Origin of the sequence: Avibacterium sp. 20-126 (assembly GCF_044358625.1) — a bacterium.
Classification (GTDB): Bacteria; Pseudomonadota; Gammaproteobacteria; order Enterobacterales; family Pasteurellaceae; genus Avibacterium.
On sequence record NZ_CP091457.1, the window covers coordinates 611,714 to 727,056 of the forward strand.

Below are 115,343 nucleotides of genomic sequence, written 5' to 3' on the forward strand. Positions count from 1 at the left end.
CAAGTATCCAGAAAATACAATGCCTGCCTTTATTGGCGCATTAGAAGCGGGAACACATAGCATTGAACTTGATATTGCAATGACAAAAGATGAAAAAATTGTGGTTATTCACGATTTTTCGATTGAACGTGTTTCTAATGGTGAAGGATATGTGGAACAAATGACACTGGCTGAATTACAGCAGTATGATTTCGGTGAGAAATTTTCCCCCGCTTTCAAAGGCACGCACATTGTAGAGTTAGAAACAGTTTTAAAATGGGCGCAAGAAAATAATGTAGGGTTAATTGTAGAAGCTAAACAACGTCGCAATCATCAGCGTTTTGCGGAAGTCTTAGCTGAGATTTTGCAACGTACCAATACAGTGGATCAAATTTTATTATTAGGCTTTGATCACGTTTTAATTAATAAAGTGAAAGCCTTATTGCCAGCCTTGCGGTTGCAAGTGGTTACCCTTGCGCGCTATAACGATCAACTTAGTGCAGTATTGGGATCAAATGCCAGCAGCGTTTGTGTGGAATATCACTATGTCGGCAAAGAAGATTTAATTGCCTACAAAAAAGCGGGATTATCGGTGAGAATGTATTTGCACGAATCAAAAGAAATGCCTGTGCTAGCAATGTATAACCAAAAATATGGTTACGATACAGAAAGTGAAATTATCCAATGGTTACGTGAAGGCCTGATCGATATGCTAAGCCACGATGATATTCCGTATCTCAAATCATTAATTGAAAAAGCAGGCAAAACGCCTTATTGATGATTGAGTGGAGAATTATTTGCATCAAATTTAATCTGACAGCCTTCCATTTAAAACTGGCACCTGTCAGATTAATTTGAGTTTAAAAGTCTTTTTCTATTAACATCTGCACATATTTTTCTGAATAGGAAAACATTGAGGGAATATTGCTATTCTGCTTTTTCCAGCGGAATTGTACTTTTGGCACAAAACCCAAATACTGCCAATCTTGTTTCCATAATGTCAGATTTAGTGAATAGATCTTATCACGGCGGATTTTATCTAACGGCAAAATATTACCTAGCGAAGCAAAATCTTTATATTGTCTCAATGCTATTGATCCATTTATTTGGCTTGCTATTGCATACCCCCAATTTTGTCGCCAACCTAATCGTAACGCTTTCATATCATTGCTATATTGTTTAAGTTGCGTATTTTCACGAATAAAATCCGTTCCTAAATAATAATAGCCTTTTCCAGTAGGTTGCCAAATGAGTGTGGCAGAGGCCAGTTTAATCGTACCGCTTCGTTCAGTCTGTGTGAAATAACGTGGTTGGCTAAACTCTAATGCGGTCGAAATTTGCCAATGTTTTGAAAAGTTCAAACCATACTCAACTCTTAACCCATTCGCCCAGTTATAACGATGTCCACCAAACCATTGGCGTTCATAAAAGGGTTTTAGGTCAAATTGATATTTAGCATTTTGATATTTATAGCCGAAATAAGTGCGGTTGGCGATTTCATCATAATCGTGATTATCCCAATAATTTTTCCCATAAAGATTATTGGTAAAATAGAGATAGTGAGATCCTATGATATTCCAATTTTTTTGTGCATCAAAATAATAAGTAAAACCGTGAGCCGACTGTGGCAACATATCATCATTTTTTACAAAACCTGTATTTTCAATATGTCGTTCGTTAGACGTATTATTGACATTCTTGGTTTGTAGATAATTTGCACCTAAAGAAAATTGCCAGCTTTCGCGATTTTTAATTGCTTGTAAATAATCTTGAATAAGCAACTGTTCTTCATCAGTTAAATTGTTTTGCTCTTGTAATGTTTCAAAGGCTTTCCTTGCATTGTCATTTTGATAATCTAAAAATAGCACTCTTGCTTGTTTAATTTTTGCGTAATTCACTAATCTTGGACTATGCTCAGAAAAATTTTGATAGATAGGCAATAGGCGTTCCACCAAATCCATTCGCTCAATATTTAACATATCTGAAAGTAGTTTTTCGGTCAGAGCTTGATCGTGTTTTAATTGTGAAATAGAGTAGGTTGTTTCACTTGCAATAACAATGCTACTAAATAAATAAGATAAGAAAAAAAATTTATATTTCATATTTAAGAAATCCCACAATCAAAAAATTGTGGGAATATAATTACTGTCTATTTAAATCAGTTCCTGCGGAGTTATATCCACCAACAAATCCGTCACTATAATCTAAAGCACCTTCTTTTATTATACGATTTGAATCTTTTTCTGATGTTACTTTATATCCTGTACTCATTTCAGAGAATGGACTAGAGCTTCCATAAATGATACCAGCATATTGACCTGAGAATTTTTCTTGATTATGTGTGGCAGAAGCATTTCCTTTAAATTCATACATTTCATTATAGCTAGAGTAATGACCGTTGATATATCTAATAGTTCCTTTATACAGTGTTGTATTATTTAACGAAACATTCACATTCTTATCATCAATTTTCCCTACGGCACTACCTGAAATAGTTCTTTTATCAAAATCTGCATCTAATCTAATTGTGCTATTGGCAGATGCATAAGTCGCTTTACCTGTTGCATAGCCATCAGCCCCGACTTTAAATGTTGATGGAGTGATTGAAGGAACCGTAACTGTTGTATTAGGCTGAGTTGGGTTAGCTGAGTTATTTTCTGTGTTAGAATTATTCGTATCAACATTTGGCACAGTAATTGAAGTAGTACTATTCTGGTTTGAAGTTGTTGATTCATTTGAACCACCGCCACCACCTGAACCACAAGCAGTTAATCCTACCATTACAGTTGTTGTTAATAATGCTTTTGAGAGTGTTAATTTCATAATAAGCCTCTTATTGCTAGTTAATATTGTTGTTTATGTAAAGTGATCAAAAATTCCATTAAAACGGTAGTTTGATTAAAGATAAAATCAATCTCAATGCTTTCAAAACAAGCATTATGCTTGACATTTTCATTTTGATATTTCGTGAAAAAATCAAAGATAGTTGAAATATAAAGATTTTTAACTTCTACATTAATCTTATATTTATCTAAGAAATCACCTAATTCAGATTTCAAATTTTCTAATGATTTTTTTGTTCTAAGAATGCTATTAATCAAAGATTCAAAAGAATAACGCAAGTCATCAAGTAAGTTTCTCTCATAGATTTTGTTATTCTTTTTTTCAAATGCACTTTCATAATGCTTCTTTGTCTCAGGGTAATCATCTAACCAATGTCTAACTTGATTAACATTTTCTAAAATTTGCTCTGCGATCTTCTGTGGAGCTAAATGAGAATAACTTTTCACTAAAGCCAGCTTTAGCTCTTGTACTTTTGAATTATTGATAAATTTCTCTAAATCGCATAAATCCTGAATAATGACAAATTGTTCCTTCGGTTCAAAACAAGCTAGATTAGTTTCCAGTGCTTGTGCTTTGTTGATGCTTGATGTGCCTTTTTTAAAAGGTTGCTGTGTATATGTAATTGATTTTTCGTATCTAACAGCATATTGAACACAAAACTTGCAAATTTCTGAACCACTCAATCCTTCATTTGTATCAGCTAAAATACTAGCTGCATAGATTAAAAATTCATTATTAATCACCAATAATCCCATAAAGTTTTGGATAAACTCGGTGCAAATGTTATACTGCACCTCAAATTTCTACCACAAACCACCAGTATCAAAAACTCATCTGATACTGTTTAAAACTGCACTTTAAGGAAGTAAAATGGAAGTCCACGAAAAAATTCGCGTTATGAGAGAAATCAATCAATGGTCGCAGGAAGAAATGGCAGAGAAACTTTCTATGTCGCCGAATGGCTATGCCAAAATTGAACGTGGACAAAGCAGTATTAATTTAGATAAATTACAGCAAATCGCGAATGTTTTTAATATTGATATGGGGGAGTTAATTACGAGTAAGGATAGATCAATTTTTTTTGCAGTGGGTGGTGATAATTCTAATAACTTAACAAATAGCTATTTTGGCACAAATGAAGCGTTAACTATTGAAAATGAAAAGTTAAACAGTTTGCTGGAAATGAAAGATACTTTATTGGCTCAAAAGGATGAATTATTATCTCAAAAAGATGCAGAAATTATTGCTCTAAAAGAAATTATTGAATTGTTAAAATCAAGAAATAGTTAAATAATCTGTGAGTTAGATATTTTTCTAATCAAATTCCACATCACACATATGAGTATCTTTACGAATGTCTGCAAGAATTTGATCGAAATCTTCAATGTTTTTATCGCTAACACTTGTTGCAGGTTGTCCAAATAGCTCTTCAAAACTGGGTTCTGATCGTGCTTTGCGATAATCCTGATAGTTCGACAACACACTGACAATCTTTCCCCATTTGGTAATAAAAACAGGCTGGGTTTCAGAGAGTTTCAATACATAGCTAGCACGTTGATTAAATTCTTTTGAGGTAACAGTAATCGCCATATTGTCCTCCTTATTAAAATTGTAGTTATTTTACTACCTTTTGAACGTTTGACAAGCAAGTGTTTTTTACAAAAAGAACAATGCACATATTATAGAGTTTGATCTGTTCCAAATTAAAAGTGCGGTGGAATTTTTCAAAATTTTCCACCGCACTTTTATTTTAGGACTTTGTTTTGTAGTTAAGCGTTGGTAATTGCTACGGCTTCACGTACTAAACGGCCGATTTCATCCCAGTTTTGGCTGTTGATAAGGGATTTTTCTACGAACCAAGAGCCACCGCAAGCGACCACATTTGGAATGGCGAGATAGTCTTTAATATTGTTTACGCTAATTCCGCCGGTTGGCATAATTTGTAATTGCGCATAAGGGCCAAGTAAGGCTTTGATCATTTTCACTCCACCAGAGGCTTCGGCTGGGAAGAATTTCACTGCGGTTACGCCTAGTTCTAATGCCGCTTCAATCGACATCGGGTTGTTCACCCCCGGCATAACAGGGATATTCAATTCTTGGCAAAGTTTGACAATTTTTGGATTGAAGCCTGGTGTAACAATGCAATCGGCACCTGCATTTTTGGCTTGAACAACTTGTTCACTGGTCAGAACTGTACCTGCCGCAATCAGAATATTCGGGTTATGTTGGCGAATTAAACGAATGGCTTCTTCGGCAGCTGCTGAGCGGAAAGTGATTTCCACAACGGGTAACCCATTATTGGCGAGGGTTTCCGCAAGTGGGATAATATCCTGTGCGTTGTCTAAGGCAATAACAGGAATGACTTTTAATTGACGAAGTTTTTCAACGATTTGCGTAGTATTCATTTTATCTTCCTTAGTTAAATTGATGAATGAGATGTTCGGTGGCGGTTTTATCAATAATCGCCCCCTTGTGTTGAATGACGATACCCGCCACTTGATTACCTTGTTGACAGCATTGTTGTGCAGGTTTATTACGCAGGTAGCCATTTAAAAAGCCTGCATTGAACGCATCGCCTGCCGAAGTGGTATCAACCACATTGGTAACAGGCGTGGTACTCACATTCTGTTCGTTACCTTGTTCATCGCAGAATAATGCGCCTTCTTTACCTTGCTTCAGGACAATATTTTTTACCCCAAGTTGTTTTAAACGTTGTATTGATTGTGCAGGTTGTTTATCTCCCCAGAGTGCTTGTTCATCATCAAAGGTAACTAATGCAAGATGAATGCACGGATAAAGTGCGGTGTAAATTTCTTGTGTTTTTTGTACGGATTCCCAAAGTTTTGGGCGGTAGTTACTGTCAAAAGCAATTTTTACCCCTTGTTTAGCCAGTTGTTGAAGCTGGCTAATGAGGGCATTACGATCTGCATCAGGCAAAATCGCAAGAGAGATTCCGCTCAAATAAATCATATCCATTTCAGCAAGGCTGTTTTGTACTTGAGGATAATCAGGGTGTTGGAGTAAATAACGTGCGGCAGATTCAGAACGCCAGTAAAGGAAAGTGCGCTCGCCAAATTTATCTAACTGGATTAAATAAAGCCCCGCTTGGCGTGAGGGAGCAATCAGCACATTTTCCGTATGAATGTGATCTTGTTGCCAATGTTGGATCATTTGTTGGCTGAGTTTGTCATTACCCATTGCGGAAATATAGTGAACTTCGATGTCGTGAGGGGAACTAATGCGAGAGAGATAAGTGGCGGTGTTTAAGGTATCACCTCCATAGGTTTGCCACATATTCCCGAAGGGTTCACCGTTGAGTTCGATCATACATTCGCCGATAATTGCAATTTTTTTCACTGTTTTTCCTCCTTTTGTGATCAGGCAAGTGAAAATAAATAAATTATACGAGGATTTATTTTTTCTTTCAATAAAATTGAAATATAGTTTCATTTTGTTTTGTGGCTTTTCAAAATTATAGCTTGTGTTAATATATTGAGGACAATTGACTAAATTTTGAGATGTTACAGAAATATGGAAAAAGATACTCAACCCGATGTGGTTTCCTCCGTGCTAAAAGTATTTGGCATTGTGGATGCACTCAGCGAGAAAAAAGAAATTGGTGTAACAGAATTGGCTCAGCGTTTGATGATGTCCAAAAGCACCATTTACCGCTTTCTACAAACGATGAAATCCCTTGGTATTGTGGCACAGGAAGGAGATACAGATAAATATCGCCTCACTCTGAAATTGTTTGAAATTAGTGCAAGGGCGTTAGAATATGTGGATCTTATTGAGCTTGCCAATAAAGAAATGGAAGTGATTTCAAAGCAAACAGGCGAAACCTTGCATTTAGGTGCATTAGATGGCAATGAAATTGTTTATTTGCATAAAATTGATTCTACTTACAGCCTAAGAATGTATTCTCGTGTGGGGCGTAGAAATCCCACTTATAGTACGGCGATTGGAAAAGTATTGCTTTCGGCGCTGACGGACGAGGAAGTGGAAACCTTGCTGGAAAATGTTGAGTTTGTTCAACATACCGCAAACACATTACCGAATGTTGAAGCGCTTAAACAAGAACTGGCGTTAGTACGCGAACAGCACTATGCAGAAGATAAAGAGGAGCAGGAAGTTGGCTTACATTGTGTTGCCGCACCTATTTATGATCGTCTAGGGCATATTGTTGCCGCGATTTCTCTCTCTTTACCGCTAGTTCGTTTTGAAAAAGAAAACCTTGCCCAGCTGGTGGAGATGCTTCATCAAGCAGGCAGAAATGTGTCTAAACAGTTAGGTTATCAGCATTATCCTGTCGCGGAATAGCATTGCAAAATTGGTTAAGGCGGATTATTCCGCCTTATTTTTTGCTAATTTATCCTTCGCATAAAACTGTCGCATAGAAAAGTGCGGTGGTTTTTTTGTTATTTTTTCTCTTTATTGGAAAGATAAAGAGAGAGTTTTGATGAAAATGTTGTTACCCCTTTTCGTAGTAAATTATTTTTGCCTCGAGTGGAACGCCCACAAAGCCATTCTATGATCTTCATTCGTCCATTTTGCTGTTGTAAACAGGCTTGCTGGAACGGCAAATTGGGGTATTGTTGATGCTGAAATTGGGCGATAATTTCTTGGGTTGCTTGTGTGCCAATAATGCGTAAATTAATCGCTGGGATTTGAATATCATAATCCTGTTTTTCAATGGCAAGTGGCTGTTCGGCAGTTTGCCAGAAATGAATCTTTTGACCAGCATAAAGTAATAAAATAAAAGGACGTAACGACCACAACCCACTTGCCGCACCGCTGTAAGGATCAACCAGTCGCCTATCTGTTTCAAAGAGTCCTTGGGTAACATTGCCTTGTTGAATAGCGTGCTGTTGAATCAAAAAATGGGTCAGTTGGGATAGGATACGTTTTCCTTGTCCATTCGTTTTTTCTTGCTGAATCATTGTGCTGATTAACGCCGTTGGTGCAGCAAAACGGTAAGGCAGGCTACGCCCAAAAAAAGCAAAACCTTGTGGCGCGAATAAATAATGAAAATCTTGACAAAATTGCACCGCACTTTGTTGAATAAAAGTGCGGTCAAAATCTGGAGCGATTTGATCGAGCCAAAATAACCCATAGTGAAAGCCCCAAGAATTGTAGTAATCGAAATTACCTTTTTCGCCATCTCTAAACCAGCCATTGCCAACATAAAATTCTTTAATACGTTGATAACGTTCTTGATTGATTTCATCAATGCCAGCAAGATCTTTGACGACCAATTGCACTAATAAGATAAACAAATGCCAGTTATTGTCTACCGTTTGCACGTGATTGATTTGACGTAGCCAATCAATAATCTGTTGCTGTTGTGAAGCGTTGTAGTGTTGCCAAATATGGGCTTTACTCAGCCAAAGGGAAAGGGCGAAATCAGCACTTTCGCAGATCGTTTGCTGAAAACTTTTTAACTTTCCCCAGTAACCTGAATGATGGGGATTGGTTGCATTGAGAAAACCCGTTGATAAAGCCTGTTGAACTTGCTGAAAAAGGGGATGAGAGGGAGCGGACTGATAATGTAAATAGGCGGCTAACAGAGGATAATTGCGTGCCGCCCCTTCAATAGAATCAGAAACCATTCCTTGTTCTGATGGATAACCGTGATAATCGGCACGGGCATAGTCATCATTGGCATAATGAAAAAAGGAGCGAATAAAATATTCAACCAGTAATTCAAACTTTTCTTGTGAAAAAGTGGAATCTTGCGTAAATGCCTGTTTTAGCTGTTTATCAATAAGAGGATCGGTTTTGCTAAAGCAGGCTTTTCGTTTTATTGAACGCTGCAATCTTTCCTTAAAGGCTCGCCAATAATCCTGAAATTGGGGATGTTCGTGAGCTAAATAAGGTCGTTCAGTAAAGCGAATTTTGGGATCTGTTGTCATTTATTTGCTCCTATATACTCTCACTGAAGACTCAAATAGCTTCAGTGAGAGCAATTAGCAACGATTAAGCTTTTGGTGTAGCACAGCTTTCAAGTTGCTTTTTCATTTTTTTCGTTGGGCCAGTAATAAACTCAACGGGACGCCAAGAATCGCCCGTTTTTTCTAACCACGGGATTAATTCTTCTTTGATTAATTTTTGTACCAATTCAGGATTGCTTTCCGCAATATTCTTCATTTGGTATGGATCAGCCACATTATCAAAGAGTGTGTATTTAAGCGGTTCACCATCTTGACGATCAATTTCTAAAGTGTGAGTTTTGGTCCGCACGCCACGACGACCAAATGATGGTTGACCATAAGGGACAAAGAGATAAAGTTGAGAAGTCGGGCTTTCACCTTTATCGTGTAATACCTGTTCAGCAAGGCTAACGCCTTCTACACTATCAGGGATACTGCCTTTCAAACCAAGTAAATCTAAGATCGTTGGATAAATATCTGGCGCAGACATTAAGCTCTCATTGACACCCGCAGGGATTTTACCCGGTAAGCGGAACATCATTGGCACACGCATAGATTCTTCATAGATATTATTTTTGGTTGGTTTACCGTGAGATCCCATACAGCAACCGTGATCAGAGAAGAAGACTACTAATGTATTATCCGCTAAACCTTGTTTGTCTAATTCAGCAAGGATACGGCCGAATTGTTCATCGACGCCTGAAACCATTGCAAGATATTCTTTGAAATATTGAGGGCCATAGCCTTCTTGATATTTTTTATCCCAATCGACATTTGGACGGCTGTTGAGTTCTTTAGAGCTTTGTGGGTACATATCCAAATATTTTTGTGGGACTTGATCATAAGGAGAATGTGGCGGGTTCATTGAAACCACTAATGCAAATGGTTTGTTTGGATCACGATATTTATTTTCTTCATTACGAAGGTATTTAATCGCCATATCCGCTTCGTGTTCTGGCCCCCATTGATCTACATATTGAGGATATTCACGTGGTGTGTCATTTCCCCAGTACATTGGTTTTAAATGGAGATCATAAGTACCATAAGAATACCAGAAATCAAAACCGTGGCGGCGATCTGGTGGTGTCCAGTCGTTCCAGTAGCGCCCTTCCATTGGGTTGTTGTAGCTTTTAATGTACGGCTCTTGTGGCACATCTAAATGCCATTTACCGATGTAACCTAATGAATAGCCTTCCTCTTTTAATACATCAGACCAACATTTTGCATAAGGTGATAACTCAATACCGACTTTACCACCATAGTCGTGCGTATTCCCTGTTACGCCACTATGTTGTGGGTATTTACCGGTCATAAACATACCACGGAATGGAGAGCATAATGGATAGTTAGAAACCATTTGATCCATCACTTTTGCTGTTTGAGCAAAGGCATCTAAATGTGGTGTGATTGCAGGATCTTGCTTTTTGAATCCTTGTGCCATTGCACGCATTTCATCAGGAAACACGATTAATAGGTTAAGTGGGGGATTGTTGGATTTTTTTGCCGACTCTTTAGCATTATTATTGGCGACTGCATTTACCGCAGTGCTTGACAGCGCAGCTACCGCACCCGTTGTCGCAACACCTTTAATAAAATTACGACGTGAAATACTCATCTGATTACTCCTTATCTTTGATTAAGTTGCACTTTGCGCTACGTCTTAATGAAACAAAGTGCGGTTATTTTTTCATAAAAAAATGGTAATCTCCATATTTTAAAACGTCGTTTTAGAAAAATTATTTTATTTTGTGAATTAGATCACAGATTTCGATTTTGGTGTTTTTATGTTTTGATTGCTTTCATTATAATTCAGTTAAAGTAATACGAAAGCGTGATTTCTTTCATCTTCATTAAACGAAATTTGACCCACCTAAAAGGAAGTAAACAAAAATGAGTATATTGCTCAACCTTATTAAAAGACATAAAGCAGGTGAAGTTGTCGGAATTTATTCTGTTTGCTCTGCTCACCCGCTTGTTTTAGAAGCCGCTTTATTACAAGCCAAAGAAGATAACACCCCTTTGTTGATAGAGGCAACATCCAACCAAGTGGATCAATTTGGTGGTTATACAGGAATGACACCAGCAGATTTTCGTCATTTCGTTGAACAATTAGCAGATCAAGTGGGTTTTCCAAGAGCGCAATTAATTTTAGGTGGCGATCATTTAGGGCCTAACCGCTGGCAAGGATTGCCGGCAGAAGAGGCTATGGTAAATGCAGAAAAATTAATTGAAGCTTATGTTACTGCAGGGTTTGAAAAAATCCACTTAGATTGCAGTATGTCTTGTCAAGGTGATCCTATTCCTCTTTCAGATAGCATTGTCGCAGAACGTGCTGCACGTTTAGCTGTAATAGCAGAACAAACCGCAGAGAAACAAGGATTAGCAAATCGTATCGTTTATATTGTTGGAACAGAAGTTCCTGTACCGGGTGGGGAAGCAGAAGAAATTGCAGAATTAGAGGTGACTTCGCCACAAGCTGCAAAAGCGACCATTAATGCACATCAAGAAGCCTTTTCTCGCGTTGGCTTAGATCATATTTGGCCACGTGTTGTTGGCTTAGTGGTACAACCGGGAGTGGAATTTGACCATACTAAAGTGATTGATTTTGTTCCTGAGAAAGCACAAGCATTAAGCCAAGTGGTGAATGATTATGAAAATCTTGTGTTTGAAGCGCACTCCACCGATTATCAAACAGAAGAAGCTTATAAGGCGTTAGTTAAAAATCATTTTGCTATTTTGAAAGTAGGGCCAGCGCTCACCTTTGCTTTACGTGAAGGTTTATATGCGCTGTGTGCAATGGAAGAATACTTATTCCCAGCCACACAATGTTCAAATTTACGTACTGTATTAGAAGCACAAATGCTTGCACACCCTGAAAACTGGAAAAAATATTATCACGGCAGCGAATTAGAACAGTGTTTTGCAAGAAGTTTTAGCTTTAGTGATCGTATTCGTTATTACTGGACGAATCCTGATATTGCTAAGGCAGTGGATAAATTATTTACCAATTTTGCTCAAATGGATATTCCACTTCCATTACTTAGCCAGTACTTACCAGAACAATATTTGGCTGTACGTGAAGGAAAAATATTGCCTAAAGCAAAAGATCTTGTGCTAGATAAAGTGCGTGCTGTGGTTAGACAATATGCCAAAGCCAGTTTTTTTAATCATTAAGGAAAGGATAGAAATATGACAACTTATTTAGGTATCTCGGAGAATGATTTAGTGGCAGGGAAAGCCATTATGACAGCAAAAGAGATCGAACAGCAGCCGCAAGCGTGGAAAGAAAGTTTGCAAATGTTGGATCAGCGCCGTCAAGAAATTCTCGATTTTATTGCCCCCGTAATAAATGCAACAAATGGACGCATTATTTTTACCGGCGCAGGAACATCGGCTTTTGTCGGGCATTCTTTGCAACCTTTTGTGCTTACAATGACGGATAAACGTGTTGAATCCATTGCGACAACGGATATTGTTTCTAACCCTTACCAATATTTCGCTCAAGATGTGCCAACATTACTTATTTCATTTGCTCGTTCTGGAAATAGTCCTGAAAGTGTGGCAGCAGTGGAATTGGCAAATCAATGTTTAACGAATTGCTATCATTTATTTATTACTTGTAACGAGCAAGGGGCGTTATATCAAAATGCGCAAAAAAATGACCGCACTTTAGCATTATTAATGCCACCTCAAACCAATGATGGTGGATTTGCAATGACATCTAGTTTTAGCTCAATGATGCTTTCTGCCTTATCCGTGTTTTTATTACCAAAAGGCTCAGTTACGGAGCAATTAGGTTTCATTACAGATGCCACAGCAAAATTAATTCCACAGTATGTTGAAGTTGCTCGTCAGTTAGCCACAGTGGATATTGATCGCATTATTTACCTCGGTAGTGGTGGATTACAAGGATTAGCACAAGAATCAGCACTAAAAATTTTAGAATTAACTGCGGGACGTATTGTTGCCACTTATGATTCTTCCCTTGGGTTCCGTCACGGACCAAAATCTATTGTTAATAATAAAACAACAGTGGTTCAATTCCTTTCAAATCAACCTTATACACGTTTATATGATATTGATTTATATAATGAATTATGCAGAGATGGTATTGCAACACGCATTGTGTGCTTAACCGCACAATCGGGCGTAGAAGGACGAGATGTAGTGAATATCGCAGGCTTTGCTGATGCACCAGATTATGCACTATTATTCCCGTACATTGTCTTTGCACAAATTAATTCATTTTATAGTTCGTTTACCCGTGGTATTACCACAGATAATCCTTGCCCAACAGGTGAAGTAAACCGTGTGGTTCAAGGCGTTATCATTCACCCATTTCATTCATAATTATTAAGGAGAGTTTTATGTCAACACCGAATATTGTATGGACGCGAATTGATGAACGTTTATTACACGGTCAAATTAAGATTACGTGGGGTAAGCATTCTGAAGCAAATTTAATTTTAGTCGCAAATGATGAAGCCGCAGAAGGTCCTAATGCCCCTTTTATGCAAGCAGGAATGAAAGCTTCAGCAGGTGGTGAATATGCAGTACGTTTTTTCACAATTCAAAAAACCATTGATGTGATTCATAAAGCCTCACCACAACAGAAAATTTTCATTTTATGCAACAACCCAACAGATGTTGCACGTTTAGTGGAAGGTGGTGTGCCAATCAAACACTGTAATATTGGGAATATGCACTATCATGAAGGTAAAAACCAAATTACTAAAACCGTTTCTGTTGATGAAAAAGATCTTGATGCTTTCCGTCGTATGGTGAATGCAGGAGTAACTTGCACAATCCAAAATACGCCAGATGCTCAAGAAATTGATATTAAACAGTATCTTTAATATTCGTAAGGAGCATTTATGTTAACTGAAGCATTATTAGTCGCCGTTTGGGCGTTCTTCTGCGGTATTGATAAATACGATGTCGCACTTAATATTCACCGTCCATTAATTACAGGCCCTGTTGTTGGCTTGATTATGGGAGATTTGCAATTAGGTCTTATTACAGGGGCAACATTAGAGTTAGCTTGGTTAGGTTTAGTGCCTAATGCAGGTGCGCAGCCACCTGATGTAACAATGGGGACGATTGCGGCGGTTGCCTTTGCGGTAATGACAGGACAAAGTGCAGAAGTGGCAATGGGTGTGGGTATGCCAATTGCTGTACTTATGCAAATGTTAGTAATTGGTTTCTTTGCTTTAACTTCATTTACTATGGGTAAAGCTGATGAATATGCAGAGCAAGCAAATACAAAAGGGATTGATTTCTTACTGATTTCAACAATTTCATTACGTTCTTTACTCTATGCAATTGTTGCATTTATTACCGTTTACTTCGGTGAACATGCAGCAGATTGGATCAACAATAATTCACCAAAAGAAATTTTGGAAGGATTAGGTTTAGGTGCGCGTTTAGTACCCGCTATCGGTTTTGCAATGTTATTGAAAATTATGTGGTCAAAACAAGTGGCAGGCGTATTTTTCATCGGTTTCGTTGCCACAACTTACTTAAAACTACCAATTATGGCGGTGGCAATTATCGGTGGATCAATCGCAGTACTTTATTTCTACTTCTCAGGTAATGGCAATAACAATAACCAATCTCAAGCACAGGAGTTCGAAGATGGAATCTAAAAATGTAAACAACCAAGTAGCAGAAAGCCTTGTTGATGATATTGATGCGTATCAAGATACGACTGTTCGTAAAGTGATCACAAAAGGTGACCTGTGGAAATGTGCAATTCGTGGTTTGTTCATGGAAGGAAACTTCAACTTTGAACGTATGCAAGCAGGTGGTTGGGCGTATTCAATCATTCCTGCATTGAAAAAAATCCACGGCAATAACAAATACGATTTAGCTAAATCATTGAAAAACCATCTTCAATTTTTCAATGCAAGTCCTAAGTTATTCACTTTCTTGCTCGGTACAGCGATTGCAATGGAAGAAAATAAAGAAAAACCTTCTACGATTAACGTAATGAAAGTAGCAGGTATGGGACCAACAGGTGGGATTGGTGATGGTATTGACCATATGACGATTATGCCATTAACCCTTGCACTCGGTTCATCTATTGCGATGGAAGGTTCAATTGCAGGTCCATTTGTCTTCTTTATCCTATATCAAATTATGCACTTCTTTGTGTATTTCAGCTTAATGTTTATGGGATATAAAGCGGGTACAGCCGCAATGGTGAGTATGAGCGATTCTACGGAACGTTTAGCTAAAGCGGCAAATATTATGGGGATTTTCGTTATCGGGGCATTGTGTGCCACCTTTATACGATTTAAAACCACCGCAAGTATTGAGATGGGTGGAAAAGTGGTGGAATTACAGACCGCACTTTTCGATAAAATTATGCCAAATCTATTACCGCTTGCACTGGTCTTCCTAATGTTTAAATTAGTGAAAGGAACAGGCTTCTGGGCAAAACCACCGGTATTGATTTTCAGTACACTTGCCTTCGGGGTAATCGGACATTTAATAGGCATTATTTAATCCATTAATGATAAATTAAGGAAAATGAGGGAAACCTCATTTTCTTTCTAGAATAATATAGTCGTTTAGGTTTTGAAATGTTGCAAAACCAGATGATGATAAAAGACAAGAAGTAAGGACAGTTTATGTTAGGTATCGTAGTATCAGGTCATATCAATTTTGCCTCAGGTATGCGTTCTGCCGTAGAGGCGATAGTTGGGCAACAACCGCAATTAGAATTTGTCGATTTTTTAGAGTCAATGACAACAGATGATTTAGAGGCTCAACTTTTATCTGCAAAAGCGCGCGTGGATTCTGGTGATGGCGTATTGTTCCTTGTTGATCTTTATGGAGGCTCACCTTGTAATCGTGCGATCAATATCTTATTAAATGATCAAAATGTCGAAGTGATTGCAGGAACAAATTTATCAATGATTGTGAATGCTGCATTAGAACGTGAAGAGTTTTCACTGAAAGAATTAACCGAATGTTTGGCAAGAGGCGAATTTAGCCAAATAAAAGATTTACGTGAAGATATCAATAATCTTGCGCAAGATAATGATAGCGAAGAAGATGGGCTATAAATTAGCGCTAAATAAATGTAATTTAGAAAACAATAGCGTAAAAAAGAAAATATAAGGGGAAATAATATGACCGCTCAACAACAAACCCTTGCGGTAATGAAGAAAGTGTATCAATGGCAAGCGGCAAATCAAACCCGTACCGTGGTACGCCGTACAGGACGTATCCGTTTTATTAAAGATACAGATTGGGATAGAGCTGTATTTTGGGCGAGTGTGTCTAATGCGTGGAAAGTAACGGGCGAACAAGTTTTCTTAGATGGTGTGCTAAATTACACTTTGCATACCGGTTTCCGTACTGGACCACATGCACGTTTTGCCGATGATTTAGTATGCGCACAACCTTACCTTGATGTGTATCCACTATTTAACCAACCTGAAGCCTTAGAACCGACCATTAACTTTGTGGAAGATATGTTGGCAAATCCAAAACCGGGACGTGAAGATTGGTGGTGGTGTGATTCACTCTTTATGGCTCCACAAGTGTTTTTTACCCTTTCTACCTTAACAGGGGAAAGCAAATATCGTGATTATGCTAACCAAGCTTGGTGGGATTCGGTTGATCATCTACAAGATAAAGAAACAGGATTGTTCTATCGTGATTATCGCTATATCCCAGATGGAAAAGGGGGTGAATTACGTGAAGAAAATGGTGAGAAAGTCTTTTGGGGAAGAGGTGTAGGCTGGGTGATTGCTGCCATTCCTCGATTATTCCGTGATATGCCAGAAGATTTCCCTGAGCGTGAACGCTATCTTGATCTTTATCGTCAATTAGCGGAAATTGTATTGCCATTCCAACACGAAGATGGTTTCTGGCGAGCAAGTTTACTTGATCCACAAACATTCCCAGCGAAAGAAAGTAGTGCAACGGCACTTTTCTGCTATGCACTGGCTTGGGGAATTAATTCAGGCGTATTAGATCGTGCAACTTATCTTCCAGTGGTAGAAAAAGCATGGTCTGGTTTAGTCAGCGTGGTCGATAATGACGGGAAATTAGGGTGGATTCAATTACCGGCCTTTAACCCTCGAGAAGTGAAAGCGGAAGATAATATTGATTATGGTGTAGGCGCATTTTTATTAGCCGGTGCCGAAATGTATCAATTACAAGCGAAATAAGCATAAATTTTTTTAATATAAAGGAAAGAAAAATGAAAATTGCATTAATGATGGAAAATAGCCAAGCGGCAAAAAACCCAATTATCTTAAATGAACTTAAAAATGTGGTTGAGCCAAAAGGACACAGTGTTTATAACGTAGGGATGAATAGTGAACAAGATCATCATCTTACTTATATCCACTTGGGTATTATGGCGAGTATTTTATTAAATTCTAAAGCAGTGGATTTTGTTGTTGCAGGTTGTGGTACGGGTCAAGGCGCATTAATGTCATTAAACCTTCATCCGGGGGTAGTATGTGGTTACTGCCTTGAACCAGCAGATGCGTTCTTATTCTCACAAATTAATAATGGGAATGCACTTTCATTAGCTTTTGCTAAAGGATTTGGTTGGGGCGCTGAACTCAATGTTCGCTATATGTTTGAAAAAGCATTTGAAGGTGAACGCGGTCAAGGTTACCCAGTGGAACGCCGTGAACCACAAGTGCGTAATGCAGGGATTTTAAATCAAGTCAAAGCGGCTGTGGCAAAAGAGAATTACTTAGATACTTTACGAGCCATTGATCCTGAATTAGTCAAAACAGCAGTAAGCGGAGAACGTTTCCAACAATGTTTCTTTGATAACTGCCAAGATGATGAAATTCGTGCTTATGTTACGGAAGTTTTAAATAGCTAATCCGATAAAAAGGGGGAAAGGAATTCCCCCTCTATTAATTTTTTTGTTTAACGAATTTTGTTGTTCTGACTATAGCCATTAATATTTAAAATAATACAAAGTAACGAACCAAAGATCATATCAGTAATATAGATTGATATAGAGAGGTGTAACAGCGATTATTTTAAAATTAAATGACGATAATTTCGCATTAGGAGGTGTTTATGCGTCAGTCCCCACCCGCTTATTTTCATATGATGGCAAAGCCGAGTAGCTTTCATTGTAATATCAAATGTGAGTATTGCTTTTATTTAGAGAAAGAGCAGGTTCTAACGCATAATGTCCGCTTGATGTCAGAAGATACATTGAGAGATTACACCCGAAATTATATTCAATCCCACGCGGGCGATCAGGTTGATTTTGCTTGGCAAGGTGGTGAACCCACTTTATTAGGTTTGGATTTTTTTAAAAGAGCGGTGGATTTTCAGCAAGAATTTGCCAATGGGAAAACCATTACAAATAGTTTTCAGACAAATGGGATTGCATTAAATCGACAATGGGCAGAATTCTTTAAACAAAACAATTTTTTGATTGGTATCTCTGTAGATGGATTAAGTGATGTTCACGATCGCTATCGTATTTCCGTAAATGGACAACCGACCTTTGAGCGAGTAAAAAAAGCCATTGATCTCTTGAAAGAGTATGAAGTGGAATTTAATACCTTAACGGTTATCAACGATAAAAATTGGCATAAAGGACGTGAAACATACCAAGCATTAAAAGCGCTCGGTTCAACCTTTATGCAGTTTATTCCTATTGTTGAAGTCGCCAATTATTCTTTACAACGTAGCGATTATAATCCGGGTAAAAATTATAGAATGACAGGATTTTCCGTTCCGCCTGATGGTTATGGACGCTTTTTGCTTGATGTGTTTTCTGTGTGGGTAAGAGAAGATGTTGGGCAAATTTTTGTCCGTGAATTTGATAATTTATTAGGACAGTGGCTAGGTTATCCTTCAACGAGTTGTATCCAAACTGAAACTTGCGGTTCCGCATTAGTTCTGGAAGCAAATGGCGATGTTTATTCGTGCGATCACTATGTCTATCCTGATTATAGGATTGGTAATATCCATCATCAGCCATTATCAGAGATTGCACGTTCGCCAAAGCAACAAAAGTTCGGGCAGGCGAAAAAAGACACCCTAACCAAAGCATGCGAGAAATGTGATGTACGAATGATTTGTCATGGCGGTTGCCCGAAACATCGTATTGTCAATTTAAAAGGTGAGAAATTTAAGCACAACTATTTGTGTCCATCTTATCAACTTTTCTTCCGTCAAACGGCACCTTTAATGCACCGAATGCGTGATATTATTCAACAAGGTGGGTTAGCGGCAGAGATTATGAAAATGATCAACTTGAGGAGGGCGTAATGAAACGTTCATTGCTTAGTACTTGTTTGTTATCTGCTATGGTGGCAGGTGTCAGTCAATTTTCTTTTGAGGCACAGGCGGCTGAACCAACCAGGCCAAATGTTTTAGTTATCGTTATGGATGACTTAGGTTCAGGGCAGTTAGATTTTGCGATAGATAGTTTAGACGCAGAGGCATTAAATCAGCGTCCAGTGGCAGCACGCTATCAAGGCGATATTAATAAAATGATTGAGGCGGCACAAAAAGCGATGCCAAATGTGTCTAAATTAGCCGCATCAGGTGTAAAAATGACAAATGCGTTTGTCGCACATCCTGTATGTGGACCTTCTCGAGCAGGTATTTTTACTGGACGTTACCCTGCCTCTTTTGGTATTTACAGCAATGATGATTCCTTTAATGGCATTCCACTTGATGTGAAATTATTACCCGCATTATTCCAAGAAAATGGCTATGCCACAGCGAATATTGGTAAATACCATAATGCAAAAATAAACCGAGATCGTAAAATTGGCAGAATCACACAGCCAGAAGATCTCAAAACACGGGATTATCACGATAATTTTTCATCAGTCCCAGAAAAAGGCTATTTCCCAACAGATCGTGGCTTTGATTACTCTTATAGTTATTTCGTTTCAGGGGCGGCGTTGTGGCATTCTCCTGCATTATGGCGTAATGACAAGCCTGTTGCCTCGCCGGGATATTTAACACACAACTTAACCAACGAAGCGCTACAATTTATTGATAAAGTCGGGGATAAACCTTTCTTTTTAAATTTAGCTTATAGTGTGCCACATATTCCTTTAGAAGAAGCTTCACCAGCAAAATATATGGATCGTTTTAATACAGGGAATGTTGAAGCAGATAAATATTTTGCTGCCATTAATGCAGCAGATGAAGGGATTGGCAAAATTATAGATAAATTAAAAGCAGAAGGAAAATTAGAGAATACCTTGATTTTCTTCCTTTCTGATAACGGTTCCGTACACGAAGCGCCAATGCCTTTAAATGGTATGGATAGAGGATTCAAAGGGCAGCTCTATAATGGCGGATTACGTGTTCCATTCATTGTATCCTGGCCGAATCATATTCCAGCCAATAGCCAAAATGATCAGCTTATTTCGGCAATAGATATTTTACCAACCGCACTTAAAGCAGCAAAAATTTCGTTGCCTGATTCGTTAAAATTAGATGGGAAAGATATTTTACCGATCTTATCAGGTAAAGAAACGGTCTCACCTCATCAATATCTCTATTGGGCAGGCCCCGGAGCCAAACATTATAGTGAAGAGAATCAGCAATTCTGGGCAGACTATTGGAAATATATTACCTACAACACTAATCAAGCACCGAAAAATCCACACTTAGAAAAATTATCAAAAAGTTCGTGGGCTATCCGTGATAAAGATTGGGCCTTGTATTTCTATAATGATGGTAGCAATCAATTACATTTGTATCACGACAAGGTGGATCCTGCTGAAAGCAAGGATGTAGCGAGCCAGTATCCAGAAAAAGTAAAAGAGCTACAAACAGCATTTCATCATTGGATTAGCAAGCAACCTAAACCAATGGTATGGAATCCTGAAGAGTTTCAAGCGATTGAAGCATCAGCAGAAGTAAAATAATGTTGTTTATCAGCCACCGTGAGCGTGGCTGATTTTTTTAGGAGGAATAATGGTAAAACTCACACTAAGTATTATCGATAAAGAGAATAATATTAAATTTTGTAAAAGTGCTTTTGATTTTTTAATGTTTACTTATAAGGGGGAATATCAAGAAGGTGATCGTATCTGCATTGAAACAGATACCACACCTTGCTATTTAAAGTGTCGCTTGGAGGACAGTTTAGAAAGTAGCCTTATCTATTTAACTGAACCACGGATTGAGTATCACATTCCTTTTGGTGATAACAAACGGTTATTTAATAGTGACAAAGCCTTTCAAGGAGGCATTCACTTTTTATGGATACGCGTTGCAAGAGAGTATGAGATACAACAATATACAAACCTTGCCTTTAATCCGTATTTTCAACCGCATCAGAGCGGAATGTACCCACGCATTAGTAGTAATATCAAACCAAGCAATATTCGTTTTGCCCCTTATAACGTGATTGACGGCATTTTTGATAGCAATGCCCACGGCTCGTATCCTTTTACTTCTTGGAGTAATGCACAAGATCCTAATGCAGAATTAAACATTGAATTTGGTCGAAATGTGGAAGTGAATTGCCTGATTTTAATACTCCGCGCGGATTTCCCCCATGATGCGTGGTGGCAGAATATAAGTGTTCGATTTTCCGATGGCTCAGAGGAAATATTGAAATTAGCCAGAACAGGGCAACCGCAGGTATTTCATTTTGATAAACGTTATTGTGATCACCTCATTTTGACAAATTTTGTAAAAGGCGTTGATCCTTCGCCATTTACCGCCTTAACTCAAATTGAAGTGTTGGGGCAAAATGCTTGATCAATGAAATGAAGATAAAAGGAAGAAATCGAAAGTGTAAATAAATATTTTACGGATTAAAATTAATCTTTTACCCTGAATTTTTATTTCGTTTTATTTCATTTCTCTTTATTTTACTCTATAATTTTTACACCAGATATTTCAATGAACGAAGATAAACAGATGAAAAGTGCAATAGAAAGACGTATGGAGATCGTTGCAATAGTCAATAAAAATTCTTCTGCCCGTGTAGAAGATTTGGCTGAAACCTTTTCTGTTTCTACCGTTACTATTCGCCAAGATCTCAATTTTTTAGAAAAAAATGGTTACATTGTTCGTTCTCATGGGGGCGCGATACCGAATAAAGGAATGATTTCCGAGCTGAGTAATTCGGAAAAAAGGCATCGAAATTTAGGCGCGAAAAATAAGATTGCAGAAGCTGCATTAAAGTTTATTAATGACAATGACATTATTATTTTAGATTCAGGCACCACAACCCGAGAAATTGCCACCGCATTGAAAAAATCATCGATCAAAAATGTACTTGTAATGACAAACGGGCTAGATATTGCTTCTGAATTAGCAGATGCTGAAAATGTTGAAATTTTAATGACTGGTGGAAAATTACGTAAAAATGCAATGTCTTTTTCAGGGCCACAAGCCGATGCAAGTTTAGCAAATTATTGTTTTAGCAAGGTCTTTCTTGGTGTGGATGGGTTTGATATTCAAGCGGGCATCACAACACATAATGAACAAGAAGCGAATTTAAATCGTATTATGTGTGATATTTCCAGCCAAGTCATTGCCGTTACCGATTCCAGTAAATTTGATAAAAAAAGTTGCCACATTATCCGAAAATTTGCGGATATTGATGTGTTAATTACGGATTCTGGAATTTCTTCTGAATATTTAACCGCACTTCAAGAAAACAATATTGAAGTGATTATTGTCGATTAAGAGGAAAAACGAATGCGTTATGCGATTAAAGCCGAAAAAGTAATGACCGCATCAGGCGAATTACTGAATAACTATGTGGTGATAAATCAAGGTAAAATTGAACGTATCCAAGAAGACAAGCCCACAGATTGCGATGTGCATTATTATCCAGACAGCTATCTTTCAGCGGGATTTATTGATGTGCATATTCACGGACGCGCAGGGGCAGATGTGATGGATGAAAATAACACCGCACTTCAAACGATTGCCCAAGCTTTACCACAAACAGGCGTTACCGCGTGGGTAGGGACGACAGTTTCAGCCCCTTGGCAAACTATTCTTTCATCAATGCAACGAATGAAAGATTACATTCAACAAGGTCATCAATCTGGTGCAGAATTGTTGGGCAGTTTTATGGAAGGCCCTTATTTCACGGAACGTCATCGTGGTTCACACCCAACAGAATATTTAATGCCCCCAACCATTCCTCAACTTGAAGAATTATTGCAAATTTCCGACCGCACTTTATTACGCGTAGCCATCGCACCTGAAATAGAAAATGCCGAGCCAGCAATTAAATGGCTAGTGGAAAATGGCGTAAAAGTATCTGTGGCACACACTAACGCCACCTTTGAACAGGTCACCAAAGCTTATTATTTAGGCGCGGATTGTGGCGTACATTTATTCAACGGAATGAGTGCGTTGCATCACCGTGAACCGGGGTGTACGGGCGCCGTGTTATATCACGATATGCTGGCAGAAATTATTGCAGACGGCATTCACGTTCACCCAGCGGTATTGAGTTTAGCGTATAAATTAAAAACTTATCGCCGAATGGTGTTGATTACAGACTGTATGCGTGCAGGCGGTTTACCTGATGGTGAATATACCTTAGGCGTACAAACGGTACGTGTACAAAATGGGCAAGCAAGAACCTTTGATGGCTCGCTTGCAGGTAGCACTTGCAGCCTAGATCAAGCGTTGCGCAATATGGTGTTTAAAGCCAATGTGCCAGTATGGGAAGCCATTCAAATGGTTACCACCATTCCCGCCACTTATTTAGGCGTAGCAGATCGCATTGGCGATATCGCTGTAGGTAAAGAAGCCAATTTCACCTTATTAAACAAAGCATTACAAGTGCAAGCCACTTATATTCAAGGTAAGCCTGTATATCAGTGCGGTGAAAAAATTTAATATTTTTTATAGTTACAAAGATGGAGAGAAAATAATGTCAAATTTAAGAACTGAACGTTTAAAAAAATTATGTAGCCAAGACAATTTAATTGCCGCATTGGCAATTGATCAACGTGGTGCATTACGCCGTATGCTTGGTGAAGATGCTACCAATGCCCAATTAGCAGAATTTAAAGTCTTGGTTTCAGAGTATTTAACCCCTTATGCGTCATCTATTTTATTAGATCCTGAGGTGGGTTGGAATGCCGCACAAAAACGTGCAGAAAATGCCGGATTATTAATGGCATACGAAAAAACAGGTTATGACAAAACACAACCGGGTCGTTATCCTGATTTAATTGATGATGTATCCGTACAACGCTTAAAAGCACAAGGCGCAGATGGCATTAAATTATTACTTTACATTGATATTGATGAAGGAAAAGAGGTTAATGACCGCAAAGAAGCCTTTGTTGAACGCGTTGCCTCGGAATGTAAAGCAGAAGAAATGCCATTTTTCCTTGAACTTGTAAGCTATGACGCAACTATTTCTGATCCAAAAGAATATGCGAAAGTTAAACCACGCAAAGTGATCGAAGCAATGAAACGCTTTTCCGAACCCCGTTTTGGCGTTGATGTGTTAAAATTGGAAGTGCCAGTGGATATGAAATTTGTTGAAGGTTTTGCAGAACAAGAAGCTGTATATAGCCAAGAGCAAGCAAAAGCCTACTTCAAAGAACAAAGTGAGGCAACTTCTCTTCCATTTATTTTCCTCAGTGCAGGCGTGAGCGCACAGCTATTCCTAGATACCTTACGTTTTGCTAAAGCAGCTGGCTGTGATTTCAATGGCGTACTATGCGGACGTGCCACTTGGGCAGGGGCTGCTGAAATTTTTAAAGCGCAAGGTGCCGAAGCGGCAAAACAATGGCTACTTACTGAAGGTAAAGCCAATATTGAAGCATTGAATAGCGTATTAAAAGAAACAGCTCAGCCGTTAGACATTTAATCTTATCGTGTAATAAACAGAAAAAGCGGTCTATTTTAGATCGCTTTTTTATTTAAAACATTGTTTTGAAAATTTTAGATCAAGATCACAAAATTAAAACTTGCTCATAGACTGAAACGCCATTCTAGTTTAGATTTGATTCGAATTCTGTTTAAACAGGAGAAATAGAATGAAAGTTTTGCATAATATGCATCCAGAAGATGCTAAACATTATGATTCTGAAAGATTGAGAAATACTTTTCTCTGCGAAAATTTATTCCAATCCAATAAGATTAATGTGGTATATAGTCACATCGATCGTTTAGTTGCTTTAGGGATAATGCCAAATGGTGTAGAGAAATTATTTTTAGATCAAGTGATTGATAAAAAATCTTTTGGAACTGATTTCTTTTTGCAACGCCGTGAGTTAGGGATTATTAACCTAGGTGGTACCGCTCTAATCGAAACTCAACGAGATAGTTATACCCTAGAACATTTTGATGCGCTGTATTTAGGTAAGGAAACTGAAAATATTCAATTTACTTCTCTTGATGAGAAAAATCCTGCTGTTCTATATGGATTAAGCGTACCAGCCCATCATATTTTCCCTAACAAATTAATTCCTTATGCCGATGCTAGAAAAGTGAAACTAGGCAGCTTAGAAAACAGTAATGCTCGGGTAATCAATCAATATTTACACCCTGATGTTTTAGATACCTGTCAGCTATGTATGGGAATGACTGAATTAGAAGTAGGTAGTGTATGGAATACAATGCCTGCACATACCCACGAACGCCGTATGGAAGCTTATTTATATTTCAATATTGCTCCTAATGAAGTGGTATTCCATTTTTTAGGTGAGCCAACAGAAACTCGTCATCTTGTTGTGCGTGATAAACAATTAGTTATTTCACCTAGTTGGTCAATTCATTCTGGTTGCGGTACACGAAATTATAATTTTGTATGGGGAATGGCAGGAGAAAACCAAACTTTTGATGATATGGATTTTGTCGCAATGGATGATCTACGATGATCGACTTTTTATATAAAAAATAGGAGAACATTCATGAAATTATCAAAAAAAATGTTGTTGTTAGCAAGCACGATTAGTGCTGTATTTTCGACTAATAGTGTTGCTGCAACAGAAGTAAAGGTGGCATTTAATCAGTCAGAAAAACATCCGCAATATCAAGCATTGCAGCTATTTGGTGAGGAGCTATCTAAAGCCACTGATGGGCGTTATAAAGTAACTATTTTTCCAAATGAATTATTAGGTGATCAGAGGGCATCTTTAGAGTTGGTTCAAAATGGGGCAATTCAGATGGCGGTAGTAGCTAACCCACTGGTTGAAAATTATGACAAAACATTTGCTGTTTTGGGGATTCCTTATGTTTATGCAAATACAGATCACCAAGAGAAAGTTTTTACTTCGGGCATTTTGGATGACCTTTTCGCATCAACTAAAAAATTTGGTTTTGAAGTATTAACAGCATATACAGCAGGCGCAAGAAGTCTGTATACCAAAGGTGCTGCTATTACAGATCAAGCAGGTTTAAAAGGTAAGAAAATCCGTGTATTACAATCAGATACAATGATAAAAATGCTTGCATGTATGGGAGGAACAGGCGTTCCTATGAATCAGGGGGAAGTTTATACGGCGATTCAGCAAGGTGTCTTAGATGGGGCAGAAAATAACGAGATTACGTATGCCGATCTTAAACAATATGAAGTTGCACCATTTTTTGCCCGTACTCAGCATCTACGTGTAGCTGATTTACTTGTTGTGAGTGAATTTTTCTTGTCATCTATGTCGTCAGAAGATCAAGCTGTATTGAAAAAGTTAGCGAAAGAAAGCACTAAAGTTGAATTTAAGCTTTGGAATGAAAAAATTAAATCTGCTGAAGCAATTGCTAAAGAAAATGGTGCAACGTTTGTCGAAGTTGATACCACAGCATATCAACAAAGTTGTAAACCTTTACAAGATGAATTAGTGCAAACTCCAGAACAAAAAGTTATTTTTGAGAAAATTGTGGAGTTAAAATAATGATATTAGGATAGGTAGGTAATACCTATCCTGTTTTATTAGGAGCTAAAAATGTTGCATTGTTTATTTGTTGTTAAGCGATTTTTAGACAAATTGATCGAATGGGTATGTATTTTTATTGTTGGAGCAATGACCATTCTAATTACTTATCAAGTTATTTCTCGTTATATATTTAACAGTCCTAGTGCAGTTAGTGAAATTCTTTCTCGTTATTTCTTTGTTTGGCTGATTTTATTCGCCAGTGCTTATGTTTTTGGAAAACGGGAGCATATGGAAATTAATTTTCTTAAGAATAAATTACCTTCTTCATTAAAGCGTTTAGCTAATGTGATTGCAGAGATTGCTCTTTCTTGTTTTGCTATTGGTGTAATGATTATCGGTGGTTATAGTGCTAGTGTTAGACAAATGTTCCAGCTTGATTCGGCATTACAGATTCCGATGGGATTTATTTATTCAGCAATTCCTATTAGTGGCGCTATTATTGTTTTTTATTCACTGTGTAATATTTTAAGTTTTTATCAGTCGGGTAAAGAGTAAGATAAAAGGAGTAATATTGTGGAACTTGCAACAACTGCCGCATTAGTTATGTTTATTGGCACAGTTTTTTTTCTTATTATTGGTACACCAATTAGTATTAGTGTTGGGATCTCTTCTGTTGCAGCAATGCTAGTCATTCTTCCATTTCAAGGTGGAGTAGTAACTTCAGCACAACGTATTTTTGTCGGTCTGGATTCTTTTGCATTATTAGCTATTCCTTTTTTTATTCTTGCAGGAAATATTATGAATAGTGGGGGTATTGCTATTCGTTTGATTAATTTTGCAAAATTATTTAGTAGAGCCTTACCAGGTTCGCTTGCCCAAACGAATATTATTTCGAATATGTTATTCGGTTCTATTAGTGGTTCAGGGGTTGCCTCTGCTGCAGCGGTAGGAGGGATTATGACCCCCATTGAGAAAAAAGAAGGATATGATCCCCGTTATAGTGCCGCAGTAAATATTGCTTCAGCGCCAACAGGGATGTTAATTCCGCCAAGTAACACCATCATTGTGTATGCGACAGTTGCAGGAAGTGTTTCTGTTTCAGCTTTATTTATGGCAGGCTACATACCAGGAATTTTATGGGGATTAAGCGTAATGCTTATTGCTGGTGTTCTTGCTAAGAAAAAAGGATATATCACAACGGAAAAAATAAGTACTGAAGAAGGTTTAAAAGTGATATTGGCAGCTATCCCTAGTTTATCTTTAGTCTTGATTGTTATTGGTGGGATTTTAGCAGGAATTTTTACGGCTACAGAAGCATCAGCTATTGCAGTAGTTTATGCGATGATTTTAAGCGTATTTTATCGAACATTTTCCTTTAAAGCCTTACCGCAAATTTTCTTACAAACAGCAAAAATGTCCGCAATCGTTATTTTTATGCTGGCAACATCATCTATTATGTCTTGGGTAATGGCTTTTACACATATTCCAAATATGATTGCATCAGGATTGCTTTCGGTTACTGATAATCCGATCCTTATTTTACTGATTATTAATTTAATTTTGTTATTGGTCGGCACTTTTATGGATCCAACGCCGGCAGTGTTAATTTTTACCCCGATTTTTCTACCAATTTGTATTTCACTAGGAATGAGTCCAATCCAATTTGGTATTTTATTGGTCTTTAATCTTTCATTAGGAACAATCACCCCACCTGTTGGACCAATTTTATTTACAGGGTGTAAAGTAGGAGAGATTGAAATTGAACAGGTTATAAAATGGTTATTGCCATTTTTCCTAGCCATTTTTTTAACATTAATGCTAGTAACATATATTCCATCTATTTCCATGGGATTACCTGAGTTAATGGGATTAGTAAAATAAATAGGTGAGTATGTTTAAAGAAATAACGAATATTCCCCAATTACTTGGCATCTTAGCTTTTATACTCGGTGTGATTTGCTTTTATCAGAAAAATGATAGAAAGCTTAAGATTGTGATGTTAATTCAAAATATCACCTATATGAGTCATTTTATTCTGATGGGTGCTAATGTTGCAGCATTGAGTTCGTTACTTTCAACATTAAGAACTGCCGCATCTATTTATGTTAAGTCAAAATATGTTGCTTTCCTTTTTGTTATTGTTGGTATTGTATTTGGCTACATTATTGCCGATTCTATTTGGCAAATTTTTCCTATCATCGCCTCGACAGCTGGAACAATTGCTTTGTTTTTATTACAAGGGATTCCAATGCGATTATTTATGCTAATAGGTTCTTCTTGTTGGTTGATTAATAATCTTTTAGTGGGATCTTTAGGAGGGATTTTGCTGGAAAGTACAGTAATAGTGGTGAATACAATTACTATTTTTCGCTTAATGCGACAAAAACAGAGATAAATGTTTTATTTACTATAGGAGGAAATTGTTATGAAAAAATTATTACTTGCGACCCTTTGTACCGCGGCATTTTCAATGAATGTTGCAGCAGAAGGCCCAGCCAAAACCTATAATGTCGCATTTGAATCGCAAGCTCCCGTGTTAGATGGGAAATTGGATGATGCGGTATGGGGTAAAGTAAAAGGCGTTACTGATTTTGTGAATCCTTGGGAACAAGCGGAAATGCCAAAAACGGAGTTCAAAGCGTTTCACGATGATGAAAATTTCTATTTTTCATTTGATGTTGAAGATCCAAATGTGGTGGTTTATGACAGCACTGATCACGAATGGATGGTTGCCCGTGAAGATCGCGTAGAATTATTTATGGCCCCCGGTGAAATTGATAAACCCCAAGCTGACGGTAAATATCCAAAATATGTCGCATTAGAAATGGACTACAAAGGTCGTAGCTTATCTATGCTGCGTGATGTCGAAAAAAACATTAATGCAGAATGGGATCCTAAAACCTTACAAACCGTTGGGGTTCGTACTGAAAAAGGTTATACCCTAGAAGGTAAAATTGCGTTAAGTGAATTAAAAGAACATCATTTAATTCAAGGTAATAAAATTCGCGCAGGTGCTTATCGTGCAGAATTTTCTATTATTAAAGGGAAAGGCAAAGAACAAGCAAATTGGATTACTTGGGTTGATCCAAAAACAGAGAAACCAAATTTCCACATTAATTCTTCTTTTGGTGAATTTGTGTTAGAACCTAAAAAATAATAGATATTTATAAAAAAACGCCGTTGGAAAACGGCGTTTTTATTGTGCATTTGATTTTATTCAGCAAATGGGTCACGAAGAATCATTGTTTCGACACGATCTGGCCCAGTTGAAAGAATATCTACAGGCACACCAGTGACTTCTTCAATACGTTTGATGTAGTTACGTGTATTTTCAGGCAGTTTATTCACGTCTGTCACGCCAAAGGTGCTTTCTTTCCAGCCGGGTAATGTTTCATAAATAGGTTCAACGCCTTCCCAATCTTTTGCCGCCAGTGGCGCAAATTCAGCAATTTCCCCATTTGGCATTTTGTAACCGACACAGATTTTGATTTCATCAAAGCCATCTAATACATCCAGTTTTGTCATACAGAAACCGGAAATAGAGTTTACTTGGATCGCTCGACGCATTGCTACTGCATCAAACCAACCACAACGACGTGGACGACCTGTTACCGCACCAAATTCATTACCTTTACGTGCAATTTCAGCGCCAACTTCATCAAATAATTCTGTTGCAAATGGCCCACCTCCAACACGCGTACAGTAGGCTTTAATAATGCCTAAAACATAGTCAATATGGCGAGGCCCAAAGCCCGAACCTGTGGAAACACCGCCAGCGGTGGTATTTGAACTGGTTACATAAGGATAGGTACCTTGGTCAATATCAAGCATTGTACCTTGCGCACCTTCAAAAAGAATGTTATCACCATTTTTGCGCGCCACATCAAGAATGGCCGTAACATCAGCCACCATACCTGTAATAATCGGTGCAACAGCAATCACATCATCTAATGTTTTTTGATAATCAACAGGCTCTGCTTTGTAATAATGCACTAATTGGAAATTATAATAATCTAAGATTGCTTTAAGTTTTTCAGCAAAATTTTCTAGGTCAAATAAATCACCCACACGTAAACCACGGCGAGCGACTTTATCTTCATAGGCAGGACCAATACCACGTCCTGTTGTGCCGATCGCTTTTTTACCTAATGCGGCTTCACGTGCTTTATCCATTGCTACGTGATAAGGTAGGATTAATGGGCAAGCTTCAGAAATAAGTAAACGTTCACGAACATTAATGCCACGTCCTTCAAGTTCCCCCATTTCTTGCATTAATGCATTAGGAGCAAGCACCACACCATTACCAATTAAACAAGTTACATTATCACGTAAAATACCTGATGGAATAAGACGCAATACTGTTTTTTCGCCATTGATAATAAGGGTATGCCCTGCATTATGTCCGCCTTGATAACGAACAACATATTTTACGCGATCTGTTAATAGATCAACGATTTTACCCTTACCTTCATCGCCCCATTGAGCGCCTAAGATAACGACACTTTTTCCCATAAAATCCGCCTTAGCTGAGTTGTAATGAATGAAAAACAGTGAGCTACTTTACTATTTTATGCCCATAATCTCAACGTAAAATAACGATTTGTGATAGATTTTTTATCCAAAGTGCGGTTTAAAATTTATTCATTTTGGCGATTAGAAAAATCCTGCCTTATCAATGAAAATTGAAATGGGTGATTATTTATGCTTTAATTTAACTCTCTTTTGATAAGTCGTATTAAGGTTTAATCGATGTATTCAGGTTTCATTATTGGGCTAATATTAGGCTTTCTATTACAACGTGGGCAATTTTGCTTTGTCTCAGGTTTTCGCTCTCTCTATCAACAAAAAAATTTGCGTTTTTGTACCGCACTTTTAATCGCCATATCCATTCAATCGATCGGGATTTTTACCCTCGCTGAATTTAATTTAATTCATATTCCAACAAGCCAGCTTCCTGTCTTAGCTACGATACTAGGTGGGCTATGTTTTGGTGTTGGAATGACACTGGCAAATTGCTGTGCAAGTGGGGCATGGTTTCGTAGTGCAGAGGGGGCAGTCGGGAGTTATCTTGCTTTAATTAGTTTTACTTTAACAATGGCAGCAACACAGTCTGGTTTTTTAAAGCATATCATTAATCATTTTACCGCCGATCCTACCGCATGGGATAACATCTATCTTACATTGAACCTTTCTCCTTGGAGTTTGGTCAGTTTATTGATTTTTATCACCGCACTTTTGTATTACTACCAGTATAAAAATCCTCGCTATCATTTTCCGAAACCTCCGACACCAGCAAAGATTTTGCCCAATATTTTTGCACATTATTGGTCTCCCTTTTTTACCGCGGGAGCAATAGGCTTATTAGGTATTATTGCATGGTATTTTAGTTCTAAGAGTGGGCGTAACTTTGGTTTTGGTATTGCTGTGCCTTCTGCTAATGTGGTGCAGTATATTGTAACTGGGCAACAGCGTTATCTTAATTGGGGAATGTTATTTGTACTTGGTATTCCTATTGGCAGTTATCTGAGTGCTTGGCTAGCTGGGGATTTTAAATGGCAAATGCCTGAACCAAAAGGTGTTATGCAACGTGTTTTAGGTGGTGTAGCGATGGGAATAGGCGCCGCCCTTGCTGGTGGTTGTACGATCACTAATGCCTTTGTTTCTACGGCTTATTTCTCGTGGCAGGGGTGGCTTGCAACTTTAATGATTTTATTGGGTAGCTGGCTTGCCTCATTATTCACAAAACCTACACAATGTGGGATTTAATTTAACCTACAATAAAAAGGAAATCTTATGAAAATGAAACCAATCTTATTGGCGGTCGCTGTGAGCTTGGCATTATCTGCTTGTGATGATCGTGATATCAAAGTGATCGAAACATCAGCATTACTCAATCAACTTGATAATCCAAATTTTGTGATTATCGATACAAGGCAAGATAGTTTATATAACGGATTTAAAGATAAAAATGCCATACGAGGTGGGCATATTAAAGGGGCAGTGCAATTTCGCTGTGAATGGATTGAAAATATTCAACCCGAAAAATTTGTCTCTTTTGCCACAGGAAAAGGCATAACCAAAGAGAAAAAACTAGTATTTTATGATAGTGACCCAGAGAGTTTAGATTGTATTACCGCAGAATTTGCAGCTAAAGGTTATGATGTCTATCGCTTTAATGATTTTATCAATTACGCCAATGCAAATTATCCGCTTGAATCTTTTGAAAATTTTAAATATAGCGTTTCCCCACAATGGGTGAATGCTGCAATTAACGGAGAAAAGCCAGAAACCTTAGAGAATGAAAAGGTGATGCTTTTTGAAGTCTCTTGGGGAAGTTTAGAAAATGCTAAATCTTATACCCAACATATTTCAGGTGCTTATCATTTTAATACCGATTGGGTGGAAAATGATCCTGTCTGGAATTTATCCGCACCTGATATAATCGAGAAGAATTTACTGAAAAATGGCATAACAAAAGATAAAACAGTGATTCTATATTCTGATAACCAGCTCGCTGCTTACCGCATTTTTTGGGCATTAAAATGGGCAGGTGTGGAAGATGTACGTGTGCTAAACGGCAATCTCGAAACGTGGATGGATGCAGGTTTTTCAACAGAAACCAAAGTCAATATCCCTCAACCAGAAAGCCAATTTGGCACAAAAATCCCAGCTAACCCACAAATTGATATAGCTATGCCACAGGAAGTTATTAATGCACAAAAACAGGGATTAAAGCTAATTAGTAACCGTGCTTGGGACGAATACACAGGCAAGATTAGCGGTTATGATTACATTCCCGGAAAAGGGGAACCAGAGGGAGCAATTTGGGGCTTTGCTGGCACAGATTCTTCTAACCTAGCAGATTATTACGATCCCGATAATACCTTACGCAACCCAAATGAAATCTTTACATTATGGAAAACACAAGGTATTCACAAAGGAGATAAATTAGCCTTTTATTGTGGAACAGGTTGGCGGGCAGGCGTATCTTGGTTTATTACCCAATTAGCAGGCTGGCCAAATACGATGATTTATGATGGTGGCTGGAATGCGTGGCAAATGGATAGTCAATACCCAATACAAAAGGGCGCATCTCATCAACAAAATAAACCTGATAGCAAAAATGATTTTGGTAAAGTGATGAAAAAAGGCAATTCTTGCAAGAGCTAGGAGAAATCAAATATCAGAGGCGAATTAATATTCGCCTTTGTTAATTAGGGAGAGATTTTTGTGATTATTTAAGTTTAAAAGAAGATAACAAGCTGAAAAGAGTAAAAAAGCAATCGAAGAAGAGCGCAAAATGATCGTAGTGGCTCGTCTTTTCATACTATCTGTCTGTACACACTAAATTGAGCTATATTATTGAGCTATATTAGCTTATACCAAACTGGAACAATTCCATTTATTTTATTCATTCAGTTTCTCACTCTGAAACCTTTGAATTAATAACCAATTCCTCCGCCACCGCTTCTGCTTGTTTAAGTACAAATTCAATGGCTTCAGTGGCAAGATCGGGCGGATATTTATATTTTAATAATGTGCGTCTAATTAATACTCGCATTTTAGCGCGAACGGCCTCTTTTCGCTGCCAATCTATCGTAACGGAACGGCGTAGTTGATCGGTGATTTCTTTAGCAAGAAGAATCAAGGCGGAATCTTCCATTTTTTCCACCGCACTTTGGTTACGAATCAACGCATCGTAAAAAGCAAGTTCAGTATGAGTTAGCCCTAATTTCTCCCCTTTAGCGAGTTGATATTCAATTTCTTTAGCAAGCTCAACTAATTCACGGATGATTTCCATGACAGTCAAATTATGATTGTTATATTGGTTCATCATCTCTTTGAGTTTTTCCTCAAAGGTTTTTTGCATAGCAATATTGTTACTTGCCTTATTGCGAATTTCGCTTTTTAAATAGCCTTCCATTGCACAAGCCCATAGGGTAGGCGTGTTGCTATGTTTTACCATTCCAATAAAATCTTCAGAAAGAATTGAAAGATCAGGGCGTTCTTCCCCCATTAGCTCAAATAAATCAACCACGCCATCAGAATGAACAGCTTGATTAAGTAAACTGATTAATTTAATTTGCTTTTCCTTTGTGGAACTTGTGTGATTGCCTTGATTTTCTGCTTTCATAATGGTGGCACGTACGGCATCAAAAAAGGCGAGCTGTTGGCGATAAGGCTGAATATTTGGCATTGAACTACAAAGCATAAAGCCTTTTTTGGCTAAACGCACCGCTTGCAAAAAGGCTTTTTTACGTGGTGTATCGGTATGGTGAGAAAAATCTTGGGAAAATTCCACCGCACTTTGTGAATGATTTTTTTGATAATCTAAGGCTAAAATATGGTTTGCACCAAAGCGAATGGCATTGAGTAACGCAGTCGGATCATCTAATGTTAATACCTTAGCTAAATCAAAAGGGTTACCATTAACAGGTGTTGCAAATTGCCCACGAATAATATCAATATATTCAAGCATTTTTTGAAAGACTTGTTCAATATCGGTTTTAACCTGATCTTTACCCCCGGCATTTGTATATTGCTTGGTTGCTTGTTTTAATTCTTCGGCTAAACCCACATAATCCACAATTAAACCGCCATTATCACGGCTTTTATTGCGGAATACACGATTCACCCTCGCAATCGCCTGCATTAAATTATGCCCTTGCATTGGTTTATCAATATACATCGTATTACATACTGGGGCATCAAACCCCGTTAGCCACATATCTCGCACAATGACTATTTTTAGTGGATCATCAGGATCTTTAAAACGTTTTTCTAAGGTTTTACGATCTTGCGAAGTATAAATATGCTTTTGCATTGTTTCGGGATCGCTGGCATTACCCGTCATCATAATTTTAATCGCCCCTTGATTGATATCATCACTATGCCAATGAGGGCGTAATTTAATTATCTCATCATACAGTTTTACGCAAATTTTACGGCTCATTACCACTGCCATGGCTTTACCTTCTTCGAGTTCAGTCCGCCTTTCAAAATGCCGCACCAAATCTTCAGCTAATTTTGCGATTCTTTCATCTGTTCCCATTAACTGTTCACGCAAACGGAAAGAATAGCTTTCTTCGTCATCATCAAGTAAACGTTGCGCTTCTTGCACAGCGTGTCGAAAGGCTTGACTTTCTTGTAATGGAATTTGTCGTGCTTCATAAATAATCGGTACTGTGGCCCCATCTTGCACAGCATCTTGAATATCATAAATAGAAATATATCTACCGAACACTTCTTGTGTATCACGGTCTTCTAAGCTCACAGGCGTACCAGTAAAGCCGATAAAACTTGCATTGGGCAATGCCGTACGCAAATATTTTGCATAGCCCTCACGATAAGCCCCCTGTTGATTAATTTTCTGACTAAATCCATACTGCGAACGATGGGCCTCATCGCTAATCACAATAATATTATGGCGTTCATTTAATACAGGGTGTTGCAGCTCACCTTCACGTAAAGCAAATTTTTGAATGGTGGTAAAAATAATGCCGCCGCTTTCTCGTTTGGCCAATTCTGCCCGCAATGCTTCTCGATCATCTGCTTGAATGGGCGTTTGTCGTGTTATTTCCTGATCTTGGCTAAAGGTAGCAAAAAGCTGTCCATCTAAATCATTACGATCTGTTACCACCACAATAGTTGGGTTTTTTAATTCAGGCTGAGTAATCAGCTTACCCGCATAAAACAACATTGAAAGCGATTTCCCAGAACCTTGCGTATGCCACACCACACCTATTTTACGGCTATCACTTAACTGCGCAGCAATGGTGGCTTCGACAGCCGCATTCACCCCATAAAATTGATGATAAGCGGCAATTTTTTTCACCGTTGTTCCTTTATTATCCGCCTCAAACACAACGAAAGATTGCAGATAATCAAGCAATACCTGAGGCGAAAACAGCCCTTGTAATAAGCCTGAAAGCTCATTTTCAAAGTTTATACGCAGGCTGCCTTGGCTTTCATCCACCACACGCCAAGGCATAAAACGCTGAAAATCAGCCGTGAGCGATCCTACGCGTGCGATTGTACCGTCTGAAATCACCATTAATTGATTAAACACAAAGAGATCCGGCATTTCTCGTTTATAGGTTTGCAGTTGGTTAAATGCTTTATCCAAATCCGCACTCACATCAAGGGGATTTTTAAGCTCAAAGATAACCAATGGTAAGCCATTAATAAAACAGAGAATATCAGGGATACGCTTGCCTTTATCCCCTTCAATTTCCAATTGATTAACCACATAAAAGAGATTATTTTCAGGACATTTAAAATCGACCAATAACGCCACATCGTGCTTTTCTTGCCCATCTTCCTGATAATGTACTTTTATCCCTTGCTTTAACTGATGGTAAAACTGCTTGTTGCTTTCTTCTACTGAGAGAATATCAGGCTGTGTAATTTGCTGTACAACATTTTGCAAGACAGATTGAGGCAAGTGAGGATTAATCTGGCGTAAACTTTGTAATAAGTGAGGTATTATTACCACTTCCGTTAGACTTTCTCGCCAAGGGCAAGCCTGTTCAGCCAATACCTCCTTGCCATAGGCATATTGCCAACCGAGAGATTGCAATTGTTCAATGGCAAGATTTTCAATGGTGGATTCGTTGATGAGCATTGGAGATCCTTTGTTTTATAACTGTTATTTAAGGGACGAACCGATGTGTTCGTCCGTTTTTATATTTTCCCGTTTATTGTATGGGGAATGTTGTTTCGGGCGGACACATAGGTCCGCCCCTACAGGGTAATATGTGGTGAAAAAATGTGTGATTTTTTTACCGCACTTTTATAGTTAGTCTTTTGGGGGAAACTTTCCCTTATTTTTGTTTCTATTTATATTTAAAAATATCGTTCTGTATCTTTGTAGGGATGAACCTATGTGTTCGTCCGTTTTTATATTTTCCCGTTTATTGTATGGGGAATTTAGTTTCGGGCGGACACATCGGTCCGCCCCTACGGGGTAATATGTGTGAAAAAATCTATGATTTTTTTACCGCACTTTTATAGTTAGTCTTTTGGGGGAAACTTTCCCTTATTTTTGTTTCTATTTGTTATTTAAAAATATCGTTTTGTATCCTTGTAGGGACGAACCTATGTGTTCGTCCGTTTTTATATTTTCCCCGTTTATTGTATGGGGAATTTAGTTTCGGGCGGACACATTGGTCCGCCTCTACGGGTAATATATGGTGAAAAAATCTGTGATTTTTTATCGCACTTTTATAGTTTTTTTGGGGAAACTTTCCCTTATTTTTGTTTCTATTTGTTATTTAAAAATATTGTTCTGCATCCTTGTAGGGATGAACCGATGTGTTCGTCCGTTTTTATATTTTCCCGTTTATTATATGGGGAATGTTGTTTCGGTCGGACACATAGGTCCGCCCCTACGGGGTAATATGTGTGAATAAATCTGTGATTTTTTTACAGCACTTTTATTCTGTTTAGTAAAATTTACTCTTTGTAAAGAAGATACTTAAGATTTTTTATCTAATATTGTTTTATCTAATATTCTAGAAAGTAATTCTTCCATTGGAATTTTCTCTGATGTGGATTTATCTAATAAAAGAGCAGGGTTTAAGCCTAAGCTTTCAATCATTACTCTATTTAATGTTTTTAATGTTTCAAGATCTGTATCTTGAAGATTATTTTCTTTTATAAAGTTTAAATAAGTAACGAATGATTGCGCTACCGTTTGCTTATGCAAATAGGCTTGTTCTAGTTTTTTGTCTTCATTAATTCTTTTGGACAAGAATAATGCAGCCCAAGCTAATGGTAAAATGAGAGATAATCTTACTAATATTCCAGGAATAGTTTTAGGGATGCAAATTAAAGCTATGCAAAAAATAATGAATAAAATTACATAAAAAGAACAGGTTTGTTTTTTTATTTGCTTTGAGAAGTTCTTTTGGGAGATTTTAAAAATACTACTGATTACTCCATTGTTAAGCTCTACTTGTAGTAATTTCATTTCTTTATCTAGTAATTGTTTTTCTTTTGATATTTCTTGTTCTACTTTATTTATCATATAAGTTTTAATAGAATCTATTTTCCATAAACTAGACTGTCTAACAAATAAATTTTCTATTTCTGAAAGAATAGATAAAACTCTATCTTGTTCTTCCTTGGTAAATTCATTGTTGTTTTTGTCTTTTAATTCCTCCATTAGTGTTTGCAATATGTTATAAATGTTTTTTAGAACATTGTCTTCTAATATAGAAAGAGCCCTTTTGCTAAAATAAATATCTAGATATTTAGATAGCTCTATTATTTCATTAATTTTATGGTCACTAATTATTCCACTATGTTTTATATAAGGAAACGCTTCTTTTAAATAATTGTTGTAGATGAAATTCCAGGTTTTATATATATTGTTTATCATTTCATCTTGAATAATTTTAGTCATAATTTAATTTCTCCACTCAAAAGCCCAGGCAACAACAAATCTCTTGCGTTTGCTAATTTTTCGTTAGTATTCAAATTTAAAGCAATTTTTGAAAAGCTATTTTTCACTATATTGCCAAAAATTTCCGTTAATTCTTTAGGTGGAACAACAATTTGTTTGATTAAAAAATCAGGGAAATGACCTTTATATTCAACAAATCTTTGTTTTCCTAAAGTTGCTAAATATAGCCAGTAAATATTAACATCTTGACCTTTAAAGGCGAATACATTTTGTATTGCACTAAAGTCAAAGTGTATTAATCGCATATAGCAAGTATGGTTGGCAAATACAATGACGGGATCTTGAATACTCGCTTTAATGCCTGCGGCATTATTATGAAAACCAATAATGCCTGATTTTCCTTGATCTAAGACAGGAATATGACCTTCTGGAAACGTATTTTTTTGACTATACTTCTTGCCAACAGGAATTTTCTTTATTATTTGCTCTATTTTTAAACATTCCCACCCCCTCGGCACTTCCCTCATTTCCGTTTCCACAAACTCGCTTGGGAAAGCTGCGGTGATTTGTTGCAGTTGGTGGTAGGTGGTGGGATCTTGGGTTTTAAGTGCGGTGATTTTTTCCTCAGTTTTTCCGCTTAAACAAGCCATGGCGGCAAGCTCGGCATCTTCGGCACTGCCGCCTGCTGCCAACACTTCCACCTTGGCGTGTACGGGGGCAAAATCAATAAACCAATGTTTAAAAATTGCTTGGGCAATCGCTTCTAGGGTTTGATTGGTTTGGGTGTTGAGAGCGATTTTTTTATCAAGATTACCTAAGATAGCTGAAATTTTTTTCTGTTCCAATATACTTGGATATGAAATATCAATTTGATCAAATGTAGCTCTTGTAATTGTATCGAATACAGAGCCATGGGTCTTTTGTTTTAACTCATTTATATTATTTTTTAAAAAATAATATAAAAAATCATTATCTATAATTCCAGATATTCCGTTTAGACCATAACAAGATTGGTTAAATGCCATATCTTTGGATAATTGTGCAAGACACCCCACAGTTCCTCTAGCAGATATAATTATTTGTCCCTTTTTTAATAATTTTGTACTACTATTTTTGAGTCCTAATTCTGTAATTTTTTCAGCTGTATCTGATACAAATCTTAAGTCATTATTAAAATCAGCAACAGATAGCCAAGGAATATTGCCCTTCCAATAGCTAGGCTCGCTACGTTTAGGTGTTCCCCCTCCGATAATTTCAATCACATTAGATAGTGTGTCCGTGTTCTTCATATTCATAAAATCCTCACCAAGAAATCCCCAAACTCTTCTTAATCGCTTCTTCCAGCTCTCGTCCCTGTGCAAACTGTTCCGCCAGTTTTGCCGTTAGTTCTGCCATTTTTTCTTCAAAAGGGATGCCGTCATCTTCCTCTTCAGGTGTGCCGACATAACGCCCGGGGGTGAGAATGAAATCATTATTGGCGATTTCTTCAAGGCTTGCGGCATAGCAGAAGCCTTCTTGGTTCTCATAGTCGCTGCCCTTTTGCCATGCGTGGTAGGTATCGGCAATGCGGGCGATGTCGGCGGCGGTGAAATCACGCAAGGTGCGGTCTTTCATATAGCCCACTTGCCGTGCATCAATAAACAGTACTTCGCCTTTACGGGCTTTGGCTTTGTTGAAAAACCAAATACAAGCGGGAATCTGAACATTGGTAAAAAGCTGGCTAGGCAGGGCGACCATCGCCTCCACTAAATCCGCTTCAATTAAGCGGCGGCGGATCTCACCCTCGCCCCCTGTTTGGCTGCTCATTGAGCCGTTTGCCAGCACAATGCCCATTCGCCCTTGTGGCACAAGGTGGTAGAGCATATGCGAAATCCACGCAAAGTTGGCGTTGCCTTTTGGTGGCACACCGTATGCCCAGCGTGGATCGCCTTGTAGGGATTCGTCCCACCAGTCTTTCACGTTAAATGGCGGATTAGCCATTACAAAATCCATTTTCATATCAATATGTTGTGGATTAGTGAAGCTGTCGCCGCGGCTACCAAAGTTAAATTCAATGCCGCGGATTGCCATATTCATTGCAGCTAGCTTCCAAGTGGTCGGGTTGTATTCTTGTCCGTAGATAGAGACTTGGTTGATATTGCCTTGGTGCGCCGCGATAAATTTTTCTGTTTGCACAAAGAAACCACCCGATCCCATTGCTGGGTCATAAATACGCCCGTGGTAAGGTTCAAGCATTTCAACAATCAGGCTGACGATGGATTTTGGGGTAAAATATTCCCCCCCTTTTTGTCCTTCTTTCGCGGCAAATTCACCAAGGAAATATTCATATACGTGGCCAAGAATATCTTTTGCCGCCATTGAAATCGGTGCGCCGTTATAAGTAGGTTGGCTGAAATCGGTATCAGAAAAGGTGTTAAGCAAGCCGATCAGCGTTTTATCATTGATGTCGTAACCTGAAATACGTTGGATAATCCCCTTAAGTTTTGGATTTTCATTTTCAATGGCAGAAAATGCGTTATCAATAAGATTTGCCACGCCACGGAATGCGCCACCCCAAGGTAATTGGCTACCTTGATTGAGCGTTGCGATGTTGCGAATGGTTTCCCAACGAGCTTGTTGTGGTACCCAGAAGATATTTTCTGCGGTGTAGTTGTCTTGTAGCTCCATTTCACTGTTGAGGAGGTTTTGATATTCTTCAGTAGAATAACCATTTGGATTAAGATAAAGGGGGTCTTGTGGATCTTGTAGCTTGGTGTGAAGTTTTTTGCGAAATGTGGTGAAGCTATCAGAAACGTATTTTAAGAAAATTAAGCCTAGAACAATATGTTTATAATCAGAGGCGGAAAGTTGGCTACGCAGTTTATCTGCTGCTTGCCATAGACGGGCATCTAAATCATTTAAAAAGGCTTGCTGTTGTGCCAGGCTGGCACTACAATCTTGCTGTGCTGTGCTGTGCTGTGCTGTGCTGTGCTGTGCTGTGCTGTGCTGTGCTGTGCTGTGCTGTGCTGTGCTGTGCTGTGCTGTGCTGTGCTGTGCTGTGCTGTGCTGTGCTGTTATTCATAAAACGTGAGTTCTCCTACTAATAGTGATTTTTGTAGCATTATATCATTCCACTTTTGAATGAAAAGGTGAATTTCCTTTAATCCTTTTTAGCCTATAAATGCTCACTTGAGTGTTGTTTTCGCTTTGGCATTAAGATGATAATCATTCGGTTTAATTGAGCTGTTGCACGAAAAGTGCGGTGCAATAAATGCGACTTTTTTGTGTAAATATAGAGGGAAATAAAAACCGCCGCGAGGTGAATCGCGGCGGTGATGAGGGGTTATTCAAATAGATTTTGATGTAATGCTCTTACCACATCATCTGCTTGTTCGCTTTGTACTAGCATACAGATATTATTCGTGCTTGCACCGTAGCTTATCATTCTTACATTATAGGCTTCTAAGGTATCAAAAATTTGTTTTGCGATACCACTGGTAATATGTAAGTTATTACCGACTAATGCCACTAAAGAAAGCCCTGTATCCACTTTCACACTTGACACTTCTCGGAGTTCAGCCAGTAATTCAGGGGAAAGCATTTCCGCACCTGATGAGGCAGAGCCGGTTTTGTCTAAGGTGAGAGCGACACTCACTTCTGATGTGGTGATGGTATCCACGGAAATTTTGTGTTTAGCGAGGATATTAAAAATATTCGCAAGGAAGCCTTGTGCGTGTAGCATACTGAGGCTTGAGAGGGTAACCAATGTTTGATCACGGCGTAATGCAATGGCACGGAATGTTGGGCGTGGTTGTGGATCTTTGGTTACCCAAGTACCACCATCTTGTGGGGCTTTGCTTGAGCCAACAAACACCGGAATGTTACTACGCACCGCTGGAAGTAGGGTAGCAGGGTGTAACACTTTCGCGCCGAACGTTGCCATTTCTGCGGCTTCAGCAAAGCTCATCGTATCAATGCGTTTTGCATTCGGTACAATGCGTGGATCGGTGGTGTAGATCCCTGCAACATCGGTCCAAATTAAGACATCTTTTGCATTTAGGACTTCAGCTAAGAGGGCGGCTGAATAATCACTACCGCCACGTCCTAAGGTGGTGGTTTTGCCTTGTGGATCACGTCCGATGAAGCCTTGTGTAATGATCATTGTGTCATTATCTTGCGCTAATAAAGGTTTTAATAAGGTGTCGCTATTTTTTTGTGTTTGCGCATCATCGGGTGCTGCCTTACCAAAGTGGCTGTTTGTGGCAACGATGGTACGCACATCAACCCAAGTGGCTTTCGCGCCAAGCTCTTTTAATACTTGAACAAAGAGTAGGGTGGACATCATTTCACCTTGGCAGATCAGTTCGTCTGTTAATGCTGGGGAAGTGGCAACACTGGCGGCATCGGCTAAGGTTTCGATATGGCTTAAAATCTCTTCGATTTTTGCCCGCACTTGGCTGTCGTCTTGCAGTTCAGCGAGGATATTTTCTTCAATTTGACGCACTTCTGCGATTAATTTTTTACGCTCTTCGGCTTCTTTACCATTAGCAAGCGCCACCAGTAAATTAGTGATCCCTGCTGAGGCTGAAAGGACAACCACGCGCGTATTCGGATCGGCGATGACAATGTTCGCACAGGCACTCATTGCGCTATGATTTGCAACACTGGTGCCACCAAATTTTGCTACCGATAGATGAGACATAATTCATTCCTTCTGATAAAAATAAAAGATGTTGTATTTAAAGCCTTAGAAATAACGATTTCACCAAACATTGTCAAATAATATTTTATGAAATCCAATAAAAAACGCCATTTCTAAAATGACGTTTCGATATTTTAAGATTTTACCCCTGAGAATCAAATAATTTTCAATTAAGGGCGAGAAAGGTAATCGCCAACGCCCACCCATTTATAGGAAGTGAGGGCTTCTAATCCCATTGGTCCACGAGAATGTAATTTTTGCGTACTCACCGCGACTTCTGCGCCAAGACCAAATTGTCCACCATCGGTAAAACGTGTGCTTGCATTGACATAAACCGCCGCACTATCGACTTGATTGATAAATTGTTGTGCTAAACGCTGTGAGCTGGTTAAGATCGCATCGGAATGTTGCGTACCATATTGATTAATAAAGGCGATAGCTTCATCAATATCGTTTACAATTACTACGTTAAGATCAGGCGATCCCCATTCTTGTTGTAATGCTTCGGTGTTTAATAGCTCAACCTCTGCCCCGGCTTTGCTTAATAAGGAAAGTGCGGTGCTATTTGCGTGAAATGTTATTTTCGCTTGGTTAAATTCAGCCAGCATCGGTAAAAATTGTTCGGCGATGCTTTCTTGTACTAAAAGTGTTTCCAGTGTGTTGCAGGTGCTTGGGCGTTGTGTTTTTGCATTATTAATCACGGCTAAGGCACGTTGTAAATCGGCACTTTCTTCCACAAACGTATGGCACACGCCAACACCGCCAATAATCACTGGAATGGTGGCGTTTTCTTTACAGAGTTGATGTAGCGTTGCACCACCTCTTGGAATAAGCATATCTACATAGCGATCTAATTTCATTAATTGCATTACAAGTTCACGGTTAGGATCGCGAATGGCTTGTACTGCATACTGCGGTAAATTAGCTTGTAATAGGGCTTGCTGTATCACTTCCACTAAGATGTTGTTAGAATGTTGGGTTTCTTTTCCACCGCGTAGAATCACGGCGTTACCTGTTTTTAAGCAAAGGCTTGCCACATCAATGGTAACATTCGGGCGAGCTTCATAGATGGTGGCAACAACACCAAGTGGGACACGAACACGTTCAATTTTTAACCCACTTTCTAGCGTACCACCATCAATAATTTTGCCAACAGGATCGGGCAGAGAAATAATATGGCGAACATCTTGTGCAATAGCGTGCAAGCGTTCTGGGGTGAGCAATAGGCGGTCGATTAATGCGTCAGATAAGCCATTTTGCTTGGCAATTTGAATGTCCTTAGCATTTTCAGCCAGAATGCGATCGGCTTGTTGTTCTAACTGATCCGCAATGCACTGTAAGGCGTGATTTTTTTCTTTTTCGCTACATTGTGCCAGTACAAAAGCCGCTTGTTTGGCTTGTTTTCCCATTTGTTCTAAATTCATTGTATTATCCTTCATTATTTTATTTTTTTCGGTAATTTGTCATTGCTATGCTTTTCTGCGATTTCTTGTTCTTGATAATCAAAGATGGGTAAATGCCATTCAAAACGAATTGCCAATAGCCGAATCGTAAAGCCACTGATGAGGGTAACAATTACAACAAGGCTATGATTAAGCGTTAATTGGCTTAAACCAATATAAATACTTGAGGCAAATAATGCAACGCTGGCGTAGAGCTCTTTTTGGAACACAAGGGGGATACGGTTGCATAACAGATCGCGTAGTACGCCACCAAATGCGCCCGTAATAATGGCAGCGATAATGGCAATGGTAAAGCTATGCCCCATATCTAATGCAATTTGCGTGCCAATAATAGAAAACACGATAAGCCCTAAGGCATCTAATACCAAGAAAATGGTGCGAAAATAACGCATAAAATGGCGAATAAACGGGGCAATAAATACAGTTAATACCGCCGCACTGGCAACAATTAAAAAATAATGAGGGTTTTTCACCCAGCCAAGTGGATAATGCCCAAGCAACACATCTCGCACCGAGCCACCGCCAATGGCGGTCATTGAAGCGATGATAATTACGCCAAAAATATCCATTTTTTCGCGTCCTGCGGCTAAAGCCCCTGTGATTGCTTCGGCAGTAATGCCGATAATATATAAAATGCTCAGTAGCATAATCGCCTTCATTAAAGTGCGGTGAAAATTTCTGTTATTTTAGAGGGGAATAGACGGTGTAACAAGGATAAAAATACAGAGATTTTTGACCGCACTTTTAAATTTCTGCATAATGTGCCACTTATTACGATAGAAAGGAAAAATTATGTCAGAAAGTCGCTCTCAATCTTTGACCTTTATACTGAGTGCAATCCCACTTTGTTTGTTACTTTTACTGGATAACTTTGCCTTATATTTGCAAGGACAGCCGAAAGCCATTTCTCATTTGAGTTTAGCGGTGCTTACGGCACAATTAGTCTGTTTACTGGTGTTTTATAAAGGGCAAATTTGTAATGGGCAACGAAGTCGATTAGTTGCAGTGAATGGCTATTTGTTCGTTTATTGGGGATATTGGCTACTGCTGAGCGTATGCTCAAATCATCATTATGTGCTGACTGATATGGTGAGTTTATGCGGTATTGGTCTTTCGCTAGCAATCTGGTTTCAACCAGCGGATATGCAATTACGCAAAGCTATTTTAGTGTTTGCTAGCTTGTTTGGCGTGCTTGGTGTGGTGGTTTATGGCTTGATCTTTTTGCAACTACCTTGGCTTGCTTTGTTGCCTTACAATTTCTTTGGGCAATGCTTTATTGGGATCATTCTGGCAAATCTTTTTTTAGTGATTGCTAAAAATCGCTTACAAAGTTTTATTGCCTTATTGCCACTTGCGATGATGATTTTCTTATTATTAAATGGTGTGTTGTCCACGTTATTGATCTACTTTGCACATCAAAGTGCGGTGATTTTTCCGAATAAATTTGCCTTAGCGCTTTATTTTTTCTTGCATTTGGTTGTAGTAGCAATGATTGCATTGCCGATTTTGACGAAAACCAAGTTCAGTTATCAAACGCTGTTGTTGCTCTTTTTTATCGCCTTGAGTTTGCCTATTTGGGCGAATTTTAGTTTGATTGCAGGATAGAAAAATAGGGCAGAATGTTCTGCCCTAATTATTTATGGTTTATAGATGATTTCTACGCCTTCATCATCTTCTTCTGACCAATCGTCCCAATCCTCATCTTCATCATTAAATTGATGTTCAGACAGTTGTTCTTGGTGATAATCGTCCCATTTGAATTTTACTTCTTCTGGATTTTCAGGTTCTTTCTCTTCTTCCCTTGGATGGGCATCGAGATAGTCCATAATATCACGACAAAGTGGCTCAACATTTTTGCCAGTGGCGGCGGAAATTAGATAATAATCACCGTCCCAATCTAAGCGTTGCAGAATCTCTTTAGCACGCTCGTGCGCTTCTTCATCAGACATTGTGTCGATTTTGTTAAACACTAACCAGCGTGTTTTTTCTGCTAGTTTTTCGCTATATTGGAAAAGCTCACTTTCAATAATTGCAATGTTATCCGCAGGATCGCTACCGTCTATTGGATTGATATCTACGAGGTGAATCAGCACGCGACAACGCTCCAAATGTTTTAAGAAACGGATCCCTAAGCCCGCCCCCTCTGAAGCTCCTTCAATTAAGCCCGGAATATCAGCCACCACGAAGCTACGATGCGCATCAATACGTGCTACCCCTAAACTTGGTACAAGTGTGGTGAAAGGGTAGTCGGCCACTTTCGGTTTTGCCGCAGAAACGGCTCGGATAAAGGTGGATTTGCCAGCATTGGGTAAGCCGAGCATTCCCACATCGGCAAGTAACATTAGCTCTAATAAAAGATCCCGTTTTTCCCCCGGTGTGCCATTCGTTTTTTGTCGTGGCGCACGGTTTACTGAAGATTTAAAACGGGTGTTACCTAAGCCGTGATAGCCCCCTTTGGCAATGAGCATTTTTGCCCCGTGTTGGGTTAAATCGCCCAGAATCTCTTTGGTATCATTGTCTATGGCTCGTGTTCCTACCGGCACTCTTAAGGTAATATCTTTACCACGACGACCTGTACAATCTGAGCTACGACCATTTTCGCCCCGTTGTGCCGCAAAACGTTTTTCAAAACGGTAGTCAATCAGGGTGTTAAGGTTTTCATCGGCAATTAAATAAACATCGCCACCATCGCCACCATCACCGCCATCAGGGCCACCTTTCGGGATAAATTTTTCACGGCGAAAACTCACGCAACCATTTCCGCCATCACCTGCCTCGACACGAATCAAGGCTTCATCAATAAATTTCATTTTTTCTCCTATTTCTTATTCTTTGTAAATTTGTGTCCAATCGCTGAGAACATTGCACCAATCACCACTACAAATGCACCAATATAACTAAGCTGATTTAACTCTGGCTCAGCAAAGTGAGTGGGGCTAAGGTGATGTAAAAGATGGGAAAATACAATAGTAAACAAAGGAACAAGGGTAACCACAACGCTTACTTTAGCCACTTCCCAGCGATTTAAGGCTTCGGCATAAGCGCCATAGCCAATCAAGGTATTTAAACAGCAGTAAAGGAAACAAGCGAGGGTTAAACCACTTAATCCTTGCACTTGTGAAACCTGTGCAAAAGGGGTAAATACCATCGCACAACCAAAATAAAACATTAATAAAACTTGCTGGGCAGTAAATTGACGGAGGAGTAATTTCTGAGCAAGCCCATAAGCAACCCACACTAATGCGGCACAAATACTTAATGATACACCAATAAAATAGCTATTTAATTGTGCTAACTCGCCCAATTTGTTATTAAAGAATAAACCTAGCCCGATAATTAATACTGCTAGCCCAATTTTTTGGTGCAAACCTAACCGCTCTTTGAAAATAATGACACCACAAATCAGCATTGCAAATGATGAAAGGTGGATAAAAATCTGTGCCACTGAGGGTTCAACAAACTTTAATGATGTATTAAATAAAGAAAAATTGCCAGAAAGCCCAATCACCCCAAAAATAAATAGCCCAATATAATAGCGATTAAAGTTTGCTAATTTGGGTAGCTTTTTACTGATACCTAATAATAACAAGAGGACAACACTGGCGGTAACAAAACGATACCAAACAATAGTTTGTGGGGTCATCACATTTAATACTTGCTTTAATGCAATGGGTAATGATCCCCAAGCCATTGCTGTAATTAGGGCGAAGATAAAGCCTAATAGGGGTTGTTGTTTCATTATGCTGCCTCCTTAATCGAAATCAGCCTTAACGCTTGAAATTGCTATGTGAAGCTATGTTTGTCATAGCTATCTTACTCGGTAATGTTTTGAGGTGGAATGTTTTATTTATAAATAATAAAAAAGCCCCACAAAACTGTGAGGCATTTTATTCTGTTTATTTGTAAGATTATTCAGCTACGATACTCACGTATTTACGATTTTTCTCGCCTTTAACTTCAAATTTTACTTTACCATCAGCAGTTGCGAATAAAGTGTGATCTCTACCCATTCCTACATTAGCACCAGCGTGGAATTTAGTACCACGTTGACGAACGATAATGCTACCTGCTAATACAGATTCGCCACCGAAGCGTTTCACACCAAGGCGTTTAGCTTCAGAATCGCGACCGTTACGAGTTGAACCACCAGCTTTTTTAGTTGCCATCTACTTGATCTCCTCTGAAATTATGCTTGAATCCCAGTGATTTTCACTTCTGTGAACCACTGACGATGACCTTGTTGTTTACGACTGTGTTTACGACGACGGAATTTAACGATTTTTACTTTATCGCCACGACCGTGAGTTACAACTTCAGCCACTACTTTTGCGCCAGCAACAACTGGTGCACCGATTTTAACATCTTCACCATTAACGACCATTAACACTGAGTCGAATTCAACGCTTTCGCCAGTTGAAACTTCAAGTTTTTCTAAACGAACAACTTGACCTTCGCTTACTCGGTGTTGTTTACCGCCACTTTGGAAAACTGCGTACATAAATACTCCGCTATATATTGTGCTTTAATGTTAATTTCATTTCGCACATTAAAATTCATATAAATAGGTCGCAAATTCTACGGAAAAACAAATCTGATAGCAAGAACTTATTTACAATAAAATAAAAAAAGTTAGATTTTTGCTGGTTTGATTTCAGAAAGCCAAGAAAATCAGGTAAAATCAACCGCACTTTAGGCAATGGTAGATATTCACGATGACAGATAAACGCAATCTTATGGATATAAATGCAATCCAAATGTTAATTAATGAAGATATGCAGAAAGTAAATGCCAAAATTTTGGCACAGCTTAATTCTGAGGTTTCACTGATTAATCAGCTTGGTTATTACTTAATTCAAAGTGGTGGCAAGCGCATTCGCCCAATGCTTGCTGTCTTGACCGCGAATGCTTTGGGGTATCAAGGAGAGGGGCATATTAACTGTGCAACCTTTATTGAGTTTACTCACACAGCAACATTATTACATGATGATGTTGTTGATGAATCTGCTATGCGTCGCGGTAAGCCAACGGCAAATAGTGAATTTGGCAATGCGGCAAGTGTATTGGTTGGGGATTATATTTACACACGTTCTTTCCAATTAATGACACAAACCGATTCGCTACAAATTCTTAAAATAATGTCAGATGCCACCAATGTGATTGCCGAAGGGGAAGTTCAACAATTAATGAATATGAACGATCCCGATACCAGCGAAGAAAGTTATATGCAGGTGATTTACAGCAAAACAGCCCGTTTATTTGAAGCCGCAACTCAATGTGCTGCGATTATTGCTGGTGCCAATCAAGCACAAGAGCTTGCCTTACAACAATACGGGCGTTATCTTGGCACCGCATTTCAATTAATAGATGATGTGTTAGATTATCAAGCCGATGCGCAAACGCTTGGCAAAAATATTGGTGATGATCTGGCGGAAGGCAAGCCAACCTTACCATTATTACACGCGATGCACAGCGGTGATGAAACGCAACGTCAATTAATTCGCAATGCCATTGAACAAGGCGGACAACGTGAAATTTTAAATGACGTCTTAGCGATAATGGCACAATATGGTTCTATTGAATACACCATTGAACGCGCCCGCCAAGAGGCACAAAAAGCGGTGGATGCGATTGCCATTTTGCCACAAAGTGATTATAAACAAGCGTTAATTTCCCTTGCTTATTTATCTGTTGATAGAACAACCTAATTTTATTTTTTGCTATTATTTATTATGGAACAACAAACCAATTACGAAACAGACGAAAGTGCGGTGCAATTTTCGCAAAAATCTAACCGCACTTCACGCAAAGCCAAAAAAGATCCTAATGCCCCTTTTGTGCGTGAAAAATTGAGTTTACCAAATGGGCATAACAAACTTTTATTACATTCTTGTTGCGCCCCTTGTTCAGGCGAGGTGATGGAAGCTATTCATGCCTCAGGCATTGAATTTACCATTTATTTCTACAACCCGAATATTCACCCATTGAAAGAATATTTAATCCGCAAAGAAGAAAATATCCGTTTTGCAGAAAAATGGGGAATTCCATTTATTGATGCCGATTATGATCGACAAAACTGGTTCGACCGAGCTAAAGGTATGGAAAACGAGCCGGAACGAGGTATTCGTTGCACAATGTGTTTTGATATGCGTTTTGAAAAAGCAGCACAATATGCACACGAAAACGGTTTTCCGGTATTTACTAGCTGTTTAGGTATTTCTCGTTGGAAAGATATGAACCAAATTAACGGCTGCGGACACCGTGCAGCAGCGAAATATGATGATGTGGAATATTGGGACTACAACTGGCGTAAAGGGGGCGGATCACAACGAATGATTGAAATCAGCAAACGTGAACGTTTCTACCAACAAGAATATTGTGGATGCGTGTATTCCTTACGTGATACCAATAAATGGCGTGAAGCAAACGGAAGGCAGAAGATCGAAATTGGTAAGTTGTATTACACTAATGATTAATCAACAGCACAAGTAAAAAGGGAATGCTGAGCCATTCCCTTTTTGTTTAATCTCATTATTTTTTTACACGCTCAGCGTGTGCTTTTTTCTGTTCTTTCATTTTGGCGCTAATTTCACGGCGTTGTGTAGCAAGTTCTGCATTACGAATGCGGTAGTCATCAACACGACCATCATAGTCTTCACGCATATTTTCTATAATCACACGAATATCTTCCACACTCATATCATCACGGATATATTGATTAAGATTGTCTAATAATAGAACACGTTTTTGGTTGTCACGGATTTTGCGGTTATTGTCATCAATATCACGCAATAGTTTGTTTTTTAAACGATACATACGCACATACTCCAAGACATCTTGGAAAGACTGTTTATTGACTGTTTCCATAAGTTTCAACTCTCTAATAGATTAATAATAAATTCAATAAGATTTATCGATTGCATTGCGTTAATTAATGTAGTCTTTTTTACTTTTTTCGTCAAAGACTTCCGTGCTTTTTTGTGGATAAGATCAAAAATTTTTCTGAATTAAATAAAAGTCATTGATTCGCTTTCTTTGAGGTGATAAAACTAGCAGATTATTTTTACACAACAATCATCATTAGGAATGGAAAATGACACAGGTATTTAATTTTAGTGCGGGGCCAGCAATGATGCCTCGTGAGGTGTTAGAACAAGCACAAGCAGAATTATTAAATTGGCAAGGTCAGCATACTTCTGTTATGGAAGTGAGCCATCGCGGTAAATTATTTATGGAATTAATCACTCAAGCTGAAAAAGATTTCCGTGAGCTGTATCACATTCCTGATAATTATAAAATCCTCTTTTTGCAAGGGGGCGCCCGTGGGCAATTTGCCGCCATACCGATGAATTTAATTGGTGAAAAAGGCAAAGCTTTATATTTAACCAGTGGGCATTGGTCTTCGACTGCCGCAAAAGAGGCACGTTTGTTTTGTGAAGTGGATGAAGTCAATATTTTATCGCAAGGTAATGAATTAAGCGTAGAACAGCTTGATTTCAGTGATATTGCGGAACAGTATGATTATGTACATTATTGCCCGAATGAAACCATTAGTGGGGTAGAAATTTTTGATGTGCCAAAAGTGGGGAAGGCGGTATTAGTGGCGGATATGTCTTCAAATATTCTTTCTCGTGAAGTGGATATTAACCAATTTGGGATTATTTATGCAGGAGCGCAGAAAAACCTAGGGCCTGCGGGCATTACTATTGTCATTGTGCGTGAAGATTTAATTGGTAAGGCACGCGAAGCCACGCCATCTATTTGGAATTATGCCGTGCAAGCCAACAGTGATTCAATGATTAACACGCCACCTACGTTTGCTTGGTATCTCTGTTCTTTAGTCTTTAAGTATTTATTAGCGAAAGGGGGCGTGAAAGCGGCTGAAAAACGCAATCAAGAAAAAGCCCAGTTGCTTTATGATTATTTAGATCAAAGCGATTTCTATCACAATTCTGTGGCAAAAAACAACCGCTCTTTAATGAATGTTACTTTCAGCACAGGCAATGATGAACTCAATATGAAGTTTGTTACTGAAGCCGCAGAAGTTGGCTTACAAGCATTAAAAGGGCATAAAGTGATTGGTGGAATGCGGGCGTCCATTTATAACGCAATGCCGATTGAAGGGGTAAAAGCCTTAATTGCGTTTATGGAAAAATTTGCTACTGAAAATCGTTAATTTTATTAATTATCAAAGGCTTGCTGATTGATATGGGCAAGCCTTCGCTATATCAACATTAAACACAAGGAACAAAAATGCAATTTATTGATGTTGCGAATGAAGGGGTGAAATCCCTTTCCCCTTATCAAGCAGGTAAACCAATTGAAGAATTAGAACGTGAACTTGGCGTGCAAAATATTGTGAAATTAGCCTCTAATGAAAATCCTTTTGGCTTTCCACAAAGTGCCATTGATGCCATTCAAGCACAGTTGCCACATCTCACTCGTTACCCCGATGCCAACGGTTTTGAATTAAAAACTGTCATTGCTGAAAAATTTGGCGTTAAAGCAAAACAAATTACCCTTGGTAATGGATCAAACGATTTATTGGAATTATTCGCCCACACATTTGCCAGTGAAAAAGATGAAATTATTTATTCGCAATATGCTTTTATTGTTTATCCTTTGGTTACCAAAGCCATTAATGCAGTGGCAAGAGAAATTCCGGCAAAAAATTGGGGACACGATTTAGACGGCTTTTTGCAAGCCATTAATGACAAAACAAAACTTATCTTTATTGCTAACCCAAATAATCCAACAGGAAATTTTCTTACACAGCAAGAACTTGAGCAATTTTTGGCTCAAGTACCAGCCCATATTATTGTTGTGCTAGATGAGGCTTATACCGAATTTACCCGTCCAGAAGAACGTATTGATTCTTTTGCATTAGCAAAAAAATATCCAAATTTAATTATTTCTCGCTCTCTTTCTAAAGCCTATGGATTAGCAGGATTACGTATTGGCTATGCGGTGTCTCACCCTGAAATTGCCGATTTATTAAATCGCGTGCGCCAGCCGTTTAACTGTAATGTACTGGCACTTTCTGCCGCGAGTGCTGTGTTGAAAGACGATGCTTTCGTAGAAAAAGTGGCGGCAAATAATCGCACTGAAATGCAACGCTATGAGCAATTTTGCCAGCAACATCAATTGGAATATATTCCGTCCAAAGGCAATTTCATTACCATTGATTTTAAACGTCCTGCTCAGCCTATTTATGAAGAATTATTGCGTGAGGGGGTGATTGTTCGTCCTATCGCAGGTTACGGAATGCCTAATCACTTGCGTGTGAGTATTGGTTTACCGGAAGAAAATGATAAATTTTTCACCGCACTTTTAAATGTATTAAATAAGGGCTAAAGAGAAGATGGAAAAATTAACACTACAACCTATTTCTTTGGTAGAGGGAGAAATTAACCTCCCGGGTTCAAAAAGTTTATCAAATCGTGCTTTGTTACTTGCGGCGCTTGCGAAAGGCACAACAAAAGTAACCAATTTACTTGATAGCGATGACATTCGCCATATGCTCAACGCCTTGCAAGCCCTTGGGGTGAAATATCAGCTTTCTGAAGATAAATCCGTGTGCGAAATTGAAGGCATTGGCGGTGCGTTTCAATGGCAAAGTGGCTTATCTCTCTATTTAGGCAATGCAGGTACAGCAATGCGCCCTTTGGCGGCAGCATTATGCTTGAAAGGCGAACAGCCTGCTGAAGTGGTTCTTACTGGCGAACCTAGAATGAAAGAGCGTCCAATCAAACATTTGGTGGACGCATTACGCCAAGTCGGGGCGAATATTCGCTATTTAGAAAATGAAGGCTATCCCCCTGTTGCCATTCAAAATACAGGGTTAAAAGGCGGAAAAGTGCGAATTGATGGTTCAATTTCGTCGCAATTTTTGACCGCACTTTTAATGGCTGCCCCATTGGCAGAAAGGGATATGGAGATAGAGATCATCGGAGAGCTGGTTTCCAAACCTTATATTGACATCACGCTAGCAATGATGAAAGATTTTGGGGTAATTGTACGCAACGATAATTACCATACCTTTTTTGTGCAAGGTAACCAGTGCTATATCTCACCTAAACGCTATTTGGTGGAGGGCGATGCCTCTTCGGCTTCTTATTTTCTTGCGACAGGCGCAATTAAAGGCAAGGTGAAAGTAACAGGCATTGGTAAATACTCCATTCAAGGCGATCGTTTATTTGCCGATGTGTTAGAAAAAATGGGCGCAAAAATTACCTGGGGAGAGGATTTTATTCAAGCCGAAAAAGGGCAATTAAAAGGCATTGATATGGATATGAATCATATCCCTGATGCCGCAATGACCATTGCAACGACAGCATTATTTGCCGAAGGTGAAACGGTTATCCGCAATATTTATAATTGGCGCGTCAAAGAAACAGATCGCTTAAGTGCAATGGCAACAGAACTGCGTAAAGTTGGCGCTGAAGTTGAAGAAGGCGAGGATTATATCCGTATCCAACCGCTCTCTTTAACGGATTTTAAGCACGCAGAAATTGAAACTTATAATGATCACCGAATGGCAATGTGCTTCGCACTTATCGCCCTTTCAAATACGCCAGTTACCATTCTCGATCCGAAATGTACAGCAAAAACATTCCCCACTTTTTTTGAGGAGTTTGGGAAGATTGCGAGCTAAAATAGCTGAAACTGCTTAGGATATTATCATAAGCAGTTTTCTATTTATGTTGCTCAAGAGATTTATGTTGGATGCTAACATTTTTCCCTTTTGCTTGAAAATATTCGCCAAGTTGTTGAGCTATATAGACTGAACGATGTTTCCCACCTGTACAGCCGATTGCAATGGTGAGGTAGCTACGGTTATTTTGTTCAAGCATTGGAAGCCAGGTTTCAATATAGTTTCGGGTAAGATAAATGAAATGATTTACCTCATTGTGTTTATTGAGAAAATCTATTACTGGCTGGTCTAATCCTGTCATTGGTCGAAGCTCTGGATTCCAATGGGGATTAGGGAGAAAACGCACATCAAAAACGTAATCGGCATCAAGTGGTATGCCGTATTTAAAGCCGAAAGATTCTACAATAATTTTTAATTCTTTTTGTTTATATCCGAGTAAAAATTCACGCAGGCGTTCTGCCAGTTCGTGGGTGGAAAGATGGGTGGTGTCAATGATTAAATTGGCGGCATCAATGAGTGGGGTAAGATAGTGTTGTTCTGCATCGATCGCGGCTTCAAGAGAAAGTGAATCAGATGAAAGTGGGTGCAAACGACGTGAATCACTATAACGCTTAATCAAGGCGTTTCGTTCACTATCAAGGAAAATAATTTTTACTTGATAGGTCTGTTGCAGTTGCTCAAGGCTTTGTTCTAGCTCTGTTTGTGAGGAAGGAAGATTGCGAATATCAATACTAATGGCAACAGAAGATTGTTGCTTTGCCAAAATAGTAGCCAGTTCAGGAAGAAGTGTAACAGGGAGATTATCAACGCAATAGTAACCAATATCTTCTAAAGCCCGTAATGCAACTGATTTACCTGCACCAGAGCGTCCGCTAATAATGATGATTTCCATCTGATTTCTCCCCTGAATGATGATTACTGTTCAGTTTTTGTTTCTATCGCTTGTTCATTATTCTGATTTTCTTGTTCGTCATCAGAATGGTTATCGATATATTCAAAAATTTGCCAAATTTCTTCCGCACTTTGTGCGGCTCTTAATTGCTTACAAAGCGATTTATCCAACAATTTTTCGGCTAATTCAGGTAGAACAGATTGGGAAAACTCGCTACACACCTCGGAAGGAATAAGCAAGGCAAAAATTAAGTCCACATCACGGTGATCTGCCGCCTCATAATCAATAGGTGTGGCGAGTTGCAAGAATACGGCGATAGGTTTATCGCCTGTATGTAAACGCCCTTTTGGCATTGCAACGCCATTTCCCAAACCAGAGTTACCTAATTTTTCTCGGTTAAATAAGCAATCAAAACTGCTATGCTCGGGATCTTCATCTCCTTGAATTTGATCTGCCACAATACGGCTGATTGTTTCAAACACACGTTTCTTGCTAGAACAAACCAGTCCTTGGCGAATATTTTCAAGACTCAGTAATTGTGTAAATTTAGTCATAAGTTATAGTTTAAATTCTTCACCTAGATAAACCCGTTTCACCTGTTCGTTATTCATCACTTCTTCAGGTGTACCTGTGGCGATCATTTTTCCTGCGCTTACAATGTAAGCACGCTCGCACACATCAAGGGTCTCACGCACGTTATGATCGGTTATTAATACACCTAATCCACGATCACGTAAATCCATAATAATTTTTTTAATATCAATGACGGAAATGGGATCAACCCCTGCAAAGGGTTCATCAAGTAAAATGAACTTGGGATTGGCGGCTAAAGCACGAGCAATTTCCACACGGCGACGTTCCCCGCCCGAAAGCGATTGACCTAGATTATCGCGGATATGACCAATGTTAAATTCTTCAATCAATTCTTCCGCACGTTGTTGCCGTTGCTGTTTATTTAAGTCTTTACGAATTTCAAGCACAGCCATTAAGTTATCATATACACTTAGGCGACGGAAAATCGACGCCTCTTGGGGTAAATAGCCCACGCCTTTTCTTGCGCGATCGTGCATTGGTAATAAGCTAATGTCTTCATCATCAATACGAATGTTGCCTTCATCTTGTTGCACCAAGCCGACAACCATATAGAATGTCGTGGTTTTGCCTGCACCATTAGGCCCAAGTAATCCCACAATTTCATTGGATTTCACGTTTAAACTCACATCAGAAACCACGTTTCGGCTCTTGTAGCTTTTGGCTAAATGTTCTGCATAAAGCGTTGGCATAAGGCTTGTCCTATTTGTTTTTATTATTTAATTGTGCCGGAATTAATACGGTTTTCACGCGAGACTTACTGGAACCGGTGGCTTTTAGTTGTTGTTTTTTTACATCGTAAGTAATGCGTTGTCCCGTAATTTTACTGTCTAGTTGTTTTAATTCTGCATTTCCTGTGAGGGTTAAAAATTCAGTACCAAGATCGTAATGGACTTTATTGGCTTTGCCATCTACTGGCTTACCATCGTCTAATCGTTGATGGAACGTTACTGGGTGTCCATAAGCATCGACGGTTTCTTTTTTGTTACTATTCTCATCTGGACGAGTAATGACGACTTTATCGGCTTTAATTAAAATTGACCCTTGGGTGATCACAACGTTATCTGTAAAGGTAACGGTTTTATTTTCCATATCAAGTGCTTGGTTGTTTGATTCAATATTAATCGGTTGATTTGTATCATCTTTTAAAGCAAAAGCTGACATTGACGTCATCAGTGTGGCAAAAAATAAAAGCGATTTACTTGTTAATTTCATAGTGAGTTTTCACCTGTTCCTTTAAGGTTGCAATTTGTTGCTGTAAATTCCCAGTGAGTTGCGAACCACTGGAAGTAAAATTTAAGCCAGTAATGGTTGCCATTGTATCAGAGTGAATATCTTGCGTCTTTAGGTTTATTGTCGCGCGTTCTGTGCTAACACGCTGTAAACGGGAATCGCGCAATAGACTTTGTACCAATACATCACCGTCTAAATATAAAAGATTATCTTTGGTTAATTTGGCATTTTTAGCACTGATCTTCCAACTTTGTGAGCCTAAGGTTTCATCTTCTACATTATAAAGATAAACCACAGGATTCTGAAAATCGGTGTTTCCATTAGAGGCATAGTGTTCAACTTTGTCAGCGAGTGCAACATATTGCTTTTCTCCGGTCGGAGAATAAACCGTAGTTTGCATTTTCTCACCGATATACTCAGGGCTATCTTGCGATTTAATCAAGCCGGCAAGTTTTTCTGTATCCGTCTGTTGAAGGTTATAAAACCAAGCAAGTAATGCAAGGGCAATCACCGACAAAACAATATTCAAGCGAATATTCATAGTTTGAATGGCTCATTTCTTCAAGATTAATGTAAGTGCGAAATGATAGCATAATTTTGCCAAAAGCAAGAATAATTCCGCGTAAATCAAAGTGCGGTATAAATTTTTACAATTTTTTACAAAGTTTATTTTCAGCGAAATTCAGCTAAAAAGGACTAAGTTTGCATACTTTTATTGTATTTTAAGCTTAATTCACCGCAAAATGAATAAAGAAAATAGGAAAACAGCCTTTGACATTCTGCTTGCATCGCATATCATTGCCACATTTTGAATAATACAGGTGAATAAACGTGCTATGGCTCGTTCTTTTGTAGAAGTAAAAAATCTCATTTTTAAGCGCGGTGAGCGTATCATTTATGAACGCCTAAATTTACGCGTTGAACAGGGGAAAATTACCGCCATAATGGGGCCATCAGGGATTGGCAAGACGACATTATTGCGCCTTATTGGTGGACAGCTTTCGCCTGATAGCGGTGAAATTCTCGTTGATGGCAAAGATATTTGTCGAATGTCCCGTGCAGAGCTGTATAAATTACGTCAGCGTATTGGTATGTTATTTCAGTCTGGGGCATTATTTACCGATATGTCTACTTTTGATAATGTCGCTTTTCCGATTCGTGAACATACAACTCTGCCAGAGCAATTAATTCGAGAAATGGTATTAATGAAACTTGAAGCAGTTGGATTGCGAGGGGCGGCAGAGTTAATGCCCTCTGAGTTATCTGGCGGTATGGCAAGACGTGCCGCGTTAGCGAGAACCATTGCCCTTGATCCTGAATTAATTATGTATGATGAACCTTTTACTGGGCAAGATCCTATAAGTATGGGGGTAATTGTCAGCTTAATTAAACGATTAAATGAAGCGTTACAACTTACTTCTATTGTGGTTTCTCACGATGTACAAGAAGTATTAAGCATTGCTGATTATGCTTATATTATTGCGGATAAACGGGTGATTGCAGAAGGAAAACCTGAAGCTTTATTAGCAAGTCAAGATCCACAGGTACAGCAATTTATCCGCGGAGAGGCGGACGGTCCAGTACGTTTTCATTATCCTGCTGGAGACTATATTCAGGAGTTATTTAATGATAAGTGAGATGATTCGCGCACTGGGTCGTAGTGCAATTAATTTCTGTAAAGGGACTGGGCGTTCAGGGTTTATGCTGTGGGGCGCGCTGATTGGTACACCGCAATTGAGAAAACATTTTCCGTTACTTATTAAACAGCTATATGTTTTAGGTGTACTGTCTTTACTTATTATTATGCTTTCAGGCTTGTTTATTGGTATGGTGCTTGGACTACAAGGCTACGTGGTGTTAGTGGATTTTTCTGCTGAAACGAGCCTTGGGCAATTGGTCGCGCTTTCCTTATTGCGTGAATTAGGGCCTGTGGTTACCGCATTATTGTTTGCGGGACGAGCTGGCTCAGCGCTAACGGCTGAAATAGGGTTGATGAAAGCAACGGAGCAACTTTCAAGCCTCGAAATGATGGCAGTTGATCCTCTTCGCCGTGTGATTTCACCACGTTTTTGGGCGGGGGTGATTGCAATGCCAATTTTATCAATAATTTTTATCGCTATTGGTATTTGGGGCGGTTCATTGGTTGGTGTGGATTGGAAAGGCGTTGATGCGGGGAGTTTTTGGTCGGTAATGCAAAACGCCGTAACTTGGAAAACGGATATTCTCAATGGTTTAATTAAGAGTATTTGTTTCGCTATTGCCGTGGTGTGGATTGCTTTATTTAATGGTTATGACAGTTTGCCAACGTCTGAGGGTATTAGCAAAGCGACTACCAAAACCGTGGTGAATGCGTCTTTGGTTGTGCTAGGGTTAGATTTTATTTTAACTGCAATGATGTTCGGTGGAAGTTAATTATTTGACTCACCGAACGATTTCGTTTCATTCAGAAAATCCGTACAATATTAAAGTGCGGTGTAAAATTAAGGTAGTTTTTATGCGACAAACAGCAAAGTATGAATTTTGGGTAGGGTTATTTTTATTGCTTGCCATTGGCGCCTTGGTCTTTTTAGGTTTAAAGGTAGCGAATGTGCAAGGATTTAGCCAAACAAAATCTTATCAAGTTAGTGCAACTTTTGACAATATTGGTGGACTAAAAGTGCGTGCGCCATTAAAAGTGGGCGGCGTGGTAATTGGGCGAGTGACCGATATTGAGCTTGATCCACAAACTTATTTGCCTGTGGTAAAGATAGCAATTAATCAAGAATATAATGAAATTCCTGATAATAGTTCATTATCAATTAAAACCTCAGGTTTATTAGGCGAACAGTATATTGCGTTAAGTATTGGATTTGACGATGGGGAAACCACTAAAATGCTCAAAGAAGGGAGCAAAATTGTGGATACCAAATCGGCAATGGTGTTAGAAGATTTAGTCGGACAATTCCTATATGGAGACAAGAATAAATCTGATGACAGCAAACCTGAAACGCAACAATAATTTCTTTTTTCGTTTTACGGAGGAATCGATGTTAAAACAAACAATGACAAACTGGTTAAGAAAAACATTAGTTATTTTCACCGCACTTTTTGCACTGAACGCAATGGCGGATGATACCCCATATGACTTAATGCAAAAAGCATCAGACAAATTGTTTAGCGATATTGCTAACAGTCAAAGTCAGATTAAGCAAAATCCAAATTATTTAAGAACTATTGTGCGTCAAGATTTAATGCCTTATGTACACGTGAATTATGCTGGTTCATTGGTGTTAGGTCAGTATTTTAAAACGACCACACCAGAACTGCGTACAAAATTTTTCGCTGCGTTTGATCAATTTATTGAGCAATCTTATGCACAAGTTTTAACGCTGTATAAAAACCAAAAAATTGACATTGAAAAACCGAAAAATGTTTCTGATAACCAAATGAGCATTCGGGTGAAAGTGGTACAAAATGGTAATGCGCAGCCGATTAATTTAAACTTCTTTTGGCGTAAAAATAGCAAAACAGGCCAATGGCAAGTCTATGATATGGCAGCTGAAGGCGTGAGTATGGTTAATACTAAAAAACAAGAATGGAGTGCGACTTTACGCAAAGATGGGATCGAAGCACTAACCCAACAAGTGCAAAAAGCGGCGAATGCGCCTGTTACATTGGGTAAATAATCAATGCACAACACATCAGGTTTAACCTCAAGTTTAACTTGGGCATTTGAACAAAATGATGATAAGATAACGCTCCGCTTGACTGGGGCGTTATCCAGAAAAACGTTGTTGCCGTTATGGGAACAACGTTATTCTTTTTTATCAGCAGATAAAATCGCACGCCAGCAAGTTATTTGGGAACTTGCCGATTTAACGCGAATTGACAGCGCAGGTTTTGCATTATTATGTGATTTTCTTCATCATTGCCAAACGCAAGCACAGATGCAAATCATTCAAAATGCACCTGAGCAATTTCTCACGTTGGCTGATCTTTTGGGGTTATCAAAATGGATTGACCCGTTTTTACAACAGAATGGAAAAAATTAATGGAAACGCAAGAAATTGAACAAATTTTAAAAGAGGCTTTAGGGCTTGAAGAAATTTATGTACAAGGCGAGAATGCTCATTTTGGGGTGATTGTGATTGATGATGAAATTGCAGGATTATCAAGATTAAAGCAGCAACAAACCATTTATGCGCCGCTAATGCAATATTTTTCCTCAGGGGAAATTCACGCATTAACTATCAAAACCTTTACCCAAGAAAAGTGGAAGCGTGAGCGTTTACTTAATCCCATTAATTAATTTTTAGGACGTTGTTATGCAAAAATTTCGTGTTTATGGGCAATCTCGTTTAAGCGGAGATGTCAAAATCTCAGGGGCAAAAAATGCCGCATTACCTATTTTATTTGCCGCTATTTTAGCGGAAGAACCCGTTACCTTAACCAATGTACCTGAATTAAAAGATATTGAAACCACACTAAAAATCTTGCGTCAGCTTGGTATGCAAGTAGAACAAAAAGACGGTGGTGTAGTACATTTAGACGGTTCGAAAATTAATCATTTTATTGCACCTTATGAATTGGTGAAAACAATGCGTGCCTCTATTTGGGCATTAGCACCGCTTGTTGCACGTTTCCATCAAGGACAGGTTTCACTTCCCGGTGGTTGTGCCATTGGCGCTCGTCCAGTGGATTTACATATCAGCGGTTTAGAACGCTTAGGGGCAGAGATTAAACTGGAAGACGGTTATGTAAAAGCACATACTAATGGGCGTTTGAGTGGAACACGCATTGTGATGGAAAAGGTTAGTGTAGGGGCAACCCTTTCTATTATGACCGCGGCAACATTGGCAACTGGAACAACAATTATTGAAAATGCCGCTCGTGAACCTGAGATTGTAGATACCGCCGTATTTTTAAATAAAATGGGAGCAAAAATTAGTGGAGCAGGCACGGATACGATTACCATTGAAGGAGTTAAACGTCTTACGGGATGTGAACACGCCGTGGTTGCCGATCGTATTGAAACAGGTACTTTCCTTGTTGCTGGTGCTATTTCGGGAGGGCGTATTGTATGCCATAACACGAAAGCAGATACTTTAGATGCGGTGATCGATAAATTACGTGAAGCAGGTGCAGAAATTGAAATTACTGAAGATACCATCACGTTAGATATGAAAGGAAAACGCCCAAAAGCGGTTAATATTCGCACGATGCCACATCCTGGTTTCCCAACGGATATGCAAGCGCAATTCACCCTCTTAAATATGGTGGCAGAAGGGACAAGTAAAATTACGGAAACTATTTTTGAAAACCGTTTTATGCACATTCCAGAGCTTATCCGTATGGGCGGTAAGGCTGAGATTGAAGGCCATACGGCTATTTGCCACGGTGTAGAAAGCCTTTCAGGTGCGGAAGTAATGGCAACGGATTTACGCGCTTCAATCAGTTTAGTGCTTGCTGGCTGTATTGCCAGTGGTGAAACCATTGTAGATCGTATTTATCATATCGATCGTGGCTACGAACATATTGAAGAGAAATTACGTGGGTTAGGCGCAAAAATTGAGCGTTTTACAGAAAAGGCTATTTCAGAATAAAAAAGAAGTAAATATCCTGTAAGGATGACTTCTTCCATTATCAAATTAATAAAATAGCCAACAATGCGTTGGCTATTTTTTTCCTCGATAAAAACTATTCTTTATAAATAATTCCTTTATTTGCCTCAAAATCAGCGGCTTTAATTGGTGAATGTTCTTGGAAGTATTCTTTTAAGCTATCTGCATCAACAAATCCCGTATTGACATAGGTTGGATTATCAGTAACGACAGGATAGCCATCTCCCCCAGCAGCACAATAACTTGGTAAAGAAACACGATACACTTTATTGAGATCGATTGGTTTTCCTTGAATTTTTACATCAGAAACTTTTTTTGCTTTGCGATCCACCGTCATTGTAATACCGTAAAACTGAGGGTAAGCACCAGAATCGACTTCTTTCAATGCGACTACATTAAGGTAATTGAGCAAATCTTGGCCTTTCATTTCAAAATAACTGATGATATTACCAAAAGGCTGTACGGTCAGAATATCTTTATAAGTTACATCACCGCTATCAATAGAGGTACGAATTCCACCAGAATTCATAATACCAACATCCGCTTTTACACGTTCCGCTTGCGAGCGAGCAATAAGTTGCCCTAAATTTGTTTGATGGAAGCGTACAATATCGCGATCTCCCACTAGGCGATCATCTACTTTGCCCACCACTTGACCAAGCAATTTATCGCCTTGATCTTGATAAGTTTTAAGATGTGCCAGCAAGGCAGGATCAGCTGGAATTTCTTCTTGATACAACACATATTCACTGGTACCGTCTTCTTTTTTCACTTTCTTTTTCAAATTAATTGGTATTAATTGATAGTTTTCTAAAGTGAGTTTGCCATCTTTAAAGGTAAAATCCGCTCGCCCTAAATATTTGCCCCATTCACCAGCTTGCATAATCCAAGTATTTTTCTCAAGTAAAGGTTTACAGCTATCACCCGGTTTAAATTTATCATTAAATGAGCCATCTTCATTCATACAAAGGGTGTCGTGGGTATGTCCACCAATAACAATATCAAATGCGCCAGCAGGTAATTCACGCACCATTGAAACATCACCCGGAGCATTAGAACCATATTTCGCATTAGGATAAAATCCCATATGAGTCAGCGCAATTTTAAGATCGGGTTGTTCATTTTTATCTAATTGTGCTAACACTTTTTTAGCACTTTCAGCAGGGCGTTCAAATTTCACAGCTGAAATAAACTCTGGATTTCCTAATTTCGCAGTATCTTCAGTCGTTAAACCAACAACCGCTACTTTTAAGCCTTGTTTGTCTAACATTGTGTAAGGATGAACAAGCGGCTCTCCCGTTTTTTGATAAAAGACATTTGCAGCTAAAAATGGAAATTTTGCCCATTTTTCTTGCATCTCAAGTAATTGCAACGGGTTATCAAATTCGTGATTACCTAACGTTAATGCCTCATAGCCCATTAAATTTAATGCTTCAATATCGGGTTTTGCATTTTGCAAATCGGATTCAGGTACACCTGTATTAAAATCTCCAGCATTCAATAAAATTACTGAGCCACCTTTTTTCTCTACTTCTGCACGAATACGATCAATCAACGTTTTCTGTGCTGCGAGACCATATTCACCATTCTTATTTTGCCAATAATGACCATGTAAGTCGTTCGTATGCAATACAGTAAAATGGTAAGTTTGATTAGGCTGATAAGCATAAGCAAAAGAAGATAGTGTAAATAGGGAGGTTAAAGCAGAACATTTAAATAATGAGGCTAATTTCATTGTCATTCTCCATTGTTGATTCATTAGCCAACATATTTTAGCGGAAGTTATAGAAAAAAGATCATTTATTTATAAATATAAAAGATAAAAATCTTAAGTGCGGTATTATTTTTTGCTGTTTTTCGCTTATAAAAGGGCAATCACTTTCTAGATAAGTCTTGCCCTTATTAGATATGAAAGAGCTAATTAAATTCGCCCATAAAATCTTGTGCTTTTTCTACCATCTCTTTTGAGCCAATAAAAAGCGGTGAACGTTGGTGTAATTCAGTTGGCTGAATATCTAAAATCCGACTTTCTCCATTCGTTGCCAAACCGCCGGCTTGTTCCGCTAAAAATGCCATTGGATTGCCTTCATAAAGTAAACGAAGTTTACCATTTGGATAATTTGTGGCACTTGGATAAATATAAATACCGCCTTTTAATAAATTACGGTGGAAATCAGAAACTAAAGAACCAATATAGCGTGAAGTATAAGGACGTTGAGTGGCTTTATCTTCTTCTTGGCAGTATTTAATATACTTTTTCACACCTAATGGAAATTTAAGGTATTGCCCTTCATTGATTGAATAAATTTTTCCTGTTGGTGGCATTTGAATATTCTCATGTGAAAGGCAAAATACCCCTAATGAAGGATCGTAAGTAAAGCCATTAACGCCATTACCAGTGGTATAAACTAGCATTGTTGATGAACCATAAACAATATAGCCTGCCGCCACTTGGCGATGTCCGGGCTGTAAAAAATCTGCTAAGGTAACCGGTGAGCCAATGGGAGAAACGCGCTTATAGATAGAAAAAATCGTCCCAACGGCAACATTCACATCAATATTCGATGAGCCATCTAAAGGATCGGTTAAAATAACATATTTTGCATTCCGCCCTCGTTCCGTATCAAAAGCAACAAAATTTTCTTCTTCCTCAGAAGCAAAGCCTGCTACTTCTTCTCGTGCAATGAGAGCTTGTTTCATTGTGTTATGGGCAAATAAATCTAATTTCATTTGCACTTCACCTTGCACATTTTCAACCCCTGAATTACCAATAATATTATTGGTTAATCCTGCTTTATTAATGTCGCGATGAATAACCTTCGCAACCAAACGAATTGAAGAAAGAATACCTGAAAGCTCTCCTTTCGCATTAGGATATTCCGCTTGTTTCTCAACAATAAATTGCCCTAACGTTTTCATAATTTATTCCTATTTTTTAATGAATAAGTTGTACAGTCTAAAAAAGTTGATTTATTATAACTACCCTTTGAGCAAGAGAAATAATCTCTTATTGAGTTTGTGATCTCAGGCACATTTTATTTTCGTTTTTTGTATATAAGAGATAAAAAAATGACACAAAAACATATTCATATTCTTGGAATTTGCGGCACTTTTATGGGCGGTGTGGCAATTATTGCCAAACAAATGGGATATAAAGTAACGGGCTCAGATGTTAATGTATATCCACCAATGAGTACCTTTTTGCAGGAAAATCAGATTGACATTATTCCCAATTACGATCCCGCTCAGCTTGAGCCAGCGCCAGATTTAGTTTTAATTGGAAATGCAATGAAACGGGGCAATCCTTGCGTAGAATATGTGCTTGAGAATGGTTTGCCTTATACCTCAGGCCCACAATGGTTACATGATAATTTATTACGTGATCGCTGGGTGCTTGCTGTTTCAGGTACGCACGGCAAAACGACAACAACCGGCATGCTCACTTGGATTTTAGAGAAAAACGGGTTAAACCCGGGCTTTTTAATCGGTGGTATCGCGGGCAATTTTGGCACTTCAGCGCGTCTAGGACAAAGCCCTTATTTTGTGATTGAAGCCGATGAATATGATACGGCATTTTTTGATAAACGTTCTAAATTTATTCATTACGCACCAAAAACATTAATTATTAATAATATCGGCTTTGACCACGCCGATATTTTTGATGATCTAAAAGCGATCCAGCGCCAATTTCATCATATGATTCGCACCATTCCAGCAAGCGGTCGTATTCTCTCTTTCGCCAACGAACAAAGCGTAAAAGAAACTCTGGAAATGGGCTGTTGGTCTGAACAACAATTTTTAGGAGAAAACCAAGAATGGTATGCGGAACGTATTACCAATGATTGCACCGAATTTTCGGTGTATCATTTTGGTGAAAAAGTCGCAGAAGTGAAATGGAATATTGTTGGTCAGCATAATATGCATAATGCATTAATGGCGATTGCCGCAGCTTATCACGCAGGCGTATCCATTGAAAATGCTTGTAGCGCTTTAGCGAGTTTTATTAATGCAAAACGCCGCTTAGAACTCAAAGGGGAAGTTAATGGCATTAGTGTTTATGACGATTTCGCCCATCACCCCGCAGAAATTCTTGCTACACTAACTGCACTTCGCGATAAAGTTGGCGGTGGAGTGCGGATTTTGGCGGTATTAGAACCGCGCTCTAATACAATGAAAATGGGCGTACATAAAGATGAACTCGCGCCAGCACTGGTTCGTGCCGATCATATTTTTTTATTGCAGCCAGATAACATTCCATGGGATGTGGTAGAAATCGCAAACCAATGCGTCCAACCAGCTAGCTGGACTGGCAATTTAGACAAATTGGTTGATATGATTGTAGCAGAGGCAAAACCAAGCGATCATATTTTAGTAATGTCAAATGGTAGTTTTGGAGGTATTCATCAAAAATTACTCAATAAATTAGCCAATTAAAAAATAAATTGGATTTATTGCAAATAAAAGGTGCTATTTCATCGCGATGCTGTTAGTATGACAACTGCTTTTTTAAGCAGTAGAGATAACAATTAATAATCTGTGGCTATATTTAAAGTTTTTTATTTTATCATCATAATATTATTACGTTATCTAAGATTAGATTTAACTTAGGATTTGAAATGTCTAGAAATAATGGAACCGTAAAATGGTTCAATGAAGCAAAAGGGTTTGGTTTTTTACAATCAGAAGGTGGCGAAGAAGTGTTTGTGCATTTCTCAGCAATTCAATCAAATGGATTTCGCACCTTAAAAGAAGGTCAAGCCGTCGCGTTTGATATTGTTGATGATAAAAGAGGAAAAAAAGCCGAAAACGTCAGTATCATTGCGTAATGCTTTTTAACAGAAACACCGCAACAAAAAGCGCGGTGTTTTTTTATGAAAATTATTTCTAAATCATCTGGTTGAAAAAAATTAAGGAAAAGCGAAATAAAAAAACCGCCGATAAAATCGACGGTTAAGCATTTGGTTGCGGGGGCTGGATTTGAACCAACGACCTTCGGGTTATGAGCCCGACGAGCTACCAAGCTGCTCCACCCCGCGTCTGTGGGAGCGTACTATACGCGATTTTATTTGTAATGCAAGCCTTAATCCTAAAAAAATGTGTTAACTGATATAAAAATCGGCAATTTGCTGTCTTTCAACGCAAAATGTACAAAATTTCTGCCGCACGTTTTTTATCAAAAGAAGAAAGAATATAAAAATCGCTATCACTTTAAGTGATTTTTTGTTATTTTACGCCGTTTCATTGCGAATTATTTTATTAAGGAATCCATTGCGAATGTCAGCAAAAATTTTCAAAAAATGCACCGCACTTTTAGCGATTGCGGTGCTTTCGGCTTGTTCAAGTTCTAATCATTCCAACAAAATGGCAAATTCAAGTAATCACTTGGCAGATCCGAAAATCTTTGGGGCGAAATATGATGGACGTACTTATCAGCAACAATTCTTAATGCCTGTTTCCGCAGTAGAAAATCAAAGTGCGGTAATAAATCAAGGGGATTTTTTAACTCAACTTTCTAATGTACGTCAATATTCTTCTCGCTTAACCAATAAATTTGCGGTGAGTTACGGTAAAGTAACGAATTGGGTGTTATCTGGCGCTAATGTGAATGAATTAGCAAATTTTGGTATTCACCCAATGATAATGAAGGGGCAAGATGGTTATCAAAATGTCTTAATGACAGGATATTATTCCCCAGTAATCCACGCTCGTCGCACACCGCAAGGCAAATATAATCAACCAATTTATGCAATGCCAAGCCCTTCACAAAAACGTGTAAGCCGTGCGCAAATTTATGCAGGCGCACTAAAGGGGAAAGGCTTAGAATTAGCTTATAGCGATTCGATGATCGACAACTTCCTACTTGGTGTTCAAGGTAGTGGTTATGTGGATTTTGGTCACGGTGAATTAAATTATTTCGCTTATGCTGGGCAAAATGGCTTAGATTATGTGGCAGTTGGTCGTTTATTAGTGGAAGACGGTGAAATCGCCAAAGAAAAAATGTCTATTCAAGCTATTAAGGACTGGGCGAAAGCCAATCCTTCTCGCTTACAAGCCTTGCTAGAACGTAATCCTTCTTATGTGTATTTTAAAAATGATCCAACTGGCAAAGTAAAAGGCTCGGCGGGCGTGCCACTTGTGCCAATGGCGTCGATTGCCTCTGATCGTTCTGTTATTCCTTCTGGTTCTATCGTTTTAGTCGAAGTCCCACAAATAGATAAACAAGGTAGATGGACGGGAGAGCATAAACTGCATTTGATGATTGCGTTAGATGTCGGAGGAGCGGTAAAAGGACAACATTTTGATTTATATCGTGGCATCGGTGATGACGCAGGGCATATCGCAGGCTTATCCAAACATTACGGACGTGTGTGGTTATTACAATAATGAGTGAACGCATAGATAATTATGAACAGCGTTTCGGTGGCATTGGGCGACTTTATCGCCCTGCTGCCTTACAACGTTTACGCCAAGCACATATTTGCGTGATCGGCATTGGCGGGGTCGGTTCTTGGGCTGTTGAGGCGCTTGCTCGCTCCGGCATTGGCAAGATCACAATGATTGATATGGACGATATTTGTGTTACCAATATTAATCGCCAAATTCACGCTATTTCAGGCAATATCGGCAAGCTAAAAACAGAAGTGATGGCAGAACGTGTTGCTTTAATTAACCCAGATTGCCAAGTACATATTATTGATGACTTTCTTTCTAGCGAGAATTTAGCGGATTATATCACCGCGGATTACGATTATGTGATTGATGCCATTGATAGCGTCAAAACCAAGGCAGCACTTATTGCTTATTGTAAACGGCAGAAAATTAAAATTATCACTGTTGGTGGTGCGGGCGGACAGACCGATCCAAGCCAGATTCAAATTGCCGATTTAAGTCGAACAATTCAAGATCCTCTCGCAGCAAAAGTGCGGTCAATTTTACGTAAAGATTTTCATTTTAGTCAAAATCCTAAACGGAAATTTGGCGTAGATTGCGTGTTTTCCACGCAACCATTGATTTTCCCACAACAAGATGGAAATTGTGCGGTTTCTGCCACAATGAACTGCGCCAATGGCTTTGGCGCGGCAACAATGATTACTGCTACCTTTGGCTTTTTTGCGGTATCCCGTGTGATTGAAAAATTATTGGCATCTATAAAATAGCTATCTTATTTTTTAATAAAAAAAAAGATAGCTATTTTTAACAAAACGATCTAAGCTAAGTCATCGAATTATGATAATCATTCTTGATAATAGGAGTATATATGACGAAGTTAAACCCGTTTTTTAAACAGACTGCCATTGCAGCCGCATTGCTTTCTTTCTCTACACTAGCTTCTGCAAGTGTGGTTACTTCCATTAAACCATTAGGATTTATTGCCTCTTCCATTGCCGACGGGGTAACAGATACGCAAGTATTAGTTCCAGCTGGTGCCTCTCCCCACGACTATAATTTGAAGCCATCAGATGTGCAGAAATTAAAAGCGGCTAATCTTGTTTTATGGGTTGGCGAAGATGCGGATGCCTTTCTAGCCTCTTCCTTGAAAAAATATATTGATCCAGAGAAAGTGGTTACTATCGCAACATTACCTGACATTACAGCGGATATGCTAGAAAAAGGTGAACACCATCACCATCACCACCATCATGACGGCGAAGAACACGAACATGAGCATGAACACGATCACGAACATACCGCCGACAGTGATCATCACAAACATAACGATGTGCATGAACATGAACATCATCATGATAACGATGAAAATGCCCATTTAGAAACAAACTGGCATATTTGGTATTCGCCACAAATTAGCCAAGTTGTGGCAAAAGATTTTGCGGCAAAATTAATTCAACAATATCCTGATAAAAAAGCACTTATTGAGCAAAATCTTGCACAATTCGACCGCACTTTAACGGCGAAAAATGAAAAAATTAAACAACAACTTGCCCCCGTACAGAAAAAAGGATTTTATGTTTTCCATGATGCTTACACCTATTTTAATAAGGCTTACGGCTTAAATCAGGTGGGGGCATTTACGATTAATCCATTAGTTGCTCCGGGTGCGAAAAAATTGGCTCATATCAAAGAAGAAATTGAAGAACATAAAGTCGGTTGCTTATTTGCAGAGCCACAATTTACGCCAAAAGTGATTGAAACATTACATAAATCGACGGGCGTTAATGTGGGGCGTTTAGATCCGATGGGCGATGCGGTATCATTAGGTAAAGATTCTTATGCGAATTTCTTACAATATACTGCTGATAGTTATTATCGCTGTTTAAAATAAATTACCTTCCTACTCAGAGCGAACGCCTTGTTCGCTCTTTCTTTTAGATAAAAAACAGAATTAAAATCGACCGCACTTACTGGCTTTGCTATAATCTGCCCATTACGCTTTGAAAGTATCAATGAATTTATGATGAAAAAATTATTTGCCACCACCGCGCGTGGCTTTGAAGAATTATTAAAAACCGAACTCCTCGAACTTGGCGCACAAGAATGTCAAATCGCACAGGGAGGCGTGCATTATTTATCTGACGAGGAAACCCTTTACCGCACGCTCTTATGGTCAAGGCTCAGCTCACGTATTTTACTGCCTTTGGTACAAAGTAAAATTTATAGCGATTTAGATCTTTACTCTACGGTAATTGGGCAAAATTGGTTAGATATTTTTGATGAGCGTTGCCAATTTGTTGTGGATTTTAATGGCACTAACCGTGAAATTCGTCATACGCAATTTGGTGCAATGCGCGTGAAAGATGGCATTGTCGATTATTTTGAACGACAAGGCAGAGCGCGCCCAAGTGTGGATAAAGACAACCCTGATATTCGCATTCACGCCTATTTAAATCGTGACGATTTTATTCTTTCTCTTGATCTCAGTGGCAATGCCTTACATTTGCGTGGCTATCGTGAAGATACAGGGGCAGCACCATTACGTGAAACCTTAGCCGCAGCCATTGTATTACGTTCAGGTTGGCAACAAGGCACACCTTTGATTGATCCAATGTGTGGTTCAGGCACATTGCTCATTGAAGCCGCCCAAATGGAAGCCAAAATTGCACCGCAGTTACACCGCTTACATTGGGGTTTTGATTTCTGGAAAGGGCATAATCCGCAAGCTTGGGAAAAAGTGAAAGAGGAAGCCATTGCCCTTGCCCAACAAGGTTCACAACAAGCTCAGCCCCATTTCTATGGTTTTGATTTAGATCACCGTGTATTACAAAAAGCACAACGAAATGCCCAAAATGCAGGTGTTGCTCATTTAATTCAATGGAAACAAGGGGATATTGCCGCACTAAAAAATCCAACGGAAGAAAAAGGCACGCTTATTTGCAACCCACCTTATGGTGAGCGTTTAGGGACAACACCAGCATTAATTGCGCTTTACTCCGTGTTTGGGCAACGTTTAAAACAGCAATTTGGCGGTTGGAATGCCTCCGTTTTTAGTGGTGAACCTGCATTACTTGATTGCCTACGCTTACGTTCTCACCGTCAGTTTAAAGCAAAAAATGGCCCACTAGATTGCGTACAGAAAAATTATCAAATTGCTGAAACTGCCCAACAAGAAAGTGCGGTACAAAATCTGCAAGAATTTTTCCCTCAACATCAAGGCGTTGCACAAGACTTCGCCAATCGCTTACAAAAAAATATCAAGAAAATCGAAAAATGGGCAAAACAGCAAGGCATTAACGCTTATCGCTTATATGATGCGGATCTGCCAGAATATAATATTGCCGTGGATCGTTATGTCGAGCATATTGTGGTGCAAGAATACGCAGCACCGAAAAATATTGATGAGAATAAAGCGCGTCAGCGTTTGCTTGATGCCGTAACCGCCACCCTTGCTGTAACAGGCGTGGAAACCAATAAACTCGTGTTAAAAGTTCGCCAAAAACAAAAAGGGACAAATCAATATGAGAAATTGGCGAACAAAGGGGATTACTTCTATGTTGAAGAATACGGCGCAAAATTGTGGGTCAATTTAACGGATTATTTAGATACGGGACTGTTTTTAGATCACCGCTTAACACGCAAAATGGTGGGTGAAATGGCAAAGTGCAAAGACTTTCTAAATTTGTTTGCTTACACAGGCTCCGCGACGGTTCACGCTGCCTTAGGGGGGGCGAAATCGACCACTACCGTAGATATGTCTAACACTTATCTGAACTGGGCAGAACAAAATTTAATGCTTAATGATATTGAAGGTAAACAGCATAAATTAATTCAAAGTGATTGTTTACAATGGTTAGAAAAATGCGATCGTCAATTTGATCTGATCTTTGTTGATCCACCCACTTTTTCCAATTCTAAACGAATGGAAAACAGCTGGGACGTGCAACGCGATCATCTTCAATTATTCACTCATTTAAAACGGATTTTACGTTCCAATGGCACAATTGTATTTTCTAACAATAAGCAAAAATTCAAGATGGATTTTGACGGTATGGCTGCACTCGGATTAAGTGCGGTAGAAATTTCTGCCAAAACTTTACCACTGGATTTTGAACGCAATAAACACATTCACAATTGTTGGTTAGTCACATTGACAAAATAAAGCCATTAAATATTGGCGTAGTACTGTATGGACTTGCCTTGCTTTATTTCAAACTTACATAGCAAAAAATCAAGCAATAATAAAAGACCTTTTCAATCGAAAAGGTCTTTTGTTTCTCTATCACAATGAATTTAAATATGCCATACAGCGAAAAGCGTCAGTAATGAAAATAATCCGGCAAGTCCATAAAAAATAAATCCAGCTGCAGGAATATGTACTTTAAAATCGTGTAAACCTAGATGGACACGATGAATACCACACCACGCTGGGAAAATTAATAAGGCAAGAATAATTAATTTTCCGATCCAAGTTCCAGCAAATGCAATAATATTTTCTGGCGAAACTAACCCAAAAGGGAGTAAAAAGCCGAAAATCAGTACAAGAACGGGAAAGAATACCGCACTGATTGCGCCACCTGCACCAAATAATAGCCATACAGCAGGTTCATTAGAACGTTTTGGATTTTGTTTGTTCATATGCTCATTCCTATACTAAGATTAAGACAATAATACTCACCAATGCAGTGATCGCCCAGAAAATGCGAGAAAGTAATGTCGCATTGATACGCTCATTTTTTACAATGATATTTACCATCTGAGGAGCCATATTAAAAAATGTAAAGCTATTTAATAACACGGCACCAAGCGTGATGATGTTCAATATCACAACGACGGGATTTTGTAAAAAATGAATAAAGTTGGTTGCAAAAGTTCCATTTCCTAAAGAGATTAACCCATAGAATAGTTCTAAACAAAACCAAAGAGTAGGAACTGCAGTGCTTTCGCGTAATACATAAAATTTGTAAAAATCTAACTTTTTCCACCAAGTTGGCGTGATTTCACGCACATATTTTTTGCGTTTGCTTGCGGTTGCTGTCATTTTACTCCTCCTTAGTTTTGTGGTTTTAACATTGCCAAAACATAATCTTTTGCACTTTCGATTTTGCCTTGGTTAACAGCGGAGGCTGGATTAACGTGTTTTGGACAAACTTCTGAGCAGTAACCCACGAATGTGCAGCTCCATACCCCATTATCCCCATTCAGAATTTTCATCCGTTCTGCTTTGCCGTGATCACGGTTATCAAGGTTATAACGATGAGCAAGTGTAATCGCAGCTGGACCTACAAATTCAGGATTTAAGCCAAATTGTGGGCAAGCTGCATAACATAGCCCGCAATTAATACACATTGAGAACTGGCGATATTTCTCTAATTGTGCGGGTGTTTGTTTGGTTCGACTTTTTGCCAATTCAGCAGATGGATGCGGATTACCATCTAGTGGTGGCGCTTCATTACCAATAATATAAGGTTTAATACTTTCTAGACTTTCAATAAAGTGGCTTAGATCAACAACAAGATCCCGTTCAATTGGGAAATTAGCCAACGGTTCAATACGCATATGTCCACTGTAATCACGCAAAAATGTTTTACAGGCAAGTTTAGGTTTATTATTGACCATCATTCCGCAAGAACCACAAATTGCCATACGGCAAGACCAACGATAAGACAGTTCAGGCTCAAGTTTGTCTTTAATATAGCCAAGCGCATCAAGCAATGAAGTTTGGCTATCATAAGGCACTTGATAGGTTCTTAAATAAGGTTCTTTATCTTGCTCTGGGTTATAACGCAGAACTTCAACATTCATAATCGCTTGATTAGCCATTTGCTTGCTCCTTAGCTTTTGCAGCTGCTTCTTGAGCTTCTGCTTCCGCACCATAAACACGTTTTGCAGGTTGAGATTTTGTGATTTTTACTGGGCTATATTCAATGCGAGGCGCACCTTCTGCATTATAGAAAGCTAAGGTGTGTTTTAAATAATTCACATCATCACGTTCTGTATAGTCTAAACGTTGGTGAGCACCACGAGATTCTTTACGTTCAATCGCCGAATTAGCGATAGATTGTGCAACATCTAAAATATAGCCAAGTTCAACAGTATAAAGCACATTGGTGTTGAAGACACTTGAGCGATCGGCAATACGAATCCGTTTATAACGTTCTTTTAGCTCTGCAATTTTATCAACTGTTTGTTGCATACTTTCTTGAGTACGATAAATACCGCAACCTTCTTCCATTGAATCGCCCATCTCATCACGAATTTGTGACCAAGATTCTGTACCTTCTTGGTTATAAAGATCTTCTAAACGTTGTACTACATCTTGTGCTTGTGCATTGACTGCATTTTGGTTTGCAGGGCTTGCTTCACTTGCGCGTTGAGCAGCATATTCCCCAGCAACACGTCCTAGCACAACAAGTTCCGCTAATGAATTTGAACCTAAACGGTTCGCCCCATGCAAGCCTGAAGAAGCACATTCACCCACAGCAAATAAACCTTTAATGCGAGTTTCACTGTTGAAATCCACTTCAATCCCACCCATTGTATAATGCACAACAGGACGCACGGGAATAGGTGCTTTAGCAGGATCAACGCCTTCATAAGCATTAGCGAGTTCACAAATAAATGGTAAACGTTCGTGCAAATATTTTTCACCTAAATGGCGTAAATCAAGGTGAACCACATCTACCCCTTTTTCCGTTTTTAAGGTATTGCCTTTACGCCATTCTTGCCAGAATGCTTGCGACACTTTATCACGCGGACCTAATTCCATATATTTATTTTCAGGTTTACCAATTGGTGTTTCAGGGCCTAAACCATAATCTTGCAAATAGCGATAGCCATCTTTATTGACTAAAATGCCCCCTTCACCACGGCATCCTTCAGTCATCAAAATCCCCGTATTTGGTAAACCTGTTGGGTGATATTGCACAAACTCCATATCACGCAATGGCACACCGTGACGATATGCCATTGATAATCCATCACCCGTTACAATACCGCCATTTGTATTAAAGCGGAACGCACGGCAACCGCCACCAGTGGCGATAATCACCGCATTTGCATTGATTTGTACCAATGTGCCTTCCATCATATTCATTGCCACCATACCACGCGCGTGACCATCATCAACCAGAATATCTAACACAAAATGTTCGTCAAAGCGTTGAATTTGTGGGAATTGCATTGAAGTTTGGAAGAGGGTATGTAACAAGTGGAAGCCTGTTTTGTCGGCAGCAAACCAAGTACGTTCAATTTTCATTCCACCGAAACGGCGCACATTCACATCACCGTCTTGTTTACGACTCCAAGGACAGCCCCAGCGTTCTAACTGCGTCATCTCAACAGGGGAATGTTCTACAAAGTATTCCACCACATCTTGTTCACATAACCAATCGCCTCCTGCTACAGTATCGTGGAAATGTTTTTCATAAGAATCTTCTTCCTTGATCACGGCAGCCGCGCCTCCTTCGGCAGCGACAGTATGGCTACGCATAGGGTAAACTTTTGAAACTAAGGCAATTTTAAGGTTTGGATTTGCCTGTGCTGCTGCAATTGCTGCTCGTAAACCACCGCCACCAGCGCCAACAATTGCAATATCGACATTAACAGTTTGCACGATTTCCTCCAATATAAAGTAGATGAAATTTATTAGGGTGAGTTTATTTTGCCACGCTTTTATAAAATAAATCAGACTTTTTTATCAAAAAATGCGAGCAAAGCTTCAAAGTGTGATCTAACTCAAAAAAGTTAGAGAGAATCCTCTAGCTTAATGAGAATTTTTCTCTTTTAGAATGAATACATTGCGTAAAAATAACTCATCTTGTTGAAAAATTTCAGGTAAAATAACCGCACTTTTCTTACAAAGGAATTGACTGAGGCACTTTATGACTGAAAATGAACAATGGCGACCAACAGCCAGTATTCAAAATTTATTAGCTCGCGCCAAAATTATGGCTGAAATTCGTCGCTTTTTTACTGACAGAGGATTGCTAGAAGTCGAAACACCAATTTTAAGTGAATTCGGTGTAACGGATGTGCATCTTGCCACCTTTAGCACAGAATTCACCTCACCGTTTAAACATCAATCAAAAACCTTATGGCTCTCAACTAGCCCAGAATACCCAATGAAACGCCTACTGGCTGCCGGAAGTGGGGCGATTTTTCAGCTTTGTAAAGTGTTCCGCAATGAAGAAGCTGGCACAAAACATAACCCAGAGTTCACGATGTTGGAATGGTATCGTCCGCATTTTGATATGTACCGTCTTATCAATGAAGTGGATGACTTATTACAGCAAATTTTAGATTGTGCTCCCGCAGAAAGTATGACATATCAATTTGCCTTTCAAGAATATGTCGGGCTAGATCCGCTTTCTGCCTCTCGCGAAGAATTAATTGCCAAAGCGAAAGAATATCATCTGGAACAAGCAGAAAATGAAGAGAGAGATACCTTGCTACAATTTTTATTCAGCGCTGTGGTTGAACCAAATATTGGACAAGAACGCCCCGTTGCCATTTATCATTTCCCTGCAACACAAGCCGCATTAGCACAAATTAGCTCAGAAGATCACCGTGTGGCAGAGCGTTTCGAGTTCTACTATAAAGGCATTGAATTGGCTAACGGCTTTAATGAACTTACTGATGCAAACGAACAACGCCATCGTTTTGAACAAGATAACCGCCAACGTGAACAATTAGGTTTACCAATCCGCCAACTTGATGAGCGTTTTCTCGCTGCACTCCAAGCTGGTGTGCCAAATTGTGCTGGCGTAGCCCTAGGCGTAGATCGTTTAATTATGATTGCACTTGGTGCAAAAAATATCAGTGAAGTGGTTGCATTTAGTATAGAAAATGCTTAATTAAGAAAAATCATAAAAAATGACCGCACTTTGGTTTGAAGATCAAAGTGCGGTCATTTTTATTGACGTTTTTCAAAGTAAAAAGAAAGCAACTCAGTACTTTGGGGAGTGGCGAAGAATGTCGCAAAACATAGTGCATTGTGTTTCTGAATTAGATGATAAATTGTGATCTGTTGCACATTATTAAATAAAATACCTATTTATTTTATTTTTTATGAAATGTTGTTTTATAAATATAATTGGAGTGGCTTTAATTGCTTGTTTATCAATATGTTAGGTTTATATATGCAGAGAAGAAAACGGATTTCGGTTAATAAAAGTGAGGCGGAGATCACATTTTTTCATTTGGTATATTTTTCTTATTTGTTTTAACTATATGTTTTTATTTCATATTTTTCATTTGTTTAAAAGTTCCCTGTTTTTGACAGAAAAAAATAACCTACCTATATTATTTCCAACCGAAATTATTTTTGGTTAATTAATATCGGATTGATAGAAATTGGGGTTTTATTCTGTCGGGTATAAAAGACCTTAAACAAAGGAAGTTCATTATGAAAAAGACACTTATCGCATTAGCTGTAACAGCAATGGTTTCAGCCACCGCAAATGCCACTGTAATCTATGAAAAAGAAGGAACAAAAATTGATTTAGATGGTCGTATGCACTTTGAATTGCGTAATGATTCAGAGCGACGCAATGATTTACGTGATATTGGTTCACGTGTGCGTGTAAGAGCATATCAAGATGTCGGGGCGGGTTTTCAAGTATTTGGTGGCGCAGAGCTTCGTTTTTCTAGCGGTAGTGGGGCAGCGGATGCCATTGGAAATAATTTAAGAACACATCGTTTATTTGTTGGTGTGAAACAAAATGATGTGGGTACTTTAACCTTTGGTCGTCAATTAAACTTAGGTGATAACATCCCTAAAGCAAATTATACTTATGATGGTGGCGGTAATATTTTCTTCGATGGGCATAAAAAAGCCGCAACATTTATGTCTAACAAATTTGCTGGTTTCCGTTTCGCTGCAGATTATTACTTTGGACAAGCGAATAAAGCGAACCAAACTTCAAGCGGTACAACTGACGCGGAGGAAGGTCAAGGCTATGGTGTAGGTGTATTCTATGATAATAGCTTTGGTGATTTTGATGTTCGTTTTGGTTCGGGTTATTCTGCGGTAACTCAATCTGAAGACAATACCAAAGCCAAAGAATTCAAACTTAAACGTGGTGGTGTTGGTTTTGATCTTACCTATAACAAACTTGTTACACTAGGCTTTGACTGGGCATTTGGTAAAGTGTCTAAAACAGGTGTTGAAAGTGGTAATATTGGTTTCCAAAAAGTCGCAGGTTATAAAGCAACGTTGCATAAAAATAACCGTTTCTTAGTGGGCTTAAAAGTAATGGCAACGCCACAAAATGCTGTTTATGGAGAATACTATTTTGCAACAGGTAAAAAAGCAGACCCAGCAGCGAAAGCGTTAAAAATGCGCGGTTGGATGTTAGGTGTAGATCATCGCTTTAATAAAAACCTTGTTGTGTATCTTGAGGGTGGTAAAGGTAAAGTTACACAAGATGGTAAAGTGTTGAACACAAAAGGAAAAGCAAACCATCGTGTAGCATTGGGTGCGCGTTTCTTATTCTAATATTAATAGTTTGATTTAAATCCCTACGATAAATAATGGGCCACCCTTAAATTAGTGTATTGTCTAAATTTAGGTGGCCTATTTTGTTCTGGGCAAAAGCTTAATTCACGACCTGCCCAATAATACTCCGAGTTTCTTCTTTCACTTCGGTGAGTATCACTTGTATTTTGTCGCCGATTTTATAAGCTTTTTCACCTTTGATATAAAGGGCGATTTCGTCAGGGTTGACTTGTATTTCTTCCTTATTATTGTGAATGGTGGAAGCGGGGATAAACATTGACGCGCCATTTTCTAACAATAACACACGCAATCCGCTACGCATTACATCTTGAATTTCAGCGTCAAATTGCGGTTTGCTTTCTACTTTGTCGGCTAAATAACGGCAGTATAGCCAATCCGCAATATCACGCTCGATCAAACGATTTTGCCGGCGTGCCTCTTGTAAGCGTTGTAGTACTGCGTCGCTCGGTTTTTGATATTGCTGCGTTGTTAAGCTTGCTTTGATGAGGCGATGATTCACCATATCACAGTATTTACGAATTGGAGATGTCCAAGTCGCATAACCTTCTAGCCCTAAACCAAAGTGCGGTGCTAATTCTGCTTTAAATTCCGCAAAGGTGAGGTAGCGGCGTAAGCGTAGCTCTAGATAATCTCCCTCAATCGGTTCAATATCGTGTCGCATACGACAATAGCCCTCAAGTGTTGCGAGGTTTTCAGTGGAATAACGTGTTTTTAGTTCGGCTTCACTCTCTTCATTTGCTAACTGAGAAAGGAGAAACTGTTGTGCGGAAGTTAGGTTTTTGCTATCAAAGCCTGAATGGGTATTAAAAATACCACATTGTGCTGTTTCATTAAGATAATGCGCCGCACAGATATTAGCGAGGATCATTGCTTCTTCGACAATTTGATTGGCAATACGGCGATATTCGGCAACGATTGCCTCAACTTTTCCATTTTCAGCCAATTTAAAGCTGTAATCAGGCTTTTCTTTAAATAGCAAAGCATTGGTTTTACGCCATTGGATTCGTGCTAAGGTAAATTGATGAAGCAGATCGATTTGATTTTTGGTGGCTTCGTCATTTGGTTGCCAAGCATTGTCTTGCTGTTCTAAGTAATCCGACACATTATTATAGGCTAATTTCGCTTTTGACTGGATCTGAGCGGATTGGAAAAGAGGTTTGCTACGGAGATTGCCTTGTAAATCAATTTCAATATGACAAACTAATGCAGGACGCACTTCATTTTCCATCAGTGAACAGAGTTCATCTGAAAGCTCTCTCGGCAACATTGGAATGTTAAAACCCGGAAGGTAATTGGTGAAACAGCGTTGCTTGGCTTCTTGTTCAATGATTGAATTTTCATCAATATAAGCAGTAGGATCGGCAATGGCAACCACTAATTTCCAGCCGACTTGTTGCCCGTTTTCATCAAGCTGTTCAATATAAAGCGCATCATCCATATCTTGGGTGCTTTCGCTATCAATCGTAACAAAATGAAGTGCGGTCAAATCCTCACGTAGTTGTTTATCAAGCATTTCATAATGATCTTGTCCCTGAACAGGGTAGCGAGACTGTTGATGGCGCGCTAAGGTTACCCACCAAGGGGCAAATTCATCACGTTGTGAGCAAATAAATTGGGTGATTTGAGCAAATAAAAAACGGTCATCGCGTAATGGGTGGGTTTTCAATTCAGCCACCACCCAATCGCCTTCTTGTAAGTCTTCGGTAACCGTTTTAACTTTATTGGCACCAATAGGTTGATTGATTTGTGGATGATCCACCAAGACTTGCAATTTTTTGTCTTTATTGAACCGCACTTTAGCGATAAAACGAGTGAGCATTGGCTCGATCAGTTCTTCTGGTTCGGCTTGTTCTTTATCGCCGACCGTTTCAATGCGTGCTTTGATTTTATCGCCGTGCATCACTTTTTTCATTGCCGCAGGAGGAATGAAGTAGCTTTTTTTGTCCGTTTCTAAAAAGCCAAATGCTTTGTCTGAACCGCGTACCATACCTTCAACGACAGGTTTGCTATCACGAATTTGTTGTTTTAATTGAGATAATAGGGGATTATTTTGAAACATATCATTTCTTCTTAATAAACGACAAAAGGCAGACGTTATAGGTCTGCCTTATTTTGTTCGAGGTTAAATTTATTCTGCACCTAATTCGCTCATTGCAGTAATGCTAAAGCCTGCATCAACGTGCAATACTTCGCCAGTTACTCCAGAAGCTAAATCAGAGCATAAGAAAGCGGCGGAATTACCTACATCTTCGATGGTTACTGTACGACGTAATGGCGCAGTGTTTTCAAAGGTTGCCAACATTTTCTTGAAGTTTTTAATGCCGGATGCCGCTAATGTGCGAATTGGGCCGGCGGAAATCGCATTGACACGGATGCCGTCTTTACCTAGATCGGCTGCCATAACGCGGGTACTTGCTTCAAGAGAGGCTTTTGCTAAGCACATCACATTGTAGTTTGGAATAGCGCGTTCAGCGCCTAAGTAGGTGAGGGTAACTAAGCCTGAATTTGGGTTAAGCATAGGGCGTGCTGCTTGTGCCATTGCGACAAAACTGTATGCGCTGATATCGTGTGCAATGCGAAAGCCTTCACGTGTCGCCGCATTAACATAATCACCATCTAATTGATCGCCTGGAGCAAATGCGATTGCGTGGACAAAACCATCAAATTTTTCCCAGTGTTTACTTAATTCAGTAAAACAGTTGGTGATATTTTCATCGCTGGCAACATCAAGAGGAAGAATAATGTCTGAACCAAATTCTTTGGCAAATTCTTCCACGCGAGGTTTTAATTTGTCATTCAAATAAGTGAATGCAAGCTCTGCACCTTCACGTTTCATTGCTGAAGCAATACCATAAGCGATAGAACGATTGCTCGCCAAACCTGTAATTAAAATACGTTTACCTGTTAAGAAACCCATTTTTTATTCCTTTTTATGAACCTAATGAATTAGGTATTGTGAAAAATTGTGCTTAGTATAAGGGAAAAGTTGCGCTTATACAAAGCTGACCTGAATTTTAGCAAAATTTACACCGCACTTTGCTTTTTTACTGGCGTTGATTTAGCGTTAATGTTGCCTTACTGAATACAGTTCCCTTGATATTAACTACGCTGGATTGTAAATATCTTTGAACGCCACATCAACATCGTAGTTTTTCGCCAGCCATTCTCCTAAGGCTTTGACACCATAACGCTCAGTGCAATGATGCCCAGCTGCGAAGAAATTAATCCCTTGTTCTCGCGCTGAATGGATTGTTTGCTCCGAAACTTCACCCGTAATAAACGCATCAATGCCTTGTTGAGCAGCAAGATCAATATAGCCTTGACCGCCCCCCGTACAAATGCCCACCGTGTGAATGAAGTGCGGTGCATTTTCCAAACAAAAAAGTGGTTTGCGTTGTAATTGCTGTTCAATGCGTTGTGCCAATTCTTCACCACTGATTGGTGTTTTTAACGTCCCGTAAACGGGAATACTGAATCTTCCTTGTTCCAATGGTTGGAGATCCTCAATACCAAGCAAGGCGGCAAGTTGCGCGTTATTGCCAAGTTCAGGGTGAACATCAAGGGGTAAATGATAGGCATAAAGATTAATATCATTTTGCAATAATGCCTTGATTCGCTTACCTTTCATTCCTCGAATACAAGGATTTTCGCTTTTCCAAAAATAGCCGTGATGAACCAAAATGGCATCGGCATTTTGTTTAATCGCATAATCAATTAACGCTTGGCTTGCTGTTACGCCAGTGATGATCTTTTTAACTTCATCTTTACCTTGTATTTGTAAACCATTCGGTGCATAGTCGGTGATACTAGTAGAATCTAGTTTTTGATTGATTAATTGTTCTAATGTTAAATTGTTCATTATTTATTATTCACTATGAAAAAGAAAAGACAGCCTTAAGCTATCTTTCCTTTATTAATTTATCTTTACCCTTTATGTTTCATTGCGGGGAAGAGAATTACATCACGGATTGATGGTGCATTGGCGAAGAGCATTGCTAAACGGTCAATGCCAAGACCCTCTCCAGCCGTTGGTGGCAAGCCGTGTTCAAGTGCGGTAACAAAATCGTCATCTTTAAACATCGCTTCGTCATCACCAGCTTCTTTTGCGGCAACCTGTGCATCAAAGCGTTCAGCTTGATCTTCGGCATCATTTAATTCTGAGAAACCGTTACCAATTTCACGTCCACCAATAAATAATTCAAAACGATCGGTAACCTCTGGGTTTTCATCATTACGGCGTGCTAATGGTGAAATTTCCGCTGGATGAGCCATTAAGAAAGTCGGTTGAATTAAGTGATGTTCTGCCACTTCTTCAAAAATTGCGTTTACGATAGAACCTAAGCCCCAAGATTTTTGTACTTCAATGCCAAGTTTGGTTGCCAATACCTTAGCGCGATCGAAATCATAAAGATCTTCTTTCTCAATGCCTTTATCCGCACCGTATTTTAAAATTGCTTCGTGCATAGTGATACGCTCGAATGGCTTACCGAAATCAAATTCATAGTCGCCATAAGGAACAATTGTGGTGCCGAGAATGTCTAGGGCGAGTTTGCGTAATAATTCTTCGGTGTTATCCATTAAATCGTGGTAATCCGCATAGGCTTGATAATATTCGATCATCGTAAATTCTGGATTATGACGTACAGAAACCCCTTCATTACGGAAGTTACGATTTAATTCAAATACACGTTCAAACCCACCTACAACAAGGCGTTTTAAATAAAGCTCTGGGGCAATACGTAGATACATATCAATATCTAATGCATTGTGATGGGTAACAAATGGACGGGCAGCTGCACCACCGGGGATCACTTGTAGCATAGGCGTTTCTACTTCAATAAAGCCTTTACTGATGAAATACTCACGCATTCCAGCAATCACTTTTGAGCGAATAATAAAAGTGCGGCGTGATTCTTCATTAGAAATGAGATCTAAGTAGCGTTGGCGATAACGCATTTCTTGATCGGCTAAACCGTGGAATTTATCGGGTAATGGGCGTAGTGCTTTGGTTAAAAGTTGTACTTCTGAGGCGCGAACGGTCAGTTCATTGGTTTTGGTTTTAAATAATGTGCCTTTAACCCCAACAATATCGCCTAAATCCCAGTTACCGACATCATCAGCATAGACGCCTTCTGGCAAATTATCACGAGCGATATAAAGTTGAATGCGTCCGCTCATATCTTGCAAGGTAACAAAGGTCGCTTTACCCATAATGCGGCGTGTCATAATGCGCCCTGCCACTTTCACTTCCACATTTTGAGCTTTTAGTGCTTCGCCTTCTACTTCATCATATTGTTGATGCAAATCCTGTGCGAGCGTATCACGGCGGAAGGTATTGGGAAACGCATTGCCTTTTTTACGCAATGCGGCCAATTTTTCACGGCGAACTCGCATTTCACCATTTAAATCTAATTCTTGAGTTTGTTCTGTCATTTTGTTTTACCTTTAAATTTTATTGTTATCTACACAACCCTTTATGAGGCAAGGTTAAAATCGTTTAGTCAATCTATGGTTTGCGAATAATCAGATTTTTCTTTCTTTTTTATAAGAAAAACCTGAGCATTGGTGATGTCAGAAAAGATCTTGATTTTTTATCTAACGATTACAAACCAGCTTTTAAGCTTGCCTCAATAAATTTATCTAAATCACCATCTAACACGGCTTGCGTGTTGCGGTTTTCAACCCCTGTACGTAAATCTTTAATTCGTGCATCATCAAGCACATAAGAACGAATTTGGCTGCCCCAACCAATGTCGGATTTATTATCCTCCATAGCCTGTTTTTCGGCATTTTGTTTTTGCAATTCAAGTTCGTACAATTTGGCTTTAAGCTGTTTCATTGCTTGATCTTTATTCTTATGTTGCGAACGATCATTTTGACATTGCACCACAATACCACTTGGAATATGGGTAATTCGCACCGCACTTTCTGTTTTGTTCACGTGTTGTCCGCCAGCACCAGAGGCGCGATAGACATCAATGCGTAAATCCGCAGGATTGATATCAATATCAATGTTGTCATCAATTTCAGGATAAACAAAAGCGGCACTAAAAGAAGTATGACGACGATTATTCGAATCAAATGGACTTTTACGTACGAGACGATGAATGCCCGTTTCTGTTCTAAGCCAGCCGAAAGCATATTCGCCAGAAACACGGATCGTTGCAGATTTTATCCCCGCGACATCACCGTCAGAAACTTCCATCAATTCGGTTTTAAAGCCTTTACTTTCAGCCCAACGTAAATACATACGTAATAACATTTCTGTCCAGTCTTGTGCTTCTGTTCCGCCAGAGCCTGCTTGAAGATCGACATAGCAATCTGCCGCATCATTTGCGCCACTAAACATACGGCGAAACTCAAGTGTAGCTAATTTTTGTTCTAATTCATCTAGTTCTGCCACCGCCTCATTGAAGGTGTCTTCATCTTCAGCTTCAATGGCAAGTTCTAACAAGCCCTCTACATCTTCCAAGCCTTGTGTTAAATGTTTAATGGTATCAACCACCGCCTCTAAGCTCGCACGTTCTTTGCCTAGCGCTTGGGCTTTTTCTGGCTCATTCCATACATCGGGCTGTTCTAGCTCTGCATTGACTTCTTCTAAACGTTCGATTTTGCTATCAACGTCAAAGATACCCCCTAAGGGTTGCCGTACGTTCAGCAAGATCGGCAATTTTATTTTTGATTGGGTTAATTTCAAACATAAATTCAGTTCTATATGATTTTTTAATATAAGAGCCGAATTATATGCTATTTTAGCCCAATTTGGTAGGTCAATTATGTTGAAAGCCTTTTCCTATTAGCTTGTTAATAGGGCTTGTGATAAAATCTGCCGTTCGCAAGGAATGAATATCAGGAAACAAAAAATGAAGAAAATAATTACCGCACTTTCGTTAGCGACTTTGTCTGCTTATGCGCTGGCTAACGATGCTCAAATTGAAAGCCAATTAAAAAAATTGGGGATTTCGCAAATGGAGATCAAATCTTCTCCGCTTGCAGGAATTAAAACAGTCATCAGTAATGAAGGCATTTTTTATACCTCTGAAGATGGCAAATATGTGCTACAAGGGCAACTATACCAACTCACTGATAAAGGTCCAGTAGATTTAACAGGAAAATTTTTACTTGATAAATTAAACAGTTATAAAGATGAAATGATTGTTTATCCAGCAAAAAATGAAAAATATGCGGTAACTGTATTTATGGATATCACTTGCCATTATTGTCATTTATTGCATCAGCAAATTCAGCAATATAATGATTTAGGCATTACCGTGCGTTACCTTGCGTTTCCTCGTGGTGGATTGAATAATAACACGGCAAAACAAATGGAAGCCATTTGGCAGGCGAAAGATCCTGTGTATGCCTTAAATGAAGCAGAAAAAGGCAATTTGCCGAAAACCTTGAAGAATGCCGATAGAGTAAAAAAACACTATGAGCTTGGTGTACAATTTGGTGTGCGCGGTACGCCTAGCATTGTTACGCCGACAGGCGAGCTGATTGGGGGCTATTTACCACCAAAAGAATTATTAAACGCGTTGCAAGAAGAATAAGCGCGGTAAAATTTTTTGTTGGGGGCTATGTATTCCCCCAAAATAGCGAGAGTGAAATCCATTAATTTGATATGAACAAAACAATCCAACGCCGTCCTATTAGCTCAGAACAGCCTATTAGCGATCATCCTTTGCTTGATCGCCTTTATCGTGCGCGTCAAATAAAAAATTCGCAACAATTAGACCGCACTTTAAATTCAATGCTTTCTCCCCACAGGTTATTTGGTATGCAACACGCGGTAAATGTGTTGGCACAGGCTCGGGAAGCGCAAAAAAAGGTGGTCATCGTTGGGGATTTTGATGCAGATGGCGCAACCAGTACGGCATTAACCGTTGTGGCGTTACGTCAGCTTGGCTTTCAGCAAGTGGATTATCTTGTGCCGAACCGTTTTGAACAAGGTTATGGCTTAAGTGTTGAGGTGGCGAAATTAGCTTTGGAAAAACAGGTAGAGGTACTTATCACCGTAGATAATGGCATTTCTTCCTTTGAAGGCGTTGCCTTTTTAAAAGCACAGGGCGTACAAGTGGTGGTAACCGATCACCATTTACCTAGCGAAACCTTGCCGGAAGCTGATGCCATTGTAAATCCCAATTTATCACAATGTGATTTTCCGTCTAAATCTTTAGCAGGCGTTGGGGTTGCTTTTTATGTGATGTTGGCGTTACGCGCTAAGTTACGTGAACAAGGCATATTTGATAACAAAAGCCAACCCAATTTTACTGAGTTGCTTGATTTGGTGGCACTTGGCACCATTGCCGATGTGGTGCCATTAGATCAAAATAATCGTATTCTCGCTTATCAAGGCTTGCAACGTATTCGTGCAGGACGTTGTCGCTACGGTATCCAAGCCTTAGCAGAAGTGGCTAATCGTGATATGAGCCGATTTAGTGCGTCAGATTTAGGCTTTGCTATCGCGCCTCGTTTAAATGCAGCGGGTCGGTTAGATAATATGTCAGTCGGGGTCGAATTACTTTTAGCACAAGATATGCCTTCTGCACGGGCATTGGCATTAGAGTTAGACGGACTTAACCAAACACGTAAAGAAATTGAACAAGGAATGAAATTAGAGGCGCTAGAAATTTGCCGAAAATTGACCGCACTTACTCCGCCATTGCCAACAGGTATCGTACTTTATCAAGCAGATTGGCATCAAGGTGTGCTGGGCATTTTAGCGTCAAGACTAAAAGATCAGTTTCATCGCCCCGTGATTGCTTTTGCCCAAGATCAGGAAGGCATTCTTAAAGGCTCAGCGCGTTCTATTGAAGGATTGCATATTCGCGATTTATTGGAACGCTTACATTCTCGCCATCCAGATATGATTATCAAATTTGGCGGACACGCAATGGCAGCAGGGCTGAGCATTCAAGAAGAAAAATTTAGTGATTTCCAACGACTATTTAATGAAGTTGTAACGGAATGTTTAGATGAGAAAGATCTGCAAGGTGTCGTGTGGACGGACGGCGAACTTGAGCCACAATTTATGAATTTAGATACGGCAGAGCTACTCAAGCAATCAGGGCCTTGGGGGCAAGCTTTCCCTGAGCCTGTCTTTGATGGTGAATTTAACCTCTTACAACAGCGTTTAGTGGGCGAAAAGCATTTAAAAATGATGGTTGAGCCAATCAATGGTGGGGCTTTATTCGATGCCATTGCATTTAACGTGGATACCCGTTATTACCCTGATCTTTCATTAAAAAAAGTGAAACTTGCCTATAAATTAGATGTTAATGAATACCGTGGGCAGCGTAATATTCAGCTCTTGGTGGATTATATTGAGCCATTGGCAGATTGATGGTGTATAAAATGTGGCGGCTACTTTTTTTCTTTATGATGCTTGGTGTGAGCCAAATAAGTTGGGCTGAACCCCTTGAACAGCCTAAGTTACATATCAGCCAATTTGAAGAAGGGCGTGATTATTTTTCTTATCAGGAACCATTAATGATTCCTGCTCGTGCTGATCATAAGATTTTAATTCAATTTTTCTTTGATTATGATTGCCGTGTTTGTTCTGTGGCGCAGGATATTCTTAATTTATATAGCCAAATCAATCGTGATCATATTGTACTCACGGAGATTCCCGTTGCTACAACAAAAGCGAACTTAACGGCAAATATTTTTTACACCTTACAGCAAATGAATGCAGAGAATGTTTCTGATTTATTGTTGTTTGAAAGTTCTGAAAAAAAACGTTATACCGAATTAGCTCATTTTCCTACTTTCTTAAAATGGCTTGCACAACAACATATTGATACAGAAGAATTTACTAAATTGTATCATTCGGTTAATGTCCGTTTACAAGTAAAAGATGCCATTCAACTGACGGAAGAATATGGGGTATTTACTTATCCTTATGCCATCATTAATGGCCGTTATGTGCTTACCGCAAGCACCCTTTATAACGATGATTATAGCTTTGCCGTGTTAGATTTTTTAATTAACAAATTATTACAAGAGAAACAATGATGAAAATTGGAATTGTCGGTGCAATGGCACAAGAAGTGGCGTATTTATCTGCCCTAATGGAAAACCAAACGACAACGCAAATTGGTGGCGCAACCATTTATCAAGGTACAATTAAGGGCAAAAACATTGCCTTATTGCAATCAGGTATAGGAAAAGTGGCAGCTGCAATGGGAACCACTGCGCTGTTGCAACTTGCTAACCCCGATGTGATTATCAACACGGGCTCGGCAGGTGGGGTTGCAACGGGATTAAAGGTAGGCGATGTAGTGATTTCTACCCAAACAGCTCACCACGATGCGGACGTTACCGCATTCGGCTATGTCAAAGGTCAGCTACCTAATTGCCCCGCACGTTTTAATTCTGACGAAAATCTCACCGCACTTGCGGAAAAAGTGGCACTTGCGCAAGGGCAAAAAGTGCATAAAGGCTTAATTTGTTCAGGTGATAGTTTTATCCACGGCGGAGAGCCTCTCGCACAAATTAAACAACATTTTGCTGATGTAACAGCGGTAGAAATGGAAGCCGCCGCCATTGCCCAAGTATGCCACGCTTTTAACATACCTTTTGTGGTGGTTCGTGCAATTTCTGATAGTGGCGATGGGGAAGCGAGTATGTCCTTTGAAGAATTCCTTCCTCTCGCCGCCAAGCAATCTTCCGCAATGGTTGTGGCGATGATTGATGAGTTGTCATCATTTAAGCCATAACAGAAAGACGTAACAGTAAGAAGCCTTAGTATTTTTATATGCTAAGGCTTTTTTAATTCTGTGCTTTTAAAAATGGCAAGAGTAATAAGGCAATAAGAAAGGCGCAACAGGAAATCACCACAAAAAAACCGTTCCAATGAAAGTGTTGCATAATAATGGCTAAAGGATAGCCTGATAATGCCGCCCCTAAATAAGCAAATAAACCAATAAACCCCGTAGCGGTGCCTGCCAGTTTTTTATGGGAACATTCCGCTGCTGCCATTCCAATCAGCATTTGTGGACCAAATACAAAAAATCCGATAGAAAAAAACACCGCACTTTGCAAAATAAACTTTTCTTGCACCATTAACCACAATGCTAAAATAGAAAAGAAAATACCAATCGCAAATAGCAGTGCCATAGGGCCACGATTGCTAGAAAATAATTTATCAGATCCCCAACCAGCAACTAACGAACCCAAAATACCGCCAATTTCAAATAGTGAAATAACACTGTTGGCAGACACCAAATCATAATGATATTTTTCAGTTAAATAAATATTTCCCCAGTCGTTAATGGCTGTTCTGACAATATAAACGAGGGTATAACTGAGTGCCAAAAGCCAAATATATTTATTTAACAAAACGTAGCGATATAATATTTGTTGCCAGCAAAGATCTTTTCCTTCTTGTTCTTGAATTAATTCTAATTGATCCTTTCGCCATTGCCCAATGCTCGGTAGCCCAAGAGATTCAGGGGTACCTCGTAACCGCAGGGCAAGGAATAGGGCAATAAAAAGCGTGATGATCCCAGCGATAATGAATCCATAACGCCAACTATAATGCAAGGTAACATAGCCAATAATTAAAGGGATTAATGCCCCACCCACATTGTGTGCAGTGTTCCATACCGACCACCAAGCGCCCCGTTCTGTACGAGAATACCAAGTGGTGAGCAATTTAGAACAAGCAGGCCAGCCCCAGCCTTGAAACCACGCATTGAGAATCCATAAGCTCATAAACACGAAGAGTGAACTTGATAATCCAAAAAAGATATTTATAACGCCACTAAAAAAGAGACCAATTGCCATAAAATAGCGTGGATTAGTGCGATCAGAAAACATACCAGATAAAAATTTAGAAATGCCATAAGTAATATAAAAGGCGGTGGTCATCATTCCAATATCATTTTTATCAATGCCTAAATCAGAAATTAATGCAGGAACAGCATAGTTAAAACTTTTTCGAGTAAAATAAAAACCGGCATAGCCAATATACATCACAAACATTAAATGAATGCGCCAATATTGGTAACGTTGATTGATTTGTTGCGGTGTTTCTTTATTCATTAGTTAATCCAAGGTAATTCTACAAAAATACCTGTGCCACTTTGCTGGTGTTTTGTCCATTTTACAGAATGAATCTCAAATTTTCCGCCTAACATTGCAACACGTTCTTTCATTCCTTTTATACCTAATCCACTGTGGTTGATTTTAGATAAATCAAAACCAATGCCGTTGTCTTGAATATATAATGTGATTTTTTCATCAATGTTCACATTAATAGTGATTTTTGTTGCACCCGCATATTTTTTTATATTATTTAATGCTTCTTGGCATAAACGATATAACGTAATTTCAAGTAAATGAGAAAGTACGCGATTTTTCGGATTATGACAATGCAAATAAATATGCGTGTTTTGGCTTGCAAAATCTAATTCAATAAAAAGATTTTGTAAGGCTTCTTGTAAGTTGAGGTCATCTAAAATACGTGGACGGATTTTATTAATAAGCCCTTTAATACTATCGTAAATATTTAAGGATAATTGCTCAATAATCTGTGAGAGTTTTTCGTATTCTGGTGTTTTTCCTATCCGTTTTAAAATACTCGCTTGTGTTCTAATAGCCGTGATATTTTGTCCAATTTCATCGTGTAATTCTCGTGAGATTTCCTTCCTAATTTCTTCTTCACGATGAATTAATTGCTGGGTTAAATATTGGTTTCTCAGCAATTCTTGGCTTAAATGCTGATTTAAATCTCGTTGATGTTGAATGCCTAAGCCAAGGAAAATGCCTGTAATAGTTTGGGCAGAAAGGGTGAGCAATAAATCGGTTAATTCTACGTTAGAAAAATGGTGAGTTGTACTAATCAGCGCCAAACTATTCAATAAGATCCCTAGCAAAGCGCCTTGCCAACCATAACGAAAAGCCAGCAAAATAATGGGTATGGCTAAGAAAAAGAGTGAAAAACGATTAAAAGATTCAGGTAAATCAGTCTGGATATAAATATTTAAGAGGAATAATAACAAATAAATAATAATAGGTTTCGATCTTAAACTGATGGGTTTTCGGATAAGGCTTGAGGTTAAAGGTAACCATTTTATTTCAAAAAGAAAATAATAAATTAAATAACAAATTGGAATAATTAGCACCGCACTTGAGAAACTGACAAGAAAGGTGAAATAAAAATGCGCTGTATTTATAAAGTAGAGGGCGTTGATTAGGCTGAGTAAGGTAATTAATAAACCTTGTAATAATAAACAGCGTAATTGACTTCCAAAATAGTATTTCTTAAATATAAACAAGATAGGTATATTCAATAACCCTAGTAAGACAATAGAAACATAATTATTGGCAGGAAAAGCAATAGAGAGTAAGAGTAAAATGCTATATTCAGCAAGATAAATAGCAATCCAATATTTTAGTTGTGTGTGAATGAGAACACCAATGCGTAACGCAAAAGGAAAAAATAAAAAAGACAGCAGTGGATCATCTAATAAATAATTAGAAATAATCCATAAGCAAAAATAGGCTGGGGCAACAAAAAACCAGCTATATATAAAAGAGAAAAGGGTATTCATTTTATCCTTTACTACGGAATAAATTGGCTAATTCAACATTATTTTTAACATTTAATTTACTCATCGCATTGGCACGATGAACGTGAACCGTTTTTATACTCAGGGATAAATGGATCGCAATGTCTTTTACATTACGCCCCTCGGCAAGTAATTCACAGACTTGTTGTTCCCGTTTGGTCAAGTGTGCCAGAGGATGCTGAGTGGGCGTGGAGACCAGTTTCAAGGTTAATTCTGGCATTAAATATACCCCTCCAGCATAAACGGTGCGTACAGCTTGGATTAATTCGTCTGGGCTACAACGCTTGCTTAAATAGCCTTTTGCACCTAATTCAAGGGCTTTTTTAACAATAAATTCTGAATCATTGACGCTGAGCATAATGCAGTGAATGCCTTGTGGAATATCAGCTAATAATTCTAACCCGCCTTCATCAGGCATAGAAATATCCATAATGCACACATCAGGTTTGAGGCGTGGTAAATTTTGACGGGTTTCTTTTGCTGAACCAAATTCACCGACAATACGCATATCCGGTTCTAAAGAAAGCAATTGCGAGAAGCCTGAACGCACCACGAGATGATCATCAACTAACACGATATTAATCATTTTGTATCCTAGCCATAAGGTATTAAGCAAAGCGGGAGAGCATTGTACTCCAATAAAAAAATTATGCAGTGAAAATTACACTGCATAATTAATATTGTTGTGAAAAGAGAAAGTGCGGTGAAAAATTATGCTATTTTTTCAAGCGACGAATTTTCTTCTCTTCTGCAATTGCCACAAAAGCAAGCAATAGCATACATACAATCGCAGAGGTATTTAACGCGGCAAAGGTTCCAGCCCAGCCGGTTAAACCAAAGATAGGGGTACCATCTGCGATCATACCCAAACCGAGTTTTGCAAAGCTATCGCCAATCAGATAAGCAAAGGTACCTTTAACTCCATCCGCAACCGCAATCGCTTTTTTCGGCACAAAGCCGACCGCTGCAACGCCGATCAATAATTGTGGTCCAAATACCAAGAAACCAAGTACGAATAATGAGATTAAGTACATATACTCGTTGCTTGCAAATTGATAAAACTCAAGGGTAAAGACAATTAAAATCAATGCAATACAAGCAGTTAATCCACGTCTTCCATTAGCTAAATCAGATAAATATCCCCATAAAAATGTGCCGACTAATGCCCCCACTTCAAATAGGGCAAAACCAGAAATGGCGGCATCTTTTGAGAACCCTAATTCTTGGTAGGCATAAACAGGCGACCATTGATCGATACCAATGCGTACGATGTAAAGGAAAATATTGGCAAAGCAAAGTAACCAAATCACCTTATTTTTTAAGATATAACGCACGAAAATTTGCCATTTAGTGAGCTGTTGCGCTTCGGCATCACGATCTTCTTCACTGATTTCTTCGCCAAATAATTCTTCTGCTGTACCTAGTCCATAAGCTTCAGGGGAATCTGAACCATAGCGTAACCCTACAAAGCCGACGATCAACGCAATCATAGAAGGGAAAATAAACATTCCGATAACGTGTCCGTCAAATAGCACATTCGCCCCAAATAATGCCACCCCAGCGGCAGCAGCGCCCCCTACGTTATGCGATAAATTCCAAAAACCAAGGAAAGAGCCACGTTTTTTACGCGGAGTCCATTTGGTAATGGTGGAATAACTTGAAGAGCCACCTGTACTTTGGAAGAAGCCACTGAGTGCATAAAATGCAACCATTAAAAATAATGCGACACTACCCCCGCCCATACTCGCACTAAAGCCGATCATACAAAGCGCAGAAAGAATGAGCATAAAAGGAACAAACTGTTTTGTATTTTTGCCGTCCGCATAATAAGAAACAAGGGTTTTCCCAATCCCGTATGCCACAGAAAAACCTAACCCAATCATACCGAGTTCAGTTTTAGTTAGTCCGTAGGTTTCGATCATATCATTTTGTGCAACGTTAAAATTCTTACGAATCAAATACATTGCCATATAGCCAATAAAGACAACCAAATAAGATTGCATAAAGGGTTTAAACCACATTTTGCGGCGTTCTTCCACTGGAAGATCGAGTACAGGTTTTCGTACCTGTTGTAAAAATTTGAACATAATTTCCTCAATATAAAGTAAAAAAGTGCGGTTAAATTTTAATAAGATTTTGCTTTTCTGCCTTGAGATGAGCGCTTAGATGAATTAGGAAAATTTCTTAGTTTTGCGCTGTTTTGAAGATTTTTGTGAGATAGATCACATTTTTCTACGCCTTAAAAGAATTGCGGAGAAATTAGCAAAAAAGAGGTTGTACTATGTGTATAACATTGTTGTGAAATGAGGCTTTTCTTTATTATTGAGGGCTTATTTCATATATTGCTACTACTAAAGTAACAGACGTAGTTAATTTCGTATTTTACCTTGCAAAAACGTTTGCTATTGGCTAGGCTTACAATTATTCCATTTAGCTTTTCTATATAAAAACTGATGTTTAGATTCTTTTATTTTACTTTTTTAGCGACTTATTGTTTTTTTCCTCTACTTTGCAGGGCTGTCACGGAACGTGTGGAAACACCTGAGGAAAAACAAATTAATGCAACGCAACAACAGCAACAAAATAACCTTAATTCCGCAATTCAGTCTCAACAAATTCAGCCGCCTCATATTCGTTTACAAAGCGACAGAATTGAAAAACAAGGTTTTCCACAGAGTGAAGCGCAATGTTTTCCTATCAAGCAAATTGTGCTAACTGATATTAACGCTAACGAAGAAAACCCTGAATTTATTCAACCAAGTCAATTTTCTTGGGCATTAAATGCGATTTATACAGAGGGGGATTTTTCCCTACCTGCTTGCATTGGCTCACAAGGGATTAATACACTTTTACGCCGTATTCAAAATCGCTTAATTGATTTTGGCTATATAACTACTCGAGTAGTTGTTGAGCCACAAGATTTGCGTTCTGAGATGTTAATTCTTACCCTCATACCGGGTAAAGTAGGACATATCCAGCTACAAGATCAAAGTGCAATTCCCTTTGCTACGAGAGGTACGCTTTGGTTTGCGATGCCAATAAAACAAGGGGATATTTTGAATGTGCGAGATATTGAACAGGGATTAGAAAACTTCAAACGTGTGCCAAGTGCTGATTCGAATATTGAATTACAAGCGACAGAAAATATCGGTGAATCGGATATTATCATTGCCTATAAACAAAAATTCCCTTTTCATTTTACCTTAGGGGTAGACGATTCAGGGACAAAAGCCACAGGGCGTTTACAGGGTTCCGCCACCTTTTCTTGGGATAATGTGACCACACTGAATGATATGTTTTATTTCAGTGCAACAAAAAGTTTTAAGCGCCATAGTGATGATGTGGAAGGAGATTATGGTAGTAAAAATTACAGTCTTTATTACTCGATTCCGTGGAAAAATTATCAGCTCAGCCTTTCTGGCTCAAGATACCAATATCATCAAACTATTGCAGGGGCTTTTGAATCCTATGAATATTCGGGGGAAAGTCGTCAAATACACGCTAATTTAAGTCGTTTGCTATGGCGCAATAGCGGTTCTAAAACTTATCTCAATGTTTCGTTATGGACAAGACAATCCTCCAACTATATTAACGATACAGAAATACAGGTACAACGTCGCCGTACCGCAGGTTGGGAAATGGGCATTAATCATACACATTATATCGGTAATGCAACATTACAACTTTCGGCTAATTATAAACGCGGTACAGGCGCTAATCGTGCCTTGCCAGCGCCTGAGGAAAAATTTGATGAAGGCACCTCCAGAATGCAGATCATCACCGCCTCTATTGACCTAAATTACCCCTTTACCTTAGGTTCTCAACCTTTTCGCTTCAATACCCATTGGAATGCTCAATGGAATCAAACACCACTGGTTCAACAGGATAAATTAAGCATTGGTGGGCGCTATACTGTACGAGGATTTGATGGTGAGTTATCTCTTTCAGGCGAGCGTGGTTGGGTATGGCGTAATGAACTTGCTTGGAACATTGCCAATAAAGGACAAGAATTATATCTCGGTATTGATCGAGGTATTGTTAGATCCTCCCAAGAAGAACTGCAACTGGGAGAGAGCCTCACTGGCGGTGTACTGGGTTTACGAGGTCGTTTATGGGGATTAAACTATGATTATTTTATTGGCATCCCAATTAGAAAACCTGAAGGGTTCAGAACCAGCCACTTAACAACAGGTTTTGCTTTAAATTACCGTTTTTAAATAAGCAGTACTGCGAGTAAACCAAGAGGAATATGGATGAAAATAAGGCGAAATCATCCATACTTGCAATAAGGAATCAAAGGAAACAAGGATGAATAAACAATTTTATCGTGTTATTTTTAGCAAAACGCTTAATCAACTTATTGTCGTATCAGAATTAGCTAGAACACAGGGAAAAGCGACAAGCGAAAATGTGGGAGCTGAAAAAACATCGCAAAATCTCACCGCACTTTGTTCTCCGTTTAGTTGGGTGATGAAACCTGTGCAATTTAGTATGATGGTGGCGTTGGGGTATGTCTATTTTTCAACCCCTGCGTTTGCCAATGAAATGGTAATTCGTGCAGATAAATCAGCACCGGCTAATCAACAAGCAACCATTTTGAAAACAGCCAATGGTTTACCGCAAGTTAATATTCAAACGCCAAGCCAAGCAGGCGTTTCGCGTAATACTTATTCTCAATTTGATGTCGCCGAGAAAGGGGCTGTACTGAATAATGCTCGCAAAGCAACGCAAACCCAACTTGCAGGCTGGGTACAAGGCAACCCTAATTTAGCCACGGGGGAAGCTAAAGTTATTCTTAATGAAGTGAATTCCAACAATCCTAGTCATCTCAAAGGTTATATTGAAGTTGCAGGTAAAAAAGCCGATGTGGTGATCGCCAACCCTTCAGGGATTCATTGTGATGGCTGTGGCGTGATTAATGCGGGGCGTTCAACCTTGACAACGGGTAAGCCTGATATTGCCAATGGCGAATTAAAAGGATACCAAGTCAAAGGCGGAAAAGTTAGCGTAACAGGCAAAGGGTTAGATAATCGCCAAGCGGATTATACCGACATTATCGCTGAAAAAGTGCAGCTTGATGGGCGCGTTTGGGCAAAACAACTTAAAGTTACCACTGGCAAGAATAAGGTAAACCGTACGAATGATGCCGTCGTTTATGTCGGCAATAAAAATAATGAAAAAAATGACCGCACTTTAAATGAAGGGCAAGAATATCGTGTCGATGTGGGGCAGCTTGGCGGAATGTATGCGGAGCGTATTCAATTAGTGGATAACGGTACAGGGCTTGGTGTGCGAAATGCAGGGCATATTGGGGCTTCTGTAGGGGAAGTGCAAATTGATAGTCAGGGGCGGATTGTTAATATGGGAACGCTCAATGCAAACCAAACGATCAGCCTAACTACTGCCAATGATTTTGAAAACCAAGGAAAAATTGAAAACCTTCAAGGGGAAATTCGCTTTAACAGCCAATCCAATATCCAACAAATGGGTACTGTGGTTGCTCGTCAAGGTAATATTCAAGCCACTGCGAAAAAGGCGATAACACAGCGAGGAGAAACCCTGAGCAAAGGGAATATTCGCTATAACGCTGAGCGTGTCAATGCAAGTAAAGGGGCGGTCATTGCTGCGGGAGTAATGATTTCAGATCAAAATGGTAAAGAAGTCCGAACCCTTGAAACGCCTTCTGAACAAGGCAGCTCGATTCACATTACCAGTCGCGAAAAAACCACACTGCAAGGGCAAAATCTCGCTGCGGGCAAGATGCAAATTGATGCCAGTGAAGTAGATATTAGTCACAGCCAAACCGCTGGGTATACTCTTCGCATCAATGCTAAACAGCAAGGCATTAAGGCCGATTCAGCAACCCTCACCGCCACAGGCGATCTGCAATGGCGAACGCCTGCTCTGCTTTCTACCCAGCAAGCTGATGTTAAAGCGAATTGGATTGATACGCGAGCTATACAAATTAATAATCAGCAAGGACATTGGGCGAGCTTAAGCGATCGTGCAGTGAATTTAGCGCTTAATAAAGGCTTAAACAATCAATCGGGATTAATGTTAATTGGTGGGGATTTTATCCTTGAGCAACCATCAGCAGCATTGAATAATCAATATGGGCGGTTATTCAGTGCAGGCTCATTACAAATCAACGCACAACAATTAGATAATCGAGCAGGTATTTTGAGTGCGGAGAATAACGCGGCATTAACCCTAACAACATCAATTCAAAATCAAAAAATAGCGGAAACAGGGTCGTTAATTCAGGCGAAAAATACCTTAACCCTTACCGCACCATCTTTCAATAACACCAATACCAAACCAGTGGACAACGCCACACCGCAACAAGGTGTGATTGCGAAAAAGATTGAACTGAATGCTCAAAATCTTAATAATCAACAAGGAGATATTTATAGTGTTGAAAATACGACCTTAAATGTCGCTCAGCAATTATACAATCAACAGGGCGAAATACTCTCACTGGGCAATTTAACCATTAACGGGACAAATGCAGGAATCGAAAATGCGGAAGGTGTGATCTCGGCTTCGACAAATTTAATTATTGAGGCAAATGGCTTATCTGGTGATGGGGATATTGAGGCAGACCATACCTCTCTCCGACTAAAACAAGATTTTCACGCTGAAAACGATATTATCGGGCGTTCAAGCCTCATCCTTTCAACATTGGGTAATCTCATCAATCAAGCAGGGCTTTATTCTGAGGGAAATACCGCCATTCAAGCGGCAAATATTGATAATCAAAATCACGCAGAAATTCAAGGAAAATCTACCGCACTGACTGTCTCGGAAAATTTAACCAATCGTGGTCTAATTAAAGGCAGCGAAGAAAATATTATTAAAGCAGGGCAAACCCTGAGTAATATTGGTACAGGGCGTATCTATGGTGGTCACACCGCACTGCAAGCAAACAAAATCATAAAGAGTGATGAATTACAAGCGGATGGCTCGATAAAATCTGCGGTGATTGCTGCTACTCAACGTTTAGACATTGCTGCGCCAGTGATTGAAAATACAAAAAATACCTTTACGCAAGATTGGGCGTTTAATGGCATTGGTGGCACATTGACATCAGAAGGACAAATTATTTTCGGAAAAAACCTTGACGCCAATCATTATGCTCAAGGATTAAGCGAAACCTTAATCAACCGCGGCGGATTAATTGAAGGAAATGGTATTCAGTTTGGTGTAAAACAATTGAAAAATGAGAATGCTCGCTTACGCACCAACCTTGAAGAAGTCAGCAACCAAGCGGTTAATGAACATTACTTAATTGTTGATGATCCTCAAATTGGGGAACGGATTAATTTCGATCAACTCCGTTGGCGTTCTTTTAGCCGAGCAGGGAGAGTGGTTTATAAAAATCAAGCGATTCCATCACGTCCGAAAGATGGTGGTATTGCCGGTTATATACTCCCAGCTCCTAATGAAGAAGCCTGTGCGAATGAGCAGACACGTACAGGGTGCGCTCCTGTTCCGCAAGCAATTTATACCAATCAAGATCCTGTTTGGGCTGCGTTAAATATCACCCCACCAGAAACGCCGGCCCCTGAATTGCCTGATTTATCAGGGCTTGATCCAACGTTAAAAGAGCCTGTTGAGCCGACTAAACCACGCAGACATTTTTTTAATCGCAATAGGTATGAGCAGGAACTCAAAGAATATGAAGAAAAAATGGTGGAATACCGTAAAGCGATGGCGGAATATGAAGCCAAGCTTATTGCTTATTCTGCCGAGATGAAACCTTATCTTGATTGGGTTAATGCGAATGCGGAAAAATTTGAACAACTTGATACAGCAATCCAAAAACATAACGCAAGTTTACTTGGACGAGAGTTTGCAGATTTCTGGGATGTTTATGTAACACGACGCATTGAACGCCAAACTAAAGTGAAAGAAACTCACCCAGGAAAAATTCTCAGTGGGGGCGATATTGGTTTTTCCGGTGAGGTTGAAAATAATCGTAGTCAAATCATCGCAGCGGGAGTCATTAAAACCACTAATGATACCACCAACCCAATTAACAATATTGAAGAAATTGGGATTACCCAAATTGATGATATTGGCAATCAAGAATGGACATACTCTCGTTGGCGTGGTGGATTTAGACGCTATCATCAGCGAGAATGGACGGGACGTTATGACCATATGAGACGTACAGAAACCCCACTGGCATTAAATCAAGCTAGCGTGGAATCTCATACCACATTCATCCCAGAAGCAGAAAATGCCAATGTCACATTAAATAATGTCGCACTTACTTCTCATCAACAAGTGGGTAATGCCGCTGATCATAGCTTGCTGCAACAAAATGAGAATGAAATTAGGCACATTCAAGCTAACACCAGTTTGCCAACCTCAAGCCTTTATCGGATCAATCCAGAGGGACAAAAGGTATTAATTGAAACCGATCCGCAATTTACCAATCGCAAAAAATGGCTTAGCTCAGATTATATGTTCAATGCTCTACGCAGTGAACCGCAAAATATCTTGAAACGCTTAGGTGATGGTTATTATGAACAGCGTATGGTTCGAGATCAAATTAACCAACTTACAGGACGAATGTTCTTGGATAATCAGCAAGATCTTGAAAATCAATATAAAGCCTTGATGGATAAAGGGATTTCTTTTGCTAAGCAATTTAATTTAACCCCGGGTATTGCCTTGAGTGCCGATCAAGTGGCTGCACTCACCTCGGATATTGTTTGGTTTGAACCGCAAACCGTCACCTTACCAAGCGGTAAAAAGGTTGATGTGATTGCACCACGCGTTTACGTGGTGGCGAAAAAAGGTGATTTAAATGGTGAGGGGGCATTAATCTCTGCGAATGTGGTTGATTTACGCACTTCACATTTAAACAACCTTGGTACGATTGCAGGGCGAAAAATCGCCTTGTTAAACACAGACACATTACGCAACGAAGGAAATATCCTAGGAGGAAAAGTTGGCATTAAAACCACCGGTAATGTTGAGAATATTGGTGGGAAAGTCGAAGCCGAACAAGGGCTATTCATTGATGTAGGCGGGGATTTTACCCACCAAAGCACTGCCCATACCACAGAAGTGGGGCTATCTCATTTCAAACGCAATGAAACTACCCTCGCTCGCAAAGCCTTACTTTATGTCAAAGACAAAGAAGGGGTATTGCACTTAAATGCCAATAATATCTTGAGTCAAGGGGCAGATATTATTAATGAGGGACAAGGTAATACGATTGTTAAGGCAAAAAATGGACTAAATTTGACCGCACTTTCTGTTGGTTTTGAAGAAAAAATGGGCAAAGGCAATCATTACCGTAATGAAAAAGTGCAAGATGCTGTGGTAAGCACGATAAAAGGCAAAGGAAATGTATTGTTAAGTGGGCGAGATATTACCGCAGAAGGTGCTAAGCTAGAAAGCGAGGCAAAGCTTATGGCATTGGCAGAAAATAACATTGTGCTAAGCAGTGTAGGCACAGCACGAGAAGTTGAGGAATATCATAAAGTTCAGCGGCGAGGTGTTTTGTCGTCAAGAGCTTCTGAGAATTATTCCCATCGTCTCGCAAATACACACAAAGTTACGCATTTAACAGCTGGACAAATTGAGCTAAGTGCCAATCACGATATAGCATTTGAAGGTACACAAATAAATGCTGATCAATCTGTCATTGCCCGTGCTGGTAATGAACTGAATGCAAATGCCGTTACAGATACTTATGCCCATACCCAATGGGAAAAACACAAAAAATCAGGCATTACAAGCAGCCTTGAGGGAGGCATTGCGGCGGTGGGCTACCACAAAGAAAAAGTGCGTCAGCAGAATACGAGCTATGATGAAACAGTAAAAGGGGCAAGTATTAAAACTCAACAAGGTGATGTGATACTTAATGCAGGGGAACATTTGACTGCCACGGCGGTAGAAATTCAAAGCGGTAAAGACACTCACCTACAATCCAAACAAGTGGCGCTTAATGCGGCAGATGAGCAGCATTATGGTGAATCAGAATACGTTCGTAAAATGTCAGGTGTGGGGATTAATATGGTTTATGACCCATTAACCGTGGGGCGTAATAAATACCAAAGCCGTAAAGATTCTGGTATGGCAGATACCTTTGTTGGTGATGAGATTTCTCGCGCCGAATCCATTACAGACACCGCTGAAATGGTGGGGCGTGGTGTAAGCCCTTATCTCAAACATCAACAAAATGAGGCATATAAAAATACGTATCAAAAATTAGCGAAAAGCGCGTCCATTAATACAGAAGGCAAGTTGCAGGTTATTGCGAGCGCAGGGGATATCACCACGCAAGGCAGTCAAATTAATGCAGAAAAAGGAGCGGAATTTATTGCCAGTGGTTCAGTGAATTTTGATGTGGCAACAGACATTTATTCGCAAAATGCAGAAAAGCGTGCGAAAGGCTTTGAGTTAAATGGCTTAAATAAATATATTGCTGGGATGGGCGTTAGCCATGAAGATGGCAATCAAACCCGCCGAGAAGAGCGAGGGACGTTAATAACCACAGGGGCAGAGACCCGTGTTATTGCGCAAGGTGGCGATATTACAGGCAAAGGCTTAACGCTGATTAATGAGGGCAATACCCACCTTACAGCCAAAGGCAATGTGGTATTAGATACGGCGAAAACCCTTTATAACCAAAGCCAAAAAGCAATGAGCCATTCAGTTGGTGAAGTCGCCACCTCGGATACAGAGCGATTTTTTGGTTATCACCGTGAACGGCATAATCAAGCAGGCGACAATACCACGCACACAGGCAGCCGTATCCTGAGTTTGCAAGGCAATGTTGAGATTGACGCAGGTAAGGATTATCACCAAACCAGCAGTGCGGTGCTAGCTAAAGATAAGCTACGAATCACTGCCCAAAACATTTATGCGGATGCCGCGTTAAATACCGACAATCAATCTCAAAGTCAAAGTGATTTAAAAATCGGACAATTTACCCGTGTTAAATCGCCGATTATTGATTTAATCCAAACCGTGGAGCGCACGGTGAAAAATAAAAATGCGTCAGACCGTGTAAATGCCGCCAATGCTGTTACCCTTGCCGCGCAAGGTTATCAGGTGGCAGACACTATTGCGAAAACGGTTAGCCAGCAAGACGGTTTAGCCTATTTAATTCGCGTAGAATCAGGCACGGGCGTGGCACATAGCCGTCAATCACAAGAACGCCAAGCGCAAATTAGTCAAGGTAATGTGTTTAACGCCAAACAGATTGACTTGACGGCTACAGGCACAGGGGAAACGCTTGCCAATGGGGAGCAAAAGCGCGGTAATATTCATCTTGAGCACAGTGATTTAACTAGCCGCGATGAACAAGGCAAACGCCTTGCAGATAGCCATATTACGTTGACGGCGTATGACACGCAATTACAAGCAGGTAAAAGCCATAGCAAAGAAAAAATGCGCGGTCAAAATGTGGGTGTTGAAGTGGGTATGTTTGCCCAAGCAGGACCACAAACGGGCGTTGGGGTATATGCCACTGTGGGTGGAGGCAGCCAAAAAAGGGATGCGGAACGCACAATGTATCACAACAGCCATTTAGACAGTGCGCAGATAACCTTTAATAACCAAAATGACCTGACACTCAAAGGGGCAACGGCGAAAGCCAACCGTATTGATGCCAATGTGGGTGGTAAGTTACAGATTGAAAGTATGCAAGATGAACAACACCTTAAAAGTAAAAGTAATCAAGCTGGTTTAAGTGTGAGTATCAGCTTTGGCAATGCGTGGGGTGGCAATATCGGCTTTAATGCGGACAGTGGCAGCGAACATTATCGTCAAGTAACAGAACAATCGGGATTATTTGCGGAAGAGGGAGGCTATCACGTTGAGGCAAATCAAGTTCACCTCAAAGGCGGTGCGATTGCAAGCCAAAATGCCAATAACAGTGAGCTTGCGACTAATCAACTGACCGTCGAGCATCTTCAAAACCATTCCTCAAGCCAAGCAATGAGTGGCGGATTAAGCTATGGCTTTAGTCATCAAGAGGGACATTATGAAGAAAAAGGCACAGGCAAAGTGGTTGAGGCACCCGCAAACAACCAAACTGCCGATAACCTCAGATGGGTGGACGAGAAAAATTCAAGTGGTTTTAACCCAAGTATACCGATGTATGAAAGCCATCATGACAGCAGCCTCACCAAGGCAACCATTACCGAGGGCAAGATTACCTTAAATAAAGATAGCCAGCCTATCCACAGCACAGCCACCGCGTTGGCAAAAACCTTGCATTTTAGCACCGCACTTGATAATGCCAATCCACACGTGGAAAAACCAAGGGATACCCAAGGGCAGCTAAAAGAGCAAAAAGTCGTGAGAGAAGCGGTAAGCCAGTTGCAATCGGCAACTTCGACTTATGCAGCCAATCAAGCGAAAGCCGCACAGCTGGAAGCTGACCGCTTGCAACAAGAGCTAGCGCAAGCGCAAAGCAAACCACAGGCAACGCAAGATAAACAAAAAATTGCAGAAAAAACCACCGCACTTGCTAATACGTTAGAAAGACAAGAAAAGTGGAGCGAGAAAGGCGAATACAAACGCAACCTTGATAACCTCACCACTATCGCAGGGGGGATATTGGCAGGGCAAAGCGGCACACAGATTGCCACGACCCTTGCCTCACCGACTTTAAATGAAAAAATCAAGGCACTCACCACCGACAGCAATGGCGAGGTGAACGTGCTGACCAACACCCTTGCCCACGCGGTGCTGGGTGCGGTAGAAGCGGCGGCAGCTAAGGGCAATATCGCTACAGGCGCAGTTGCCGCTTCAGCCAGTGAACTTGCCGCGCCAGCCATCACTAAGCTACTGGGTAAAGACAACCCGAACCAACTTAGCGCAGAAGAACGCCAAACTGTTACCGCCTTAAGCGCCCTTGCAGGCAGCCTTGCTTCAGGCTTAACCGCCCAACAAAACGGCTCAGCGACTAATACCGTTAGCACGCTTAATGCCGCGGCATTAGGTGGTGAGATTGGGAAACGGGCGGTGGAGAATAATTATCTCAGTGTACTTTCTCAAAAAAGACGTGATGACATTAGAGAGAAAATTAAAAATGGCAATGCGACTAAAAAAGAGATAGTAGAATATCTTCAATATGAAAAAGATGATCAAACGAGTGATTATTTAGTGGATAAAGCGCGTTATCGCCCAGAGGAGATGACACCGCAAGAATGGGCTGAATATGAAAATTACGCAAAACGTTACGTTTCAGAAAGCATACAAAACCGAGACATTCCTAAAAATATTGAGCGTAGCCTCAAAGAAATTCTTACGGGAAACTATTATAAAGGCTACGGTTATGCTTATGCGTTAGATGAAAAATATCGTTCATCTTTGCCAAGTCGTTGGTTCATTTCCGATTCAGATAAATCGGAAGAAGAAAGAATATATGAGCGCTTTAATGCAAAATATATCCAAAATCCAAGAACATTAAGAGAATCATTTAATGGGAGAGTAGCAGAATCAACGAAAGAGGGATTGGAGTTGGCTTCTTTAGGATATATTTCTAACATACCAAAAGTTGTAAATACAGTTGAATTGGTAACCAAGGTAGGAGGGAATAAAATAGTTTCAACTGCAATTCGTCTTGAAAAACCTACTGTTGGTTTTATAGATAAAATGCTCTCAGAAGGTATTTATCATTCTTACAATCCTTATGCTAATGCGGTTACTAGAAATATTGGTAATAGTATTGATAGTATTTCAAAAATCACACCAAAACAGTATGTAACTGGAACGATGATAGGTATGAGTGCGAATATGGGGGCTCAGTATATCAATACAGGTACAATTAATTATAAAGAAGCTATTAAATCAGGTCTAACCACACCTTATTTAATTTATACCCCAATGGGGACTTCATTTGTATTAGGCTCAATGTCAACAGTAGTTGATTCAAGATTATCTAATAGTAATTCATATTTTAGTGATCAATATAATTATCTAAAGAGTACTACAGGGGAAAATCTGACTAATGAATTACTTCCATATAATATCAAGAGTTCAACTCTAGGAACGACTTTAAGTATATTTTCTGGAGAGTTAATTAATCAATATAATAAAAAAGAAGAGGTGAAGTAATGTCTTTTGTAAAAAGAATAATAAGTTCTCTTCTTTATGGATTTAATTTAATCTGTGGTTTTCAGGTGTCTGTATGGATAAGGTTGTACAGTAAGACTAATCAAATAGATCAAACAGAGTTTTTTTTTCAGGATAGGTATATTTTATTTAGCATTTTTTTTTATTTTTTTATATGTTTAATGATATTTATTTGGTCTTACTTTCCTAGCTCAAAGAAATATTTAAAACTTTAGTTTTGCTCATTATATTTGCTATTGTGTATATTTAATATTGCATTTAATTTTATGAGCTTCTCTATTGTTCAAGATAAACACAGAAATGATAAAGATTGCGAAAACGGTTACCCAGCAAGATGGTTTGGCGTATTTAATTCGCGTGGAGTCAGGCACGGGCGTGGCACATAGCCGTCAATCACAAGAACGCCAAGCGCAAATTAGCCAAGGTAATGTGTTTAACGCCAAACAGATTGACTTGACGGCTACAGGCACAGGGGAAACGCTTGCCAATGGGGAGCAAAAGCGCGGTAATATTCATCTTGAGCACAGTGATTTAACTAGCCACGATGAACAAGGCAAACGCCTTGCAGATAGCCATATTACGTTGACGGCGTATGACACGCAATTACAAGCAGGTAAAAGCCACAGCAAAGAAAAAATGCGCGGTCAAAATGTGGGTGTTGAAGTGGGGATGTTTGCCCAAGCAGGACCACAAACGGGCGTTGGGGTATATGCCACCGTGGGTGGAGGCAGCCAAAAAATGGATGCGGAACGTACCACTTACCACAACAGCCATTTAGACAGTGCGCAGATAACCTTTAATAACCAAAATGACCTGACACTCAAAGGGGCAACGGCGAAAGCCAACAGTATTGATGCCAATGTGGGTGGTAAGTTACAGATTGAAAGTATGCAAGATGAACAACATCTTAAAAGTAAAAGCAATCAAGCAGGTTTAAGTGTGAGTATCAGCTTTGGCAATGCGTGGGGGGCCAATATCGGCTTTAATGCGGACAGTAGTAGCGAACATTATCGTCAAGTAACGGAACAATCGGGATTGTTTGCGGAAGAGGGAGGCTATCACGTTGAGGCAAATCAAGTTCACCTCAAAGGCGGTGCGATTGCAAGCCAAAATGGCAATAACAGTGAACTTGCCACCAATCAACTGACCGTCGAGCATCTTCAAAAACCGTAAAATGAACTAACATCAATGTGATGAACTTTTAGCTAATTCTGCCATTTTATGGTGGGATATGATTTTTTCAGAAATTGATAAAAGGGAGAAATAAAATACTCTCCCTAATAGCTAAATATTATAATGCTTAAGCTCTATTTATTAAGCTTTTTTCAAAAACGCTGATTTTAATGAGAAACTTTGGCCGTCAATTTTGCAATCTACATCGTGATCGCCATCAACTAAGCGAATGTTTTTCGCTTTTGTGCCTTTTTTCAATACAATAGATGAGCCTTTCACTTTCAAATCTTTAATTAAAATGACACTATCGCCATCTTGTAGTAGATTACCGTTGCTGTCTTTCACCACTTTTTGTTCAGTCTCATTTTCTTCATCGCCAGACCATTCATAAGCGCAGTCAGGGCAAACAAAATTTAAACCATCGTGATAAACATATTCACCTTGGCATTTTGGACAAGTTGTTTGTTCCATTTTTTCCTCTTATCTAAATTTCAATATAAACAATCAGTTACATTTTTTTGATTGAATAGTAGTAATGCGAGCGAAGTATAGCAAACAAATCTCTTTCTCTGTAATGATTTTTAAAGGTGCCATAAAAGAGAATTTCCGCTAAACTAACGACTTTTAGAGGGAAACAAAATGAAAAAAACAGTTTTATTACTTGGGGTCAGTGCATTACTAACCAGTGCTTACAGTCAAGCCCATAACCTGCAACTTAATGCAACCCTACCTGCGGTAACCGTCGCAGATAAAGGTGAGCTTATTGTTAAAAATCAAGAGATTAGTGCAAAGCCTTGGCAATCTACCCAGCTTAAAGGTAAGGTTCGTGTGTTGCAACATATTGCAGGACGTAGCTCGGTAAAGGAGAAAAATTATCCTTTAATGGAAGCTATCAAAGCACAGCATTTTAATGGCGCACAATATCAAACTACAAATATTATTAATGCAGATGATGCGATTTTTGGCACGGGGGCTTTTGTGCGCAGTAGTGCTGAAAAGGCCAAAAAAGAAAATGCCCACAGCCAAATTGTGCTGGATAATCAAAGTGCGGTGAAAAATGCGTGGAAATTAAAAGAGAAAGAAAGTTTGATTGTGGTGTTGGATAAAGAGGCAAAAGTGAAGTTTGTTCACGAAGGGAAACTCTCTTCTGCACAAATCAATGAAATTTTAGCCTTAGTTAAGGATTTGCTATAAAACGTATCGTCTGAATAACAGAATGCGAAATATTCCAACCGAGTGATAAGGGAAGTGCCGAATAATCGGCACTTTTTTAATGGAAAAGCGCTTGATGTAAGGCGTCGATTTGTGCCTTTTCGCTTTCCAGTGAAAGTCCGTTTAGGGCATAATCTAAATCTATTTTTGCTTGTTTGAATGCGGCGTTACAAATGGCTTGATTATCTGATTGCCTCCACAGTATGGCGAGTGCTTTTTGTACTTTGATGTGAATTTCTAACATTGCGCTACCATCACGACAAATAGGGGTGAAGGATTGTAAAACGAGTTCTTGTTCGTTGAGATTTAACATTGCCAGACGATGATATTTCACCGCTTGCTTTTCTGCTTTGCTATCAAGTAGTAAGCGTAATAAAACGCTAATCACTTTAATTGCTGTGCCGGGATCGTTCACCGCTTGCGATAAGGCACGTTGCGCCACTTCGCTTAATACAATCAAACCAAATTTAGGATCTTGCGCATAAGAGCGGTTGTTTTCGATGATAAAATTTTCTTGTAGTTGAGCGATGTGTTCAATGGGCTTATTGACATAGGCAATTGGCATATTCGTATAAACCAATTTTCCGGGTTGAATGGCAATTTCAATTTCGCAATCATTATTATCAGCAAAATCTTGCAAATTTTGCATATTTATATGGCTCAAATAGCCAGTTTTATGCGCGTGAATTACGTAGGAAAATTGAATTTTCTCAAGGGATTTTGCCCCCATATTTGGCTGTTGCCAATAATTGTTTAAGGCTTGCTGTGAGGCAGTTTCAATCTTTTCTAAGGTATTATTTAATAACCCAAGCTGTGATAAGGCACTCACCCACGTAATCAAGGTGGTAATTAAATAAATGAGTACACAAATCGTCCCAATAAACAGCACGAATCGCCCCGCCTCGTTGTAATAACCCATTCCTAAGGTTATTTTGGCAATCACCGCATAAACAAAGGCTGAAATAAAACTGGAAATCGCAAGGCGCGTGGTGTTATCTCCCATTACTAATTCGGTCGCTCTTGGCGTTGCTCCGTTAGAAGCAGAAGAAAAAGCCGAAACCATAATAGAAAGGGAAAAGGTACTCACCGCTAACATACTCGATGCCATAATGCTGAGAATGTCATTGAGTAATTCTTCGCTAACGTCAGGCATAATCTCTATCGGCAATGCTTTGTTTTCGATCAATGCAGAGAAAAGTGCCAGAAAGACAGCAAATAATGCCCCTAAAATAGGGGTGAGCCATAAGGCGTTACTTGGTTTTTTTAACCATAGAATTAGGATAAAAAAATGCTCTTTAAGATAGCTTAACATCGGTTTTCCTATATTGAGAGAGAAGAGCTTACCATAGCAGATTTTTTGTAGAAAGAAAAAGGGCTGAGTTGCTCAGCCCTGAGATTATTTTAAATTAGAATTTATAAGAAATATTCCCTGTGATTCTGCGACCTTCCCCCATATAACACCAATATGAATCACAAGCACTCACATATTTTTTATTCAGTAAGTTAGAAATATTTAATTGAGCACCCCAATGTGGTGAAAAATCATATTTTGCCGTAATATCAACGAGAGTATAGGCTGGGATTTTTTCATCACTCATCCCATTTGTGCTAGTTCCTGTATAGCGAATGCCCGTACCAAGTTGTAAACCTGATAAGGCATTGCCTGTAAAACGGTAATTTAAATAAGCAGAATAGCTATGTTTTGGAATGAGTGCAGTACGAGTGATTTTATCTGCGTGAGTTTTGGATTTAGTATATGTATAAGAAACAAGTGTAGCTAAATTTTCCGTTAAATTTATATCAGCTTGTAACTCTATACCTTTACTTGTTTGTTTTCCAGCTTGAGTGCTAATGGAGTGTCCGTTAACAGTATTGGTAATAAGTGCATTTTTTTCTTTTAGATTAAAGTAGGCAAGAGATAACTTCCCTTCAATAAATTGAGGTAAGTATTTTAATCCAAACTCGTGTTGTTCTCCTTCATAGGGCTTATATCTCACAAACGTACCATTCACATTGGTACTTGGGAGAGGTTTGAATGATTCAGAATAATTATAGTACGGAGCTAACCCATTTTCGGTAATATACATTATCCCAGCAGCATAAGTATTTTGTGCAACATCATAGGGTTTATTCTGTGATGCACTGCGATAATCACCTTTTGCAAAATCACGTCTTACACCTAAATTGATGAGTAATTTATTTTGGAAACTAAAATGGTTTTGAAGATAAAGACCTAATTGACGATCTTTATTTATATAAGGCGTTAAAGCAGAAAAAGGGGCTGCTGCGGTTGGGTAATTACCATAAAGGTTATTTAATGCTACCTTACCGTAACCATTAGATGCAGTATTTTTTGAATGAGAATAATCAAAACCACCCAGTAAAGTATTTTCTATCTCATTAAATTTCCAAGTTTGGCTAAGGTGGTTATCAATTGTATGAGTAAATGTTTTACCCCGTATGAGCATTGTACTAAGGCTTGTTCCGTCCCAGCCTAAAGAGGCACTAAATTGATCCTTGTTGCTATAAGCATACCGATAGTTTGAGCTAAATATTAATCCATCTGAAACTTGATGCCTCAATTCGTAACCGATACTATATTGATTGCGTCTGAAGTATTCATCAACATTTTGTGCGAAATTTGTTCGACTTGAAAAGCCGCCACGTTTTAGTATGTCATATTTAGGGAAAAAGCCCGAAGACGGTATACCATCATCGTGTTGAATGCTTGCTAATAAAGTGAAATTTGTATTTTGAGAAATGTTCCAAGATAGACTAGGAGCAAGATAGTACGCATCACTATAACTCCCTTTGGGTTCACCATTATGGCGTAGATAGTCCGCTACAATACGGTAATGTACCGTTTCACTGATTGTTCCCGTATAGTCTGTAGCAATGCCTCTTTCATGGCGATTACCTAAGGTGAGTTTAACTTCTCCTTGCCCAACTTTTTCTTTATTTGGACGTTTACTGATTAAGTTAATTAAACCACCTGCGTTGGCACTTCCATAAGTTAAAGAATCAGCACCTTTTACTATTTCTATTGTTTCTAAGCCATACAAGTTTGGTTGCCAATGATAGAAACCAAAATCGTATAATGTTGTTCCATCTAAGCGAATTGTTGGATTAAATCCTCGAATTTTAATCCAATCATGGGTGTCTATATCTCCGCCAAAAGGCTGGCTTAATATGCCTGCCTCATAACGACCGATTTGATCGACTTGTTGGTATCCTTTCTCACTCATTTTTGCTTGATCTAAGGTTTCCGTTGAACCAGGTGAAAGATATTCTACTTTCCCCGTTTTCGATACGGATCCAATTACATCAATAGGGGCTAATTGTATTTCTTCTGCAATAACAACTTGGCTTGTGATAAAAAGTGCGGTGGAAATTAGTGATAATTTAAAAAATTTTTTTGTCATAAAAGCTCCGAGTAAAAGGCTAGCAAGATGAGCTAGCCTAATCGTTTATTATTTAATACTAAATGTATAAGTGCTATACAATTTACGTTTTTGGCAGATTTTTTGATCTGGGTAATCCATTTCATAAATTGCCTTGATTTTCCAAGTGCCTTTTAGGGCTGGAATAAAATTCACTTTTCCTTGTGAATCCGTTTTACCTGAAAATGCTTGTGGTTCACGGTGATCATAAACCGCTTTTTCATCAAGTTTGGTAAATTCGTTTGTCGTTCCAATCACCGTAATGCCTTTGGCTGGTTGCCCTTTATATAGCACCTGTACAGGGAAAACCTCCATCGGACTTAAGGTGGTTGGATCAACTAAGGGAACAATTTCTAAATCTAACCCAACAGGTTTGATAGCAAAGTCGCTAACCTCAACCCCTGTATTCACATAGGTAGATGAAAACATACTGGATTCTTCACAGTAATTGGCATCTTTCATTTGACTGAGGTTTTCACGTTTCCAACCATTGTCATTTTTTGACCAGAAGGTTGGTTTGTAGCTACCTGAAATTTTGTATTCTGCTTTCGCCAATGGGCTGGTGGTAACATAATGGTAATTTTCGCCCTTTTGGGTTAGGGTAGTACTTGTGCCGTCCGCACGATGTAACACCAACGGATTTAAGATATTTAAACGTCCCTCGGCAATTTTTTCTCCTTCAGGAAAGTGATCGCCATAGCCAAGCACTGCAAGCAAATCTTTGCCCGCTTCGGCTTGTTGGGCATAAGCCCATAAATCGTGTGCTTGGCTGGCAAAAGGCAAAGCAAGTCCGCAAATTAAGGTAAGTTGTGTGAGTTTTTTCATTGG

The 115,343-nt window shown here is 39.2% G+C and carries 100 protein-coding genes and 1 tRNA gene (1 of these 101 cut by a window edge); 54 read left to right on the forward strand and 47 right to left on the reverse strand.

The window, feature by feature from the left end; translation table 11 throughout:
• Nucleotides 1–757: the 3' portion of a glycerophosphodiester phosphodiesterase family protein gene (locus L4F91_RS02950; RefSeq protein WP_250350715.1), read on the forward strand. 68 nt of this gene lie to the left of the window's left edge; 757 of the gene's 825 nt are visible here — the last part of the coding sequence; its start codon lies beyond the left edge, outside the window; it ends in the stop codon at nt 755–757.
• Nucleotides 758–839: 82 nt separating this feature from the next.
• Here the strand turns inward: L4F91_RS02950 and L4F91_RS02955 are convergent, their stop codons facing one another.
• Genes L4F91_RS02955 through L4F91_RS02965 form a run of 3 tightly spaced genes read right to left on the reverse strand, consistent with a single transcriptional unit; the run spans nt 840 to nt 3,617 of the window.
• Nucleotides 840–2,081, reverse strand: coding sequence for a surface lipoprotein assembly modifier (locus L4F91_RS02955; RefSeq protein WP_250350714.1), 1,242 nt, complete (start codon nt 2,079–2,081; stop codon nt 840–842).
• Between the two features lie 40 nt (nt 2,082–2,121).
• Entirely contained in the window at nt 2,122–2,802 is a 681-nt protein-coding gene (locus tag L4F91_RS02960) for a hypothetical protein (protein WP_250350713.1), read from the reverse strand.
• A gap of 20 nt (nt 2,803–2,822) precedes the next feature.
• The gene (locus L4F91_RS02965; protein ID WP_395897183.1) at nt 2,823–3,617 is read right to left on the reverse strand and encodes a hypothetical protein; all 795 of its coding nucleotides are present in this window, start codon (nt 3,615–3,617) and stop codon (nt 2,823–2,825) included.
• Nucleotides 3,618–3,693: 76 nt separating this feature from the next.
• Here L4F91_RS02965 and L4F91_RS02970 point away from each other — a divergent pair, with 76 nt between their 5' ends.
• Complete coding sequence (locus L4F91_RS02970; protein ID WP_250350711.1) at nt 3,694–4,113, forward strand: helix-turn-helix domain-containing protein; 420 nt, start codon at nt 3,694–3,696, stop codon at nt 4,111–4,113.
• Nucleotides 4,114–4,137: 24 nt separating this feature from the next.
• On the opposite strand, the gene L4F91_RS02975 is transcribed toward L4F91_RS02970, so the two are convergent.
• From L4F91_RS02975 to L4F91_RS02985, 3 genes are all read right to left on the reverse strand, one after another.
• Entirely contained in the window at nt 4,138–4,413 is a 276-nt protein-coding gene (locus L4F91_RS02975) for a type II toxin-antitoxin system Phd/YefM family antitoxin (protein ID WP_250350710.1), read from the reverse strand.
• Nucleotides 4,414–4,592: 179 nt separating this feature from the next.
• A complete protein-coding gene (locus tag L4F91_RS02980) occupies nt 4,593–5,228 on the reverse strand; it encodes a bifunctional 4-hydroxy-2-oxoglutarate aldolase/2-dehydro-3-deoxy-phosphogluconate aldolase (protein WP_265777281.1) in 636 nt (211 codons plus the stop codon).
• A 10-nt stretch (nt 5,229–5,238) separates the two neighbouring features.
• A complete protein-coding gene (locus tag L4F91_RS02985; RefSeq protein ID WP_395897186.1) occupies nt 5,239–6,180 on the reverse strand; it encodes a sugar kinase in 942 nt (313 codons plus the stop codon).
• A gap of 174 nt (nt 6,181–6,354) precedes the next feature.
• On the opposite strand from L4F91_RS02985, the gene kdgR reads away from it, so the two are divergent.
• A complete protein-coding gene (gene kdgR, locus L4F91_RS02990) occupies nt 6,355–7,143 on the forward strand; it encodes a DNA-binding transcriptional regulator KdgR (RefSeq protein WP_250364259.1) in 789 nt (262 codons plus the stop codon).
• A 98-nt stretch (nt 7,144–7,241) separates the two neighbouring features.
• Here kdgR and L4F91_RS02995 read toward each other — a convergent pair whose 3' ends face one another.
• Nucleotides 7,242–8,735, reverse strand: coding sequence for a DUF2264 domain-containing protein (locus L4F91_RS02995; protein ID WP_250350706.1), 1,494 nt, complete (start codon nt 8,733–8,735; stop codon nt 7,242–7,244).
• A 64-nt stretch (nt 8,736–8,799) separates the two neighbouring features.
• The gene (locus L4F91_RS03000; protein ID WP_250350705.1) at nt 8,800–10,368 is read right to left on the reverse strand and encodes a sulfatase-like hydrolase/transferase; all 1,569 of its coding nucleotides are present in this window, start codon (nt 10,366–10,368) and stop codon (nt 8,800–8,802) included.
• Between the two features lie 275 nt (nt 10,369–10,643).
• Here L4F91_RS03000 and kbaZ point away from each other — a divergent pair, with 275 nt between their 5' ends.
• The 20 genes from kbaZ to L4F91_RS03100 all read left to right on the forward strand — a co-directional run bounded on the left by kbaZ (nt 10,644) and on the right by L4F91_RS03100 (nt 29,741).
• Nucleotides 10,644–11,927, forward strand: a complete 1,284-nt coding sequence (gene kbaZ / locus L4F91_RS03005; RefSeq protein ID WP_250350704.1) for a tagatose-bisphosphate aldolase subunit KbaZ — start codon at nt 10,644–10,646, stop codon at nt 11,925–11,927.
• Nucleotides 11,928–11,942: 15 nt separating this feature from the next.
• Nucleotides 11,943–13,103 (forward strand): SIS domain-containing protein, encoded by a 1,161-nt coding sequence (locus L4F91_RS03010; protein ID WP_250350703.1) that lies wholly within the window; start codon nt 11,943–11,945, stop codon nt 13,101–13,103.
• A gap of 17 nt (nt 13,104–13,120) precedes the next feature.
• A complete protein-coding gene (gene agaV, locus L4F91_RS03015; protein WP_250350702.1) occupies nt 13,121–13,609 on the forward strand; it encodes a PTS N-acetylgalactosamine transporter subunit IIB in 489 nt (162 codons plus the stop codon).
• An 18-nt stretch (nt 13,610–13,627) separates the two neighbouring features.
• Nucleotides 13,628–14,398, forward strand: a complete 771-nt coding sequence (agaW, locus tag L4F91_RS03020) for a PTS N-acetylgalactosamine transporter subunit IIC (RefSeq protein WP_250350701.1) — start codon at nt 13,628–13,630, stop codon at nt 14,396–14,398.
• Nucleotides 14,388–15,260, forward strand: a complete 873-nt coding sequence (locus L4F91_RS03025) for a PTS system mannose/fructose/sorbose family transporter subunit IID (RefSeq protein ID WP_250350700.1) — start codon at nt 14,388–14,390, stop codon at nt 15,258–15,260. Before agaW ends, L4F91_RS03025 begins: the two co-directional genes overlap by 11 nt.
• A gap of 125 nt (nt 15,261–15,385) precedes the next feature.
• On the forward strand, nt 15,386–15,823 hold the full coding sequence (gene agaF / locus L4F91_RS03030) for a PTS galactosamine/N-acetylgalactosamine transporter subunit IIA (protein ID WP_395897191.1): 438 nt from the start codon (nt 15,386–15,388) through the stop codon (nt 15,821–15,823).
• 66 nt (nt 15,824–15,889) lie between these two features.
• Nucleotides 15,890–16,936, forward strand: a complete 1,047-nt coding sequence (locus L4F91_RS03035) for a glycoside hydrolase family 105 protein (RefSeq protein ID WP_395897193.1) — start codon at nt 15,890–15,892, stop codon at nt 16,934–16,936.
• Nucleotides 16,937–16,968: 32 nt separating this feature from the next.
• Nucleotides 16,969–17,610 (forward strand): RpiB/LacA/LacB family sugar-phosphate isomerase, encoded by a 642-nt coding sequence (locus tag L4F91_RS03040; protein ID WP_250364266.1) that lies wholly within the window; start codon nt 16,969–16,971, stop codon nt 17,608–17,610.
• 203 nt (nt 17,611–17,813) lie between these two features.
• Complete coding sequence (locus tag L4F91_RS03045; protein ID WP_395897195.1) at nt 17,814–19,022, forward strand: anaerobic sulfatase maturase; 1,209 nt, start codon at nt 17,814–17,816, stop codon at nt 19,020–19,022.
• The gene (locus tag L4F91_RS03050; protein ID WP_250364268.1) at nt 19,022–20,644 is read left to right on the forward strand and encodes a sulfatase; all 1,623 of its coding nucleotides are present in this window, start codon (nt 19,022–19,024) and stop codon (nt 20,642–20,644) included. Before L4F91_RS03045 ends, L4F91_RS03050 begins: the two co-directional genes overlap by 1 nt.
• Nucleotides 20,645–20,693: 49 nt before the next feature.
• Nucleotides 20,694–21,485 carry a hypothetical protein gene (locus tag L4F91_RS03055; RefSeq protein WP_395897197.1) on the forward strand — a complete coding sequence of 264 codons (792 nt, stop codon included), beginning with the start codon at nt 20,694–20,696 and terminating at the stop codon, nt 21,483–21,485.
• A 144-nt stretch (nt 21,486–21,629) separates the two neighbouring features.
• Nucleotides 21,630–22,421, forward strand: coding sequence for a transcriptional repressor AgaR (gene agaR, locus L4F91_RS03060; protein WP_395897199.1), 792 nt, complete (start codon nt 21,630–21,632; stop codon nt 22,419–22,421).
• Between the two features lie 12 nt (nt 22,422–22,433).
• Nucleotides 22,434–23,594: an N-acetylglucosamine-6-phosphate deacetylase gene (nagA, locus tag L4F91_RS03065; protein WP_250350692.1), complete on the forward strand. Its 1,161-nt coding sequence runs from the start codon at nt 22,434–22,436 to the stop codon at nt 23,592–23,594.
• Between the two features lie 34 nt (nt 23,595–23,628).
• Nucleotides 23,629–24,579, forward strand: coding sequence for a tagatose 1,6-diphosphate aldolase (locus L4F91_RS03070; protein WP_395897202.1), 951 nt, complete (start codon nt 23,629–23,631; stop codon nt 24,577–24,579).
• 169 nt (nt 24,580–24,748) lie between these two features.
• Entirely contained in the window at nt 24,749–25,591 is an 843-nt protein-coding gene (gene kduI, locus L4F91_RS03075) for a 5-dehydro-4-deoxy-D-glucuronate isomerase (RefSeq protein WP_250364271.1), read from the forward strand.
• A gap of 33 nt (nt 25,592–25,624) precedes the next feature.
• Nucleotides 25,625–26,602: a TRAP transporter substrate-binding protein gene (locus L4F91_RS03080; protein ID WP_395897205.1), complete on the forward strand. Its 978-nt coding sequence runs from the start codon at nt 25,625–25,627 to the stop codon at nt 26,600–26,602.
• Nucleotides 26,603–26,653: 51 nt separating this feature from the next.
• Nucleotides 26,654–27,139, forward strand: coding sequence for a TRAP transporter small permease (locus L4F91_RS03085; RefSeq protein WP_265762169.1), 486 nt, complete (start codon nt 26,654–26,656; stop codon nt 27,137–27,139).
• 48 nt (nt 27,140–27,187) lie between these two features.
• Nucleotides 27,188–28,465, forward strand: coding sequence for a TRAP transporter large permease (locus tag L4F91_RS03090; RefSeq protein WP_268738973.1), 1,278 nt, complete (start codon nt 27,188–27,190; stop codon nt 28,463–28,465).
• Nucleotides 28,466–28,475: 10 nt separating this feature from the next.
• Nucleotides 28,476–28,979 (forward strand): YgjV family protein, encoded by a 504-nt coding sequence (locus tag L4F91_RS03095; RefSeq protein ID WP_265762168.1) that lies wholly within the window; start codon nt 28,476–28,478, stop codon nt 28,977–28,979.
• A 30-nt stretch (nt 28,980–29,009) separates the two neighbouring features.
• Complete coding sequence (locus L4F91_RS03100) at nt 29,010–29,741, forward strand: carbohydrate-binding family 9-like protein (RefSeq protein WP_265762167.1); 732 nt, start codon at nt 29,010–29,012, stop codon at nt 29,739–29,741.
• A 56-nt stretch (nt 29,742–29,797) separates the two neighbouring features.
• Here L4F91_RS03100 and purA read toward each other — a convergent pair whose 3' ends face one another.
• Nucleotides 29,798–31,096 carry an adenylosuccinate synthase gene (gene purA, locus L4F91_RS03105; protein WP_265762166.1) on the reverse strand — a complete coding sequence of 433 codons (1,299 nt, stop codon included), beginning with the start codon at nt 31,094–31,096 and terminating at the stop codon, nt 29,798–29,800.
• Between the two features lie 237 nt (nt 31,097–31,333).
• On the opposite strand from purA, the gene L4F91_RS03110 reads away from it, so the two are divergent.
• Both L4F91_RS03110 and L4F91_RS03115 read left to right on the forward strand, forming a co-directional pair.
• Nucleotides 31,334–32,350, forward strand: a complete 1,017-nt coding sequence (locus L4F91_RS03110; protein ID WP_265762165.1) for a YeeE/YedE family protein — start codon at nt 31,334–31,336, stop codon at nt 32,348–32,350.
• 27 nt (nt 32,351–32,377) lie between these two features.
• Nucleotides 32,378–33,754 carry a rhodanese-like domain-containing protein gene (locus tag L4F91_RS03115; protein ID WP_265762164.1) on the forward strand — a complete coding sequence of 459 codons (1,377 nt, stop codon included), beginning with the start codon at nt 32,378–32,380 and terminating at the stop codon, nt 33,752–33,754.
• Nucleotides 33,755–34,007: 253 nt separating this feature from the next.
• Here the strand turns inward: L4F91_RS03115 and L4F91_RS03120 are convergent, their stop codons facing one another.
• The 8 genes from L4F91_RS03120 to L4F91_RS03155 all read right to left on the reverse strand — a co-directional run bounded on the left by L4F91_RS03120 (nt 34,008) and on the right by L4F91_RS03155 (nt 45,781).
• Nucleotides 34,008–37,208, reverse strand: a complete 3,201-nt coding sequence (locus L4F91_RS03120; protein WP_265762163.1) for a type I restriction endonuclease subunit R — start codon at nt 37,206–37,208, stop codon at nt 34,008–34,010.
• Nucleotides 37,209–38,060: 852 nt separating this feature from the next.
• Nucleotides 38,061–38,990: a hypothetical protein gene (locus L4F91_RS03125; RefSeq protein ID WP_265762162.1), complete on the reverse strand. Its 930-nt coding sequence runs from the start codon at nt 38,988–38,990 to the stop codon at nt 38,061–38,063.
• Nucleotides 38,987–40,285 (reverse strand): restriction endonuclease subunit S, encoded by a 1,299-nt coding sequence (locus tag L4F91_RS03130; protein WP_265762161.1) that lies wholly within the window; start codon nt 40,283–40,285, stop codon nt 38,987–38,989. Before L4F91_RS03130 ends, L4F91_RS03125 begins: the two co-directional genes overlap by 4 nt.
• A 7-nt stretch (nt 40,286–40,292) precedes the next feature.
• The gene (locus L4F91_RS03135; protein ID WP_265762547.1) at nt 40,293–41,912 is read right to left on the reverse strand and encodes a class I SAM-dependent DNA methyltransferase; all 1,620 of its coding nucleotides are present in this window, start codon (nt 41,910–41,912) and stop codon (nt 40,293–40,295) included.
• Between the two features lie 7 nt (nt 41,913–41,919).
• Nucleotides 41,920–42,051: a hypothetical protein gene (locus L4F91_RS03140; RefSeq protein WP_265777263.1), complete on the reverse strand. Its 132-nt coding sequence runs from the start codon at nt 42,049–42,051 to the stop codon at nt 41,920–41,922.
• Between the two features lie 261 nt (nt 42,052–42,312).
• A complete protein-coding gene (gene lysC / locus L4F91_RS03145; protein ID WP_250364283.1) occupies nt 42,313–43,671 on the reverse strand; it encodes a lysine-sensitive aspartokinase 3 in 1,359 nt (452 codons plus the stop codon).
• A 170-nt stretch (nt 43,672–43,841) separates the two neighbouring features.
• Entirely contained in the window at nt 43,842–45,095 is a 1,254-nt protein-coding gene (proA, locus tag L4F91_RS03150) for a glutamate-5-semialdehyde dehydrogenase (RefSeq protein WP_395897211.1), read from the reverse strand.
• Between the two features lie 14 nt (nt 45,096–45,109).
• On the reverse strand, nt 45,110–45,781 hold the full coding sequence (locus L4F91_RS03155; RefSeq protein WP_395897213.1) for a trimeric intracellular cation channel family protein: 672 nt from the start codon (nt 45,779–45,781) through the stop codon (nt 45,110–45,112).
• A 145-nt stretch (nt 45,782–45,926) separates the two neighbouring features.
• Between L4F91_RS03155 and L4F91_RS03160 the strand changes: the two genes are divergently transcribed.
• A complete protein-coding gene (locus L4F91_RS03160; RefSeq protein ID WP_395897215.1) occupies nt 45,927–46,739 on the forward strand; it encodes a hypothetical protein in 813 nt (270 codons plus the stop codon).
• A gap of 32 nt (nt 46,740–46,771) precedes the next feature.
• Here L4F91_RS03160 and cgtA read toward each other — a convergent pair whose 3' ends face one another.
• The 4 genes from cgtA to rplU all read right to left on the reverse strand — a co-directional run bounded on the left by cgtA (nt 46,772) and on the right by rplU (nt 49,632).
• Entirely contained in the window at nt 46,772–47,944 is a 1,173-nt protein-coding gene (gene cgtA / locus L4F91_RS03165; RefSeq protein WP_395897218.1) for an Obg family GTPase CgtA, read from the reverse strand.
• A gap of 8 nt (nt 47,945–47,952) precedes the next feature.
• Nucleotides 47,953–48,873 carry a DMT family transporter gene (locus tag L4F91_RS03170; RefSeq protein WP_395897221.1) on the reverse strand — a complete coding sequence of 307 codons (921 nt, stop codon included), beginning with the start codon at nt 48,871–48,873 and terminating at the stop codon, nt 47,953–47,955.
• Nucleotides 48,874–49,042: 169 nt separating this feature from the next.
• Nucleotides 49,043–49,300, reverse strand: a complete 258-nt coding sequence (gene rpmA / locus L4F91_RS03175) for a 50S ribosomal protein L27 (RefSeq protein WP_103853279.1) — start codon at nt 49,298–49,300, stop codon at nt 49,043–49,045.
• Between the two features lie 20 nt (nt 49,301–49,320).
• Nucleotides 49,321–49,632, reverse strand: coding sequence for a 50S ribosomal protein L21 (rplU, locus tag L4F91_RS03180; RefSeq protein ID WP_250350677.1), 312 nt, complete (start codon nt 49,630–49,632; stop codon nt 49,321–49,323).
• Between the two features lie 235 nt (nt 49,633–49,867).
• On the opposite strand from rplU, the gene ispB reads away from it, so the two are divergent.
• Together ispB and L4F91_RS03190 are read left to right on the forward strand one after the other, a co-directional pair.
• The gene (gene ispB / locus L4F91_RS03185; RefSeq protein WP_250364545.1) at nt 49,868–50,839 is read left to right on the forward strand and encodes an octaprenyl diphosphate synthase; all 972 of its coding nucleotides are present in this window, start codon (nt 49,868–49,870) and stop codon (nt 50,837–50,839) included.
• Nucleotides 50,840–50,863: 24 nt separating this feature from the next.
• Complete coding sequence (locus tag L4F91_RS03190; protein WP_265777258.1) at nt 50,864–51,607, forward strand: epoxyqueuosine reductase QueH; 744 nt, start codon at nt 50,864–50,866, stop codon at nt 51,605–51,607.
• 55 nt (nt 51,608–51,662) lie between these two features.
• Here L4F91_RS03190 and L4F91_RS03195 read toward each other — a convergent pair whose 3' ends face one another.
• Nucleotides 51,663–51,998, reverse strand: coding sequence for a DUF496 family protein (locus tag L4F91_RS03195; RefSeq protein WP_250350674.1), 336 nt, complete (start codon nt 51,996–51,998; stop codon nt 51,663–51,665).
• Between the two features lie 226 nt (nt 51,999–52,224).
• On the opposite strand from L4F91_RS03195, the gene serC reads away from it, so the two are divergent.
• From serC to aroA, 3 genes are all read left to right on the forward strand, one after another.
• Nucleotides 52,225–53,307 (forward strand): 3-phosphoserine/phosphohydroxythreonine transaminase, encoded by a 1,083-nt coding sequence (gene serC, locus L4F91_RS03200; protein WP_395897224.1) that lies wholly within the window; start codon nt 52,225–52,227, stop codon nt 53,305–53,307.
• Nucleotides 53,308–53,384: 77 nt separating this feature from the next.
• Nucleotides 53,385–54,485 carry a histidinol-phosphate transaminase gene (gene hisC, locus L4F91_RS03205; RefSeq protein ID WP_395897227.1) on the forward strand — a complete coding sequence of 367 codons (1,101 nt, stop codon included), beginning with the start codon at nt 53,385–53,387 and terminating at the stop codon, nt 54,483–54,485.
• A 7-nt stretch (nt 54,486–54,492) separates the two neighbouring features.
• Entirely contained in the window at nt 54,493–55,785 is a 1,293-nt protein-coding gene (gene aroA / locus L4F91_RS03210; protein ID WP_395897229.1) for a 3-phosphoshikimate 1-carboxyvinyltransferase, read from the forward strand.
• Nucleotides 55,786–55,825: 40 nt separating this feature from the next.
• Here the strand turns inward: aroA and rapZ are convergent, their stop codons facing one another.
• From rapZ to lptC, 5 genes are read right to left on the reverse strand one after another with little or no spacing between them, the layout of a single operon-like run.
• Nucleotides 55,826–56,677 (reverse strand): RNase adapter RapZ, encoded by an 852-nt coding sequence (gene rapZ, locus L4F91_RS03215; protein WP_265777255.1) that lies wholly within the window; start codon nt 56,675–56,677, stop codon nt 55,826–55,828.
• Between the two features lie 23 nt (nt 56,678–56,700).
• Nucleotides 56,701–57,231 carry a PTS IIA-like nitrogen regulatory protein PtsN gene (ptsN, locus tag L4F91_RS03220; RefSeq protein ID WP_395897232.1) on the reverse strand — a complete coding sequence of 177 codons (531 nt, stop codon included), beginning with the start codon at nt 57,229–57,231 and terminating at the stop codon, nt 56,701–56,703.
• A 3-nt stretch (nt 57,232–57,234) separates the two neighbouring features.
• Entirely contained in the window at nt 57,235–57,960 is a 726-nt protein-coding gene (gene lptB, locus L4F91_RS03225) for an LPS export ABC transporter ATP-binding protein (RefSeq protein WP_250350659.1), read from the reverse strand.
• 10 nt (nt 57,961–57,970) lie between these two features.
• Entirely contained in the window at nt 57,971–58,483 is a 513-nt protein-coding gene (lptA, locus tag L4F91_RS03230; RefSeq protein WP_395897234.1) for a lipopolysaccharide transport periplasmic protein LptA, read from the reverse strand.
• Nucleotides 58,467–59,042 carry an LPS export ABC transporter periplasmic protein LptC gene (lptC, locus tag L4F91_RS03235; RefSeq protein ID WP_395897236.1) on the reverse strand — a complete coding sequence of 192 codons (576 nt, stop codon included), beginning with the start codon at nt 59,040–59,042 and terminating at the stop codon, nt 58,467–58,469. Before lptC ends, lptA begins: the two co-directional genes overlap by 17 nt.
• Nucleotides 59,043–59,337: 295 nt before the next feature.
• On the opposite strand from lptC, the gene mlaF reads away from it, so the two are divergent.
• The 7 genes from mlaF (at nt 59,338) to murA (ending at nt 64,083) form a co-directional block, all read left to right on the forward strand.
• Nucleotides 59,338–60,138 carry a phospholipid ABC transporter ATP-binding protein MlaF gene (mlaF, locus tag L4F91_RS03240; RefSeq protein ID WP_395897238.1) on the forward strand — a complete coding sequence of 267 codons (801 nt, stop codon included), beginning with the start codon at nt 59,338–59,340 and terminating at the stop codon, nt 60,136–60,138.
• Nucleotides 60,128–60,913 carry a lipid asymmetry maintenance ABC transporter permease subunit MlaE gene (mlaE, locus tag L4F91_RS03245; RefSeq protein ID WP_395897240.1) on the forward strand — a complete coding sequence of 262 codons (786 nt, stop codon included), beginning with the start codon at nt 60,128–60,130 and terminating at the stop codon, nt 60,911–60,913. Before mlaF ends, mlaE begins: the two co-directional genes overlap by 11 nt.
• Nucleotides 60,914–60,995: 82 nt before the next feature.
• Nucleotides 60,996–61,499: an outer membrane lipid asymmetry maintenance protein MlaD gene (gene mlaD / locus L4F91_RS03250; RefSeq protein ID WP_250364297.1), complete on the forward strand. Its 504-nt coding sequence runs from the start codon at nt 60,996–60,998 to the stop codon at nt 61,497–61,499.
• 28 nt (nt 61,500–61,527) lie between these two features.
• Nucleotides 61,528–62,166, forward strand: coding sequence for a phospholipid-binding protein MlaC (gene mlaC / locus L4F91_RS03255; RefSeq protein WP_395897242.1), 639 nt, complete (start codon nt 61,528–61,530; stop codon nt 62,164–62,166).
• 3 nt (nt 62,167–62,169) lie between these two features.
• On the forward strand, nt 62,170–62,532 hold the full coding sequence (locus tag L4F91_RS03260) for a lipid asymmetry maintenance protein MlaB (protein ID WP_395897244.1): 363 nt from the start codon (nt 62,170–62,172) through the stop codon (nt 62,530–62,532).
• On the forward strand, nt 62,532–62,789 hold the full coding sequence (locus L4F91_RS03265; RefSeq protein WP_250350651.1) for a BolA family protein: 258 nt from the start codon (nt 62,532–62,534) through the stop codon (nt 62,787–62,789). Before L4F91_RS03260 ends, L4F91_RS03265 begins: the two co-directional genes overlap by 1 nt.
• Before the next feature lie 16 nt (nt 62,790–62,805).
• Entirely contained in the window at nt 62,806–64,083 is a 1,278-nt protein-coding gene (murA, locus tag L4F91_RS03270; protein WP_395897246.1) for a UDP-N-acetylglucosamine 1-carboxyvinyltransferase, read from the forward strand.
• Between the two features lie 94 nt (nt 64,084–64,177).
• Here murA and ushA read toward each other — a convergent pair whose 3' ends face one another.
• Both ushA and fbp read right to left on the reverse strand, forming a co-directional pair.
• Nucleotides 64,178–65,836, reverse strand: a complete 1,659-nt coding sequence (ushA, locus tag L4F91_RS03275) for a bifunctional UDP-sugar hydrolase/5'-nucleotidase UshA (protein WP_395897248.1) — start codon at nt 65,834–65,836, stop codon at nt 64,178–64,180.
• A gap of 182 nt (nt 65,837–66,018) precedes the next feature.
• Nucleotides 66,019–67,020 (reverse strand): class 1 fructose-bisphosphatase, encoded by a 1,002-nt coding sequence (gene fbp / locus L4F91_RS03280; RefSeq protein ID WP_265777299.1) that lies wholly within the window; start codon nt 67,018–67,020, stop codon nt 66,019–66,021.
• A gap of 150 nt (nt 67,021–67,170) precedes the next feature.
• On the opposite strand from fbp, the gene mpl reads away from it, so the two are divergent.
• Both mpl and L4F91_RS03290 read left to right on the forward strand, forming a co-directional pair.
• On the forward strand, nt 67,171–68,535 hold the full coding sequence (gene mpl, locus L4F91_RS03285) for a UDP-N-acetylmuramate:L-alanyl-gamma-D-glutamyl-meso-diaminopimelate ligase (RefSeq protein WP_250364303.1): 1,365 nt from the start codon (nt 67,171–67,173) through the stop codon (nt 68,533–68,535).
• A 182-nt stretch (nt 68,536–68,717) separates the two neighbouring features.
• The gene (locus L4F91_RS03290; RefSeq protein WP_250350646.1) at nt 68,718–68,927 is read left to right on the forward strand and encodes a cold-shock protein; all 210 of its coding nucleotides are present in this window, start codon (nt 68,718–68,720) and stop codon (nt 68,925–68,927) included.
• 133 nt (nt 68,928–69,060) lie between these two features.
• Here the strand turns inward: L4F91_RS03290 and L4F91_RS03295 are convergent.
• Nucleotides 69,061–69,137 (reverse strand) — tRNA-Met (locus tag L4F91_RS03295).
• A gap of 238 nt (nt 69,138–69,375) precedes the next feature.
• On the opposite strand from L4F91_RS03295, the gene mltA reads away from it, so the two are divergent.
• The 4 genes from mltA to rlmKL all read left to right on the forward strand — a co-directional run bounded on the left by mltA (nt 69,376) and on the right by rlmKL (nt 74,653).
• Complete coding sequence (mltA, locus tag L4F91_RS03300) at nt 69,376–70,485, forward strand: murein transglycosylase A (RefSeq protein WP_395897251.1); 1,110 nt, start codon at nt 69,376–69,378, stop codon at nt 70,483–70,485.
• The gene (tcdA, locus tag L4F91_RS03305) at nt 70,485–71,258 is read left to right on the forward strand and encodes a tRNA cyclic N6-threonylcarbamoyladenosine(37) synthase TcdA (RefSeq protein WP_250364305.1); all 774 of its coding nucleotides are present in this window, start codon (nt 70,485–70,487) and stop codon (nt 71,256–71,258) included. Before mltA ends, tcdA begins: the two co-directional genes overlap by 1 nt.
• Nucleotides 71,259–71,359: 101 nt before the next feature.
• Nucleotides 71,360–72,382, forward strand: a complete 1,023-nt coding sequence (znuA, locus tag L4F91_RS03310; RefSeq protein WP_395897253.1) for a zinc ABC transporter substrate-binding protein ZnuA — start codon at nt 71,360–71,362, stop codon at nt 72,380–72,382.
• Between the two features lie 132 nt (nt 72,383–72,514).
• Entirely contained in the window at nt 72,515–74,653 is a 2,139-nt protein-coding gene (rlmKL, locus tag L4F91_RS03315; RefSeq protein ID WP_250351714.1) for a bifunctional 23S rRNA (guanine(2069)-N(7))-methyltransferase RlmK/23S rRNA (guanine(2445)-N(2))-methyltransferase RlmL, read from the forward strand.
• Between the two features lie 131 nt (nt 74,654–74,784).
• On the opposite strand, the gene frdD is transcribed toward rlmKL, so the two are convergent.
• From frdD to frdA, 4 genes are read right to left on the reverse strand one after another with little or no spacing between them, the layout of a single operon-like run.
• Nucleotides 74,785–75,129, reverse strand: a complete 345-nt coding sequence (gene frdD / locus L4F91_RS03320) for a fumarate reductase subunit FrdD (protein WP_250350642.1) — start codon at nt 75,127–75,129, stop codon at nt 74,785–74,787.
• Between the two features lie 10 nt (nt 75,130–75,139).
• On the reverse strand, nt 75,140–75,532 hold the full coding sequence (gene frdC / locus L4F91_RS03325) for a fumarate reductase subunit FrdC (protein ID WP_250350641.1): 393 nt from the start codon (nt 75,530–75,532) through the stop codon (nt 75,140–75,142).
• A gap of 11 nt (nt 75,533–75,543) precedes the next feature.
• Entirely contained in the window at nt 75,544–76,314 is a 771-nt protein-coding gene (locus L4F91_RS03330) for a succinate dehydrogenase/fumarate reductase iron-sulfur subunit (RefSeq protein ID WP_250350640.1), read from the reverse strand.
• Nucleotides 76,307–78,106, reverse strand: a complete 1,800-nt coding sequence (gene frdA / locus L4F91_RS03335; RefSeq protein ID WP_250350639.1) for a fumarate reductase (quinol) flavoprotein subunit — start codon at nt 78,104–78,106, stop codon at nt 76,307–76,309. Before frdA ends, L4F91_RS03330 begins: the two co-directional genes overlap by 8 nt.
• A 268-nt stretch (nt 78,107–78,374) precedes the next feature.
• Here frdA and epmA point away from each other — a divergent pair, with 268 nt between their 5' ends.
• Both epmA and L4F91_RS03345 read left to right on the forward strand, forming a co-directional pair.
• The gene (gene epmA, locus L4F91_RS03340) at nt 78,375–79,346 is read left to right on the forward strand and encodes an elongation factor P--(R)-beta-lysine ligase (RefSeq protein ID WP_250350638.1); all 972 of its coding nucleotides are present in this window, start codon (nt 78,375–78,377) and stop codon (nt 79,344–79,346) included.
• A gap of 551 nt (nt 79,347–79,897) precedes the next feature.
• Nucleotides 79,898–80,989: a porin gene (locus L4F91_RS03345; RefSeq protein WP_395897257.1), complete on the forward strand. Its 1,092-nt coding sequence runs from the start codon at nt 79,898–79,900 to the stop codon at nt 80,987–80,989.
• Between the two features lie 100 nt (nt 80,990–81,089).
• Here the strand turns inward: L4F91_RS03345 and rnb are convergent, their stop codons facing one another.
• The 5 genes from rnb to prfB form a co-directional block, all read right to left on the reverse strand.
• Nucleotides 81,090–83,069, reverse strand: coding sequence for an exoribonuclease II (rnb, locus tag L4F91_RS03350; protein ID WP_250350636.1), 1,980 nt, complete (start codon nt 83,067–83,069; stop codon nt 81,090–81,092).
• Between the two features lie 69 nt (nt 83,070–83,138).
• The gene (locus L4F91_RS03355; RefSeq protein ID WP_250350635.1) at nt 83,139–83,927 is read right to left on the reverse strand and encodes an SDR family oxidoreductase; all 789 of its coding nucleotides are present in this window, start codon (nt 83,925–83,927) and stop codon (nt 83,139–83,141) included.
• A 186-nt stretch (nt 83,928–84,113) separates the two neighbouring features.
• Nucleotides 84,114–84,869: a Nif3-like dinuclear metal center hexameric protein gene (locus L4F91_RS03360; protein ID WP_250350634.1), complete on the reverse strand. Its 756-nt coding sequence runs from the start codon at nt 84,867–84,869 to the stop codon at nt 84,114–84,116.
• Nucleotides 84,870–84,934: 65 nt separating this feature from the next.
• On the reverse strand, nt 84,935–86,443 hold the full coding sequence (gene lysS / locus L4F91_RS03365) for a lysine--tRNA ligase (protein ID WP_250350633.1): 1,509 nt from the start codon (nt 86,441–86,443) through the stop codon (nt 84,935–84,937).
• Between the two features lie 169 nt (nt 86,444–86,612).
• Nucleotides 86,613–87,711, reverse strand: a protein-coding gene (gene prfB, locus L4F91_RS03370) for a peptide chain release factor 2 (protein ID WP_250364313.1) whose coding sequence is annotated in 2 segments (ribosomal slippage) — nt 86,613–87,635 and nt 87,637–87,711 — 1,098 coding nt in all. Because the reading frame shifts where the segments join, the coding sequence is not laid out codon by codon here.
• Between the two features lie 162 nt (nt 87,712–87,873).
• Here prfB and dsbC point away from each other — a divergent pair.
• The 4 genes from dsbC (at nt 87,874) to L4F91_RS03390 (ending at nt 91,728) form a co-directional block, all read left to right on the forward strand.
• Nucleotides 87,874–88,560, forward strand: coding sequence for a bifunctional protein-disulfide isomerase/oxidoreductase DsbC (dsbC, locus tag L4F91_RS03375; protein ID WP_395897261.1), 687 nt, complete (start codon nt 87,874–87,876; stop codon nt 88,558–88,560).
• 71 nt (nt 88,561–88,631) lie between these two features.
• Complete coding sequence (recJ, locus tag L4F91_RS03380) at nt 88,632–90,353, forward strand: single-stranded-DNA-specific exonuclease RecJ (RefSeq protein WP_395897263.1); 1,722 nt, start codon at nt 88,632–88,634, stop codon at nt 90,351–90,353.
• Between the two features lie 11 nt (nt 90,354–90,364).
• Nucleotides 90,365–91,024 (forward strand): thiol:disulfide interchange protein DsbA/DsbL, encoded by a 660-nt coding sequence (locus tag L4F91_RS03385; protein ID WP_250350629.1) that lies wholly within the window; start codon nt 90,365–90,367, stop codon nt 91,022–91,024.
• Nucleotides 91,024–91,728 carry a 5'-methylthioadenosine/adenosylhomocysteine nucleosidase gene (locus L4F91_RS03390; protein WP_250364547.1) on the forward strand — a complete coding sequence of 235 codons (705 nt, stop codon included), beginning with the start codon at nt 91,024–91,026 and terminating at the stop codon, nt 91,726–91,728. The genes L4F91_RS03385 and L4F91_RS03390 overlap by 1 nt, the downstream gene beginning before the upstream one ends.
• A gap of 52 nt (nt 91,729–91,780) precedes the next feature.
• On the opposite strand, the gene uhpC is transcribed toward L4F91_RS03390, so the two are convergent.
• The 4 genes from uhpC to uhpT form a co-directional block, all read right to left on the reverse strand.
• Complete coding sequence (uhpC, locus tag L4F91_RS03395) at nt 91,781–93,055, reverse strand: MFS transporter family glucose-6-phosphate receptor UhpC (protein WP_250364317.1); 1,275 nt, start codon at nt 93,053–93,055, stop codon at nt 91,781–91,783.
• A complete protein-coding gene (gene uhpB, locus L4F91_RS03400) occupies nt 93,055–94,566 on the reverse strand; it encodes a signal transduction histidine-protein kinase/phosphatase UhpB (protein WP_395897266.1) in 1,512 nt (503 codons plus the stop codon). The genes uhpC and uhpB overlap by 1 nt, the downstream gene beginning before the upstream one ends.
• A 1-nt stretch (nt 94,567) precedes the next feature.
• Nucleotides 94,568–95,170, reverse strand: a complete 603-nt coding sequence (locus L4F91_RS03405; RefSeq protein ID WP_395897268.1) for a response regulator — start codon at nt 95,168–95,170, stop codon at nt 94,568–94,570.
• A gap of 130 nt (nt 95,171–95,300) precedes the next feature.
• Nucleotides 95,301–96,671, reverse strand: a complete 1,371-nt coding sequence (gene uhpT / locus L4F91_RS03410; protein WP_395897270.1) for a hexose-6-phosphate:phosphate antiporter — start codon at nt 96,669–96,671, stop codon at nt 95,301–95,303.
• A 366-nt stretch (nt 96,672–97,037) separates the two neighbouring features.
• Here uhpT and L4F91_RS03415 point away from each other — a divergent pair, with 366 nt between their 5' ends.
• From L4F91_RS03415 to L4F91_RS03425, 3 genes are all read left to right on the forward strand, one after another.
• Nucleotides 97,038–98,801, forward strand: a complete 1,764-nt coding sequence (locus L4F91_RS03415; protein WP_250364321.1) for a ShlB/FhaC/HecB family hemolysin secretion/activation protein — start codon at nt 97,038–97,040, stop codon at nt 98,799–98,801.
• Between the two features lie 91 nt (nt 98,802–98,892).
• Nucleotides 98,893–108,672, forward strand: a complete 9,780-nt coding sequence (locus L4F91_RS03420) for a hemagglutinin repeat-containing protein (protein WP_395897272.1) — start codon at nt 98,893–98,895, stop codon at nt 108,670–108,672.
• Between the two features lie 318 nt (nt 108,673–108,990).
• Nucleotides 108,991–109,863, forward strand: a complete 873-nt coding sequence (locus tag L4F91_RS03425) for a hemagglutinin repeat-containing protein (RefSeq protein WP_395897274.1) — start codon at nt 108,991–108,993, stop codon at nt 109,861–109,863.
• A 141-nt stretch (nt 109,864–110,004) separates the two neighbouring features.
• On the opposite strand, the gene L4F91_RS03430 is transcribed toward L4F91_RS03425, so the two are convergent.
• Nucleotides 110,005–110,334: a zinc ribbon domain-containing protein YjdM gene (locus L4F91_RS03430; protein WP_395897276.1), complete on the reverse strand. Its 330-nt coding sequence runs from the start codon at nt 110,332–110,334 to the stop codon at nt 110,005–110,007.
• Between the two features lie 168 nt (nt 110,335–110,502).
• On the opposite strand from L4F91_RS03430, the gene L4F91_RS03435 reads away from it, so the two are divergent.
• The gene (locus L4F91_RS03435) at nt 110,503–111,057 is read left to right on the forward strand and encodes a YtfJ family protein (RefSeq protein ID WP_395897278.1); all 555 of its coding nucleotides are present in this window, start codon (nt 110,503–110,505) and stop codon (nt 111,055–111,057) included.
• A 76-nt stretch (nt 111,058–111,133) separates the two neighbouring features.
• Here L4F91_RS03435 and L4F91_RS03440 read toward each other — a convergent pair whose 3' ends face one another.
• The 3 genes from L4F91_RS03440 to L4F91_RS03450 all read right to left on the reverse strand — a co-directional run bounded on the left by L4F91_RS03440 (nt 111,134) and on the right by L4F91_RS03450 (nt 115,340).
• On the reverse strand, nt 111,134–112,387 hold the full coding sequence (locus L4F91_RS03440; RefSeq protein WP_395897280.1) for a DUF2254 domain-containing protein: 1,254 nt from the start codon (nt 112,385–112,387) through the stop codon (nt 111,134–111,136).
• A 94-nt stretch (nt 112,388–112,481) separates the two neighbouring features.
• On the reverse strand, nt 112,482–114,497 hold the full coding sequence (locus L4F91_RS03445) for a TonB-dependent siderophore receptor (protein WP_250350603.1): 2,016 nt from the start codon (nt 114,495–114,497) through the stop codon (nt 112,482–112,484).
• A gap of 48 nt (nt 114,498–114,545) precedes the next feature.
• Nucleotides 114,546–115,340, reverse strand: coding sequence for a DUF4198 domain-containing protein (locus tag L4F91_RS03450; RefSeq protein WP_250350602.1), 795 nt, complete (start codon nt 115,338–115,340; stop codon nt 114,546–114,548).
• Nucleotides 115,341–115,343: the final 3 nt, after the last annotated feature.

Coding starts and splice junctions, on each gene's coding strand:
- L4F91_RS02955 (WP_250350714.1), bottom strand. CDS start 2,081: ATGAAATATAAATTTTTTTTCTTATCTTATTTATTTAGTAGCATTGTT.
- L4F91_RS02960 (WP_250350713.1), bottom strand. CDS start 2,802: ATGAAATTAACACTCTCAAAAGCATTATTAACAACAACTGTAATGGTA.
- L4F91_RS02970 (WP_250350711.1), top strand. CDS start 3,694: ATGGAAGTCCACGAAAAAATTCGCGTTATGAGAGAAATCAATCAATGG.
- L4F91_RS02975 (WP_250350710.1), bottom strand. CDS start 4,413: ATGGCGATTACTGTTACCTCAAAAGAATTTAATCAACGTGCTAGCTAT.
- L4F91_RS02980 (WP_265777281.1), bottom strand. CDS start 5,228: ATGAATACTACGCAAATCGTTGAAAAACTTCGTCAATTAAAAGTCATT.
- kdgR (WP_250364259.1), top strand. CDS start 6,355: ATGGAAAAAGATACTCAACCCGATGTGGTTTCCTCCGTGCTAAAAGTA.
- L4F91_RS02995 (WP_250350706.1), bottom strand. CDS start 8,735: ATGACAACAGATCCCAAAATTCGCTTTACTGAACGACCTTATTTAGCT.
- L4F91_RS03000 (WP_250350705.1), bottom strand. CDS start 10,368: ATGAGTATTTCACGTCGTAATTTTATTAAAGGTGTTGCGACAACGGGT.
- kbaZ (WP_250350704.1), top strand. CDS start 10,644: ATGAGTATATTGCTCAACCTTATTAAAAGACATAAAGCAGGTGAAGTT.
- L4F91_RS03010 (WP_250350703.1), top strand. CDS start 11,943: ATGACAACTTATTTAGGTATCTCGGAGAATGATTTAGTGGCAGGGAAA.
- agaV (WP_250350702.1), top strand. CDS start 13,121: ATGTCAACACCGAATATTGTATGGACGCGAATTGATGAACGTTTATTA.
- agaW (WP_250350701.1), top strand. CDS start 13,628: ATGTTAACTGAAGCATTATTAGTCGCCGTTTGGGCGTTCTTCTGCGGT.
- L4F91_RS03025 (WP_250350700.1), top strand. CDS start 14,388: ATGGAATCTAAAAATGTAAACAACCAAGTAGCAGAAAGCCTTGTTGAT.
- agaF (WP_395897191.1), top strand. CDS start 15,386: ATGTTAGGTATCGTAGTATCAGGTCATATCAATTTTGCCTCAGGTATG.
- L4F91_RS03035 (WP_395897193.1), top strand. CDS start 15,890: ATGACCGCTCAACAACAAACCCTTGCGGTAATGAAGAAAGTGTATCAA.
- L4F91_RS03040 (WP_250364266.1), top strand. CDS start 16,969: ATGAAAATTGCATTAATGATGGAAAATAGCCAAGCGGCAAAAAACCCA.
- L4F91_RS03045 (WP_395897195.1), top strand. CDS start 17,814: ATGCGTCAGTCCCCACCCGCTTATTTTCATATGATGGCAAAGCCGAGT.
- L4F91_RS03050 (WP_250364268.1), top strand. CDS start 19,022: ATGAAACGTTCATTGCTTAGTACTTGTTTGTTATCTGCTATGGTGGCA.
- L4F91_RS03055 (WP_395897197.1), top strand. CDS start 20,694: ATGGTAAAACTCACACTAAGTATTATCGATAAAGAGAATAATATTAAA.
- agaR (WP_395897199.1), top strand. CDS start 21,630: ATGAACGAAGATAAACAGATGAAAAGTGCAATAGAAAGACGTATGGAG.
- nagA (WP_250350692.1), top strand. CDS start 22,434: ATGCGTTATGCGATTAAAGCCGAAAAAGTAATGACCGCATCAGGCGAA.
- L4F91_RS03070 (WP_395897202.1), top strand. CDS start 23,629: ATGTCAAATTTAAGAACTGAACGTTTAAAAAAATTATGTAGCCAAGAC.
- kduI (WP_250364271.1), top strand. CDS start 24,749: ATGAAAGTTTTGCATAATATGCATCCAGAAGATGCTAAACATTATGAT.
- L4F91_RS03080 (WP_395897205.1), top strand. CDS start 25,625: ATGAAATTATCAAAAAAAATGTTGTTGTTAGCAAGCACGATTAGTGCT.
- L4F91_RS03085 (WP_265762169.1), top strand. CDS start 26,654: ATGTTGCATTGTTTATTTGTTGTTAAGCGATTTTTAGACAAATTGATC.
- L4F91_RS03090 (WP_268738973.1), top strand. CDS start 27,188: ATGTTTATTGGCACAGTTTTTTTTCTTATTATTGGTACACCAATTAGT.
- L4F91_RS03095 (WP_265762168.1), top strand. CDS start 28,476: ATGTTTAAAGAAATAACGAATATTCCCCAATTACTTGGCATCTTAGCT.
- L4F91_RS03100 (WP_265762167.1), top strand. CDS start 29,010: ATGAAAAAATTATTACTTGCGACCCTTTGTACCGCGGCATTTTCAATG.
- purA (WP_265762166.1), bottom strand. CDS start 31,096: ATGGGAAAAAGTGTCGTTATCTTAGGCGCTCAATGGGGCGATGAAGGT.
- L4F91_RS03110 (WP_265762165.1), top strand. CDS start 31,334: ATGTATTCAGGTTTCATTATTGGGCTAATATTAGGCTTTCTATTACAA.
- L4F91_RS03115 (WP_265762164.1), top strand. CDS start 32,378: ATGAAAATGAAACCAATCTTATTGGCGGTCGCTGTGAGCTTGGCATTA.
- L4F91_RS03120 (WP_265762163.1), bottom strand. CDS start 37,208: ATGCTCATCAACGAATCCACCATTGAAAATCTTGCCATTGAACAATTG.
- L4F91_RS03125 (WP_265762162.1), bottom strand. CDS start 38,990: ATGACTAAAATTATTCAAGATGAAATGATAAACAATATATATAAAACC.
- L4F91_RS03130 (WP_265762161.1), bottom strand. CDS start 40,285: ATGAATATGAAGAACACGGACACACTATCTAATGTGATTGAAATTATC.
- L4F91_RS03140 (WP_265777263.1), bottom strand. CDS start 42,051: ATGAATAACAGCACAGCACAGCACAGCACAGCACAGCACAGCACAGCA.
- lysC (WP_250364283.1), bottom strand. CDS start 43,671: ATGTCTCATCTATCGGTAGCAAAATTTGGTGGCACCAGTGTTGCAAAT.
- proA (WP_395897211.1), bottom strand. CDS start 45,095: ATGAATTTAGAACAAATGGGAAAACAAGCCAAACAAGCGGCTTTTGTA.
- L4F91_RS03155 (WP_395897213.1), bottom strand. CDS start 45,781: ATGCTACTGAGCATTTTATATATTATCGGCATTACTGCCGAAGCAATC.
- L4F91_RS03160 (WP_395897215.1), top strand. CDS start 45,927: ATGTCAGAAAGTCGCTCTCAATCTTTGACCTTTATACTGAGTGCAATC.
- cgtA (WP_395897218.1), bottom strand. CDS start 47,944: ATGAAATTTATTGATGAAGCCTTGATTCGTGTCGAGGCAGGTGATGGC.
- L4F91_RS03170 (WP_395897221.1), bottom strand. CDS start 48,873: ATGAAACAACAACCCCTATTAGGCTTTATCTTCGCCCTAATTACAGCA.
- rpmA (WP_103853279.1), bottom strand. CDS start 49,300: ATGGCAACTAAAAAAGCTGGTGGTTCAACTCGTAACGGTCGCGATTCT.
- rplU (WP_250350677.1), bottom strand. CDS start 49,632: ATGTACGCAGTTTTCCAAAGTGGCGGTAAACAACACCGAGTAAGCGAA.
- ispB (WP_250364545.1), top strand. CDS start 49,868: ATGGATATAAATGCAATCCAAATGTTAATTAATGAAGATATGCAGAAA.
- L4F91_RS03190 (WP_265777258.1), top strand. CDS start 50,864: ATGGAACAACAAACCAATTACGAAACAGACGAAAGTGCGGTGCAATTT.
- L4F91_RS03195 (WP_250350674.1), bottom strand. CDS start 51,998: ATGGAAACAGTCAATAAACAGTCTTTCCAAGATGTCTTGGAGTATGTG.
- serC (WP_395897224.1), top strand. CDS start 52,225: ATGACACAGGTATTTAATTTTAGTGCGGGGCCAGCAATGATGCCTCGT.
- hisC (WP_395897227.1), top strand. CDS start 53,385: ATGCAATTTATTGATGTTGCGAATGAAGGGGTGAAATCCCTTTCCCCT.
- aroA (WP_395897229.1), top strand. CDS start 54,493: ATGGAAAAATTAACACTACAACCTATTTCTTTGGTAGAGGGAGAAATT.
- rapZ (WP_265777255.1), bottom strand. CDS start 56,677: ATGGAAATCATCATTATTAGCGGACGCTCTGGTGCAGGTAAATCAGTT.
- ptsN (WP_395897232.1), bottom strand. CDS start 57,231: ATGACTAAATTTACACAATTACTGAGTCTTGAAAATATTCGCCAAGGA.
- lptB (WP_250350659.1), bottom strand. CDS start 57,960: ATGCCAACGCTTTATGCAGAACATTTAGCCAAAAGCTACAAGAGCCGA.
- lptA (WP_395897234.1), bottom strand. CDS start 58,483: ATGAAATTAACAAGTAAATCGCTTTTATTTTTTGCCACACTGATGACG.
- lptC (WP_395897236.1), bottom strand. CDS start 59,042: ATGAATATTCGCTTGAATATTGTTTTGTCGGTGATTGCCCTTGCATTA.
- mlaF (WP_395897238.1), top strand. CDS start 59,338: ATGGCTCGTTCTTTTGTAGAAGTAAAAAATCTCATTTTTAAGCGCGGT.
- mlaE (WP_395897240.1), top strand. CDS start 60,128: ATGATAAGTGAGATGATTCGCGCACTGGGTCGTAGTGCAATTAATTTC.
- mlaD (WP_250364297.1), top strand. CDS start 60,996: ATGCGACAAACAGCAAAGTATGAATTTTGGGTAGGGTTATTTTTATTG.
- mlaC (WP_395897242.1), top strand. CDS start 61,528: ATGTTAAAACAAACAATGACAAACTGGTTAAGAAAAACATTAGTTATT.
- L4F91_RS03260 (WP_395897244.1), top strand. CDS start 62,170: ATGCACAACACATCAGGTTTAACCTCAAGTTTAACTTGGGCATTTGAA.
- L4F91_RS03265 (WP_250350651.1), top strand. CDS start 62,532: ATGGAAACGCAAGAAATTGAACAAATTTTAAAAGAGGCTTTAGGGCTT.
- murA (WP_395897246.1), top strand. CDS start 62,806: ATGCAAAAATTTCGTGTTTATGGGCAATCTCGTTTAAGCGGAGATGTC.
- ushA (WP_395897248.1), bottom strand. CDS start 65,836: ATGAAATTAGCCTCATTATTTAAATGTTCTGCTTTAACCTCCCTATTT.
- fbp (WP_265777299.1), bottom strand. CDS start 67,020: ATGAAAACGTTAGGGCAATTTATTGTTGAGAAACAAGCGGAATATCCT.
- mpl (WP_250364303.1), top strand. CDS start 67,171: ATGACACAAAAACATATTCATATTCTTGGAATTTGCGGCACTTTTATG.
- L4F91_RS03290 (WP_250350646.1), top strand. CDS start 68,718: ATGTCTAGAAATAATGGAACCGTAAAATGGTTCAATGAAGCAAAAGGG.
- mltA (WP_395897251.1), top strand. CDS start 69,376: ATGTCAGCAAAAATTTTCAAAAAATGCACCGCACTTTTAGCGATTGCG.
- tcdA (WP_250364305.1), top strand. CDS start 70,485: ATGAGTGAACGCATAGATAATTATGAACAGCGTTTCGGTGGCATTGGG.
- znuA (WP_395897253.1), top strand. CDS start 71,360: ATGACGAAGTTAAACCCGTTTTTTAAACAGACTGCCATTGCAGCCGCA.
- rlmKL (WP_250351714.1), top strand. CDS start 72,515: ATGAAAAAATTATTTGCCACCACCGCGCGTGGCTTTGAAGAATTATTA.
- frdD (WP_250350642.1), bottom strand. CDS start 75,129: ATGAACAAACAAAATCCAAAACGTTCTAATGAACCTGCTGTATGGCTA.
- frdC (WP_250350641.1), bottom strand. CDS start 75,532: ATGACAGCAACCGCAAGCAAACGCAAAAAATATGTGCGTGAAATCACG.
- L4F91_RS03330 (WP_250350640.1), bottom strand. CDS start 76,314: ATGGCTAATCAAGCGATTATGAATGTTGAAGTTCTGCGTTATAACCCA.
- epmA (WP_250350638.1), top strand. CDS start 78,375: ATGACTGAAAATGAACAATGGCGACCAACAGCCAGTATTCAAAATTTA.
- L4F91_RS03345 (WP_395897257.1), top strand. CDS start 79,898: ATGAAAAAGACACTTATCGCATTAGCTGTAACAGCAATGGTTTCAGCC.
- rnb (WP_250350636.1), bottom strand. CDS start 83,069: ATGTTTCAAAATAATCCCCTATTATCTCAATTAAAACAACAAATTCGT.
- L4F91_RS03355 (WP_250350635.1), bottom strand. CDS start 83,927: ATGGGTTTCTTAACAGGTAAACGTATTTTAATTACAGGTTTGGCGAGC.
- L4F91_RS03360 (WP_250350634.1), bottom strand. CDS start 84,869: ATGAACAATTTAACATTAGAACAATTAATCAATCAAAAACTAGATTCT.
- lysS (WP_250350633.1), bottom strand. CDS start 86,443: ATGACAGAACAAACTCAAGAATTAGATTTAAATGGTGAAATGCGAGTT.
- dsbC (WP_395897261.1), top strand. CDS start 87,874: ATGAAGAAAATAATTACCGCACTTTCGTTAGCGACTTTGTCTGCTTAT.
- recJ (WP_395897263.1), top strand. CDS start 88,632: ATGAACAAAACAATCCAACGCCGTCCTATTAGCTCAGAACAGCCTATT.
- L4F91_RS03385 (WP_250350629.1), top strand. CDS start 90,365: ATGTGGCGGCTACTTTTTTTCTTTATGATGCTTGGTGTGAGCCAAATA.
- L4F91_RS03390 (WP_250364547.1), top strand. CDS start 91,024: ATGAAAATTGGAATTGTCGGTGCAATGGCACAAGAAGTGGCGTATTTA.
- uhpC (WP_250364317.1), bottom strand. CDS start 93,055: ATGAATAAAGAAACACCGCAACAAATCAATCAACGTTACCAATATTGG.
- uhpB (WP_395897266.1), bottom strand. CDS start 94,566: ATGAATACCCTTTTCTCTTTTATATATAGCTGGTTTTTTGTTGCCCCA.
- L4F91_RS03405 (WP_395897268.1), bottom strand. CDS start 95,170: ATGATTAATATCGTGTTAGTTGATGATCATCTCGTGGTGCGTTCAGGC.
- uhpT (WP_395897270.1), bottom strand. CDS start 96,671: ATGTTCAAATTTTTACAACAGGTACGAAAACCTGTACTCGATCTTCCA.
- L4F91_RS03415 (WP_250364321.1), top strand. CDS start 97,038: ATGTTTAGATTCTTTTATTTTACTTTTTTAGCGACTTATTGTTTTTTT.
- L4F91_RS03420 (WP_395897272.1), top strand. CDS start 98,893: ATGAATAAACAATTTTATCGTGTTATTTTTAGCAAAACGCTTAATCAA.
- L4F91_RS03425 (WP_395897274.1), top strand. CDS start 108,991: ATGATAAAGATTGCGAAAACGGTTACCCAGCAAGATGGTTTGGCGTAT.
- L4F91_RS03430 (WP_395897276.1), bottom strand. CDS start 110,334: ATGGAACAAACAACTTGTCCAAAATGCCAAGGTGAATATGTTTATCAC.
- L4F91_RS03435 (WP_395897278.1), top strand. CDS start 110,503: ATGAAAAAAACAGTTTTATTACTTGGGGTCAGTGCATTACTAACCAGT.
- L4F91_RS03440 (WP_395897280.1), bottom strand. CDS start 112,387: ATGTTAAGCTATCTTAAAGAGCATTTTTTTATCCTAATTCTATGGTTA.
- L4F91_RS03445 (WP_250350603.1), bottom strand. CDS start 114,497: ATGACAAAAAAATTTTTTAAATTATCACTAATTTCCACCGCACTTTTT.
- L4F91_RS03450 (WP_250350602.1), bottom strand. CDS start 115,340: ATGAAAAAACTCACACAACTTACCTTAATTTGCGGACTTGCTTTGCCT.